Raw genomic sequence first — 108352 nt, forward strand, 5'->3', positions numbered from 1 at the left:
GTCCGCCAGCGATGGAATTCTTCGGGTTGGGCGCCCTGAAACCCGTAAATCGACTGTTTGTAGTCGCCGACCGCAAAGATCGTGCGCGGGCGCGGGCCCATCTCCCAAGCCCCCTCGCCCGCAAAAAACTCGGAGGTCAGCGCACCAGCGATTTCCCATTGCAGACCGGAATTATCCTGAACTTCATCCAGCAACAGATGGTCTATGCCGCCATCGAGCTTGTAGAGCACCCAGGCCGCACCCGGATCGCGCAGAAGGTTGCGGGTTTCCTGAATGAGATCGTTGTAATCCACCAGACCACGGGCGGATTTACCGTCCTGAAACGCCGTCAGCATCGGTGCGGCCAAACCGAGCAGCGCACGGTTCAGCAGCACCAGACGCAGGCTTTTAAGGCGGGTCTGAAGATCGAGGAGACGCTGCGCTTCCTCTTCCAGAAGCGGTGCAATCCACGGGACAGCGGCCTGCGCCGCCTTGCCGACGATGCCGTTCACCTTGCGCGGACCACCATCCTTCGTCAGCAGGCATTGTGCCCACCCTGTCGGCACACGCTCACCCGGTTCAGTCCCGAGCCAGTCCAGCATCTGTTCAACGAAGACACGACCGGACGCCGTCGCGCTCCCAAGCGCATCACGCAGCCCGGCACGAAGATCCTCCTCTTTCGGCGGACGGCAGGCGAGGCTTTCAAGATCTTCAATGCCCTCCTGCCCCGCTTTCAGAGCCTTGCGATAGGCGCTGACCACACTGTCCGGCAGGGTCGCCCAGCGCTCCAGCAATGGCCGGGCGCGGCTTTCCTCCATGTTTAGCGTGCGAATGCGCCTGAAGAAATCGTCCAGCCCCACCGTTCCCGCCACATCGGCCGCAAGCTCCGGCGCGCGGGCCAGTCCGTCTTCCATCGCCTCACGCAGAGCCAGTGTCGTGTCCGTCTCTTCCATCAGCGTGAAATGCGGATCGACCGATGCCTCCAGCGGAAACCGCCGCAACAGCGACTGACAGAACGCATGGATCGTCTCGATCCGTAGGCCCCCCGGAAGATCCAGAACACACAGGAATAGTGCCCGCGCCCGCGCCCGGGTCTCGTCCGTGTTGGGGACGTCGAGGCTTTCAAGCTCCGCCCCCAACGTCGCATCCGGCAGAGAGACCCAGCGTCCTAGTTTCTGCTGAAGCCGGTTGGCCATCTCGGCGGCGGCGGCCTTGGTGTAGGTCAGACACAGGATGCGCGAAGGATGCGCGCCATCGGCCAGAGCTGTGTCGCCGTCGTCAGTCTGCACATAAAGCGGCAGCATGAGTCGCAGCAGACGGTCGATCAGCAGCTTGGTCTTGCCCGAACCAGCCGAAGCCGAGACGAACACCGAAGCACGCGGATCGGAGGCCTGACGCTGCGTGCGGTCGGCGGCGGCAATGACTTCATCACGTGTAATGGGACGGGTGACAGGAGGCATGTTGTTCATTCGCCCTCTCCTTCCGCATAGGCCGCGCGCCACTCATCCACGCGGGCAAGCTGCGCGTAATCGGTATAGCGCGGCACATGTCCGGCCCAGGGCTGGGAGCGGTAGGGCTGATCGGGATTGTCGTATTCGTCCACGAGGGTCCGGAGCTTTTCCATCGCCCCGGCAATCAGGGTCGGCGCATCTGTATGAGAGCGTGAGCCCGGCACTTCGCTTTCCTTACCCGGATCGTCTCCGCCGGTCAGATGCCAGTAGAGCAGTTTCTTTGTCTCGACGGCCGGGACATCCCTGAACGCCCCCTTCGCCAGCAACGCACCTTCGAGCACAAGCTGAACGGACCAGCCCTCCGCGACATTCTTGCCGCTGGGCGGCTGGCCGGTTTTGTAATCGAAGACCGTCGCCAGACCATCCGCCCCGATATCAATCCGGTCTGCCCGACCGCGCAACTCGAACGGCGCGAAAGCGGCTTCAAGACGGAAAGACGCCGTCACTTCCACAAACCGCCCCTGCGACGGGCCGCTTTCTTCCATGTCCGACCGGTAAGCAGCTTCCTTTTCCGCCACCCAGTCCGCAATCCGTGCCAGACGCGGGCCCCACCAGTTCACAAGGGCCGGACGCATATTGGCCTTGGCCAGTTCCTCTGCAAACACACGCCGCAGAATAACGCTCGCATTGGCGGGCCAGCGCTGGGGGAAGTCGCGCAGAACGCGTTCCATCGCCTCATGCACGATCATGCCGAAATCGGCGTGTTCAGCGCCTTCCTCCAGCGGCTTGAGCGCCCGGAGTTTCAGGACGTGCTTGGCATAGATCGCGTACGGGTCCTGCATCCACGTCTCGATCTCGGTGATGCTCAGACCGCGCGGACGCAGGGCGACGGGCGGACGCGGCTCGGGCGGCGTAACGGCTTCGGCGCCCGCGAGCGGCTGATCCAGACAGCGCTGCCAGTCCAACGCAGGATGCATAGGCAGGCTCTGCGACCGTCCGCCAAGAAACGCCTCCATCCGCACCATCCACCGTGCCGGAACGCCCGGCGCACCTTCCCGCCGGGCCGAACTGGCGAACACAGCCTCATTCGACGCCAGAATGGTCGAAACGAAATCATGCGCGCTCACACCCGTCTGCCGCTCTGGAGAGGGCAGTCCGACCCGCACACGCATCGGACGGCTTAGCCAAGGGCCCGGATCAGTCGCGGGCGGCCAGACGCCCTCATTCAGCCCGCCCAGAACCACGACATCGAACGCCAGAAGCCGCGCTTCCAGCACGCCGAGGATCGAAACACGCGGATGCGACAGTTCCACGCCGCCCCGATGCGCGCGCAGACCCGTCAGCATCTGCCCGGTCATGGACGTGTTGAGAAACGAATCCAGATGCGTCAGGCGCTGGGGCGGGAGAATGCCGGTATTGACGATCAGCGCCGCCAGATGCCGCGACAGGGCCTCCCCATCCTCGCCGAGCCACAAACGCGCTCCGGGATGACGCGGCTCCTCTTCCGGAGCGTCCAGTTCGTCGGCCGTGGCCGCCAGAGCCTCCGCCGTGTGGATCAGGCGTTCGAGAAGTTCCGGAAGCGGAATGGCGCCCTCGATGGACAGAAGCGGATCAAAGGCCCGCTCGATCCGCGCGATGAAGTCGGCGGGACCTTCCGGCTCGTCCGGAGCATCCGCGCTGGCTCCGTGATCCGGAGCGTGTTTCTTCTGCGTATAGTCGTGCAGCGCGGCTTTCAGTCCGGTAATACCCGACGCGGGCGCGGGGCCACGCAGCAGAAGCCGCTCCAGACGCCGGGCGGAAGCGTGACAGTCACCCGGCGTGCGGCCCAGAGCGGCGAGCGGATGTTTCAGAACGGACAGCAGCGCGACGGGAGAAAGCTGCGCTTCGGCAGCCGTCGCAATGAGACGCAGGAACACGGCGGCCGGAGTCTGGGAAAGCGATTCGCCCGCACTGTCATCGGCATGAATGCCGAAACGCAGAAGCTCGGTTCCCACGCGCTGCGCCAGCGCCCGGTCCGGCGTGACGAGGGCGCAGGTCTTTCCAGCTTCGGAGACGACATCGCGCAGAATTAGGGCGATGGCCTGCGCCTCCTGCTGCTGGTCCTGAGCGGGAAGGATGGAAAGCCTGTCGATATCGCGCGGGCGACTGTCCTGCCCCCAATGGGCAATGCCCTGCTCTGGCAGCAGCATTTCACGCAGCATCAGTTCACGCCCGCGATCACGTCCGCCATCCCAGTCTGTCAGCTCTTCCCGGGACAGCCCCAGATCCGTCAGGATTTCCTTCAGACCCGCCTGTGGGTGCGACGGCGGCAAAGCAGCCCAGATCTCGTCCGGCATTCCCAGATCCACGCCCGGCAGGATCACAAGCCCGGCAGGAAGCCGAGCCACCACGGCCAGCACGTCCGACACCGCCGCCGATCCATCTGCGAATCCCACGCCCCAGACGGGCGTGAGCGGCGGCTTTTCCGCCCAAGCACGGGCCTGCGCCTTCAGCCGTGCGATCTGCCGCGCCACCGGGTTGCACAGCCCCTCCTCTTCCAACCATTTCGGCCAGACGGCCGTGACGATCTCCAGAAATTTCAACGTCTGCTGCCAGTGATCGGAAAAGCGCTCCTCCACCGCATCCGGCAGGCGCTCGGCCAGATCAACACCGCTGCGTTCGGCTTCGTCCATCAGGTCCGCCAGCGCCTTGGCCAGCGGCCACGCCCGGTCGATCCCCTTGGTGCTGTCCACACCGACACTCACGAGCGGCGTCTGAAGGATCAGCATCGATAGCACCGCCAGACGCCGCTGCGGCTCCACGGCCGGAGGCAACAGGACGTCGATGCCGATAGAGGCCAGCGCGTCCTCGTCCACGTCATTGATGGCGACGATGCGCGGCAGGAGTGCGGCCTGTGTGTCCAGAACCCGCAGGAAGGCTTCCATCAGCGCACGGCCCGCGCGACGGCTGGGAACGAGGATCAGGCCCGGACCATCCGTTCCAGCTGCCGGGTCCCGTTCCAGCCATTCCTGCGCCACACGATCCAGAAACGGCTCCGTACCCGCAATGGTGACAACGCCGCTCATGGGATCAGTCCTGTCAGACGGTCAGCAGGCCAGCCCGTCAGTTCAACAAGGCGGGAGTCTTCGGTCTCGCCGGGAGAAAATGTGAGATGCAGTGCGCCTTCTGGCAGAAGGTCTTCCGCCCGCTCCGACCATTCGACCAACATAATCCCTTCGCATGCCTCGTCCCATGCCAGTTCATGCAACGCATCCGGACCGTCCAGTCGCCACAGATCATAATGATGAACCGTTCCTTTGGGCGTCTCGTAAGGCTGAACGAGCGCGAAGCTGGGGCTCGGCACCTCCATCTGCGGGTCCTGCGCCAGATGCCGCAGGAAGGCGCGGGAGAACGTACTTTTCCCGGCCCCCAGACCGCCCGAGAGTGCAAGGCAGTCTCCGGGGCCACAACGGTCGGCAATCAGGGCCGCCAGAGTTTCGGTCGCAAGCTGGTCATCAAGGCGTATCTGCATGGTGCCAATGTGGACCCGACTGCCCTGTGCCAGCAAGGGCGTTCAGCGGCGGGTCAGCGACCGCCATTCCGGAGAAGATCCATCCAGCGCGCCATGACGGGACCTTCCTGAAACGCAGCGGCCCGCAGCCGGGCAGCGTCAGACATAGCCTGACGCCGTTCAGGCGCGCGCATCAGCTCCAACAGGGCCACGGCTAAGGCCTCCGGCTCTTCCGGCGGCACCAGCAATCCGGTCTCGCCGTCGCGCACGATTTCCGCAGGCCCGGTCTCGCAGTCGAACGCCACGACCGGCAGCCCCGCCGACATGGCTTCAAGCAGGACCATCGGAAGCCCTTCATAACGCGAAGAAGCCACGAACATGGCCGCACGGGCATAATCGGCGTCGATCCCTCCGATAGCCGGCGCAATCGTCACACGATGCAATCCTTCCGCCTGTTGCAGCAGGGCGTCGCGATCCGGCCCATCCCCCCGGATCAGGAGATCCCAGCCTGCGCTCGCCGGGTCCTGCTCGACGATCCGCCAAGCCCGCAGCAACAGGTCATAACTCTTCTGCTCTGTCAGTCGTCCCGCCGCCAGAACCAGCCGGGAGTCTGGTGGATAGGAGCGATCCGTCACAGGAGGCGCCATGTTCGGAATGGCCGTCAGCCGGGCACGAAACGTCGTCCCCTCACGCCACAACGCCGTGTCCCGCTGCGTCAGGACAACCACATCATCGGCCCACCGCGCGGCGATCTGCCGCCCCCAGACGCGCTTGCGGCGATTGAGCGTCACGTTGAAATTGAAATGCTCCCACACCACGCAGCGCGCACCCGCCATCTTGGCTGCTGCCACGCCATAGAGCGCATGGGTGGACTCTACGACCACCAGCGTGTCGATCTTCTCCCGTTTCAGGAAACGCGACAAACGCCAGACGATCCGGAACCACGAATTGAAAATCTTCACCGGTCGGTCGAACAGCGCGGTCAGGGGAATATCAGGCGACAGGGGAAAGGCCGGAGCGCCCGCGCCGACCAGTTCCACGAGCCGCACGTCACAGCCCTGACGCACCAGTCCGTTCATGACGGCACAAGCCGAACGTTCCGTCCCGCCGAGGCCCTTCAGGTCCTGAATTACAAACGTATATCGTACGTTCAATGCCCTACCCCAAGCCCTTCAAACCGATTATGAAACAGATCATGACGACTGCACCCCACACCCTCAACACCGATGTCGCAATTGTCGGCGCCGGTCCGACCGCCCTCTTCGCCGCGTTCGAATGTGGCATGCTCAAACTGTCCTGCGTCCTGATCGACGCCCTCGACAGTGTCGGCGGACAATGTGCGGCGCTCTATCCGGAAAAACCGATCTACGACATTCCGGCCCATCCCGCCATCGAAGGCGGCGCCCTGATCGAGGCCCTCGAACAGCAGATCGCCCCGTTCGACGTGCCCCGCCTGTTGGGTTCGCGGGTCGAAACGCTGGAAGGGCACCGCGGAGACTTCACGCTGAAAACCGCACGCGGCGACGTCATCAATGCCAAGGCCGTCATCATCGCCGCCGGTGCCGGTGCGTTCGGGCCGAACCGTCCGCCGCTCGACGGGCTCGAAGCCTATGAGCGCACGGGCGCAGTGCAGTATTACGTCAAGAAACGTGCCGACTTCACCGGCAAGCGCGTCGTGGTTGCAGGCGGCGGCGATTCCGCGCTGGACTGGGCGCTGTCCCTCTCCGATGTCGCCGAGAAAATCTATCTACTACATCGCCGGGACCGATTCCGTGGCGCCCCCGAGACACTGTCTCGTATCGAACAGCAGATTGAGGCCGGGAAGATCGAGAAGGTTGTGCCCTATCAACTCCATGCCCTGCACGGCACGGACGGCGTGCTTTCGAGCGTGGAAGTCACCACCCTTGAAGGTGCATCACGCCATATCGAAGCCGATGCGCTTCTACCGTTCTATGGCCTGTCCACCGATCTGGGGCCGATTGCGCTTTGGGGGCTGGACACGCATCGCAACACCATCCCCGTCACCCCGGCCACGTTGGAAAGCAGCACGCCGGGCATTTTCGCGATCGGGGACGTGGCGACCTATCCGGGCAAGCTGAAGCTGATCCTTCAGGGCTTCTCCGAAGGCGCCATGGCAGCTCATGCCATCCATGCCATCGTTCATCCCGACACGGCCCTGCACTTCGAATATTCGACCAGCAAGGGCGTTCCGGGCTAACGCAACGGGGCAGCATTTTTCGTGGCGCTGAGCCGATCACGGTCAGTTCAGGGCGGTTCTACAGACGACAACACAGCAGGACAGATATGAAAGTCATCGTCATGGGCGCCGGAGTGATCGGCGTTACAACGGCCTGGTATCTCGCTCAGGAAGGCCATGAAGTCGAAGTGATCGACCGCCAGCCGGGTGTGGGTCTGGAGACATCTTTTGCGAACGCAGGACAGGTTTCTCCCGGCTATTCAACTCCCTGGGCCATGCCGGGCCTGCCGCTCAAGGCCGCGAAATGGATGTTCGAAAAGCACAGCCCGCTCGTCGTGCGCCCGCGCTTCGATACGGCCATGTTCCGCTTCATGGGCGAACTGCTCATGAACTGCACGGAAAAGGCCTATGACATCAACAAGGGCCGGATGCTGCGGATTGCAGAATATGCCCGCGACCGTCTGGACGCCCTGCGCGCCGAGACCGGCATCACCTATGACGGCGCCCAGAAGGGTCTGATCCAGCTTTTCCGCACGGACAGTCAGGTCGAATACGCCGCTGAAGACATGCGCCTGCTGGCGGAAAGCGGCGTCGAACACAAGCTGCTGACCGTGGACGAAATCCTCGCCCGTGAGCCCGGCCTCGCCCATGCGCGCCACCTGCTCAAGGCCGGTCTGCTGCTCCCCGGCGACCAGACGGGCGATGCCCATCTCTTCACGCGTCGTCTGGCCAAAATGGCCGAGGAAAAGGGCGTGAAGTTCCATCTCGGCGTTACGATCGAGGCTCTGGAAGCCGCCAGCGACGCCATCGTCAGCATCCGTACCAGCGCAGGCCGCATGACGGCGGACCGCTATGTTCTGGCTCTCGGCAGCTATTCCCCGCGCTTCCTCAAGCCGCTGGAACTGCGTCTGCCGATCTATCCGGTCAAGGGCTACTCCCTGACCATGCCGATCACGGACGAAAGCCGCGCGCCGGTCTCGACCGTCAATGACGAGACCTACAAGGTCGCCATCACGCGTCTGGGCGATCGCATCCGCATCGGCGGCACGGCAGAGCTGAACGGCTTCAACCTGCGCCTCAGCCCGGATCGCCGCGAGACGCTGGAACTGTCCTTCAGCGAAATGTATGGCGGCGGGGACCTGTCCTCCGCGAAATACTGGACCGGCCTGCGCCCCTGCACGCCGGACGGCACGCCGATCGTCGGCCCCTCCCCGCGCTACGGCAATCTGTGGCTCAACACCGGCCACGGCACGCTGGGCTGGACCATGACCGCAGGCTCCGGCCAGATCGTCGCGGACCAGATCTCCGGCCGCCAGACGGCGATTCCGTCGCTCGACCTGTCGCTCGACCGCTACTGATACAGTCCGTCCGTAAGCCAACACGGTTTACGGACGCTACAGGGCACAAAAAAGGGGGTCTGCCATGAGCAGACCCCCTTTTTGCTTTCCGCAGGTCTTCAGAAGAACCGCAGAAGATACCTCAGTTGGACGGTGCAGCGTCTTCAGTCGGCGTGGCATCCGTCGCAGCAGACGTCTTCTTGTGGTGCTTGTGCTTGTGATGATGCTTCTTGCCGTGGTGCTTCTTCGTGGACGTCTCGGCTTCGGCAGCCGGGGCAGCTTCAGCAGGAGCGGCCGGGGCAGTAACTGCGGGAGCCGGGGCAGTCTGAGCTTCAGCGGCGGGAGCAGCAGGGGCTGCCGTCGTAGCGGGATCGGCGAATGCCGGAGCGGCCGTCAGAGCCAGAGCGGAAACGGCGGCGATCAGGGACAGATTGAAAAGGCGCATCTGGAAACGAGGCTCCATAACAGAATAAAGACCGATCACATTCAGACGGTCTGAAGTGGTCTCGTCCATAACGTTATCATTCCCGCGTCATACGGTCGCGCATTAACTTTATGAAATTTCAGTCTCTTACGCGTGCAGAGTGCGAATACGCCTCAATTCAGACAAAGTCCCTTATCGTCCATAGAAAAAGGCGTGTCCCGAACAAACGGAACACGCCTTTTTCTTGAAACCCCGTCCTGAAAGAGACGGTTCAGCTTGCGCGGGACTTCGTGGCGCGCTTGCGATCATGCGGGTCCAGATGCAGCTTGCGGATCCGGATGGCAGACGGCGTCACTTCGACCAGCTCATCGTCTTCAATATACGCGATGGCCTGCTCAAGGCTCATGCGGCGCGGCGGCGTCAGAAGCAGGGCTTCGTCCTTGCCGGAAGCACGCATGTTGGTCAGCTTCTTTTCACGGACCGCATTGATGTCGAGGTCGTTCTCACGGGAATGCTCGCCAAGGATCATACCCATGTAGATCTTCTCGCCAGCATCGACGAACATCGTGCCGCGATCCTGAAGGGAGAACAGCGCGTACTGCGTCGTCGTACCGTCTTCAGCCGAAATCAGCGAGCCGTTACGGCGGCCTTCAATCGTACCCACATACGGCAGATAGCCGTGGAACAGACGGTTCATGAGGCCCGTACCGCGCGTGTCGGTCAGGAACTCGCCGTGATAGCCGATCAGGCCGCGCGACGGGATCAGGAACGTCAGACGGACCTTTCCACCACCGGACGGACGCATGTCCTGCATGACGCCCTTACGGAGCGACATTTTCTCGACGACAACGCCCGAATACGGCTCGTCAACGTCGACCAGAACTTCTTCGAACGGCTCTTCGCGCTCGCCGGTCTCTTCGTTTTCACGGAACAGAACGCGCGGACGGCCGATCGTCAGCTCGAAGCCTTCACGACGCATCGTTTCAATCAGAACGCCAAGCTGAAGTTCGCCACGACCAGCAACTTCGAAAGCTTCGCTTTCCGGGCTTTCCGTCACCTTGATGGCCACGTTGCCTTCGGTTTCCTTGAAGAGACGGTCACGGATCTGGCGCGACGTCACCTTCTTGCCTTCACGACCACCCAGCGGGCCATCGTTGATGCGGAAGGTCATGGACAGGGTCGGCGGATCGACCGGACGCGACGGCAGCGGCTCGTTGATGGACGGATCGGCAATCGTGTCAGGAATCGTCGCTTCGGACAGACCGGCCACGGCCACGATGTCACCGGCTTCGGCTTCTTCCACAGGCACGCGATCGAGGCCACGGAAGGACAGCAGCTTCGTCAGACGACCGGTTTCAACGATCGTGCCATCCGGACGCAGCACGCGCACCGGCATGTTCACCTTCGCACGGCCCTGATCGATACGACCCGTCAGGATGCGGCCCAGGAAGTTGTCGCTCTCAAGAATGGTGGAGACCATTCCGAACGGCGCATCCTTGTCCACGTTCGGCTGCGGCACATGGCGCAGTACGAGGTCGAACAGCGGAGCGAGATCCTTCTTCGGTCCGTCCAGCTCCAGATCGGCCCAGCCCTGACGGCCCGAAGCGTAAAGCATAGGGAAGTCGAGCTGGTGCTCGTCGGCACCGAGGGAGGCGAACAGATCGAAGATCTCTTCGTGCACTTCGTCCGGACGGGCATCGGAACGGTCGATCTTGTTGACGACGACGATCGGGCGGATGCCACGGGCCAGCGCCTTGCCAAGCACGAACTTGGTCTGCGGCAGCGCGCCTTCAGCGGCATCGACGAGGATGATCGCGCCATCCACCATGCTCAGGATACGCTCGACCTCACCGCCGAAATCGGCGTGGCCCGGGGTATCGATGATGTTGATGCGGGTTTCTTTCCACACAACGGACGTGCACTTGGCGAGAATGGTGATGCCACGCTCGCGTTCGAGGTCGTTGCTGTCCATCGCACGATCAGCAACATGCTGATTGTCGCGGAACGAGCCGGACTGTTTGAGAAGCGCGTCAACCAGCGTGGTCTTGCCATGATCGACGTGCGCGATGATGGCGATATTACGGAGTTCCATGTGGTCTTCCAGACGGGAGGCATCGAAGAGAGGATTTGCGCCGTCTTCTGCACCGAATCCCGCCAATATGCAAACTCTGTCACCGTCTTTTCGTCCTGAAGATGCCTTGAGCCTGCGGGAAAGCTGGGCCACATCTCACAAAACACCGCCCCTTTGAGGAACTCAGACCATGTCCAACCACCAGCCCACTGGTCCCTCCGCCCCCGGCACCGACGCTCTCAGCCAGCTTGGCCGCGCCACTACGACGCCGCAGAGTCCCGAGGAAGCCGTTCTCGAACGCGTCCCCTCCCCGCATCAGGGACGGCAGTATGTGGTGCGCTTCACAGCCCCAGAGTTCACCTCTCTCTGCCCCGTCACCGGGCAGCCAGACTTCGCGCATATCGTCATCGACTACATCCCCGGCGAATGGATCGTGGAGAGCAAATCCCTCAAGCTCTTCCTGACCAGCTTCCGCAATCATGGCGCATTCCATGAAGACTGCTCCATCGCGATTGCCGAGCGTCTGGTGGCGCTGCTTGACCCGCAATGGCTGCGGATCGGGGCGTACTGGTATCCGCGCGGCGGCATCCCCATCGATGTGTTCTGGCAGACGGGCGAGCCGCCGAAGGGTGTGTGGATTCCCGCACAGGACGTGCCGGGTTATCGCGGTCGCGGCTGAAGCGTGACTGAAGCCGCCGCCATCGCCCGCTCCAGCGGCCCTGTGACGCAAGCGCGACTGGCGGTGGACATTCAACGCCTCGGCGTCCTGCCGGGGATGACGCTGCTGGTTCATAGCTCCCTCAGCCGGATCGGCTGGGTCTGTGGGGGCGCGCGGACGGTTATCCAAAGTCTGCTTCAAGCAGTCGGCCCGGACGGCACGATCGTCATGCCCGCGCAATCCTGCGAACTGAGCGACCCGTCAGGCTGGTGCGACCCTCCTGTGCCGGAAAGCTGGTGGGAGACGATCCGCACCACCATGCCGCCCTATGATCCGCATCTGACGCCGACGCGGGGCATGGGGCAGATCGTGGAAGTTTTCCGGACATGGCCCGGCGTGCAGCGCAGCGCCCATCCGCAGGTTTCATTCACTGCTCTGGGGCCGCTGGCTGCGGATATTCTGGCGACTCAGCCGCTGGAAGATCCGTTCGGCACTCGCTCCCCGCTTTCGGCTTTGTCAGACCATAACGCACAGGTTCTGATGATCGGGACGGGTTGGGACACCTGCACGGCCTTACATCTGGCCGAGCGCCTTGCCGATCCTGATGGACCAAGATTTCAGGACGGAACCTGCATCACGGCAAACGGGGAACGCCGCTGGATCAGCATCAGCCTCCCCGAGACGCAGACGGAGCGTTTCGAGCCTTTTGGCGCAAGGCTCGACGGAAACAGCCTGCTCCGCCACGGGCATATCGGTTCGGCGGCCTCACGCCTGTTCCCGCTGTCTCCGGCCATTCGCATGGCCGTGCAGGACTGGAGCAGACAGGAATAGCCGCCGCAAAGTGATCAGTAAGACGCGCTGATCTCGCCGAGGAACATACGCCCAGCAGACGGCGTGGCGCGGTTGGAGAACAGGCTCTGGTAATTCAGGCGGTTCGCCAGGTTGTAGCCGTTCATCGACACTTTCCAGTGCTGATTGAAGCGGTGCGAGATCATGGCACTGAAATCCAGATTCGCCGGAGCCCGAAGCGTATTGGCCGCATTCAGCCACACATGCTCGCGCCATGTCAGACCGCCGCCAAACGTCACGTTATAAGGCTTTCCTGCAAAGGCGTTATAGGCCGACCACAGCGTTGCCTGATTATGCGGCACATACTGCACGTTCTTTCCACGATTGGCCTTCGTGGCTGAATAGGTGGTGCTGCTGTCATACAGGGCATAAGTGGCGGACACGTTCCAGCCCGGCAGAATGATGCCGCCAACGGACAGTTCGAGTCCCTGATTGCGCTGCCGGTCAGACGATCCCGTGATTTCGCCCGTCACCGGATCGGCATTCAGCGCATTGCCCTTATCCAACCGGAACAGCGATGCCGTCACACCCAAACGGTCGTGCAGGATGCTGTACTTGGCCCCAAGTTCATAAAGCTGCGCCTTTTCCGGGCTGGCGAAGGAGTTGGTGCCAGGACGGATGGGCACGGAGCCGTTGGTCACATACATACCCATCGGCGTCGTGGAATTGGCCCATGTGAAGTAATAGGTCTGATGCGAATCCGGCGTCAGCACGAGGCTGGCATTGGGATTGAACACCCCGCTCACATCATGGAAATGCTGGTCGGGGTTTTTCGCAACATCTCCACCTGTCAGATTGTAGCTCGTCTGCCAGCGATCCCAGCGGAACCCGCCCTTGAGGGACAGCCAGTTCGTGAACCATATCTGGTCGAACAGGAACAGCCCGGTGTCGAACCCGTATCCGTTGCTATGTGATTTCGCGCCTAGCGACCCCAGCGAGACAAGCCCACCCGGATTCATATCGCCCGGTACCAGATCCAGATTGCCGACATGCGGGTTCGGATTGACCAGGCTGGCATACGGCTTGGGCTTCAGATAGGTCGACTGCGACCGAACGTCATTGACGCGCTCGATATCAAAACCTGCAACGACCTGATGGCGCAGGAACCCTGTGTGGAAATCCGCGACCATCGAGCCCACGTTCTGCACCGACCAACTCGTCTGCTGATATGGCAAGGGCGCCATATACGTCCCGGCCCCCGTCCCAGCGCCCGCACCGACCGGCCCCGAACGCGCCACGAGCGCCTTAGACGGATCTCCACTGAAGTAGTTATTCACGCAGGTCGTATCGCAGGTCGCCTTGGAGGCCGCGAATGTCCGATAATATTCGCCCCCACGCAGATCATCATAGAACGTGATGTGTCTGTTCAGCTTGAAACTGAAACGGGCCGTTTCCATGTTCGCGTTCGTGGCGTTCTGGTCATTGTCCGTGCCGTACCAGTTGCTACGGCGGATGCCATATTCCGTGATGGGTTGACCATAAGCCGCGCCCGGCTTCGTCACGACTGGCACACCGAAATCCGGAATCGAATTTTCCTGCTGGTGCATATATTGCAGAACCAGCGTCGTTCTCTTGCCGATCCCGAAGGCCAGCGACGGCGCAATACCCCAACGATGAGAGTACAGATAGTCGCGCCCAACGATATTGTGCTCGTCGCCCATGCCCGTGATCCGGAAGGCCGTTGAGTCATTGATCTTCTGATTGACGTCCAGCGTGCCGCGGTAATAGCTACCAGAACCGCCAGAAAACTCGGCGTTGTAGTGGTTTTTCAGACCGGGCGTCTTGGTGACCATGTTGATGGCGCCGCCCGTCGTACCGTTGCCGAACACTTCGGAAGACGGCCCCTTGATGACCGAGACGGTCTCGAAATTGAACGCATCGCGTGAATAGACGCCGAAATCCCGCAGACCATCTTCATAGATGTCATTCTGGGCCTGAAAACCACGGATCAGGAACTGGTCGCCGTTCATGCCGCCCGCGCCCTCACCGATGGACGTCGTCACACCCGGAACGTTCCGCAGTGCCTCGTCGAGGGATTTGACGTTCTGCTGCTGCATCAGGGCCTGCGGCACCACGTTGATGTTCTGCGGCGTATGCATCACGTCCTGCGGCATCCGCGACAGGCCAGTGGAGTCATGCATGGTGTTGAAACCATGTCCCTGCACCGTCAGATATTCCGCATCCGCACCTTCAAGACTCTGGGTCTTGTTCAGGGATTTTGCCGCAGAGGGGGCCTTGGGGTTCGGTTTTTCGTCTTTTTTAACGGGGTCTGCCGCATAGCCCTGTGACGACATCAGCAGCGTTCCCGCAACTGATAGTGAAGTAATGTGCGTGCGCAGCGAACCGGTCATTGAAGGCCTCTTGGTTACGGACATGTCTCGTTATGTTGCAGAGGCAAATATTAGAAATAAGAATCATTCGCAATAAGTTTTTGAAAAAAACATTCTCCCGGATCAAAAACCCTCCCAAAACACATCAGGCTCTCCATCCCGCACACAGAGGATGGAGAGCCTGACCGGTCTCTTCAGAATTTTACAGACGTCAGAGCGTAATGCCGAGCTGTCCCTGGAAATACAGAAGGGGCGCACGATTTTCGTCGAGCTCAAGCGAAACAGGGCGCGCCATGAACAGCGCATGCGTACCGCCCTGGAATGTTTCGACCAGTTCGCAGTGCATCTTCACCAGCGAATCCCGAACAAACGCCGTGCCATCTGCCGAGCGTTCGATCACGTCGGAGCCGAACTTGTCGCCTGTGCGGCTGGCGAAGAGCATCGCCACGTCCTTGTGGTCGTTGCCCAGAATGCTGAGGCCGAACGTGCCGGCTTCCGCAATCGCGCGATAGGTCGCGCTGGCACGGTTGAGACAGATCAGCAGCAGAAGCGGATCGAGAGATACGGAGGTCAGGGCGCTAATGGTCGCCCCCTGCTCGCCTTCGCTGCCTTTGGCCGTCACCACAGCCACACCCGTGGCGAAATGGGACATGGCCTTGCGGAAATCGGTGTCGTTCGGAGTCGTCATGCAGACTCCTTGCCATAATCCGACGAGCAGCGCACCTCCCTCCTGTGGGGAGGGTCGTTTAGAAGCCCAGTGTCATATCCGCCCCAAACAGGATGCGCCCCATATGGTGCTGATCGTCGAACGGACGCGTGCCGTTGAGAGAACGGTCGAATCGCAACTCCGGCCGAAACTGGAGCAGCTTGATGTGATGCCCCACCTCCGGCCGCCAGACCGTATTGAGCGTCAGCGCGCCATAGGTCGTGGCGGGAGCGGACACAGAGCGTGTCGGATTGCCAAGCAAAGCCTGTGCATAGCCTTCATTCTCGGCAAAACTTGTCACGAAACTGCCGGTATTGTCCCGATAAAGCTCGGCCCGCGCATTGACGGTCAGGTTTGGATGCATGTGCCACCCACCCCACACCACCGCGCTCCATGTATCGGCCCGCAGCCCTTCGTCATGAAGCTGGTTCACCTCCGCCGTGACGCTCCATTTTTTCGAAAACGTCCAGGTTCCGTTCAAATCGTTCCAGTACCGCATGGCGCCGTTGGCCCTCGGCCCCAGAGCGCGCACGGCATCTTCTGGCCCGACCCGCAGCAGATAGGTGAAGGACAGATGACCGTCCGCCAGATCATTGCCCGTCACGCCGAGATATCCGGCAGGGCGGTCATTGTTATCCCCCCGCCCGAAGGACGTCTGGTTGCCGGTGTCCGCGCCGAACTGAAGATCGAAATGCCTGTCCAGATGAAGCTGGAACATGCCTCCCACATGCTCGAACGGCGTGGAATATTCGGTCGTATACGCCAGCGTATAGAACGCCCGCGTCGAAGGATCGAGCGTCTCCACGCCCATGGGCGACGTCAGAATCCCGATCTGCCCATCCAGCCCCCGGCTCGTAAACCACGGCATATGCAGCGCGACATTGGCAAAGGCCGGCATGGCCTGATAACGGCCATTGATCCAGCGATCAGAGACGCCCGCGATCGTGTAACTCCGGGCATCGGAGCCGTAGAGCATCCGTAGGTTCATCCCCAGCCCATACCCGCCCCCGATCGGATCGACGGGTTTGGTAAACGTGAAAGTCAGCTGGTTCAGAGTCGCCTGATCAGCGTAGGGCGAGAGAAGCTGACCGAAATTGAGATTGTTGGCGGGATGGCTCGAACTACCCATGACGCCGCCTTCGATCTGCGCGCCAAAGGACACATCGGAAAACCACTGATCCGTCCACGCCTTGTCCTGCGTCCCCGCGGCACGCGCCTGCGCTCCTGCCAGCAGAACCGCAAAAACCACCCTCAAACCCAGGCCCAAACGCTGCCTCATGCCATCCACCTTCCGGTTGCATGAGGCAGCCCATAGCACAGGCCCGATTTTTTACTTAATGTTGCTAAAGAGGAATATTTCTCAGAATTTCGCCGTTTTCGGGTCTGCGCCCATCCGGCCATCCGCACGATCCATCCCTGCGATGGCCTGCATGTCGTCGCCGTCCAGCACAAAACCGAACACATCCAGATTTTCCGCCAGACGCTTCGGATTGACGGATTTGGGAATCACGATCAGCCCGCTCTGAAGATGCCAGCGGATCACGACCTGTGCCGGAGTCCGACCGTGTTTTTCAGCAATCGCCCCGATCCGCTCATCACTCAACACACGCCCCTTGCCCAGCGGACGCCAGGCTTCGGTACGGATATTGTGCTTTTCGTGAAATTCCCGCAGGGCGCGCTGCTGAAAATCGGGATGGAGTTCAATCTGGTTGACGACCGGCACCACGCCCGTCGCATCCATGATCCGCTCCAGATGCTCCGGCTCGAAATTGGACACGCCGATGGACTTTACCCGACCGGATTTCTTCAGCTCGACCAGCGCCTTCCACGTCTCGACATACTGCCCCTGATCCGGCATCGGCCAGTGGATCAGATACAGATCCAGCACCGGGCGACGTAGCAGACGCGCGCTTTCTTCATAGGCCCGCAGCGCATTGTCGTAACCTTGCTCGTCATTCCACACCTTGGTCGTGAGGAAGATTTCGGGATGGTCTTCCAGACCTTCGCCGACCCCGGCTTCATTTTTGTAAAGACGCGCCGTATCGACGGAGCGATACCCGAGCTTCACGGCCTCCCGAACGATCTCCGCCGTCTCTTCCGGGGGCGTCTGCCAGACACCCAGACCGATCTGCGGCATGGTGTTGCCATCGTGAAAGGAAATCTCTGTCTGGGCATCGGCGGATGGAACCTGTGACGACATGTCTGTCTCCTTGCAGAACTTAAAGAAAAATCATCAGCGCTTGGGGTGCTGGCTTTTCAACGCAGGCTTCGGGCGCGAGGTTCAGTCGTCGTTCAGCAGAAGGGCCAGCTTGCGGTTGAATGTCTCGACCGTGAAAGGCTTGACCAGAAGCGCACAGCCGGGTGCAAGCGCCTGATTTCCCAGAATGTTCTGCTCGGCATACCCCGTGATGAACAGCACTTTGAGCGACGGCCATCGCGCCAACATCTGCTCACCCAGTTCGCGACCGTTCATGCCGCCCGGCATCCCGATATCGCTGATCAGCAGCGAAGGCGGCGCACCTTCCGCCACAAGAGCCTTCGCGGACGGCCCATCGCAGGCGCTCTGCACGATGCCGCCCAGATCCGCCACCATATCCGTCACGATCATCTGCACCGCTTCCTCGTCATCCACGACGAGCACGCGCAATCCTTCCAGAAGACGGGGCTGCGGCGCCGAAGGCAGAGGAGGAGGCTCGGGGCGCAGGGTCTCCTGTCCTTCATAGCGCGGCAGCCAGAGCGATACGGCGGTTCCCTGCCCCGGAGCAGAACGGATATCCACCTTCCCGCCCGACTGCTGGGTAAAGCCGTAGATCATACTCAGTCCCAGCCCGGTGCCCGATCCCTGTGGCTTGGTCGTGAAAAACGGATCGAAAGCACGCTGAACGACCTCGGGCGGCATCCCACAGCCTTCATCCTGCACCGTCAGAACCACATAGTCGCCCGGCGGAATTGACGCTTCGACAGACCGTGTCCGCCCCAGAATCCAGTTGGCACTTTTCAGCCGCAGCGTACTGCCCTGCTCGTGCATGGCATCACGGGCATTGATGCACAGATTAAGGATCGCGTTTTCAAGCTGATTGGCATCCACCCGCGTCCGCCACAGATCCGGCTGAAGATCCAGAACGAGATCTATACCCGGCCCAACCGTCCCACGAAGCAGGCTCTCAAGCCCCTGAACCAGCACATTCATGTCCGTCGGGCTCGGATCAAGGGTCTGCCGCCGCGAAAAGGCCAGCAGACGATGAGTCAGCGATGCCGCCCGACGAACCGCCTCCTGCGAGGCCGTAATGTAACGCCCCAGACCGTCTGTTCGCCCCTGCGCAATCCGCAAACCCAGAAGCTCCAGTCCGCCGCCGATCCCGGCCAGAAGATTGTTGAAATCATGAGCCAGACCGCCCGTCAGTTGCCCGACTGCTTCCATTTTCTGGGCCTGACGGAGCTGTTCCTCCAGTTCGTTACGTCGGGTCAGGTCCCGCCCGATCGCATAGATCGCATCGCCTTCGTCATTGCAGCTCCAGTTATAGGTCCGCCAGGTCCCGTCATGCCGCCGCATCCGCACATCCAGCCCCGCCGCTGGCCAGGGCGTGCCTTCCATAAGACGCGCAAACGTCTCGCGGACGGTCCGCTTGTCGTCGGGATGACAAAGCGCATCCAGCCGCAGCCCGGCCAGTTCGTCCATCCTGTAGCCCTGCATCTCTTCCCAGCTTGGGCTGACCGCGACGTAGTAGCCGTGACGATCAATGATGACGAAGAGGTCTTTTGCGATGTTCCACAGCCGATCGCGCTCGCGGGTGCGTTGCAGGATCCGCTCTTCGAGCATGACGTTGAGGTCCCGGATCTGCTGCTGGGTCCGGGCCTGACGCATGGAGGCATGGGTGCGGTCTGCTACCGCGCGGGTGAAGACGATTTCCTCATCCGTCCAGACATGCGGCACGTCATGACAGACGAACATCAGCCCCACGAAGCGTCCGAATTTGAAGATCGGAATGGCAAGAAACGCCACGATCCCCTCGGTCATATAACGTGCGCCATGCCCAGCCGTCAGAGCATCCGTATGGACATCAGTGATGGCGACGGGCTCGCCACGTCCCAGAGGCGTCCGAAATTCCCCGTAATCGGCAAACATCCGGACGCCCACAAGCGGACGTCCCGCTTCGGCAATGCCGCCGACGGCCATGCCGGTACCGTCATCATTGACCGTGCCATAACCCGCGCCACTCGCATCCAGCTCCCGACAGATAATCCGGGCCGCGACCTCTTCCATCATGCTGGTATCGTCGAGGGCGCGAAGCTGGTCCCCCAGTTCGACGAGCGCTGCCTGTCGCAGAGCCTGCCGCTTGCTCCGGTCGATATCGAACACAATTCCGGGGAAACGGGCCACACGCCCCTCTTCCCCGAGATCGCAGCGCCCGTTGCCCTCGAACCAGCGCTGTCCTTCCGGCGTCTCCGCCCGGAACTCGAAACGGCATTTTCCGCCCCGCCGCGTTGCCGCCGTCACCGCCTGCACCACCGCGAACCTGTCCCGTGGGTCCACAGAGTCATAAATGACGTTGGGCATGACCCCTTCACGCAGGCGGGCTGGCTCCAATCCCAGCGTCATGGCCAGCCGGGCATCTCCCGTCATACGCGATGTACTGTCGTCCCACATCCACGTCCCGGCAATCGCTCCGGCGTCAAGCGCGAGCTGAAGCCGCTCGGCGGACTGGTTGGCGTCCGTCAGATCACGCCCGATCGCCAGCAGACGCCGCACGTCGCCATCCTCTCCGAAGACAGGCGTGACAACCACGTCCCAGAAGCGGCGCGTGCCCTTCATGGTCATGGAATATCCCTGAAAACGCGCCGTTTCGCCCTCAAGGGCGCTCTGCACGGCCAGAGCCGCCCGCCGACGCGGCTGTCCACGCCACAGATCCACCCATGGCAGCCCGTGCATGATGATCGGGCTGTCCATCTCCATGGACCGGACGCCCCCTTCGTTGACGAAGCGGATACAGCCGTCACAGTCGAGAATATGGATGCAGTCTGGCAGGCTCGACAGTAGCAGCCGAGTAAAGGATTCACTGGAGCGCAACGCTTCCGCCGTCAGAGAGGCGGATGAGACGTCCATCGCCAGACCGACGCTGCGTCGTCCATCGGGGCGGGTTTCGTCTTCCCGCCAGCCACGCAGCAATACATGACGGAGCATGGGTGTGCCCTGCGAAGCAGATTGCCCCGACGGATACGCAGACCGGGAAGGCACCAGAATCCGGAAACGGAGTTCATAACATCCCTCGTCCCGCAGATCGTCCTCGATACCGCCATCATAAAGCAGCCGATCTTCCGGGTGGAGAAACACCAGAAGTTCATCAATGGGAACGCCCACCGCCAGACGCTCGGGCGGCAGTCCCCACAAACCTGCGAAACGCGCGTCTCCTGTCACCATCCGCATCGCAAAATCGTAGCGATAGAACGCAACATCCGCCGTATCGGCGACACGCTGCATCCTCAGTTGCATCCGCTCCACCGTCGCATTCTCGCGGATGGCGTGCTCCTCTGGTGTCGAAGCCACAGCCTGTTCGCTCAGCAGATCATCCACCTGCAACTCACACAGGGCACGGACATGCTCGAGCGCCGGAGCGTTCTGCCGCACACACAGCCAGACTTCCATGGCACCCGAGCGCACCGGCAGAAGACAGACCGTACACGCACCGAGAGACTGGCCATCCATAAGGCACGCCGCACCCTCGGCAGCAATCGCACTTCCCCTGCCACCCAGAATGCGCACGCCCTGCACGTCACGCACCAGCAGCGCTGCCTCTCCCCCGCCTTCCGCCGCCGCAAGAGCCAGAAGATGACTACACAGAATGGACGCACGCCCACCGGAGGGAGAAGGATGCGGCACCAGCGCGTCCATATCTCCACCCGTCTCCTGCATGCGATTCACCATTCCGCCTCCTCAGCCCTGCTCGTCCAAACGCGTCCTACTCGGAACTGCGTCCCTCCATAGCAGATCCGGCGTTGACCGCATCCTGTCAGAAACCTCCGCAGAACGCTGCGCCACTTTTTCGCGCGCTCCACGTTTGTATCGGCACGTGATCACATTTTCAGGAGTCTTCCATGCTGAACCTCGATCTGAGCGGTCGCACTGCCCTCGTCACTGGCTCAACCGGCGGCATCGGTCTGGCCATCGCCCGCAAACTCAGCGAAACGGGAGCGACCGTCATCATCAATGGCCGCAAACAGGACAGTGTGAACGGTGCGCTTGAAAAACTCTCCAAGGCTGTTCCGGGTGGAACTTTCCGCAGCGTCGTTGCTGATGTCGGCACAACAGAAGGCTGCAAAACGCTGTTCGAAGCTGAAAGCAACGTCGATATTCTCGTCAATAATGCCGGGATCTTCGGGCCGAACGATTTCTTCCAGACAACAGATGAAAGCTGGGAGCATCTGTTCGAGGTCAACCTGTTCTCCGGCGTGCGCCTGTCCCGGGCCTATCTGCAGGGGATGAAAGAACGCAACTGGGGGCGCGTTTTATTCATCGCCTCGGAATCCGCGCTGAATATTCCCGTCGAAATGGTGGATTACGGCGTCAGCAAAACCGCCATGCTGGGGCTTTCCCGCGGACTGGCGAAGCTGATGGCGGGTACGAATGTGACGGTCAACGCGATCCTCCCAGGCCCCACTTTGTCCGAAGGCGTTGAGGACATGCTGAAAGCCCAGAACCCCGACAGCACCCGCCCGATCGCAGAACTGGCAGCGGAATTCGTGCAGAAGCACCGGCCAAGCAACATTTTACGCCGCATGGCCACCGTGGACGAAGTGGCCAATCTCGTCGCCTATACGGCCTCCCCGCTGGCCTCTGCCACCACAGGTGCTGCCCTGCGCGTCGACGGCGGAACTGTCGATACTATTTAATCACGCAACTGGAGGAACATCCCCTGCCAGTCCACGCAAAGCCCCCTGGATGTCGGATGTGACATCCGGGCTTTTGCGAAGGGAGCACAGCACCGTTCGCGCGAGCGGTCTCGCGGCGTCTCCCTGACGAAACCAGGCCCGCAAAAAGACCTGAAGCCGTTTGCGCACAGAGGCCGGCGTGGCGTTCAGCGCAGCAGCTTCGCGCAATTCGATGACCCATACCCCCAGCGTCATCGCGTGAAGATGCCGGGCCATATAGGCCAGCATCATGTCGCGCGGAACGCCCTGACAGTTACGGACAGCGCGCACCATGCTCGCAGCGTTGATCGCGAGCCACTGATGAACGTTTTGACCATTGCCATTCAGCCCACCACGCGCGCTCAGACGAAGCTGCTTTTCGACCCATGCCGAGGTCCTTCGAAGGTGGCTATCGGCCCTGAACGGAAACACGACACCAAACGTGACGCGCGTGAAAAGAACCGCTCCTAGAAACGCACTCGCGCCATTGAGGAACGAAACCTCATCATAACGCATAAGATTCGATGGCCCGATCAGAACAGGCAGGAACATGTTGAATGAAAATGCGTGATTCACGAGCTTCGGCGCGCGCGCGGCCAGTCCTCCGACCACCATAGGGATGAGCAGAAGCAGCGCCAGATATTCCGGCACAGTGACGGCAGGCACAACAAGAAACGCATAAATCCCCGCAACACCCGCGCACCAGACGGCGCCGCGATAAAAACCAGAAGATGCCAGAGCCGGGATTTCACGGGTCGCCAGCAGTCCATAAACGAGCGCCACGAAGGAGACGAACGCCGGACCGGACGGCCAGGCTGTGACTTCCCATAAAAGCCACGCTCCTATGATACCAGTCGCGGCCCGCAACCCGTTAAGAACCGCTTCCAGCATATGCCGCGGGGAATGCGTGCGAAACGTAAAACGGTCATGCCGTGGGGGCTCAACAATTGCCGCGATATGGCGATAAGCGGCCTCAAGATCCCGATCGACGTCACTCTCACTTGATCGACCCTGCGCGCGAGCCAGAACGGCGAGCAGGCGCGCTAGAACTGCCCGCGCGTGATCCGCGCTGCGACGGGTGCCCGATCCCATTTCAAGAACATCGAACTCAATGCGCGCATTCGCATCCACCAGTTCGGTCAGCAGACGGCTTTCAGTTTCCGGGTCAGAGCCTCTCTCCCGCACCACCATTGCGTGGGTCGCAACCTTTGCCGTGATCTGCCTCAAACGTGCCAGAAGCCGCACCTTGGCTTCCTTCTGCACATTTGGGAGGAAAAGAGCCGCCAGAACAGCTTCGCACAGCGTCCCAAGCATGATGTAGGTTCCGCGCGCCATAGCGACATTAAAAACATCATCAGGCTGGCTGATCGCACCGGTTGCCACGATGGCGGACGTAAAACTGATGACGAGAAGCCCATAGCGGCGATAGCCATCAAGAAAGGTTGCCCAGCCGCAGCAAAGCCCGATCCACACAGCAAGCGCGATGAAAAACAGTCCGGCCTGCTGGGGAAAGGAGGCGATCAGAGCCACCCCCATGCAGCCCCCAATAATGGTACCAACGAAGCGCCATCGCGCCTTGGACAGGCTCTCGCCACGGGAAGCCGTCGCCACGACCCAGACAGTCAGCGGCGCCCATTGCGGACTCCCCAGCTCCATCCACATGGCAATCAGCAAAGACAGGATTGCCGCAACAGAAGTCCTGACCGCAAAGCCCAGATCCTTCGCGGAAGGCGCAAACACCCATCCCCAACGCTGGATCAGGAGATCCCGCAGCTCCAACCAGAATGGTGATCCCGATGCCGCAAGACTGGCTGTTTTCCGGCCCAAGCCTGACATTTTCCCGCCCGAAAAGCCGCAATCATCCGGGCGCTGCACAATACTGTCCAAGACATTATCGTGATCGTTTCATAAGCCCTGTTTATCAAAAAGCCTCAGACCGTCAGCGCATCATCCAGAACAAGCTGAGTGACGATTTCCCAACTTCGGGACATCAGGGCCGTCTGCACAGGCTGCCTGAGGCGTACCAGACCGACCTGGTAAGATGGACAGGACGCAAGACGGCGGATCTGAAGCGGATTGGCCGGATCCCGCTGAGGCGGCAACGCTGCGACCGGCAGGATCGTCGCCAGACGTCCGGCCAGAAGCTCGGCATAGAGCAGCTCGAGCGAGTTCGTTTGAAGCAGGACATTGGGTTTAACATCCGCTTTCGCAAAACGCTCATCCACAATCTGCCGGGTTCGCATGGCATGCCCCAGAAGAGCGAGGGGATATTCAGCCGCATCGGCCCAGCTGAAGGTTTTGCGTGACGGCAGCTCCATCCGCGAGCCGGCCACAAAAACATACTGCTCCGAATAAAGCAGATGCGTCTCGAAACCCCCATCAGCGGGGACCTGATCCAGATAGATCAGCCCCATCTGGAGGCGCTGCTCGGTCAGATCATGCAGGATATCGGCGTTGGCTGCGACCGTCAGTTCGATCTGAAGTGCTGGCACGGCAGCCCGCAGACTTTCCATCAGCGACGGCATGACCTGAATGGCAGGCGGAATTGTCCCGATCGACAATGTGCCACCCGCGACTTCATGCGCGAAATCGGCTTCCTGACGCAGGCCGTCCAGCGCGGCAACCGTCTGCCGCGCCCAGGCCAGAACGCGCTCTCCTTCGGGCGTCAGGCCCAGAACACGACGGTTACGCCGAACGATGGGAACACCAAGCTCATGTTCAAGCTGACGGATCGCCATCGACAGCGCAGGCTGTGAGACATTGCAGTGCTCCGCCGCACGAGAAAAATGCCGGTACTGATCCAGAGCGATAAGATATGTCAGCTGACGCAGAAACACAGGGCTTGTCCATAAACACAGGAAGGCCAAGAGTGTGACCCAACTGCATCAGAATGGAAAATCCAGTCAACTATCACATATGATTTTGAATATTTTCCCAATTATGTGTTATTGTTTAAGGCTCAAGATGGCGAATCATGGTGCCTGTCACAAAATAGCCCTCTCGCTCGATCTCCGGTTCAGGCTGCCTGCCCGGTTTTTTCTGCTTTTCCCTGACAGGCCCGCCCTGCGGGTCGCCGGAGTTTCCCCGTCATGAGCGACACAGTGCTCACTTCCTCCGCCACCGCCACCAGACCGCCGATGGTCGGACGCATGATGTTCGCCGTCATTCTGGCCGCGATCGCCGGCCTGATGTTCGGGCTGGACGTGGGCGTCATCTCCGGTGCGCTCGGCTTCATCCGTGACGAGTTCCACGCTTCCGATTTCGAACAGTCCTGGATCGTGTCGTCCATGATGTTCGGTGCGGCTCTGGGTGCACTGGGCGCGGGCCGGATGTCCTACGCCTTCGGACGCCGCCGCGCGCTGATCTTCAGTGCGTTCCTATTCGTCGCAGGCGGACTGGTCTGTGCGCTGGCCACCTCCGTCTCCGCACTGATCCTCGGGCGGGCAATGCTGGGGCTGGCGATCGGTATCGGAAGTTTCGTCGCACCGCTCTACATTTCCGAAGTTTCGGACGAAAGCCGCCGCGGCAGCCTCGTTTCGATGTATCAGCTCATGATCACATTCGGCATCCTGCTGGCCTTCGTGTCCAACGCCATCCTGTCCTACAGCGGCTCATGGCGCTGGATGCTGGGCATCATGGCCATTCCAGGCGTGTTCTTCCTGATCGGCTCTTTCTTCCTGCCCGACAGTCCGCGCTGGCTGATGCTGCGGGGACGCCATGAGGAAGCCCTGTCCATCATGAAGGAGCTGCGCCACGACCCTGAACACGCCCATCAGGAAATCCGTGATATCCGCGCACAGATCCATGACCGTCAGCGCGGTCTGGCCATGTTTCTCGAAAACCCGAATTTCCGCCGCGCCGTCATGCTGGGCATCTGCCTCCAGATCGCGCAGCAGCTCACGGGCATCAACGTCGTGATGTACTACGCCCCGCGCATCTTTCAGGAAGTCGGCTTCGGCTCCAGCGGACAGATGTGGGGCACGGCCATCGTTGGTGTGGTCAACTGGCTTGCGACCTTCATCGCCATTGCGTTTGCGGATAGCTGGGGCCGTCGCCAGATGCTGATCACCGGCTTTGCCATCATGGCAACCGGACTGGCCATGCTCGCCGCCATCATGTCGGGAAGTGTCGGAACGTCGGACCTGTCTCATTACCTCGCAATTGCAGTCCTGCTGTGCTTCATCGCTGGCTTCGCATTCTCGGCTGGTCCGCTGGTCTGGGTGCTGTGCTCGGAAGTCATGCCGCTCCAGGGACGTGACTTCGGCATCACCTGCTCGACGGTCACAAACTGGGTCACGAACATGGTCGTCGGTGCGACATTCCTCGGGCTGCTGAGCACACTGGGATCAGCCAACACCTTCTGGCTCTATGCCGGACTGAATGCGTTGTTCATTTTCTTGGTGCTGTTCTTCGTCCCCGAAACCAAAGGCGTGTCCCTCGAATCCATAGAGATCCGCCTCAATCAGGGCATCAAACTGCGCAATATCGGTCGCTGAGGCCTCCGTTGCAGTCATAAAAAAAGCCCCCGTTCCAGCCGGAACAGGGGCTTTTTTGCGTCCGAAGTTTCAGCCCCGGGACGCGGCGATCTTGCGATCGGTCTTATACTGGCTCAGCGCATAGACCGACCAGATGGCAGCCGGAATCCAGCCAATGATCGTCACCTGAAGCAGCAGACACACCAGACCGGCGAACGGACGGCCAATGGTGAAGAACTGGAGCCAGGGCAGAAGCAGGGCAAGAATGAGACGCATGGTGCGCTCCTTTCACAAAGAGACTGTATCAACAGTGATCGGTGAGAAACGCGCCAGATGCAACTCCAGATCCCTCAGACCTTCAGAGAGACGTTCCGGCGGGCTTGGAAGACGCCGTCTTGGTATGCATCCACCCGCCTTCAAACCCAGCGCGCTCCAAACCAGCCCGCAGATACGGATTTTTCTTCATGGTGTTCCAGACCAGCCCGCTGCGCCAGTTTTCCAGCATCAGCAGGATCGGCCCCTGATCGATCCCAAGCTGCTGACCATCCACCCAGTAGGATTTCTGATCGGCAAAAGACGGATTGAACGCATCAAGAAAGCCGTACTTATTATAAATCCGGTCCCCATAGCGTGCGCGCATTTCCTTGAGCGCTGGCAGAGCGATTTCTGGCGCAAACGCGATGGACCCGCCCACAGCCGTCGGCGCGATCGTGCCATCATCCAGAATATAGTCCCGCCCGGCGCCGCGGGCACTGTAGGCCAGATAATGGCGCTTCTTGCCGTCATAAACCTGCTGCGCATCCCCCGGACCGTCACAGGCCGTCAGTCCCCAGATATTGGGACCATAATCTTTCCAGTCGCCCGGATTGGCCTGCGCGTAGGCCCGCTGGGCATAGGCAGCCTCACGACCGTTCTGGAAATAATCGACGTTATGGGCGCGGTCCCACGCATCCTGAACGCCTCGGAAGTCGATCCAGGATTCACTGTACTGATGGCCGAACATCGGCGCGAAATTCAGCATCTTGTGCCCCTGAAAATCGCCCCACTGCCCTTCATAGGTCGCCGTCCAGGCCTTCCAGGTCTCAGCCGGAAGCGGATGCGTCGGCGAACCGAGTGCCTGAAGATAGATGATGAGGCCCTCGTTATAACCTTTCCAGTCGCTCGGCAGGAACGTATGCGGCGGCATCCAGCCCATGCTGAGCCAAGGGCCATGAGCCTTCATCCACGTCCAGTCGATCCGGCTGTACAGATGATCCGCAATGTCGCGGATTTCCTTTTCCTGCGGCGTATCGCGATCGAAATAGGACTGCGAGAACAGCACGCCTCCCATTAGCAGCGCGGTATCGATGCTGGACAGTTCAGACCAGTCCGCAACACGCAGGCCGGTATTGGGGTCGAGGAAATGATAGAAGAAACCCTTATAGCCCGCAGCACCCGCAACATGATCGTTCTGCGGCAGGCTGTCTAAAAAGCGCAATGTCGTCAGCGTCCGGTCCACGGCCTGCTGACGGGTGATGTAGTTGCGTTCCACGCCAATGCCGTAAGCCGTCAGCCCGAAACCGACGCTGGCAATGCTGGCCGCGCCATTGGGCAGCGGCGCGCGATCCGGCACCAGACCGTTCTTCGGATTGGCGGTTTCCCAGAACCAGTTGAACGTGCGCTTTTCCAGATCATCGACGAAAGCAGCATCCGCAACGGGAAGGCTGGAGGGCTGGAGGGCTGTTGAAAGCGCCGTGCTGGCTGTCGGGGCCGCCTGAGCGGTCTGAAGAGTCAGGCTCAATGCACCCAGTGCAAATCCTGCCTGACAGAAACGGGAAATCCGGGATTTCCACCTCTGCCCTGTCGCGGCGGCTGGAGAGAAAAACGGGACTTCAGAAGTCCGCTGCGTCCGGTTCTGCATGCTCATGCGGGGGAGGATAAACAGAAGGACCGCCCGCAACGCACCCACCGTTACATCAACTTTCTGTGATACCCGAAAAGTGTTGAAACTCTGCCCTTGTTCCGCAAAGCCTCACGACAGGATCACGGGGAGATGTAACATTATTGGTATCTGAAACGACACTCTCCGAAACCTGCAGCGAATCTGCCGCGCACAACATGCGGGCGGCAACCTCAGCCGTCACGAACGTGGCGATCACCTCCGGGCGCTTGTCCCGCACACCGAAATCCCCGATCGGACAGACCAGACGATCAATCCGCTCCTGCGGAATATCAATCTGCCGGAACGCACTCTCGAACCGTTTGCGCTTGGTCCACGACCCGATCATGCCGACATAGCGCAGATCACCCCGCTCCAGCGCCGCCGCCGTGATGAGTGCATCCAGTGTATGGCTCTGCGTCAGAACCAGAACGCCCGATCCGGCAGGAGCGGCCTGAACAAGCGGCTCCCATTGCTCTGTCACCAATGCCTCCACACCCGGTGGCACGATCCCGAACTCCTCCTCCCGTGCATCGACCCAGACCAGCCGCAACGGTAGAAGCGCCAGAGACCGGGCGAGCGCACGGCCCACATGCCCGGCCCCGAACAGCAGCAGTTGCGGCATTTTTTCCCGGTCAGCGCGGAGTTCAGCCTCAAGAGCGTCAGCATCACCCATCCGCTCCATGCGGATGGTAACAGCCCCGCCACAGCACTGATTGATGGCCGGACCGAGGGGAATATGACGCTCGACCGCCCCTCCGCCTGATGCCAGAAGCGCGCGTGCCTCCGCCATGCAGTCCCATTCCAGCCGACCGCCGCCGATCGTACCGCTTTGTTCGGTGCGGGTCAGGAGCATGAACGCGCCCTCCTCACGGGGGGTCGAGCCTTTCGCGCGAATGACGGTCAGGCGCACCATCTCCTGCCCTTCCGCCCGCCAGCGCAGAACATCGGCAAGCATGGTCAGCCAGCCTTTTCCCGCAGCGCCATCAGGTTTTTCAGAACCCGCTCGGGCGTCGCCGGTGCATTGAGTTTTGGACAAGTCCGGTAGTCGTCCAGACTGGCGATGGCGTCCGAAATCGCCTGCAAAACCGCAACCCCATGCACGAAAGGCGGCTCTCCGACGGCCTTGGAACGGAAGATCGTCTCCTCCCGATTGGGCGCGTTTTCCAACAGCTCCACATTGAAAATCCGGGGCCGATCCGAACAGGCCGGAATCTTGTAGGTGCTGGGCGCATGGGTCCGCAGACGCCCCGCTCCGTCCCAGACCAGCTCCTCCGTCGTCAGCCAGCCCGCGCCCTGCACGAAGCCGCCCTCGATCTGCCCGATATCAATGTCCGGGTTCAGGGACTGCCCGGCATCATGCAGGATATCCACACGGTCAATGCTGTGCTCTCCCGTCAATAGATCGACAGAGACTTCCGCACAGGCCGCACCATAGGCGAAATAAAAGAACGGACGCCCCCGCCCCGTCTCGGGATTCCAGGAAATCTTCGGCGTCTTGTAAAACCCGTTCGACGACAGCGACACCCGCGCGAAATAGGCCTGCCAGGCAAGCTGCTGGAAGGTCATGACCTCCGCGCCGACATGAACACCATCGGGCCGGAAATGGATATCTTCCGCCGCCACGCCCCATTTTTCAGCGGCGAATGTCATCATCCGACTCTTGATCTTCCGCACTGCATCCAGCACCGCCATGCCGTTCAGATCCGCCCCCGAAGAGGCTGCCGTAGCGGACGTGTTCGGCACTTTCCCGGTCGTCGTCGCCGTGATGCGGACGCGATCCGCCGTCAGACCAAACTCGCGCAGGACAATCTGCACCATCTTGGTGTGCAGCCCCTGCCCCATTTCCGTACCGCCATGGTTCACCTGAACCGAGCCGTCCGTATAGACATGCACCAGCGCCCCGGCCTGATTGTAATGGGTGGCCGTAAACGAAATCCCGAACTTCACCGGCGTCAGCGCGATCCCGCGACGGATGATGCGGCTGGTCCGGTTTAACGCCCGGATCTCGGCTTTTCGCGCCTGATAATCACAACGCTCGACCAGCTTCGTCAGGATCTCGGCGGTAATCGAGTCCTCGACTGTCATATGATACGGCGTGAGATTGCGCGTCCCGGTCCCATAAACATTCCGCAGTCGGACCGCCACGGGATCAAGACCGGTCGCAAAGGCGACTTCCTCAATCACGCGCTCCGCCGCGACAATGCCCTGCGGTCCGCCAAACCCGCGATAGGCCGTGTTGGACTGCGTATTGGTCCGCAACGGCTCGGATTTTAGCCGGACATCGGGATAGAAATAGGCGTTGTCAGCGTGAAACAGCGCCCGGTCCGTCACCGGCCCGGACAGATCCGCCGCCCAGCCACACCGCGCGGCCAGCACCATATCCACGGCCAGAATATCGCCCTCATCGGTGAAGCCGACATCATAGTCGATCAGGAAATCATGCCGCTTTCCGGTTGCCATCATGTCATCATCGCGGTCCAGACGCGCCTTGACGGCCTGACCCGTCCGGTCAGCGGCGATGGCAGCCAGACAGGCCCAGGCATTGGCCTGCGTCTCCTTACCGCCAAACGCGCCGCCCATCCGCCGCACTTCCGTCGTGACCAGATGGTGCGGACGGCCCAGCACAGCAGCCACCAGATGCTGCGTTTCCGACGGGTGCTGCGTGGACGACCAGACGCGCATTTCTCCGGCCTCTCCGGGCTGGGCAAGCGCGGCCTGCGATTCAAGATAAAAATGCTCCTGCCCACCAATCTCGATCTGCCCCGAGAGGCGGCGCGGCGCGGCCTTCAGACCACGCTCCACATCCCCGCGCTGCATGGTCAGGGAGCGCCAGACCATCGCGCTGCCATTTTCCCGCCCCTGCGCAATATTCAGGATCGCAGGCTTTTCCTCATACTCGATCTTCGCCAGCCGGACGGCCTGACGCGCCGCCTGACGCGACGTCGCCACCACGGCGAACATCGTCTGCCCCCAGAAATGGACATGATCCGTCGCCAGAAGCGGTTCGTCTTCCCGATGCACCGGGCTGATCTGGTTCTCGCCCGGCACATCATCCGCCGTCAGCACGCACACGACACCCGGCGCGGCGCGCACGGCGTCCAGATCCATCGAAACGATCCGCGCATGAGCCTTCGTGCTCAGCCCCGGCACGAGATGCAGCGTGCCGCGCGGCTCCGGCAGATCATCAATATACGCCGCCTGCCCCGTCACATGCAGCAGCGCGCTTTCGTGCTTCATACTGGTGGACGCAGCGCCCGGAACGAGATCAGACATGCGCCAGCCCTCCCGTCCGGGCGAGACGCGCCTGTTTGCTTCCTGTCGTTTCCTCAAAGAACCGCGTCAGCAGATTGGCGGCAACGGTCTGCCGGTACCACGCACTCGCCCGCATATCGGTCAGCGGCGCGAAATCTTCCAGAATCGCCGCCCGCGCTGCCTCAAGCGCGTCCTCGTCCCAGACCCGCCCAAGCAGCGCTGCTTCCGCGCCCGACGCCCGTTTCGGCGTGGCCGCCATGCCGCCATAGGCGAGCCGGACCACAATAATCCGATCCTGTTCGTCCGTCTCGATCATGAAAGCGCCCAGAACGGCGGAAATATCCTGATCGAAGCGCTTGGAAATCTTGTAGGCGCGGAACTGCGCACCCGGCGCGGGCTCAGGAATGGTCAGAGCCTCCACGAACTCGCCGAGCCGCCGGTCCTGCTTTCCGTAAGCAATGAAATAGTCTTCGAGCGCGATAGACCGGCGCTCGGAATCGCGCCGCAGATGCAGCGTCGCATTGGCCGCAATGAACATCGGCGGCCCGTCTCCAATCGGGGAGCCATTGGCGATATTCCCACACACCGTGGCACTGTTGCGCACCTGGGTGGAGCCCAGACGGCGGATCATCTCCCCCGCATCCGACAGCAGCGCCGCAATGGCAGGGCGCGCGTCCTGATACGTCACCCCAGCCCCGATCCGAAGCCCCTCGGCCGTTCTGCTCAAAGCCCGCAGTTCCGGAACGCGCCCGATCGGCACGACATGCTTCAGACGACGCATGCCCTTCGTCACCCACAGCCCCACATCCGTGGCACCCGCAACAATGGTCGCCTCCGGGTCGGCCAGCAAAATCTTCGCCAGATCGTCCGCGGACGCCGGGATACTGAGCGTACCCTCCGGCCCTTCAAGCCGCACGCTCTCGCCGTCTTGCAACGCCGTCAGACGTCCGGCGATCACCTCCACCTGCGCATCGAAACGGTCCGGCCCCGCCGCCATCGCCTGTTGCATGGCCCGCACGATCGGCGCATAGCCGGTGCAGCGGCATAGATTTCCGGCCAGTGCGTCATCAATGGCCTGATCGTCAGCCGCAGCCCCTTCGGCCTTGCGATAAGCCGCCATCGACATGACAAAACCCGGCGTGCAGAACCCACATTGCGAGCCATGCTGCTCGACCATGGCCGTCTGAACGGGATGCGGCGCATCAGCCGTACCGAGATCCTCGATCGTATAGACCTGCGCCCCGTCCAGCATACTGACGAACTGGATGCAGGCATTGACCGCCCGCCAGTTCAGCCGCCCGTCTTCAAGCCGGACCACCAGCACCGTACAGGCCCCGCAATCGCCTTCATTGCAGCCTTCCTTGGTCCCGGTCCGGCCACGCTCGCGCAGCCAGTCCAGCAGGGTCAGCGTCGGGGAGATATCCCTGAGCGTGCAGAGGTCTTCCCCCAGATAAAAACGGACAGTCTGGCGCATCGGGCGGGATCTCGGGCAAAAATACGAGGGGGCGTGCAGCCTTCTGTGCCGCACCGCAGGCGTTGCCGTCTATATCCAAGATCGGAACGAAGCGTTGCCTTTTCTAGAGCAGGGGATAATGGCAGGCGACTGTCCGGCCTTCCGCGATCCTGTGGAGTTCCGGGCGCTCCTGCGAACAGCGCGGCTGGGCGAGCGGACAGCGCGTATGAAATGCACAGCCCTGCGGCGGATGGATCGGGCTTGGCACATCGCCTTTAAGCGACGGCGGCAACGGCCGATCCGGACGCGGCACCGCGTTCAGCAACGCCCGCGTATAAGGATGGGCCGGGGCCTCCAGAACCGCCAGCACGTCCCCTTCCTCCACAATCCGCCCCAGATACATGACGGCAATCCGGTCCGCCATTTGCCGCACGACCGCCAGATCGTGAGAGATGAACACACACGCCACGCCTAAGGAATTGCGCAGATCGCGCAGCAAATTCACGATCTGCGCCTGCACGGACACATCCAGCGCGGATGTCGGCTCATCCGCGACCAGAAGATCTGGCCCCAGCATCAAGGCCCGCGCAATGTTCAGCCTCTGCCGCTGCCCACCCGAAAACTCATGCGGATATCGGGACAGAACGGACGACGACAGGCCAACCTGCTCCAATAGCATCGCGATCCGATCCGCAATGCCAGTCCGCCCATGAATGCGCATCGGTTCCGCCAATGTGTCGCCAATGGTGCGGCGCGGATTAAACGTCGAGGACGAGTCCTGAAACACCATCTGCATCCGCGGCCGCCAGCGCCGCAGCGCCCGGTCGGACAGGCTGGAAATCCGCTCGCCTTCGAAGAATACCTCGCCCGAACTCGGCGCTCCAAGCCCGATCAGCGTCCGACCCAGCGTGGACTTGCCACAGCCGGACTCTCCGACAAGCGCAAGCGCCTCTCCGCAATGCACGACCAGCGACACATCGCTCACAGCCCGCAGGGTCTCACCGTGCGACAGGCGGTAGTGTTTGCTGAGGTTTTTCGCTTCAAGCAGGACAGTCATGCGTCGTACAACACGCAGGCCACGCGCCGCCCTTCTTCCGGTTCCCGCAACGCAGGGCGCACGGCACAGTCCGATCGAACGTACCGGCAGCGCGGCGCGAAAACACAGCCTTCCGGCCGCGCATCCGGAGCAGGCGGTCGCCCCGGAATGGTGGGCAGCGCATCTGGCCTCGGGCCATCCAGTGGCGGGATCGCCTCCAACAACGCCTGCGTATAGGGATGCAGCGGTCGCGCCATCACCGCCGCAACCGGCCCCTGCTCCACAACAAGCCCCGAATAGACAACCGCCACATGCGTGCAGGTCTGCGCCACGACGCCCATATCGTGCGTAATCAGCATCACACCGGCTCCGCTGTCGCGGATTTCGCACAGCAACGTCAGGATCTGCGCCTGCACCGTGACATCGAGCGCCGTGGTCGGCTCGTCTGCGATCAGAAGCGACGGACCACAGGACAGCGCCATCGCGATCATGGCGCGCTGGCGCAGACCGCCGGAAAGCTGGTGCGGATAGCGTTTCGCCGCCGCTTCCGAATCAGGCACTCCCATCCGCCCGAGCAGAGCCACGGTCCGCGCCCGCGCCTCACGACGGCTGATGCGCTCATGCAGGCGGATCTGTTCATCAATCTGCGCGCCAATGGAACGGACCGGCAGGAAGGCCGTCATCGGGTCCTGAAAGATCATGGCCATGCCCGCACCGCGCAGACGCCGCCACTCCCGATCCTTCATTCCCAGAAGTTCACGCCCCTCGAAACGGATGGAGCCCGAAGCCTTCAGACCCGGCAACAATCCCATGACGCTCATGGCCGTCAGGCTCTTCCCGGACCCGGATTCTCCCACCACGCCCAGCGCATCCCCGCGCCGCACGTTCAGGGAGACGTCTTCCAGCAGCGCTGTTCCGTCCGGCAGTTCCAGATGCAGGTGATGCAGCTTCAGAAGCACTTCAGCGCCCATGCCGCCCCTCTCTGATCCGCGGGTCCAGCAGGGCATAAAGCCCGTCCACCAGTGCATTGGCGATGACGACGAAAACAGCGGCATACATGACCGTCGCCATGATAAGCGGCAGATCGAGCGTCGCCAGCGCCTGATAAGTCAGCCGCCCCACGCCCGGCAGAGCGAACACGACTTCCGTCAGAAGCGCCCCCCCGCCCAGAAGCTGTGCGAAATCCAGCCCGAACAGCGACACATAGCTCAGCCAGGACAGCCGCAGACCATGCCACAGCCACACCCGCACCGGCCCCGCCCCCTTGGCGCGCGCCGTGCGAATGGAATCCTCGCCCATCGCCGTCAGCAGTTCGGACCGCAGAACCCGCGCATAAAGGCCGATGAAACAGACTGCCAGCGTCAGAGACGGCAGGAACAGCGCCTTCGCCCAGCCCCACGGGCTCTGCGAAAACGGCACATATCCCAGCGGCGGCACCCATCGGAACAGAAACATGTCATGCCAGCGGCTCTGCGTCACGAGATTGACGACCTCGCCCAGCCAGAACACTGGCATGGACAGACCAATCAGCCCCAAAACCATCAACAGCCGGTCCACCCAGCTATCGCGCAAGACCGCCGAAGCAATCCCGAACACCAGCGACCCACTGACCCAGAAAAACGCGGCCCATAGCACCAGCGAAAGCGTCACCGGGGCCGCCTGCAACACTTCAGGCACAACGCGCTGACCGTGATTGACGAAAGACGTCAGGTCCCGGCTCACGAACAGCTTCTGCATCATCGTCACATACTGCACCGGCAGCGGACGATCGAAACCATACTCCGCCCGGATGCGCGCCACGACCTGCGGGCTGGCTCCGCGCCCTGCAATCCGCGCCGTCGGGTCCGCACCCGGTGTGGCAAAGAAAATGCAGAACACCAGAACCGAAATCCCGAAAATGACCAACAGCATCTGCCCGGTCCGGGAAGCAAAACTCCGGATCATCGGGCCGCACCTTTCGGATCAATCTGATCCCGCAGCGCATTGCCCAGAACATTCAGCGCCAGAACAGTCAACACGATCGCAACGCCCGGAGCAATCGCCACCGCAGGGCGCGTATAGAGCAGCCCTTCGCCGTCCTGAATGATCGTTCCCCACGATGCCGCCGGAGCCTGCACACCGAGCGACAGGAACGACAGCGCGGATTCCGCGAGCATACACAACGCCATCACCAGAGGCGCGAGCACGGCCATGGTCGGCATCAGCCCCGGCAGAATCTCCCGCCACAAAATACGGAAATCCGACGCGCCCATCCCTCGGGCCGCCATCACAAACCCTGCCTGAGACAGGCTCAGTGCCCGCGCCCTAAAAGGCCGTGCGGCATAAGGCACATAAACCAGTGCAATAATCCCGATCGGAATCAGCAGGTTATCCGCGCCGATGGTGATGAACCCAAGCCGGATTCCATGTCCGACCGTGACGACGGACAGTGAAATCGCAAACAGATAGACCGGGATCGCCCAGAGCATGTCCAGAATGCGCGACAGGATCAGGTCAATCCAGCCGCCGAAATATCCCGCACAAATCCCCAGACACGCCGCCAGACACAGACAGAACAGTGCGGAGGACGATGCAATCAGAAGCGAATTGCGGCCGCCATAAAGCACACGCGCCGCCACATCACGCCCTTGCGAATCCGCGCCCAGCACATAAGGCCCCGGCCGCCAGTCCGGCCCAATCGGGCTGAGGCCCAGATGCAGCGGATTGTCATTCGGCTGCATCAGATCGACGCGCTGTCCATTACGGACAGTCGTGCCCGCAATATCGGACGAGAACGGATCGAGGCCGTTCAGGGTGGCGTAAAGCGGAGCGCACAGGCAAGCAACAATGATGAAAGCCAGAAGCAGGGCCGCAAAAGCACCGTCACGACGCGTGAGAACAGCGCGGACAACCCGCCGGTAACTTCCTTCCACGCCTGCTCCCATTCGTTCCGGTTTGCGTTGTTTCCTGTTCTACAGCACGAAACCACCCGGACAGAAGAGGCTCTTCGCAATCAGGCGAGATCGAGGGCCGGTTTGCGCACATGCAGACGAATGCGCTGCTGGAGCGTCCCCAAATCGGGAAGGAGTTCATTATGAAGCGCACGCACGCTGTCATGCGCGGCATAAAAGCGCCGTTTCCCGCTGCTGCTGACCAGAATGGCCGCACCGAGGAAAACGCCGTTGATTTCGATAATGGTTGAACCAAGCATGATGCCGGACCCTGAATAAAGAGCCCGACAATTCTCTGTCGGGCGTTATGACATGCCGGAGACAAATGCCTCCAGCCCTGAAAAAAGGCAGCGCGATTGCTGCGAGCTACACATTCGACACATCATCGACCGACTGGCCCTGTTGCTGTGGACGTCACTTCAGAATGTCGAATACGACACCCAGACACGCAGCGTCAACATATAACGCATGAATATGATGTGATATCTGTAAATACGTTTTAATTAAGTTATTTATATGTTGTCGCAAACCCCGTCATTTACCGTCTGCCCTTCCCACCGTTTTCCATGTTAAGTGACAGTCATGAGCAAGAAGGTTCCGTTGTCCCCCGCCCCGTTCGAAGGTTATGCAGCCCCCCGGGGACGCGTTTTCAACTCTTTTCTGGAAACGGTAGGAGGCACCCCGCTGGTCGCGCTGCCTCACCTGACCCAGCGTGAGCATCTCAACGGGCGATTGCTCCTCAAACTGGAATTCTTCAACCCGCTTGGCTCCGTCAAGGACCGCATCGGCGTGGCCATGCTGCGGGATGCCGAAGCGCGCGGCCTGATTACGCCGGGCCGCACGGTCCTGATCGAGCCGACATCGGGCAATACCGGCATTTCGCTAGCCTTTGCCGCCGTGGCACTTGGCTACAGGCTGATCGTGACCATGCCGGAGAATGCCTCGACCGAACGTCGCAAGATGCTGCGCCTGATGGGTGCGGAAACCGAACTCACCGCGGCCTCCCGCGGCATGGCCGGTGCGATTGAACGCGCTGAACAGCTCAACCGCACTCTCCCCGACGCCTGGATGCCGAGCCAGTTTGAAAACGACGCCAATCCCGCCGTGCATGAAGAGACGACGGCTCAGGAAATCTGGGAAGATACGGCAGGCAAGGTCGATATGGTCGTCGCCGGTCTGGGAACCGGCGGCACGGCCTCCGGCATTGCCCACGGCCTGAAAAAACATCGCAAATCCATCAAGATCTACGGCGTGGAACCGCGTGAAAGCGCGGTCCTGCACGGAGACGAGCCCGGCCCCCACGGCATTCAGGGCATCGGACCGGGATTCGAACCCGATACGCTGGACCTCAAGGCGCTGGACGGCGTTTTCGAAGTCTCTGAACAGGAAGCCGTCGCTACCGCGCGCCTCTGTGCCGCCGTCGAAGGTATTCCCATCGGAATTTCGGCAGGTGCTGCGCTGTTCGCCGGGATGGAACTGGCCCGCAAGCCGTCCAACCGGGGCAAAACGATCGTAGCCATCGTGCCATCCTTCGCGGAACGCTATCTCTCCACACAGCTTTTCGACGGCCTGTCCTGAGGGTCATAAAATAACTTTCCAATAAAGTTATTTTATTTAATATCCATATGTGTTCGTTATTAACTCAAATCCTGTTCCGGTCTCTTTGTAGAAGAGTCGGGAGGGCTGAGAGGAGATAACGTCATGAACCTGTTTTCCGGCCGTCCCACATCTTTCGATCCCGCCTGGGCCTCGCATGGCCTCTCCGGGACGGCGCAGCCCCGTATCGCCAGACCGTTTCGCGCGCTCGGACAGCAGGTCGATCTGCTTCTGGTGCCAGGCCTGTTCGGCTCAGGGCCGGATCACTGGCAGACGCACTGGGAACAGGCTTACGGCCTCCGTCGGCTCCATCAGAAGGACTGGGAAACACCTGATCCCACAGACTGGGAGGCGGCTCTGACGGAGGCCATCGAAGCCTCAGCACGTCCGACTTTTCTGATCGCCCACAGTCTCGGAGCCGTGCTGACGGCAAAATGGCTGACACGTCATGGCGGACGGCGCGTTGCCGGAGCCTTTCTGGTCGCCCCGGCCGATATCGACCAGACAACCCATCCGGACGTCGGCCTCATTCAGGCGTTCGGCCCCCTGCCCGGAACACCCCTTCCTGCCGCCACAGCCGTCATGGCCAGCAGCAACGATCCCTGGTTGTCCCTGCCCCGCGCGCGCGAACTGGCCGGACACTGGCAGTCGGATTTTCTTGAAGCCGGCGCTGCGGGCCATATCGGTAGCAGCGAGCCGTTGGGCCTGTGGGAGCATGGCGCCACAGCCATGCTCGACTTCGCCAGAAGACGCCTGCCACTCCGGGTCCAGTAACCCGGAGCAGCCGCCCTCAGACCTGACGGCCGGAAGGTTTCCAGCGGTTAAGCAGAAGGGAATTGCTGACCACCGAGACGGAACTCATGGCCATGGCCGCCCCTGCTACGATCGGGTTTAACATGCCGAACGCCGCCAGCGGCAGACCCAGAATGTTGTAAATGAAGGCGAAGAACAGGTTCTGCCGGATTTTGGACAGCGTGGCGCTGGACAGGGAAATTGCGTCCAGAACCCCGATCATTTCGCTTTTCATCAACACGACATCCGCCGTATCGAGCGCCACGGCAGATCCGGCCCCAATGGCAAATCCGACATCCGCCGCCGCCAGTGCAGGCGCATCGTTGATGCCATCGCCCACCATGCCGACCACATCGCCCTGAGCGCGATATTTCGCCACGCCTTCAGCCTTGTGCTCCGGCAGAACTCCCGCCAGATACTCATCCACACCAACCTGTCGGGCCACCACAGACGCCGCGCGTTCATTATCGCCCGTCAGCATCACAACACGCATGCCGCGCGCTTTCAGAGCCTGCACGGTCGTCACGGCATCGGTCCGCAGTTCATCCGCCAGCGCGATGATCCCAAGAACCTGACCTGCCTGCGCCACAGCGATAACGGTATTGCCTTCGCTTTCCAGCGCCGCGACCGGCAGGGACGACAGGTCCAGCCCGCTGTCCTGCATGAACACGGGTGAGCCAAGCCGCGCTTCCTGCCTGTCGATCCGCGCAATAACGCCTTTGCCGGGAACAGCCTCAAATCCTTCGGCAGCAACAGACGCGCTAACACCATGGCTCTGCGTATAATCCACGATGGCGCGGGCCAGTGGATGTTCCGAATTATGCTCCAGCGCCTGTGCCACCCCCAGAAGCGTATCCACCAGAACCCCGTCCGCCGGATGAACCGCAGCAACAATCGGGCGCCCCAGAGTTAGAGTGCCGGTCTTGTCGACAATGATGGTTTTCAGCTTTTCGGCCCGCTCCAGCGCATCAGCGTTGCGGAACAGAATGCCGGATTGTGCGCCCCGTCCCGTCCCCACCATGATGGCCGTTGGCGTAGCCAGACCCAGCGAACACGGGCAGGCGATGACCAGAACGGACACGGCAGAAACGAGACTCCAGACCGCAGATCCGGTGACGGCCCAGCCGATTAGGAACGTCAGCACCGCAATCCCGATCACGGCCGGGACGAAAATACCCGAAACCCGATCGGCCAGACGCTGCACATTCGCCTTGGAGCCCTGCGCCTGCTCGACCATTTTCACGATCCGCGCCAGTGCGGTATCCGCGCCAACCCCCGTGGCCCGCACGCGGAGCGCCCCATTGGCGTTCATGGTGCCACCAAACACGTCCTGTCCGGCTTCTTTGAGAACCGGCACGCTCTCACCCGTCAGCATGGACTCGTTGACTTCGGACGCCCCTTCAAGAACCTCCCCATCCACCGGCACACTCTCACCGGGCCGCACGACGAAGATATCGCCGACATGCATGTCCGCCACGGCCCGATCCACAATCACGCCGTCACGCTCGACATGCGCAATCTGCGGTTGAAGCTGAAGCAGGCTTTCGATCCCGGCGCTGGTGCGGTTCTTGGCCCGCGTTTCCATGAGCTTGCCGAGCGAAATCAGCGTGATGATGGAGGCGCTGGCTTCGAAATAGACATGCTGATGTAGCCCGAACACCACAACAACCGCACTGAACAGCCATGCAATGGACGTCCCCAGCACGACCAGCACATCCATATTAGCCGAACCGCCACGCACTGCATTCCACGCCCTGCGATACAGATGCGCCCCGCAGACGAACTGCACGATCGTGGCGAACAGGAACTGCACCGGAACCGGTACGATCATGCGTCCGAAGAACATGCCAATCATTTCGGCAAAAAGCGGTAGCGAGAGAACAAGCGTCAGGATGAACCGGTTGCGCTCCCGTTTCCAGATCGCCGCGCGTTTGGCCTTCGGATCTTCGCGCTCGCCCTCGTCCAGCCGCGTTGCGCCAAATCCGGCCTTCTCGATCTTCCCGATCAGATCCGCTGGTTCGACCACGCCCGGAATATAATTGATATGCGCCCGCTCAGCCGCAAAATTCACACTCGCCTGCACGGAAGGCTGCCGGTTCAGGATCTTTTCGATCCGCGCGGCACAGGCCGCACAGGTCATGCCCGACAGCGACAGATCAAGGCTCTGTTCGTCCACGGAAAAGCCCGCGCGACGCACGGCAGCCACAACGCTTTCAATGGAAGACGCCGTATTTTCAAAAGCAACCTGCGCGCGTTCGGAAGCGAAATTAACGGTCGCGCTGATGCCCTCCTGACGGTTGAGGACTTTTTCAATCCGCGCGGCGCAGGCGGCGCAGGTCATGCCGCCGACGGGGAAACTGATCGTTTCTGACATCTGGAAAGGGTCCTGTCGGCTAAGGAAGCGGAAGGGAAGCTCCGCAAGAAATATACCCCACACCCCTATTTTTCAAGTAAAGAAAAAGCAGCTTTTCCACTCCCGAGAACAATCTCGCGATCATGAAAAACACGCAGCGCATCATGATGCGCAACGCTGATGCATGTGGTGTGGGGCAGAAAGAAAAGAAGGGCCTCGTAAAGACGACGCTCGTTGGCGTCATCCAGCGCAGACGTCGCCTCGCCCAGAAACAGGATCGCAGGCCGGAACAGCAACGCCCGCGCCACGGCCAGACGCTGCTGCTCGCCCGGAGAAAGCACCGCGCCCCAGTCCGCAATCTCGTCCAGCCGATGGCTGTATCCCGCCAAATTGACGGCTTCCAAAGCCTGCTGGCAAGAGGCGATATCATAGTGATCGGATGTCGCGGGATAGCTCAGCGCCTCACGCAGTGTCCCGGACGGAACATAGCTGCGCTGGGGCAAAAACATGGCCTGTCGGATGTTGAAAGAGACCTCTCCCCGCCCGTGACGCCACAGCCCGGCCAGCGCCCGCAGGAACGTGCTTTTCCCCGAACCGGACGGCCCGCGAACCAGCCAGCGTTCGCCGCCCTGCATCGTCAGATCGCCAATCCGCACAATTGGCTTTCCATCTGGCAGGTTCAGGACCAGATCCCGGATCTGCACCGAAGTCGTTTCGGTTACGGAACTAACAATTCCGCTTTGAGGCGACTGGCTGACAACCCGCTCGAACTCGCCCAGACGCTTAAGCACTGAGCGCTGTGTGGCCAGATCGGCATCGAAATGCTGCTGCCGGTAATTCGCGCCGATCAGCGGCGCGCCGAACCGCTCCAGTATCCCGGAAGCCAAAAGGGACGTGAGAACCGCGCCCAGAAAAAGATAGCCCGGGATCTGGAAATGACGGCCATGCCAGTCAAAAGACAATACCCCCCCAATGTTCCACAGAACAACCGCGAAAGACAGCAGCGTGGTCACCGCATCAATGGCGTCCAGCCCCAGTTTGAGCGTCTGGACCGTCATCTGAGACAGGTGGTCCGCAATACGCTGATCCGGGTTGTCCGCCCGGTTGGGGCCATGTTCGAGCCGATAATACGCCTCTTCCGACAGATACTGCCGCAGATAGACTTTCGTGTTCCACAGACGCCACCGCATCGAGAGAACCTGCGTCAGATAAGTCTGCGTCGCATGCACCACGACGGAGCCGAGCGTCACCAGAAGATAGAACGGCAGCATCCCCAGACACCGCCCGACCTCTCCTGCAAAGAACGCATCGAAAAACCGATGATACCACGCCATGGCATCCACAGTCATGTAACCGCCCTGAATGGTCGTGGCGTAACTGCCGCGCAGATTGCTGTTCGCATCAATCCCCGCCCCCACGTTCAGACCTTTGAGAAAGCCGTCCTGCACATTGTAATGCACCCAGGACTTGAAGATGTGATGCGGTGAGAAAACACTCCCGAAATCATTGACCTTCGCATTTGAAACTTTCGTGTCCAGATAGGTATAACCGATCGACACATCCAGCCCCGGCAGGATCTGACCATCGACCTGCGCTTCCCAGCCCTGACGGCGGATCGGGCCGGTGGTGACGTAGAACTGCGAGTGATACGGGTCCTGCACCGACTGGTTGATGCTTTCCATCCGGAACAGCGCGGATGAAAGGTTCAGGCAACCGCGGAAATATTCCGCTTTGAACCCGGTCTCGACCTGATTGCCTTCCTGTGGCGCAAGACCGCCCCCACCATAGGTCTGCTTGCCGACAGCCGGCGTGAAAATGCTGGCATACCAGGAGATGTTCGGCGTGATCTGATACACCGTGCCCAGATAGGGGGTAAGCTGCCCGCGCAGATCGGCCTGATTGATCCACTCCCCCTTTGGCGCAGGAGAAATTTTCTGGAGCTTCTCGTAATAACGCGAGACACGTCCACCCAGAATCAAGGACAAATGCCGGATCACCTCCAGCCGAAGCTGACCATAGAACCCCCACTGATACGCATAGTCATCCGTCCCGTATCTATCGGCATTCTGCTTGTAATCAAAGCAGCTTGCCGGAGGCTGGGGAACAGCATTGGTATTTTCGAGGCTGATATTGTTGTAAATGTTGTTGCAGTTCACGTTCGCATACTGTGTGATCTGCTCATAGGAATTGTAGTTGAACCCGAACAACGCATGATGTGTCCTGTTGAGGAGCTTGAAACTGCCCTATGCATACACATCCGCGGAACGGGACGTGTTGGAGCCTTTATATTTGGAGATCCCCTGATCCCGGTACTGAAGTGTTCCGGTCGCAGGATTCATTTTGTTCCAAGGCTCGTTATAGAAAGTATTGTAGTCCTGATCATAGAACGTGGCGCGCGCCGTCGCCGTCCAGTCGCCCCAGAGCTTCTGGGTGATGGACGCAATCGTCTGCTCGTCATGTAATTCGAATACCCCCAGCTCTGGCTCGGGTTCGCATCCCGGCTACCGGACCACAGGGTATTGGCCGTGGTCAGCGGCAGACCATAATAAGGTGCCGTAATGTCCTGCTGCTGGGCGGCATGAGAGACCAGGAATGTGGTCGTGGACGTGACATCTCACTCCAACGCGCCATAGGCCTGCCATTTGCGCGAATGGGAATATTTGTAGAAAAAATGATTGTCCTGATACAGGTCTGCCGTCCGAAAGCGCACGGTTTTCGAGTGGTTCAGCGGAATGGTGATATCCGTATCCACACGATAATTATCGAAACTGCCCACGCTGGCCGATCCGCCCGCGGCAAAGTTTATACCAGGCTTTTTCGTCACCTGATTGACCACACCACCCGCGCCGCCTCCGCCCTGCAACAGACCGGAAGAGCCACGGAGCACCTCGATCCTGTCATACATCGACAGGTCAAGGGCAGCATTATTCAGCGTCCCAGCAGCGTTGGGCGTGCCATCAATGGACGTCGTGAGCTGATATCCGCGTGAATAATAATTGGAATTGGCCGTAGAGCCCGGAAAGACCAGGATTCCGTTGATCTGCCGCATCGCATCCGCCATCGTCAGCATGTTGGAATCTTCCATACGCTGCTGGGTGATGACCGAAATGGACTGCGGCACGTCCTTGAGCGCCACGGGGCTTTTCCCCCAGACTTCAACAGCGGGGGCTGTATAGGTGTGGTTGGTGCCCAGAACCTGAATATTTTCGTCTGACGCAGCATCCAGATCTTCGGAAGAGCGAGACGCGGCTGCGACAGGCGCTGGAGCAGAGACCGTAGCGGGAGCCTTCACAGACTGCGCCAAAGGCTTGTCGGCGCGTCGCAATACCCCGCAATGCACAGGACGCGACGCCCTGTGTGTGGCATGGCAAACAGACGGGTGGTTTCTGGCGCGCTCTGCAACCGTATCGGCCAAAGCCGCAGGGCATGCGCCCACCACCAGACTGCCCCAGATCAGAGCATGGTGGGAAATGGCGGAAAAGCCGAGCCGACGGCGAACTGAAATGCCATGCTGTGTCATAATGTCTGTCCTAAAGAGACATACCAGCCCCATGCAACAGCCCGTTCCACGAAAAGCACCGTGTTACGGCATGAGGCCGGCAATGAAACGCTCCTGCTCAGGAGGAGGCGTGCTCCGGCTTCAGGAAACGACGTCAAATCCCGTGTCTTCGACGACGTCCCTGAACGCTGCGGGCGAAACATGGGCCGGGTCGTAAGAGACCGTCACCTTGCCGCCATCCAGCACGATATCGACGCCCGTTACGCCATTTACGGCTTCAAGAGCGCGCTGGAGCTTGCCCGAACATCCGTTGCAGGACATGCCCTCTACCGTCATGTGCGCTGTTTCTGTCATGTCACGAAATCCTTGAAAGAGAGAAAAACTCCCCCGGCGAGGGTATATCCACATACGATTCGGGGGTATGGTTTATATAAACATTCACTATAAAACTATTCTGGCAACCGTTATTATTTAACGATCATATTTTGGTATATATACCGCACCGGGGTATGCAATTTTCATATTACCTCCGAAACAGATTCGACAAGACAATTTTTTCAGACACGAAAAAATAATCTTTTCCGATCCCCCGGCTGGGTATAGGGTCACATCAGATTCGAACGATGAATCGCTCCGTTTCTTCCCCTTCTGTGGTGATTTCTGATGCTCAGGACACATGCCCGGATCTGGATCGGCCTGCTGGCTTGCCTGCTCATGCAGGTGGGGCTGCTGCTTGGCGCATCCACCGCGCAGGCCAGATCTGAAGCCCCCCACATGACCATGACCCACATCGCCATGACGATGCATCACATGGCCCATCACCAGAAGCCGGATGCCACGGATTGCTGCAAAACCTCAGCGTTCCACGCGATCCCTCATCCGCAACAGTCTTCCGAAGGCTGCTGCCACACGCATGCGGTCTCGGCCGACCCCATGCTGACAATGGCGTCCATCCACCCGTCCGGCCCGGCCCATACGGCCGCGCGCGTCTTTGCCTCAGGGCTGCAAGGACGCTTCAGCGGGACGGACTGGATCCCCGCCTCGCCGCCTCCAAAACTGCACGCAATCTGACACACGCCTGACCGGCGTGGACCCGTCCTGCTGTCCGAAATGGGCATTCAGGGCCTGATCCTCTGTCATTTTTGCGGATTTTTCCTCATGATCTTTCCGTCCCGCTTCCGGGGCGGCCTTACACGACGGCGTTTCGTGACGGGGATCGGCGCAGGCGGCCTTCTGGCAGCCCTGCCCCGCACCTCACATGCGCTCTCGTCCACGGCTGTTCCCCTTGGAGGTTCTCCCCTCAGGGCCTCTTCGGGTATCATACCCCCCACCCCTTTTAACCGGTGGGATCTGAAGGTCGGCCACACGCGCATTTCGCTCGATGGCAAGACCATGCACGCCCCAACTGTCGGCGGCACGGTGCCCGGTCCGATCCTGCGCTTCAAACAGGGCGATACCGTCAGCATCAACGTGACCAATACGCTGGATGAACCGACCTCGATCCACTGGCACGGCATCCGCACGCCCGCGAATATGGATGGCGTCCCGGGGTTGAGTTTCGGCGGCATCGCCCCCGGCGAAACCTTTACCTACCGCTTCAAACTCCATCAGAGCGGCACCTACTGGTATCACAGCCACTCCGGGATGCAGGAAGCGATGGGCCTGTACGGTGCGATGGTCATCGACCCGCGCCGCCCGGACCCGAACGCCTGCGACCGCGATTACGTCATTTTCCTCGCCGAATGGACGGATGTCATGCCCCATGACATCGTCAGCAACCTCAAAATGCAGGACGACTATTACGTCTTCCGCCAGCGCACTGCGGCGTCCTTCCCGAAAGAAGCGCGCGAAGCCGAAAGTGCGGGTGCGGCCCTCGCGGACCGTCTGGCCTGGTCGAAAATGCGCATGGCCGCGACCGACATCGCAGACGTCTCGGGCGCGATCTACACCTACACGCTGAACGGCCACGCCCCGGACATGAACTGGAGCGGCCTATTCCGGCCCGGCGAGAAGGTGCGTCTGCGCTTCATCAACGGCTCGACCATGACATTTTTCGACATCCGGATTCCCGGGCTCGAAATGCTGGTCGTGCAGGCTGACGGCAACGATATCGAACCCATCCCCGTGGACGAGTTCCGCATCGGCGTAGCGGAAACATACGATGTGATTGTCCAGCCGAAAGACGAGCGCGCCTATGCCATTTTCGCCCAGAGCGAGGACCGCACCGGCTACGCAAGAGGCACCCTTGCCCCGCGCGAAGGCATGATCGCACCGCTCCCGCCGATGGACCCGCGCCCCGTCCGCACCATGGTGGACATGGGCATGGGAAACATGAAGCCCGGCGAGAGCATGAAGGACACGGACATGTCGGACGATATGTCCGGCATGAAAATGGGTGGCGACATGGCCGGAATGGACATGCACGGCATGAACATGAAAGGCATGGATATGAGCCACATGGCCATGCTGAAAATGGAAGTGGACGACCCCGGCCCGCCGCCCATCAATGTCGAAAACCAGATGCGCGCCATGATGCCCATCGACCGCACGGGCAGCCCCGGCGACGGACTGGAGAACAACGGCCGTCGCGTCCTGAACTACAAACAACTCCGCGCCACCCGCCCCGGAGCGGATTTGCGACCGCCAACGCGGGAAATCATCCTGCATCTGACCGGCAACATGGAGCGCTATATCTGGGGCTTCAACGGTCGGAAGTTCTCGGAATCCGGCCCGATCCGTCTCAAGCTTGGCGAGCGTGTGCGCTTCACGCTCATCAACGACACCATGATGGAACATCCAATCCATTTGCACGGTCTATGGAGCGAACTGGAAAATGGTCAGGGCGATTACCGTCCCTACAAGCACACCATCATTTCCCAGCCGGGCTCGAAGCTGAGCTATCTCGTGACGGCCGATACCCCCGGCATGTGGGCGTATCACTGCCACCTGATGTATCACATGGATCTGGGCATGTTCCGCACGGTGATCGTGGCATGAAACACGCTCTTTCTCTCGTGGTTCTGTCCATTCTCGCCCTGGCCGGAACGGCCCACGCCGACCAGCCGGTCTATCATGCCACCGATGCGCCGGAAGCAACCCCCGTCGTCTATATTGGCGGTATCAAACCCGCTATGGATCAGGGCACCTGGCTGCACGGCATCTTCAACCAGCTTGAAGGCCGCTATGCGCCCGGCGGCACCGATTTCCGCTGGGACGGCGAAGCGTGGTTCGGCGGCGATTACAACAAGATCTGGCTCAAATCCGAAGGCACGCTGGAGAAAGGCCGCCTAAGCGATGGCGATCATGAACTGCTCTATACGCGCTCGATTTCGTCCTACTGGAACCTTCAAGGCGGCGTGCGGATGGACCTCGATGACGGCCCGACCCGCACATGGGGCGCGTTCGGCGTTCAGGGTCTGGCGCTCTACGAGTTCGAGTTCGAGGCCACGGCCTATGTCAGCGATCGCGGACGTTTCGCCGCCCGTGTGGAAGGCTCTTACGACTTCCTCCTGACCAACCGCCTGATCCTTCAGCCGCAGGCCGAGTTCAATTTCTACACGAAGTCCGACGCAGGGCGTCAGGCTGGCGCCGGTCTGTCGGATGTCGATGCCGGCCTGCGCCTGCGATACGAACTCTGGCGGAAATTCGCGCCTTATGTGGCCGTAACCTACTCCGGATATCTCACACAAGCCCGCCGGATCACCCGTGACCAGCACGACGACACCGGCTCCGTCCGCTTCAGCCTCGGCGTCCGAAGCTGGTTCTGATTCCAACACCCCATAAAAGAAAGTCACACATCATGCGCAAGACCCTCCTCGCACTGACCGCCCTCCTCGCAACCGGCACGGCCTACGCCGCCCCCTCCATGCCCGGCATGGATATGAGCCATATAGAGATGGGCGGTAAAAACGCCATGACCATGTCGTCCCCCAAAACGCAGGACCCGATGGCCGGACTGAACATGGATCAGCAGATGACCCTATGTGCGCATCTTGAGACGCTCAGCAAACAGAACAGCCCGCTGACGCCGAAGATGAAGCAGCAGCGCGCCGCCTGTCAGAAAATGGATATGGGCATGACGAGCCAGCCCGCCCCCGGCGAAACGCTGGACCGCTGATTCGTCAGCGCATCATCCGGCGAACGACCTGGAGAAGCTCGTCGATGGCGCCTTCTCCACCGTCTTCCTGCACCGCGCGGCGCACGCAGCCATTGGCGTGGGACGACAGGATCTGGATGGACACACCATCCAGAGCCGACTTGATGGCGGAAATCTGGGTCAGGATATCCACGCAGTAGCGGTCGTTCTCGATCATGTTGAGAACACCACCGACCTGCCCCTCGATCCGACGCACGCGGTTCGTTAAGGCTTTCTTGCGAGGCTGCTCGACGCGACGGCCGTCATCGTCCACGGGCGCACAATTCTCGCAGACATACATTGCATGTTCTTTCTGGAATAGTGCCATTCCTGGATCCGCCCTTTAGTCAGACATTCGAACATCACTCATGGGTCCATGTCCGCCCATCGGGGTCCGCCTTCAAGCGCACCCGTAACGCGTGTGTATGCCCCGCTACGTCGGGAATTGCCAGTCCGCAGACGCCGATCCGCCTTTTCCCGATCGAAAAAACCGAGTCTCCCACAGGAAAACGGGCCTCCTGTTGCGTCAGTAAGGTGCAGATATTCCGTTTCAATATGGGATGTTGCTCCGGCCTATGTCCCGTCAGCAGGGATTTTCGTAAAATTTATTATAAAATCCGGCGATTTCTCCAGTCCCAGACAGTGCCCCGGACCGCACTTGATGCAAATCATTCTCACTCCCCTTCCCGGACGGGCCGGATGCGCCTATCTAGAACGTAGGACGGAGCCTGTGAGCCTCCGTGCATACTCACCGAGGTACGGAACTGATGTTGTATCTGGATACACTGCCCAAGGGCGGACATGCCGTGATCGAAAAGGTCGAACAGCGTGCGCCTCTGGACCCGATCGCCACACGCCTCGGCGAACTGGGCTTCGTGCCCGGCGAAGCCGTACAGGTCGTCGCGACCGGTCCGATGGGCAGAGATCCGATTGCCGTGCGTCTGGGCACATCACGCTTTGCTCTGCGCCGTGGCGAAGCCGCCCGCGTCGGCCTGCGGACCGTTTCCTGACACCCCATGAGTGCAACCGAGTCCCCGCAGACACCCGCGTCCTCTCTGCATATCGCCCTCGTCGGAAATCCGAACTGCGGCAAGACCTCCCTGTTCAACCAGCTGACGGGCAGCCGTCAGAAAGTCGCCAACTACGCGGGCGTCACGGTTGAGCGCAAGGAAGGCTTCTTCACCACACCCAACGGCCGCGCCATCCGCGTACTCGACCTGCCGGGCGCCTACAGCCTTGATTCGACGAGTCCGGACGAGGACGTCACACGTGATGTCTGTCTCGGCCGCCACCGGACCGAACCCCGCCCGGAAATGTTGGTCGCCGTTATTTCGGCGACCAATCTGCGGCTGCATCTGCGCTTCCTTCTGGAACTGAAGCAGCTGGGCCTCCCCGTCGTCGTCGCACTGAGCATGATGGACGAAGCCCGCCGCCACGGCCTTCAGATTGACGTCGCCGGATTGCAGGCCGATCTGGGTATCCCCATCGTCCCCGTGATCAGCCTCAACCGCGCAGGCGTGATGCCGCTGCTTCAGGCACTGGATCTGCCCTTTCCGGCTCCGCCCGTGCCTCTTCCGGCAGGGCTCGATCCGCATATGGAAGTCCGGCGGCTGCTCGCGACCTATGTCGTCGATCCCGCCTCCGGAACGGACCGCCTGACGGACCGGCTGGACCGCGTGTTCCTGCATCCGGTCTGGGGCCCGGTCATTCTTCTGATCGTGCTGTTCGTCATGTTCCAGACCGTCTTCGCTTGGGCGCAACCGCTCATGGACGGTCTGGGCAATGGCATCTCGCTCTTTGGAGAAATCGTTCTCAAACCGCTTCCGGGCGGCGTCCTGCACAGTCTTCTGGCGGACGGTGTGCTGGCGGGTGCGGGCACGGTCATCGTGTTCCTGCCGCAGATCCTCATCCTGTTTTTGTGGATTCTGGCGCTTGAGGAATCCGGCTATCTGCCACGCGCGGCCTTCCTGCTCGACCGGCTGATGGCGCTGGCGGGGCTGAGCGGACGCTCCTTCATTCCCCTGCTGTCGAGCTTCGCCTGCGCCATTCCCGGCATCATGGCGGCCCGCACGATCCAGAACCCGCGGGACCGTCTGGTCACGATCCTGATCGCACCGCTCATGACCTGCTCGGCACGCCTGCCGGTCTATACGCTGCTGATCGGCGCGTTTGTGCCACACCGGAGCGTGCTCGGGATCTTCGGCCTTCAGGGGCTGGTGCTGTTCGGGCTCTATGCCGTCGCCATCATCAGCGGCGTGATCGCCGCGCGGGTCATGACGCGGGGTGTGAAGTCCGAAGAACATCCGCTGCTGCTCGAACTGCCGTCCTATCGCCGCCCGAATCTCAGGAGCCTTGCGCTCGGACTGTGGCAACAGGCGGTGATGTTCCTCTCCCGCGTCGGCACGATCATCGTCACGCTGAACGTGCTGCTCTGGGCGCTGTCGAGCTTCCCGCTCCCCCCCGCAGGCGCACCGGGACCGGCCATCGATTACAGTCTGGCAGGACGGATCGGACATCTGATGCAGTGGGTTTTCGCACCCATCGGCTTCAACTGGCAGATCTGCGTTTCGCTCATCCCCGGCCTTGCAGCGCGTGAAGTGGCAGTCAGTTCGCTGGCCACCGTTTATGCCATCGGAGCCACCGATGACGGCGCGGCCGACAGGCTCCTGCCCCTGCTCTCAACGCAGTGGAGCATGGCCACGGCCTTCTCGCTGCTGGCCTGGTATGTTTATGCGCCGCAATGCATTTCGACGCTGGCTGTCATGCGTCGGGAAACCGGATCGATCAAAACCGTTCTGGGGGCTGCGGCGTATCTGTTCGGTCTGGCCTATCTGGCCGCATTCCTGACCTATCACATCACCCGCGCCATTACGGGAGTTCCCTGATGCTCGAACTTGCTGTTGCCGTCCTGATCGTCTTCGCAGCCGCCATCTACTGGTATGCGCGCCTGTTTCCCGCCGGATGGGGCCGAATGCGAACGGCTGTGGGCCTGTCCACGCCACAGTCCACCGCAAGCAAGGGCTGCGGCGGCTGCTCGGGCTGTGACCGTTCGGGCAAGGGCGGCTGCCACTAAGGCAGCCGCCCTCTTTTTCAGGCTTTCTGAAGGCCAGGATTGCCACGCTCAACCGCAAAGCTGGCATAAGTGGACAGCTTGCCCCCCGGTACCATGACCCGATCGATCGTCTTCAGATCGGCATGCCATACTTCCGGCCCCACATCACACAGAACATAACCGCGCTTGTCGGTCGTGGCTTTCAGATGCGGGTTTTCGCTGCGGGCAATACGACTAAAATGATCGTCGTCGCCCAGACCATCCGCACCCGATGAAATGGACGTCGCAAGGAACTCCACCGAAACCGGCTTGCCACGTCCCGGCTCAATCAGCAGATCCCCAGCGAAGTGCCGATGCGCGTCCCCTGTCACATTCACCACGTTTCCGGGGCAATGCGTATCGATGAAATCCAGAAGGCGCTTGCGGCTGTACAGATAGCCCGACCACTGATCCATGCTGTAAACAAGCTCGGAATGCGCGGACTTCCGATGCGCCAGATCCATGATCATGACCTGATGCGCCAGCAGGTTCCATTTTGCGTCCGACCGCCCCAGACCATCAAACAGCCACTGCTCCTGTTCCGCGCCCATCATGGTGCGCTCGGGAGACCAGACGTCCTTGCCCTGCGCCGCATTCGTGTCGCCATACGCCTGATCGCTGCGATACTGGCGCGTATCCAGCACGAACATGTTCATCAGGTCGCCGAAGCTGAAACTGCGATAAAGCTGCATGTGGCTGCCATCGGGAATGGACGTCGCCCGTAGCGGCATATTCTCGTAATACGCCTGTAGTCCGACAGCCCGGCGCAGACGGAAAATCTCCGGCGGCGTGCCGTCCTGATCGGTATCTCCGGCCCAGTTGTTGTCGATCTCGTGGTCGTCAAAACTGACAATCCACGACGTCGCCGCATGAGCAGCCTGAAGATCCGGGTCCAGCTTGTACTGGGCATAGCGGCGGCGATATTCGTCCAGCGAATAACATTCCGGCCCGACATGACGCCGCAGAACATGCGCCTTGCGCCCGTCGATATCGCGCAGATGGTCGCCGCTATCCGCACCTTCGTAAATATAGTCGCCATAATGGAACACGAAATCGATCGGCTCGTTCGCGATGGCGCGCCAGGCGGTGTAGTAGCCATATTCGTAATGCTGGCAGCCCGCTGCGGCAAAACGCACGCGCGACAGCGGCGTACCCGGCATCGGCAGCGTCCGCCCCCGCCCAACCGGGCTCTGATAGCCCGCAATGTGGAAACGGTACCAGTACGGCCGGTCAGGCCTCAGCCCCGCAACCTCAACATGAACCGAATGGCCAAGCTCTGGATGGGCGAGCGCCTGTCCGCTCTGCACGGGTTTCGAGAACGTCTCATCCTCGCTAACCTCCCAGCCCACCAGAACCGGTTTAAGAGCCTCCATGCCGCCTGCTTCTTCCAGCGGGTCGGGTGCAAGGCGCGTCCACAGCACCAGACCGTCCGAAGCCGGATCGCCGGAAGCCACGCCGAGCTGGAACGGAGTGGCTTTAAAACCCGGATTTTTCTCCAGATCGCGCGGGACGGCAGCCCGCAGCGCACGCACGCGCGTCGAGAGGAGGAGACCCGCACCAAGGCCGGTCAGCAGGCTTCTACGTTTCATGAACACCATGCAGCAGTTCTTTCCTACGAAGCCCGGCTCCCTGCGGAACCGGGCTCCCAGAGGTCTTTGGACACACGCCCTCCGTTCTGTGGACACATGAAATGGAGATTTGCCCACTCCCCCAAACGCCATTTCATGAAACTGTCACGAATACGGCCGATCGAATTCCCTAAACGCTATCGCGCCGCAGCCCGGAGGAGTCCTTTCAGGGCGCGGTGATTCGGAAACATCCAGAAACGGGAACATGGATGCGCTGTCAGCAGGAATGGTTGCGCCTTTATCGCAGAGTGCGTTCCCGGACCCGTCGGGAGGATGCGGACGACCACCTTCAGAACGCCCTCATGAGCTATTTCGAGCGCCCCGAAGGCAGCGTGCAGCATCAGGACGCCTATATCACCCGAAGCGCCGTGAATTCCTCGCTCAACGCGATCCGCCGCGAACTGCAGGGATATGTACAGGCGGCGGACGACTTCGAAACGCTCGTCAATGTCCCCGACCCTGCGCCCTCGCAGGAGGATATTTACGAATCAACGCAAAGACTGGCGCATTTCCACGAAGGCTGCGAACAGCTTCCGGACCGGACCCGACAGATCTTCCTGATGAACCGTGTGGAAAAAATGAAGTACAGTCATATTGCGAAATCGCTGGCGATCAGTGAAAGCAGCGTTGAAAAACATATCGCAAAGGCGTTGATCTTCCTTTCAACATGGATGGATCACTGAAATACCAATCTGATGGACGTCATCAAACTCCGCGCGGCAGAATGGATTGCGCGCCTCCATGCAGAGGACTGCACACCGCGCGACCATGACATGTTCCGCGCGTGGCTGGCGAGCGATCCTCGGAACGGTCCGGTTTTCGAACATCTGACGGAACTGTGGGAACTCTCCGGAGGCGCACGCACGCCACCCGTCGTTGCAAAGCCGGTTCAAACCATCCGACGCCCAGTTCTCAGCCGGCGTCATGCGCTGGCCGGGTTAGTGGCAGCGGCTTTTCTGGCCGCCCCCCCATGGGAAGGTGCCCATGCCAGCCGGATAGAGGAGACCGGAATTGGAAGCATCCGCGACGTCCGCCTCACGCCCCGGACGGATTGCCGCCTCGACACCCAGACGCGCCTTGTGGTGGGCGCGAACGGGCAGCAGGCGCGGCTGTGTCACGGGCAGATCCTGCTCTCGGTGGCCGGACCGGACCCGTTCCATCTTTCCGCCGACGGCATGACGGTACAGCTTCATGACAAGACCTCCGCCGATATCCGCATCAATCGCGGCAATACGGAAGTCACGGCCATCCGGGGGAAGGTGTTCCTGACCGCCGCAGCCCTGCGTGAGGCCGGACGATGGGTGATGCCCGGACAGCGCCTGCGGATGGATCGCAACGGCGGCTGGAACATCGATTATCCCGATCTGGAAACATTACTCTCCTGGCAGAGCGGCGAACTGGTGTTCCGCAACCAGCCGCTGGCGGAGGTGATTCAGGAAATCAACCGTTACGCCTCCCGCCAGATCGTCCTGTCCGCGCCGCGTCTGGCCTCGCAGCGCCTGAGCGGCGTGTACCATGTGCGTCAGGGGGATGCGTTTTTGCAGATGCTCCCGCATCTGCTGCCCCTGCGGATCCGCCCGGCCCATAACGCTTACGAAATCGTCGCTTTGTGACGTTTCGATGAAAACCGCTGCATCGCGCTGAGGTTTTCATTTTCTCATCTGTCTTCCTGTCGAGACCGCTTTCAGGCCCGACGACAGGAAACGAGCCCCATGACCCCGCCCTCCCGTTACCCCCGCCGCACCGTTCTGCTTCTGTCGGCAGGCGCGACCATTCTGACGCACTCTCTGTCCAGCGCCTTCGCAGCCCCGAGCGCTCCGGTGCATATCGCGCCACAGCCCATGGCACAGGCCCTCGTGACGCTCGGGCATCAGACGGGCCGCAACATCATTTTCACCTCCGATGCCGTGGCCCATCTGCGCGCCCCTGCCGTGGACGGCACGCTGTCGCCCGACGATGCGGTCAAACGCCTGCTGCGCGGGAGCGGACTGAAGGCAGAGGCCATGCCGGATGGCGGCGTCATCATCCGCAAGGACCCCTCCGCGCGCCCAAAGCCCCAGCGCCTGCGTGAAGCGCAGGCGCATGACATCGAACAGATCGTCGCCACCGGCCACCGCACACGCTCCGTCATGAGCGTCAACGGCGACGAAATGCAGACGCTGATGCCGGGTCAGAGCCCGATGCAGGCACTGGACCTTTTGCCGGGTGTGACGTTCACCAACGTCGATCCGTGGGGCAATAACGAGCAGAATTCCAGCATTTACGTCCACGGTTTCAACCAGAACCAGCTCGGCTACACGATGGACGGCGTCCCGCTCGGAGCGGGGGCTTACGGCAACTATAACGGCCTGTCTCCGCAGCGTGCGGCCATCAGTGAAGACATCGGTTCAGTTTCCCTGTCGTCCGGCGCCGGTGCGCTGGGCACGGCTTCGACCAGCAATCTGGGCGGGACGATCGAATTTACCACGCGCGATCCGAAGCAGAAGGCCGGTGCAACGATCAACCAGACCTTTGGTAGCTATTCCACCTTCAGAACATTCGCACGCGTCGATACGGGCAATTTCGGCAACGGCAACTCGGCCTATATGGCGTTTGCCCGTCAGGACGCCCGCCCGTGGAATCTCGGCAATGCCAACCGGCAGGGCGGTTATCAGGTGAACGGGAAATTCGTCCATAAGGGCGAAAACACCACCATCACCGCCTATTTCGACTGGCAGAACAAGGCCGAGCCCAACACGCAGGGACTCACGGCTCCCACCGACCTGTATGCCCGCGGGGCCTTCTTCCCGGACCTGAACGCCGCCATGGCGGGGTATCCGGCTGAAAGCTCGACCAAAGCCGGACCGGCGACACCCAACAACAAATATTACTTCTCCGCCGCCCAGCGCACGGACTACCTGACCTATCTGAAAATTTCCCACCGGTTCTCTCCGAACCTGAACTGGGACAACCAGCTTTACTTCCACTACGACGACGGCGCGGGCGTGGTCGCGACTTCCATCCGTACGAATGCAATCCTGACGATCCTTGGCTCTTATCTTGACCCCACCGGCACGAAATACATCAAGAACGGCCAGTTCACCTACAGCGTCGCGGGTATTGATCCGAAAGTCTGGAACGCCACGGGTGACACGGGTTTCGCCGTCCGCACCACGGAATATAGCGACTATCGCGGCGGCCTGATCAGCACGCTGCACTACCGCCTCGGCCATCACAATATCGAACTGGGCGGCTGGTATGAGCGCAACAACAACGAGCAGGGCCGCTACTGGTATCCGCTGACGCAGAACGACACGCTGACGCCCTATACGCGCCCGACCAACCCGCTGTTCACGCAGTGGAACAACGCGTTCTACACCAACACCTTCGTCACGCATCTTCAGGACAGCTGGAAGGTGACGTCCCGCCTGACGCTAACGGCGGGCCTCAAGTCCGAGATGGTCTATACGAACGGCACCCTCCCGGTGGCCGCTCTGCCGCAGTCTCTCGCCTCTTCGGTGAAGGGGGCGAAAACGATCGTCGATACCAGCACCCACACCGTCGCGGGCGGCACCATTCCGTCTTACAAACCGTTCCTGCCCGCCTTCGGTGCGTTGTGGAACGTCACACAGCACGAACAGCTCTTTGCCAATATTCAGGAGAACATGAACTCCTTCGCCGCCACTGGCTACGGCTCGACGTCTCCGTGGGCCGTGTCCGATCAGGCGGATTTTGAGAAGTTCAAGCGCAGTGGCAAACCGGAGACGTCCTGGACGTATGAAACCGGCATCCGCACCAGCCATCCGATCAATACGCGCATCCTGACCGGGATCAGCGGACAGCTCGAATATTATCACGTCGATTTCTACAACCGCCTCGGCACCATTTCACCGCCGGGTCAGGGTATTTCAGGCGTCGGCAATACGGTAGCAAACCTTGGCAGCGTCTCGACAAACGGCATGGACATGTCGTTTACGCTGCGCTTCGGACCCCATTTCTCGATCTATGATGCCGTGTCCTATGTCAGCAGCATTTACGGCAACGACTTCATGGATGGAGCGACGCTCTATGCCACCAAGGACAAGAAGGTTCCCGCCATTCCGGCATGGTCCGACAAGTTCGCCGTTAACTACACTCAGGGCGGCTTCAACGCCCAGTTCAGCGGCAGCTATATGGGCGTCCGCCCGGGCACCATCACCAACAGCGTCATGGTTCCCCCACGCGTGCAGCTTGCCTTCAGTTCCAGCTACACGTTCCACCAGATCCCGCACATGAACAGCCTCAAGCTCCAGTTCAACGCCAGCAATCTGACGAATGCGCGCTCCTGGTCCACGATCGCCGCCGGAGATGCCAGCACCTATACCGGCTACCCCACGGCCCCGCGCATGTTCTTCGGAACAGTGTCCGCAGCCTTCTGAACACAAAACACCCCTTCCCCGGTTTCTCCGGGGAAGGGATTCAGGAACCCGCCCCTAACGGGCTGAACTGCCAGACATTTTCGGTGGCCGGGCATCGCCCTTTCAGCCCTCCTTCGACCTCCCGGCTTTCCAGACGCCTGATCTCGTAAGCCTCTCCGTAAGCCTCGCGTACAAAGCCTTCATCCACGGAAAACGGCGGTCCCTTCAGGCAGGACTGGTCATAGGCCAATGTCACGAGCAGTTCGGGCACAGAACCAGTCAGGGCCAGAAGATGGGCCACATAAGCCCGCCGCAGATCTTCCGGCAGGGCAATCAGCGCGGCACGGTCATAAATGGCCTCCACCGGGCCAAGGGCATCCGGCGTCAGATCGAAAATATTACCCGCAAAAATACTGATGGCACCGGCCGAAAAACGCCGCAACGTCCCGACCTGAACGACATCGGGTGTAACGCCGAGATCGCTGAAAAAACGCTCCACCGCAATCTCGCTGAGTTCACATCCGATCACCCGATACCCCTGCCCGGCCAGCCAGACCATGTCCTGACTCATCCCACACAGAGGCACGAAAATCCTCGCGGCGACCGGCAGATCCAGAGCGCCGAAATGGCGGGTCAGAAACGGATTGGCACGCGCTTCGTGAAAGCCCGTCTCCCCACGTTCCCATTTTTCCTGCCAGAAAACGGCATTCGACGCTGCATCCATCACTTCGGCGATCCTTCTGCCCTTTCCGGCCGATCCTGTGCCTTCTTCCTCCGATGAAGCAATGGCCTCTCCGGAGAAAATATGAGAAAAGCCGCTCATGGTCATGCTCACCCCCTCACAGCGGCAGGCGCTCGACGAAATCATTGCCGCCCATGCCGCAGGACTGCCGACGCATCTGCTGACGGGATATGCGGGCAGCGGCAAAACGACGCTGATGCAGGCCGTCGCCCGGCATTTCATGGGCGAGAAAAAAGTCGTAGTCATCACGGCCCCGACCCATAAAGCCACGGCTGTTCTGCGCTCCAAAGTAGACCGGGACGTCGACTGCCGCACGATCCAGAGCCTGCTGAGCCTCCAGCCCTCTTCGCAGGGCACGACCACGACCCTCGTGCGCTCCAAACGCCCCCAGACGATCGCTGATGGCATCGTCATCGTCGATGAATGCTCGATGCTCTCGGCGGAGCTGATGAACTGGATCCGCGATCTGCTCCGCTACTGCTTCGTACTGTTCGTAGGCGACCCGGCCCAGCTGCCGCCTGTTGGAGAAGCCGCCTCCCCCTCGTTTTCCGTGCCCTCACGCTCCCATCTCGACACCGTCGTACGACAGGCGGCAGGCAATCCGATCCTCGAAGCCGCAACCCTCATCCGCCAGAGCCAGGGCGGTGAAGCGGACTGGAGCTGGGTCCGCGATGCCCGTCAGGAACAGACCGGCCTGTTCCTGCCCAAAGATGTGGAAAACTGGGTCCGCAAGGCCTTCCTGTCCGACGCCTTCGACGAAGATAACGACTGGTGCCGCTATCTGTGCTGGACGAACGCGCGGGTGCATCAGATCAACCGGATGGTCCGGCTCTGGCGCTATGGCGGCGAGACCCCCACACCCTTCATGCCCGGCGAGCGTGTCGTGTCCCGCGCGCCATTTTCCATCCAGCAGGAAGAAAGCGGCCCGCGTCAGGCCATTGCCACGAACGAGGAAGTCCTCGTCATGGATATCAAGCCCGGTCGGCTGTCCTACAAGTTTGAGCTGTGCAAGGACGTTCCAGCCTGGGTCGCCGATCTGGCGTCATGGGAAGTCACGCTGCTAACAATGGCGGGCGAGGAAATCACCGGCCATATCGTGCAGAACCCGAAAGATCTGGAAGCCGTGGACCGGCGTCTGGTGCAGGAAGCGAAACAGCAGCACCGCCGCTGGAGCCACCGTTTCGCGTTTCAGAATGCCCTGCTCCAGCTTCAGGCGATCTACGCCATGACGGTCCATACCGCGCAGGGCAGCACGTTCAAAAACGTGTTCGTGGATCTCGGCGACATCGGCCGTCGCGCCCGGCAGAACCCGCTGGAGACGCAGCAGCTCTGTTATGTAGCGGTCACACGCGCGACGGACATGGTGTTTCTTGTCAACACGGCGGGTCTTTCCGCACAATAGGCCGCGACGCCCAGAGCGACGCCAGAATAGACCCCGAAACATTGTGCCAGACGGAAAAAACCGCGCCCGGCAGCGCGGCCAGCGGGGAGAAATAAAGCCGTCCCAGTGTCGCGGCGAGCCCGGAATTCTGCATCCCGACTTCCAACGCCAGCGTCCGGCAGACACTCTCGTCAAAGCCAAGCAATCGCCCGCCCCAGTAGCCCCCCAGAAGCCCGATCCCGTTATGCAGGATGACGGCCAGCAGCATGATCGGACCAGCCTCTTTCAAAGACGGCCCCACACCCGCCACGATCGCCCCGATGATAAGCAGGATCGACACCATCGCCACCGGCGGAAGCGCAGGCTCGACCCGGCGCACCGCGCGATGCCAGAATGTGTTGATCACAACGCCCGCCAGAACAGGTAGCGCTACCATGGTTACGATGCTGCGAAACAACGCCCAGCTATCCACCGCCACCCCAGCCGAGACATAGAACCGCACCAGAAGCGGTGTTGCGACGATCCCGACGAGCGTTGAAAACGCACTGATACTGACCGAAAGCGCCACATCCCCGCGCGATAGATAGATCATGACATTGGACGCCGTACCACTCGACACACACCCAACCAGAACCATGCCTGTCATCAGTGCAGGCGGCAGCCTCAGCAGATGCGCGATTCCCCACGCCGCAAGCGGCATGACAAGATAATGCAGCCCCACACCCGCCAGAACCGGCGCGGGCCGACGCAGGATACGCCCAAAATCGGCCGGTGTCAGGGAAACGCCCATCGTGAACATAACAAACGCCAGAAGCGGCGTGATGGCGGGCACAAGCGTCAGGAACGCTCCGGGGAGAAGGAGTGCAAGCCCGGACACCAGAATGGCCCAGAGCGGAAAAAGACGCATCACCACCGCAGCAGGACCGTTTCGTAGAAACATTCTTCAGGTGGCATATGACCCAGCGTAATGAATATAATAAAAACGTTCTTATGCCGGGAGGCAGCAGTTCCGTCATCTTTTTCCGACATGGACGCGGAGAAATACGCAACCTGAAAAATGCCATTAACCTTAAGGTAAGATCGAGCTGTTTTTATTATTTTCATGAGGAATCGACGAGTGCCTCTCAGCTTTTTCGGGAGTGGCCTGTACGGCCTGAGCAATAACCCATGCAGTATCCATGACACCTGATCCGTCCACTCTGCTTGGGTACAGCACGGTTATTTTCCTGCTTCTGGGCGTTCATTTCATCCTGTCAGAATTTTCCGGCAGACGATGGTCCCGCATGGCGTGGTACGCGGCCCCCTTCTTTCTGGGCGCAGTCTCCGGCCTCTTCTCTACTGTTCAGAGCATTCTGCCTGGACAGTGGGGGCTCCGGATGAGTTCACTGTTCATGATCATGGCCTATGGAGCCGCATGGCAGGCCATGCGAATCATCCTCGGCTATCGCACTCGTGTTCTGCCGGTTCTGCTGGCCTGCATCGTCTTTTTCATTCTTTCTGCACTCTCTGGTCGGACAGGACTGTTCCATGTCCTCAGCACGGCCTTTCGTCTGGCCGCGCTTGCAATACTCCACCTTCTGGGGATCTGGAATCTGCGGAATGCAGACCAGATCACAACCCCCGCACGGCGCAATCTGCAAAGACTTCTGACCCTCTATGCAGGGTTTTATCTCCTGCTGGTGGCTCTCGTCCTGTGGTTGCCTGCCCCTCTGGGCGCCGCTCCCGCGACAATCTGGGCCGTTGCGACCTACAATTTTCTGACCGTAGTCGAAGTGACGTTGTTTGCTCTGGGTATGATTGCAATCCCGTGGGAGCAACTGGCGTTCAGACAGAAAGAACTGATCCTTCAGGACCCCCTTTCAGGAGGCGGCAACCGCCGCGCCTTTCAGGAATGGCTCGAAAATGACGGACAAAATTGCGCCCATGAAGCACTTCTCATGGTCGATATCGACCATTTCAAAAACATCAATGACCTCCATGGCCACGCAATCGGGGATCAGATCATCATCGCCATGGGCCATGTTTGCCGGGATCTCCTTTACCCGACGACGACGCTCTTCCGTATCGGCGGAGATGAATTCGTCGTCGTCTTCCAGTGCGGCAGCATTGACGAAATGCTCGCAACGGCCCAGCGCCTCCGCAACACCTTCTCAACCGAAACCCGTTTAATCGGAGAGGAAGGCATCACGGCCACGCTCAGCATCGGTGCGGCTCTCTGTCCGGGCACGGGTATCAGTCGAACAGATCTTCTGGCCCGAGCCGACAATGCTCTTTATGCCGCCAAACAGACAGGTCGTGACCGTGTGGTTCACTTTGCACAGGAAGAAGGCAACTCACTCCAAAGCATATCGGACTTTTCCAAGCCGCACCTCTGAAAACCCGTATCTTCACTCTTTCCCGAGCGTTTTTGCCCTGACGTTCGCGCTCGTGACCAGAAGCTCCCTGTATCGGGCCAGTCCGGCCCACCCCAGCGCGACGAGTAACCCTGCAACGGAAAATGTCGCAATCCAGACTGGAACTGCTGTCGACGCACGCTCCGCAAAACACAGCGCGAGCGTCACAAGGGGCAAGACAAACCGGAACACCCCTGCCCTTTGCAGCCACGCAGGTTTCTGAAGTCGCGCATACCGCAGCATTTTCGGCTCATGGCACGCCTGCAAAAGCAGAAACAGACACCACACAAACGTGCAGAGAATGATCGTCACAGCCGACGCGCCATCTGGAACGAGACGAGCGCCAGAAAGAACGCAACCAGATCCGTTGCAGCAAAAACCGTCGGGACATGAAAAAATGTAACCCCTGGTCGGGTCACAACGTCCAGCGGGGTAAGAAAAAGACCCAGCCCCGCCAGACAAAAAAGCTGGATTTTCCAGCCCTGAAACGGACGCCCCAGAAGACTCCACACCATCCCCGAAACGGCACTCAGCACCCAGATGGCCAGAAAAACATGTCCTTCCGCAAGCGGACGGTCCTGCAAAGCGACGGGCAATAGACGATTGGCCCAGAAAAAAGCCAGCGCTCCCATTGGCAGACCCACGACACTGCCGATGGCCAACCCCTCGGCAATCCGGAACATGAGCCGCTCCCCTGACTGACGACGGCGTTTCATCAGGAAAATGATAGACCCGCTCGCGAACATGACGGCCCCCATGGCGCCCGAAATGAAATACAGCCAGCGCATGCCCGCCCCCGTCCAGCGTGCGTAATGCAGCCCTTTCAGAACCTGCTCCGTATGGGTAATGGCGCCGGGCAGCAGGACATGACGCAGAACATGACCGTCCACCGGGCTGAAATCGACATGCTCGCGTGTCAGTAACGGACCTGAAGCATCGGTTCGGGATATGAGGATATTCTGCGGCTGGAACAGGATATATCCGGTCTGGCCTGCTCCAATCGTACGCTCGGCCTCCGCCACAAGGGGAGCCAGCGGCGGGAAGGTTGAGGGGATTGAAACAGCCGGTTTCTCGGATTTTTGGTGCGTGGATGGCGCAGAGGCCCGGAAAGCATTTTCAACGGATGCGAAATAGGACACGGGTGGAAAAAGCGTCCGCGCACGAATGAAAGTGCCGCTATAGGCCATCAGCAGAATGAACGGCAGGAACACAACAGCCGCCACCACATGCACGTCCAGCCATGCCCGCAATCTGGCCGCAAAAGGACGCAGAAGCATCAGGTCGGAGATAAGCCCCTTCAGATGGATGATGATGCCCGAGCCGATTGTCAGCAGAAGCGCCAGACCCGCAAACGCAACAACCGTTTCTCCGTAAACGCCGGAACGCATCGTGTAATGCAGGTCGTAAAAGAACGTTCCCCCCGCTGTCGCACGGACATTCAGACGTTCTCCAGTCTGTGGATTGTATGGAACGGTCAGAAACTCATGCCCGTCATGATGCTCCAGACGCAGATAGGGGTCCCGCGCGGAAGGCAGGGTTATGAACGGCTTTTCGCCCTGCACGAGCAGGTCGTGCACGGCCGGGAGCACATGGTCCAGAGATTGCGGAGAAAATGCCTCTGTCTGCGGTGGGGCTTCAGGCTGGAGCCAGCGCGTGAGTTCGGTGTCGAACACGGCAAGACAGCCCGAGGCAAACACGCAGAACAGCAGGAGCCCTGCGGCAAAACCGACCCAGGCATGCAGCCATCCCATCCGGGTACGAAGCGTATCTTGCATCACGAATGCAACAAAACGGCCAGAAGGGCCACAACGCCGACCGCTCCGGCAATGATCCCGCCACGCAACGGACTGCGTGTTCCGAAAGCGAGCAGAAACAGTAGCGGAAACGCAGCGACCGCAATCATCTGCCCCAGAACCGTCGCGTCATGCCGTACAGGAGGCCCCCATTTCAGGGCACCCAGCGTAATGAAATGCGCCGCCATCCAGACCAGCGCAAACACGAATACCGCACGCCAGATCCACCAGCGCGCAGGTGATGACACGATGGCCCCGGAACGACGGGAGCGTGCGGTTGAGGGAGCTTCGGAAGGCATCAGAAATTCGAGCGCAGGGTAAACATGAAGTTCCGGGGCTCACCGTAATAGTTGTAATAATAGAAATTACCGAGGCGTTGATAATAGCGCGTATTGGAGATGTTGTTGAGGTTCATGGTCAGCGCCAGATAGCGGTTCCATTGATATCCGACCTGCGCCGAAGCGGTGATGTAGCCGGACTGCGTTACAAGGCGATTGGTGCCAAACGTCCCGCTCTGCGCATTGATGCCGCCCCCGATGCTCCAGATGTTTTTCTGCGCGCCCCGATAGGGTTCGAACCGATAATGCGTCCAGAGTTTCCACAGATGACGCGGCGAATTCCCGGCATAGGCAAGACCTGCATTCGAGGGTGTGCCGTTATCAACGATGCGGTTATCATTATAGGTGTAACTGGCATTGATGTCCCATCCCGGCAGAGGACGGCCAATCACTTCGGCTTCCGCACCCTGACAGCGCGTTTTTCCCGCCGCGACATAACAGGTGGCGGTATGGCTCGGGCCACAGGTCGGGTCCAGATCGCTGTTGGCAATCGCATCGTTCCGCTGCACGATCTTGTATCCCGCCATCGTGAAGCTCAGCATCTGGTTGAACAGCGCGCCTTTCATGCCGCCTTCAAGCTGCCCACCCCGTACCGGCTGAAGCTGACGTCCGTCCACGCCATAGGCAGACTGGGGGCTGAACGTATCGGTATAGCTGGCATAGAATGTGATGTGCGGCAGAACGTGATAGACCAGCGCGGCATAGGGCGTCAGGATACCCTGCTGATCGATGGACGTACTGGTCACGGCACCCGGCACCAGATCGCGCGATTTCTGCACATATCCGCTGATGCGCCCGCCCAGCGTCAGGAAAATGCTCGGCATGAGCTGAAAACGCCCCTGCCCGTACACACCCCACTGTTCGGTCGGCTGCCAGCTCCGGCTTGTAACGGAAGGGAGAATGGCCCCTGAAATTGCGCCATAATCGCTGATTGGCAGACCGGCCAGAGCAGCGTTCGTGCGGGAATTCACGCTCGCCCCGCCGCCTTCATAGACATAGCGATTATAATTCGCGCCAATCATGAGCGTATGCGTCCGGTTCAGAAGATGCAGCGGTCCGGTCAGATAACCGTCCACGCCGTCGTTGGTCTCGCTGTAAAGAGAGCGTGCCGCCACGTAATTCGCTGTCTGGGTTTTGGCATTATAGGCGTTGATATAGCTGTATTGCAGATCGGTATCGGCTGTCCTGTGCCGCCCTGTAACACGCCCGACCCAGCCCGCACCAAAGCGCCGTTCGAGCTGCGCCATGACTTCGGTCGTGGGCACCTGCCCCTTGTTCCAGTCCGATCCGATGAACGTATTGCGCGGCAGATTGAGGTCCGCTCCCGTCCCGCTCATGCGCGGCAGGCCCATATAGCGGGTCGTGTCATTGGACTGCGACGTGACGGAAACGGTCAGGGTGGTGCGTCGATCGATATGGATGTCTGTCACGCCATAGATCGTCCAGCGGCGGTCATAGGCGTTTTTATAGAAAAAATCGCGCTCGGTCCCGGCCATGACCAGACGGGCAGACACGATTTTCGAGTTTCCGATCGGCCCACCCACATCGACGCTGGCGTGATAGTTGTCCCATGATCCGGCGCTGAAAGACGCATTGCCCTGAAATGTTTCGGTTGGGCGCTTATGGACAAAATTGACGCTGCCGCCCGGTGCGCTTGAACCCTGCAATACGCCATCCGAGCCGCGCAGAACCTCGATCCGGTCATAGATCGCCAGATCGAACTGCTGGGCCAGCTGAAGGCCGCCTGTCGCGGGCGATCCATCATACTGGGCCGCGAGTTGGAAACCACGGGACGAAAACCCCGCCGTGCCATCGCCATACAGATTGACGTTGACGCCCGCGACCTGTTTGAGCGCGTTGTCGACCGTGAAAAGATTCTGGTCCTTCATCTGCTGCGTGCTCAGCACAGAAATCGACTGCGGTACGTCTTCGGGCCGCAGCAACATGCGCGTCGTGGACACCGCACGCACGGTATAGGTCCCGGTGCCGTCTGTTGTAGCGGTTGCACGATGTCCATGGACCAGAAGCTGCTCGACACTGCCGGGGACGTCTGACTCTGCCGTTACGACAGAAGACGGTTTTTTCTTCGTGGAGACCTTCTTCTGCTCCTGTCCCGCCGCAGAGAGATCCACGGGTGCGGCCTGCGCCACAGCCTCCTCCCAGCCACCGGACAGCAGCGCGAGAGCATGCAGGGTTTTTCTGAACCCCGTTCCCGGACGGGAACATGAAGCCGGATTATTCCCTGTCTGCATCATACGCGCTTTCGAGTGACCGTTTATCAGCCCCCTCTCACGGAAGGGATGACGCAAACCTATATGAGAATAGTTCTTATTAACAGAGTGCTATTCCGCTTTTATTGGCAAAAAAGCCTTTACGAAAACATACGAAACACTTTTGACGCCTTATACGGGAGCCCGGTACAGAAATAACCTTCCAGAAAGCCTCTGAAGATGGTCCGCCGAATCCGGAATATCCTGTCGTGAAAACGAAACCGGACATCTTCATAAACCCCTGACAAAACGGGCCTTGCGGGCCATTCCACCCCCCTTCAAACGATCATTGCGTCACCCTGAATTTTTGGGTTTCCGTGATGCGATCAAAGTGCCAAAAGCCCTCGCATTCGGGACGCTCAGGTCACCGTTCCAGTCAGGAATTACATCGTGTTCAAAACGCTCTCCGGCCCGGCCATTGCGGGTCTCTGCGCTCTGTTCGCATCGACCTTCATTGCCGTGACAACCGAAGTCGCACCGGTTGGCCTGCTGATCGACATGGCCAAGTCCTTCAACATCACCGAAGGCCATGCCGGACTGGCCGTGAGCGCCTATGCCCTGCTCGTCGCATTCGGAGCCGTCCCCATCACGATCGCCACGAGCCGTATGGACCGCAAGATGCTCATGGTGCTCTGCCTCGTCGGGTATGTCGTCTCCAACCTGATTTCCGCCATGGCACCCAGCTTCGGCATTCTCTGCGTCGGCCGGGCTCTGGGTGGCCTGTCTCACGCGCTTCTGATGTCCATTGCCGCTGCCTATACCGCCCATCTCGTGCCCGAACGTATGACGGGACGCGCCATTTCGTTTGTTTTCGGAGGGACGTCTCTGGGGTCTGTTCTGGGCGTTCCGGGAGCCGCCGCGATCAGCCAGTTCACAAGCTGGCGTGTGGCGCTTTACGTCATCGCGGCGCTGGCCGCGATGCTGACGATCTTCATCGCGCTCTATCTCCCGCCCGTACGCGGAACCGATACCAAAGCCCTCAAAGTTCCGACCATCCGCTCACCACATGCCGCGCGGATTTTCGGCATCGTGATCGGTGTGAACGCCATTTTCTTCTTCGCGCATAACCTGCTTTATACCTATGTCTCCCCGCTGCTTCTGGCGCATGGCCTGCCCTTGCATCTGTTAAGCATTGCGCTGCTCATCACAGGACTTGTCAGCATTTCCGGTCTGTGGGCGGCGGGTCAGGTCGTGGACCGCTGGCCTGCGGGCGGTCTGTTCGGCGGCGGTATCGCCATGCTGACCGGCATGACTTTGGTTTACGGGCACCTGCTGTCGGCATGGCCCAGCGTTGCCGCCGTCGGACTATGGTGCATGGGCTATGCTGCCATCATTCCCTTCGTCATGTCCGGTGCCATCCGGGCCCGCGCAACCAGTGCGGATGTTGCGGGTGCGGCGGTCAACAGCAGCAGCAACATGGGCATCCTGCTCGGCTCGGCGATTGGTGGGCATCTTCTCAATACACTGGGATTTGCGGTGCTCTGCCCCGCCTCCGTCGTGATCGCACTAGGCGGAATCCTGCTCGCGGCGTTCAACCCGGCTGCCTTCCCGCGCAAACTCCAGCACGACTGACACACTACTTTTCAGGCGTTGCGGAAACGCTCTTCAACTCCGCAACGCGCAGCCCGGATAGCCTCGGGTAGATCTTGCCCCATGACCAGTCCCGCCGCCAGAGCGCTGGCAAGCTGACAGCCCGTTCCCCTCAACTCGAATGCAAAACGGGGAGAACGGAAAGCCACGGGAGGAGAACCCGTTTCATACAGGACATCCTCAGAAACCGAAGACGGCAGATCATGCCCGCCCTTGAGAAGAACGCTCCGACAGCCCCGAGACAGCAGCGCGTTGACGATTTCCTCGCGTTCCACCGCCGGAGCCATTCCCAGTGCAGCAGCCAGCGCCGCAAGTTCCGGCAGATTGGGAGTAAGAATAGTAGTGCGGGGCAGAAGCAGGGCGATCAAGGCCTGCGCCCCCTCCGGGTCCAGCAGCGCATGACCGGAACTTGAACAGAGCACCGGGTCCAGAACCACCGGAACATCTGGCAGAAGCGCTGCGACAACACGGATCAGAGGCGCATTGAACAGGGCCCCGATCTTGACGGCCCCGATCCCCGCCTCCAGCGCTGCTTCAATCTGCGCGGCCAGAAGCGATGGAGCGACGGGCTCCACCGCCAGAACGCGACGATCGGTCTGTGCCGTGACGGCGGTGACGGCAAGACGTGCGGTCTGTCCGGACGCCTGCACAGCGAGTAGATCCCGTGCAAGACCAGCGCCCCCGCTGGAATCCATCCCCCCGATCAGAAGAACAGGCTGCGTCATCGTCCCGTCGTCGCAATGAACGCAGGCACACCCGCCTGCGCGGAAAAGCGTTTGGCGGCCCGCCACGCCCGCAGACCACTCGCACAGACAAAGACGGTCCTGCCTGGCCCTTCAGGCAGAGTTTCGGGATGCTCAATCGGCCCGCGAACGGCCCAGGACACGGAGGGCGGTCCCTGTTCTTCCAGCCCCCGTAGATCGAAAACGCGGTCTTCTGCGCTGATGTCCTCAAGCCCGAGAATAAAGGGACCCTCATTTTCGGCGGAAACCGCCGTATCGAACCGGAAAGACGAACTTCTCCAGCGTTCCAGATCCAGCGTCATCATCTGCCCCAGCGGAGAGGGCTGCGTCTCAAGCAGAACGGAGAGCACCATCTGCGCCTGTATGGCCCCAAGCGCTGCAACAGCAGGCCCCATTACCCCGGCTTCCGCACAATTCGGCAGAATAGCGGGAAGATCCGGGAAAACAGCCCGGTAATCCGGTGCCGTACCACAGAACGCACCCGCATAGCCCGACCGCCCAAGCACCGAAGCACTCACGAGGGGAAGGCCAGCTTCAACACACAGATCGGACAGCAGATAAGTGACGGCCACGCTGTCCGCCGCATCCACGACAACGGACACATCCGTCAGAAGACGCCGGGCCAGTGTCGGTTCCAGACGCTGCGCCACGGGTACGATCTGACAGTCCGGGTTCAGATCCGACAGCCGATCGGCCACGCAGGCGGCCTTGAAGCGGCCGATATCGTCCATGCGAAAGAGCGTCTGGCGATGCAGGTTGCTCTCATCCACACGGTCATGATCGACCACCGTGATCCGTCCGCATCCAACACCGACAAGCGCGGGCAGAACAGTCGCGCCCAGACCACCTGCGCCCACGACCAGAACATGGGCTTCCAAAAGGCGCTTCTGATCCGCCGCACCCTGCGGAAAAAGTCCGGTCTGTCGCGAATAACGGCTCATTGTCTGTAGGCCTGCGTCGCGACGATCCATTCCCGACAGCGCGCCACCGGGTCTTCGGCCTGCTGGATGTCCGTCACAACCGCCGCACTGTCCGCCCCTGCTGCAAAAACCCCTTCCAAACGCTCCGGCGTGAGGCCGCCGATGGCGACCAGTGGCGTATCCCCGGCACGGGTTTTCCAGTCCCGGACGCGCTCCAGCCCCTGCGGCCCCCATTTCATTTTCTTCAGCAATGTCGGATAGACGGGGCCGAGTGCGACATAGGCCGGTTTGAAAGACAGAGCGCGTTCAAGCTCCGCTGGATCATGGGTGGACAGTCCGAACCGGATGCCCGCACGCCGCAGAGCGTCAAAATCGGCGGTTTCCATGTCTTCCTGCCCGAGATGGACGAAATCGCACCCCAGTTCCAGCGCCAGACGCCAGTAATCATTGATGACAAGCTGCGCGCCATGAAGGGCGCAGAGTGCCCAGGCATGGCGGATCTGACGGCGGAGCTCTGCGTCCGGCTTGTCCTTCAGCCGAAGCTGAACCAGACGCACACCACAGGGCAGCAGCGTTTCAAGGAGCGAAACGTCTCCCACCAGAAGATAAAACGGGTCAAGCGCCGTCATCATGCCAGCTCCGCCAGACCGAAGACCGGCGTCGAGGCGCAGGCCATGTCCCGTCTGGGCATCAGCCCGGCCTCGAACGCGTCCCGCCCCGCCTGAATGGCGCGACCGAACGCCCGCGCCATGGTCGCCGGGTCCACGGCCTTGGCCACGGCCGTATTGAGCAGAATGGCGTCCAGCCCCATCTCCATGGCCTGCGCCGCCTGACTGGGCGCACCAATCCCCGCGTCCACGACCAGCGGAACCCCGGTGAAATGTGCCCGCATGGTTCGCAGACCTTCAGGATTACGCAGCCCCTGCCCCGATCCGATCGGCGCGCCCCACGGCATCAGCACCTTGCATCCGGCCTCAAGGAGTTTTTCTCCCACGATCAGGTCTTCGGTCGTGTAGGGAAACACCTCGAACCCCTCCGCGCACAGCACGCGCGCGGCTTCGACGAGCGCGAACGGGTCCGGCTGGAGTGTGTCGGCATGGCCGATGACTTCCAGCTTGATCCACGATGTTCCAAACACTTCGCGCGCCATACGGGCCGTGGTGACGGCTTCGCGGGCCGTATGACACCCCGCCGTATTGGGCAGCAGGCGGCATCGGCTTTCGGACAGGATGTTCCGGAACGCCGTGCCCGCAGCGCCCTCCCGCCGCAGCGAAACCGTGATGATCTCCGCGCCAGATGCCTCGATCGCCTCCAGCAGAACCGCGGGCGACGGATATTGTGCCGTCCCGAGCATCAGCCGCGACGTCAGATCAACGCCATAAAACATGTCAGCCTCCCTGCATCGGAGACAGGACTTCGACCTTCATGCCGTCGTCCAGACGGGTTGCGTCACGCATGGAGCGGGCAATGAAATCGCCGTTAAGGGCCGTGGCCACGCAGGGCGCTTCAAAACCCTGTTCGATCAACAGGTCGGCCAGCGTCAGGGCCTGTGTCCTGACGATCTCGCCATTCAGATCAATCCGCATGCGCATAAATCTCCGCAAGTTCTGCCGCCAGTTGCTCGGCGCAGACGGGCGCCATCAGGAAACCGTGGCGGTACATCCCGTTGACGTAACTCCGTCCCCCGACATGGCGCACTGCCGGAATATTGTCCGGAAAGGACGGACGCAGTCCCGCGCCCAGTTCAAGGATTTCGGCCTCGGCAAAGCCCGGATGAAGCGTGTAGGCCGCCGAAAGCAGTTCCATCGCCGCTCGCGCGGTCACCGGGCCGGGCCGGGCGCTTTCCACCATGGTCGCCCCGATCATGTACCGATCCCCATCCCTTGGCACGACGTAACAGGGAAAGCGCGGATGCAGCAGCCGGACCGGCCGCGTCAGCGATACGTCCGGGGCATGCACGATCAGCATTTCCCCCCGCACGCCACGCAGATCGGCGAGACTGTCCCGCGCCGTTAGCCCCCGGCAGTCCACGACATAACCGCGCGGCGTCACAGAACGGAAAGTCACGCCTTTCGCCAGCAGGCTGTCGCGCAGGCTGGCAAGCGCTTTACGCGGGTCCAGATGCGCTTCGGTCGGGAAAAACAGCCCGCGTGCAAACCGCCCCTCCAGATCCGGCTCCAGATCGCCGGGGACAACCCAGTCGTGCTGCTGCGTGGCGCGCGCAAAACGATCCAGTTCGGCGCCGTCACGCGGCGGCGCAACGACAAGCGTGCCACGCTTTGTGACGCCCGGAACATGAGCCGCCCACCAGTCCACCGCCGCCTGCCCCTGCGCCACGATCAGGTCGGGCGCGCTTTCCCCCTCGCAGAACGGGGCCAGCATTCCCCCCGCAAACCGCGATGCCGCCTCTGAACTGCCCTCCGGGACGATGACTTCCACGTCAAGACCCCGGTCGGAAAGGGCCGTGGCGCAACACAGCGCCGCAACCCCTTCCCCCAGGACGGAATGGATCATTCCGCCGGTTCCGTCACGGGAACATAAAGCTCCCCGCCTTCCCGGAACTTCCCGGCCATTTCTTCCATCCCGGCCTGCTTTTCCGCTTCTGCCCGGATGTCATGGGAGATCTTCATCGAACAGAATTTCGGCCCGCACATCGAGCAGAAATGCGAGACCTTGTGCGCCTCTTTCGGGAGGGTCTCGTCATGCATGGAGCGCGCCGTGTCGGGGTCAAGGCCCAGATTGAACTGGTCTTCCCACCGGAACTCGAACCGCGCGCGGGACAGCGCATCGTCACGCATCTGCGCGCCCGGATGTCCCTTTGCCAGATCCGCCGCATGCGCTGCGAGCTTGTAGGTAATGACGCCGGTTTTGACGTCATTCCGGTCCGGCAGGCCCAGATGTTCCTTGGGGGTCACATAGCAAAGCATCGCCGTGCCGAACCAGCCGATCATGGCCGCACCAATAGCGGAGGTGATGTGGTCGTAACCCGGCGCAATATCGGTCGTTAGCGGGCCAAGCGTGTAGAACGGTGCCTCATGGCAATGTTCGAGCTGCTTGTCCATGTTGGCCTTGATCTTGTGCATCGGCACATGGCCCGGCCCTTCGATCATGACCTGACAGTCCTTCGCCCACGCGATTTTTGTCAGTTCGCCAAGGGTTTCCAGTTCCGCGAACTGTGCAGCATCATTGGCATCCGCAATCGAGCCAGGGCGCAGTCCGTCTCCCAGCGAGAACGAGACGTCGTAACGGCGGCAGATGTCGCAGATCTCATCGAAATGCTCATACAGAAAGCTCTCGCGATGATGATGCAGGCACCATTTCGCCATGATGGAGCCACCGCGGGAAACGATGCCCGTCACGCGGCGGGCTGTCAGCGGGATCATGTGCAAGCGGACACCGGCATGGATGGTGAAATAATCCACCCCCTGCTCCGCCTGTTCGATCAGCGTGTCGCGGAAGATTTCCCATGTCAGGTCTTCCGCAATTCCCCCGACCTTCTCCAGCGCCTGATAGAGCGGAACCGTCCCGATCGGCACGGGCGCGTTGCGGATGATCCAGTCGCGGATGTTGTGAATGTTACGACCCGTCGAGAGATCCATGACCGTATCCGCGCCCCAGCGGATGGACCACACCATTTTCTCGACTTCTTCTTCCATCGAAGACGTCACAGCCGAGTTGCCGATATTGGCATTGATCTTCACGAGGAAGTTCCGGCCAATAATCATCGGTTCGAGTTCGCGGTGATTGATGTTGGCGGGAATGATGGCGCGACCGGAGGCAATTTCCTGCCGCACGAATTCCGGCGTCACAAAATCCGGGATGCTGGCTCCGAAATCCTCGCCGTCGCGCGCCTCTTTCAGGGCTTCCGCCCGGCCGATATTTTCGCGGATGGCGACGAATTCCATTTCCGGCGTGATGACCCCCGCACGCGCATAGGCCATCTGTGTGACGGCGCGATCCCCAACAGCCCGCAAGGGACGACGCTGCTGCGGAAAGCTCGGAGTCAGACGATCCCCCTGTGCAAAACCGTTATCGGCTGCCGTGATCGTCCGCCCCTCATACTCTTCCACGTCCCCACGATCGCGAAGCCAGTTTCCCCGGTTGTCCGACAGGCCCTTTGCGATGTCGATGCTGACGGCGGGATCGGTATAGGGACCTGAACTGTCATAGACATTCAGCGGACATTCACCCGAAACCGCAATCTGCCGCAGCGGCACCGCGATGTCATGATGCACGCCACGGACATGGATCTTGCTGGAGGCCGGCAGAGGACCGGTCGTAATAGCGGGAATGGAAGCGTTCATGTGGTGTCTCCTCAAGCGCACTCGAAAAGACCCAAGAAACGTGAGGCAGAAAGGGAGCCGCTGCCCCCAGCGCCCGATCACGGACACGGAAAAGGCCAGATCGGCCCGAGAGGGACATGCCCTCCGGTCTTCCTACGCCAGCATCAACTGGGTCAGGTTCAAAGGGTCGCCTCACCGTGGCGCCGGTTTCCCGACGTCACCAATTGGCCTCTCAGTCCCCTGGGCGGGACTCCCCTGACAGAGTTCGACAGTGCTGGAGAAGAGCAGAAAGATCAAGACCCGACAGATCACGCGTAGGCTGTCTGTCCTGAGATTTGATGGCATTTCCCTTTCACGAAAGCGGGAGGAAACCTTTGTATGGGACAGTCACAAACCTTCAAAAATCCACACATCAACTCTTGGCAAGGACATGACACGCAGATCATAAATTTTATTATTCCGGATAAATAACAACATCATTATATGGATATTGCTCCGAAATGTAACATTGTGCTCAGCTATGCTTTTAAGCAACACAAAGACATTAAATTGAAAAACAAATAATAAACAGTTTTTTTAATCACCAAAGCCAAGCTATCAGGCTGATCATGTTATTTTTACGGAATGACATTAATCAGTAACGAATCCCCAAGTTTTCTATCCCAGCGTGAGGATTATGTTTCTATGAAAGCCAGATCAGCACCACGTCGAAACATCATGCTTTTCGCCTTTTCCGCACTAACCGGAGCAGCTGTCACAGCACCCACCGGCTCGGCGCAGGCACAAACCGTCAGTGCTTCGCAGGACAGTACTGTCGCCTCCAAACAGGCCAAGTCCCAAAGCCGCATTGCTACGAGTAAAACCGCGTCGACCACATCGTCGCGCAAGGCGACGCTGCAAAAAGCCGCCGCAACCAGCGTCAATTCGACCCGCGCAGAAAGCGTCGTCGTCACGGGCACATTGTTCCACGACAAGAACCTGAGCAGCGCGTCCCCGATTGAACAGATTACTGCCAAGCAGCTCCAGCAACGCGGCATCAAAACCGTGACCGACGCCCTTCAGCTTCTGTCGTCCAACGGTTCCGGCAACCTGACCAACGCCTTTTCCGCAAACGGCGCCTTCGCGGGCGGCGCGTCTGCCCCCTCCCTCCGCGGCCTTCAGACCTCCGCAACGCTCGTGATGATGGACGGTATGCGTCTGTCCTACTATCCCGCGGGCGATGACGGTGCGCGTAACTTCGTCGATACGAACTGGATGCCCGCATCTCTGGTTCAGACCATCGACGTGCAGCAGGATGGCGGTTCCGCACTCTATGGTGCTGACGCCGTGGCCGGCGTCATCAACATGATTACACGCGAACAGATCAAGGGCTTCGAGGGCAACGCCGAAGGCGGCCTCAATCAGGGCGGTTATGGCGGCCATCAGCGGCTTTACGCCAATTACGGCGTGGGCGACGTGGAGAAAGACGGTTACAATTTCTATGTCAATTCAGAATACCAGTCCGATGACATGATTACCAACAGCCAGCTCGGCTATCCTTACAATACCAGCAACCTGACAGGTATCGGTGGCGGCAACGCGGACGGAAACATCCTTGGCTCGGATGGAACATTCAGCAATGCCGTCACGCAGACCACAGGCGTCGTGGCCAAAGCCGTCGACAGCAGCGGCAAGTCCCTCAGCGGCTATCAGTTACTCAATCCGACCTCGGGCTGTAATGGCCTGTCCGGAGCACATTCGGGCTATGTAACCGGCACACCGACCGGGTCCGTCAGCAGTCTGTGCCAGCAAGACACGGTCTCGAAATATAGCGTGATCTCACCTTACGACCGGCGCGTGGAAGCCACCGCGCATCTTACGGTCAAGCTCGGGCCGCGCGCCAAGCTCGTGAGCATGTTCACCTACTCCCAGAACCTGTCTTATTATACTGGCACACCGAGCGCGTTCTATGCCAACACACAATCGCAGCTCGGAACGAGCAAAGGTGTGCTCGCTCCGGCCTATCTGCCGGACGGTTCCCTGAACCCCAACAACCCCTATGCGTCGCTTAACGAAAGCGCACAGCTTTACGGACGCTTCATCGACCCCACGGAAGTCACGCAGTTTTCGCAGAATTACCGCGGATCCATGCATCTGACAGGCTGGGAGCCTTCAAGCTGGGGCGGTGACTGGAACTATGATTCCAGCATGGTCGGCATGAATACCGATCTTTCGACGAAATATGGCAACTACATCAATATTGGCGATCTCAATAACGCAATTGAGAACGGCACCTATAACTTCGTCGATCAGAGCGCCAATTCCACTGCGGCAAAGAACGCCATCGCCCCGACAGAAATCGTCCATTCCAAGACGGAAGAATATTCCTGGCAGGCGTCCGTCACCAAGGGGCTCGTCCGACTGCCCGGGGGTATGCTGAACCTCGCAATCGGTACAAACGTCCGTTACGAAGGCTTCAGCGCCCCCAACGCCAACCCGGTCGACACCACCGACGTCAACAACCAGTACGAAAGCATCAACCCGTTCAGCGCGATCGGCCATCGTTACGTCTATTCCGGCTATTTTGAACTGAACGCCCCCATCGTGAAAATGCTGAACGCCGATTTTCAGGGGCGCTACGATTCCTATTCCACGGGTTTCAGCCATTTTTCTCCAAAAATCGGCGTCACGTTCAAGCCAAGCAAGGAGTTCATGCTTCGCGGAACATGGTCGCAGGGTTTTCAGGTTCCGAGTTTCTATGAAACCAACGGTACAACCATTGGCTATACGTCCTATGGCCCTTCGAACCTGACCTGGATCAACCAGCATCTGGATGCCAACGGCAGCAAGGACAGCTACGCACAGGCTTACAGCCTCGGCGGCCAGAGCGTCGGCAATCCAGACCTCAAACCCATGACAAACAATACCTTCACGGGTGGTCCGGTCTTTCATCCCTTCCCGTGGATGACGTTCAGCGCGGAATACTGGTACATCCGCGAGAAGAACGTCATCGTCTCCAACCCGACCCCGGCAGCAACCGTGGCGGCGGCCTACGAGGCCATGAACACCAACCAGACGGTCATGATCGACGGCAATACCGTCGTCCCGGATATTGCGGACCCGCTGCATCCTGACGCTCCGCGCCGTGCAGGCATCATTGAATCGTCCTACATCAACGCCAACAGCATGATGACGGATGGCGTGGACCTCAATCTTTCGATCACCCATCGTCTGCCCGGCCCGCTGAAGATGATCAACTGGTACAGCAACGGCCATGCAACATGGGTCCACCGCTTCAACCAGACCATCCCCGGCGTAGGCGTTGAACGTTTTGCCGGAACCGAAGGTCCGTGGAACACGACCTCAGCCTCCGGAACGCCCCGCTGGCGCGCCAACTGGCAGAACACCTTCACCTGGAACAAACTCTCGACGACTTTCACGGTTTATTACACCAGCGGCTATCACGGCACGGCGGAAGACAATGACGGCCCGGGCACGGCCGGAAACTGCAATTACGCCCTCTATCAGGACGTCAGCAGCTTCTATCCGTCCCAGTGCAATGTCCGCCATTTCTGGGATCTCGACATGACCGTGAACTACCAGTTCAACAAACAGTGGGCCGGCTACGTCAACATCTACAATCTGGCCGGTTTCAAGGCGCCATATGATTTTGGCACCTATGGGTCCTATCTTTACAACTCCTCCTGGGCACAAAGTGGTGCCGTGGGGCGGGCCTTCCGCTTCGGAGTTACGGCAACACTGTAAGGCGTGATGCACAACACAATCAGGCGCTCCTCTTCGCGCACGGCATTCCTCATGGCGATAATCGCCATGGGGGTGCCCCGAGCCTTTTCAGCCCCCTTCGCGCCCTCCGACATGGCGGAGGCACCTGCGCCATTCGCCCTCCAGTCAGGCTCCGGCCCGGACTGGAGCCTGTCCGATGCGGACGGCCCCACAAAAGACGAAGTCCTCACGGCCCGTGCTGGAAGCGGCCTGACCGGCCTCCGGACTCTTCGCCTCGACACCACTGCGACAGATCTGCGAACCGTCATCGCAAAGCCGAACTCTAACCTTCGCATCAACAGACAGTCGCATCTCACCTACGCCATTTTTCCTGTCGCCGCCCCGCTCTCCCTGACGGACGACGCCACGTACACCAGCCTCGACATCCTGTTCACCGATGGCACCCGCGCCTCCACACTCGGCGCCCATGATCTTTCCGGCGCCGCCCTGACACCACAGGGTCAGGGCGCAGGCCGCGCACTCTACCCCAACCAGTGGACGCTCGTGGACGTGCCTCTCGGCAACATCGCCGCAGGCCGGACTGTCGCAGCCGTTGAACTGACGTCCCGCGCGCCAAAGGGCACAACACGCCGCGTCTATCTCGATGCAGCCTCCATCACCAATATCCCCGATCAAACCAGCCTGACGCCCGCCGACCTCGTGGACACGCGACGCGGCACCAATGCGAACGGCCATTATTCGCGCGGAAACAACTTCCCCGCTGTAGCCGTCCCGCACGGGTTCAACTTCTGGACACCCGTAACGCGGGGCAATTCCAACTGGCTTTACCAGTATCAGGAACGCAACGGCCCCGATAACCATCCGCGTCTCGAAGCTCTCTCCCTCAGCCACGAACCCAGTCCGTGGATGGGCGATCGCAACACCTTCCAGATCATGCCCGCCCTCGGACCCGACGCGCCTTCCGCAGACCGGACCGCACGCGCCATCGGCTTCACGCACGACCACGAAACCGCCCTGCCCTACCGTTATGCCGTCACGCTTGATAACGAAATCACGGCAGAGATGTCCCCGACCGATCACGCGGCGATCCTGCGCTTTCGCTATCCCGACGGCACAACGCGCGGACAGGTCGTGTTCGACAACATCACCCATCAGGGCCGCCTGAAGATCGCTCCGGACGGACGCAGTGCGGACGGCTACACGGATGTCGCCAGCGACCTCTCCACGGGCGCAAGCCGGATGTATGTCCATCTGGAATTTGACCGTCCCGCCGTCGCACAAGGCCGCCTGACCGGTCAGAAACGCGACGATGTGCAAGCCTGGGCAGCCTTCGACACCACAGCCAACCCCACGGTCACGATCCGGATCGCAACCTCGCTCATCAGTCTCGATCAGGCGCGGCACAATCTCGCGCTCGAACTCCCGCCCGGCGCCACACTGGAAACAGTCGCCCAGAGCGCGAAAGCCGCGTGGAACAGCAGGCTGGACCGTGTCCAGATCCCCGGCGCACCTCTCGACGAGCAGAGCACGCTCTACGGCAATCTGTACCGGCTGTATCTCTACCCCAACAACGCGGCAGAAAATGTCGGCACAATGGAGGCGCCGCATCTGCAACATGCCAGTCCGTTTCAGCCTCGACAGCATCCCGACGGCCCGACGCAGACCGGCGTTCCGATTCTGGACGGTCCGCTCTACGTCAATAACGGCTTCTGGGACACATACCGCACGGCATGGCCCGCCTATGCGCTGCTGACACCCGAGGAAGACGGCCAGTTGATCGACGGCTTCGTGCAGCAATACCGCGAGGGCGGCTGGATCGCGCGCTGGTCCTCCCCCGGCTATGCCGACCTCATGACCGGAACGAGCGCAGACGTTGCCTTTGCGGACGCCTACGCCAAGCATGTCTGCAACTTCGATGCCGCGGCTTTCTATCGCGCAGGCCTGAAGGATGCGACAGTCATGCCAGACAATCCGGGCGTCGGCCGCAAGGGCCTCAACCGCTCCATGTTCCGAGGCTATACCGACACCGATACGGACGAAGCCCTGTCATGGTCCAATGCCGCCACGCTCAATGATTTTGCTCTGGGTGAAATGGCTGCCTCCCTGTCCGCCTCCACACCCGATGCGACAAAAGCCGATTACGCCGCGGAAAGCTGGTATCTGCACAACCGGGCTCTGAACTACGTCCATCTGTTCGACCGCGATGTCGGGTTTTTCGTTGGTCGCCGCCCGGACGGACAGTGGAGAGTCCCGAAAGAGCAGTTCGATCCACTCGCCTGGGGTGGCGACTATACCGAGACGAACGCCTGGACCATGGCCTTCGATCCCGTTCAGGACGGGCAGGGACTGGCCAGCCTCTATGGCGGGCGCGACGGACTGGCGCGCAAGCTAGACGCCTATTTCGCCACACCCGGCATTTATCACACCGGAGCCTATGGCGGCGTAATCCACGAAATGCGGGAAATGCACGACATCCGCATGGGCCAATACAGCCACAGCAACCAGCCCGCCCATCATATCCTCTACATGTACGACACCGCCGGTCAGCCCTGGAAGGCACAGGATAAAATCCGCGACGTCATGAACCGCCTGTATCGCGGCACGGCGATCGGTCAGGGCTATCCGGGCGATGAGGATAACGGCGAAATGTCGGCCTGGTGGGTCTTCAGCGCGGCGGGGTTCTACCCGCTGCGCATGGGCACGCCGACTTACGCCATCGGCGCGCCGCGCTTTGAGACCATGCGTCTGACGCTTGGCAAAGGACACATCCTGACAGTCCGCGCGCCCGGCATCAGTGACCGCAACCGCTTCGTCCAGTCCGTCAGCCTGAACGGCAAACTGCTCACGCGCTGGTGGCTGGGCCATGACGATATCGCGAACGGAGGCGACCTGCTGTTCCGCATGGGGCCGCATCCGTCACACTGGGGAACCGCGCCAGAAGCGTCGCTGCCCTCACTGACCCCGGCCGGGCACAGCCCTGACCCTGCGGTCGATCTGACCGATATCGCCGGGGCGATCCATACCGGACCGGAGGCACTGTTCGACAACGACGCCCAGACCTCCGCTTCCATCGGAACCACGGACGTCACCGTCACACTCCCTGCCGGAGCCTCAGCGCTGGCCTATACGCTCACCTCCACCGACACGCCCGATCATGCTCCATCCGCATGGGACGAACTGGTTTCGGATGACGGGAAGACGTGGCAGAAAATCGACCATCGCGAGAACGAAACATTCCCCTGGAAACACCAGACACGCCCATTCCTTCTACCCGACCGTACACCGCACAGACTGTATCGCTGGCATGTGCTCCAGCCCGCTTCTGCCGAGGCCGGAGAATTTGAACTGCTGGGCCACGCGCAGCCCCCATCCCCCTGAAAGTTTCATTTCCCGGAGCCCCAAGCCCTTATGTCGCTTTCCATACTCGCCCGAAGCCTTCTGGCCGCAACTCTCCTGTCCGGAACGGCGTCCCTGCCCGTCCATGCCCAGACCACACCGCCACCACAAGGCTCTCCCGCCTCTGCGGTAGATCCGCGCATCGGAACCGGAGGGGCCGGACATACCTATCCGGGTGCCACCGTGCCGTTCGGAATGATCCAGCTTTCCCCCGATACCGCGATGACGGATTTCCATCACGCCTATGCCTGGGCGGCGGGCTACCAGTATGACGACCCGACGATTATGGGCTTCTCGCACACCCATTTCTCGGGCGCGGGCCATTCCGATCTGGGCGACGTGTTGGTGATGCCCATTGCGGGCGACGTGCGGCTGGAGCCCGGCGATGCCGCCGTGCCGGAAAGCGGATACCGCTCCCGCTTCCGCCACACCACAGAAGTGGAAACTCCGGGCTATTACGCCGTCACGCTCGACGACTATAAAATCCGCGCCGAACTGAGCGCCTCCCGCCGCGTCGGCTGGCACCGCTATACGTTCCCCAAAGGCAAACCCGCCCATCTGCTGCTGGACCTTAGGCCCAGCATCTACGATTATCCGGGCAAGGTTCTGTGGGCGCGCCTGCATGTTGCTGCCGATGGCATGGTCTCGGGCTGCCGGACGACGCGAGGCTGGGCACCGGGGCGGACCCTGTGTTTTGCCATGCGTTTTTCAAAACCCATGACGGAACGCACACTGTATAACCGCGAAACGAAAGTGGCCTATCGCGGCTTCGGCGGCCCCGGAAACCACCCTGTCGATCATGAAGCACAGAATGGCCGCGAACTGGAAGGCGTGTTCGATTTCGGACGCCTGAAAGAGCCGCTCCTCGTCAAAACATCCATCTCTCCGGTCAGCGAAGAAAACGCCGTCGCCAATCTCGACAGCGAGGGACAGGGCTGGGATTTCGACGCACAGCAAAACACGGCTCTGGGCGCATGGAACAAGGCCCTGTCGGTCATCGACATGCAGGGCACGCCGGATCAGCGGACGCAGTTTTATACCGCGCTCTATCACGTCATGCTGGCCCCCACGCTCAGCATGGATGCCAACGGCGACTTCACCGGCCCGGACTATCAGCGCCACCGCGCGGACGGGTTCGAGTTCTACTCAACATGGTCAATGTGGGACGTTTACCGCGCGCAGCAGCCACTTCTGGCCATCCTGCGTCCCGATATGAGTTCACATTTCATCCGCTCGCTCATCGCATCCCAGCAGACCAGTCCGTTCGGCCTGCTGCCGGTCTGGGCGTATCAGGGTCTCGAAACCTGGTGCATGATCGGCTATCACGCCGTACCGGTCATTGCAGATGCGTATCTGGCGGGCGTGCGCGGCTTTGATGCCGACGCTGCGCTCAAGGGCATGATCCGCAGCGCAACTTACGGACCTTACGGCGACCTGACCGACTACATGAAAATCGGCTACGTCCCGATCGACAAAGAGCCTGAAGGCGCCTCCAAGACACTGGAATATGCCTATGACGACTGGGCACTGGCCCGCATGGCGCGCGCGATGGGTAAAACCGATGTGGCGCGCACGTTTGAAAAGCGCTCCGACAACTGGCGGAAAGTCTGGGACCCCGAAACGCGCTTCATGCGCGCCCGCACATCCTCAGGCGCGTTCCACACGCCCTTCACTCCCGCCGCCGCTGCTTATGGAAGCGACTATACTGAAGGCAATGCCTGGCAGTATTCGTGGTATGTGCCGCAGAATATTCCGGGCCTGATAAAGGTCCTGGGCGGGCGTGAAAAATTCACGGCCCGGATCGACGAACTGTTCGACACGAAGGTCGATCCTGCGATTTTCAAGAATGTCGAAGACATTAGCGGTCTGATCGGCTGGTACGCACACGGCAACGAGCCCGACCATCATGTCGCCTATCTTTACGACTACGCAGGTGCCCCGTGGAAAACGCAGCAGCGCCTGACGCAGATCATGCAAACGCAATACGCTCTGCGCCCCGACGGTCTGGCGGGCAATGACGATCTGGGGCAGATGTCGGCATGGTATCTGTTCACGGCCATGGGTTTCTATCCTGTCGCCCCGGCCAGTCAGGAATATGCAATCGGTCGGCCCTTCGTCTCCCGCGCAACCATGCATCTGGGCAACGGACATGATTTCACGGTCACAGCCGACAATCTGGACGACGCCCATCCCTACGTTGGCAAAATGACACTCAACGGTCAGCCCCTCAGCACACCGTTCCTGCATCAGCAGGACGTTCTCGCAGGCGGCGAACTGCACTTCGTGATGCAGGCACAGCCACCTGCATAAGCCTTGCCAAAAACCTGTGAAATCTCTTGACGATATTCCGGACTGCTAAGCTGTTTCCTTCAGCGGTCCGTCAGGGTTTTGAGAAACGCAATAATGGCCTCGCGATCATGCGGGGTCATAGCGGGCTGCTCGCCGGGTTTGCGATCGAATGGAGCGTCGGTCGTGTCCAGATTGGCGCGATACTGGGCCGGGAGATCGTTGTACGCCTCGACATGCCCGGTCTTTGAAACCGGATAGAAGCGTTTGGGTTCAAGGTCGCGCAGGGCGTAGAAATCAAGTACGTCCTCCAGCGAACGAAAAACCCCGTTATGAAAAAAGACCTTGCGGGTAGCCACGTTGCGCAGCGTCGGCGTGGTGAACATCCCGCAGTAAAGACTCAGAGCCGTTCGTCCGTCAGGCTGACGATCACAGACCCCGAGATCATAGGAAGACGGGTTGTGATTGGCCTTGAGCGCCATGTTGCGCGGCGCTCCCAGAGCTTCGTACTGGTGATCCGTGAACAGTGGCGGCAGGCGCGTGCTGGCGACCGTATCGACATGACATGCCGCACAATTGCCTTTTGCGGGATCATTGAACGCCAGATATCCCTCCCGTTCCAGAGGGGAGAATTTTTCATGCCCTTCGAGCCATCCATCGAATTTACTGTTGTAGCGATGAAAGGCCGGGTCTTCGATCTGATACCGGGCCATGGCAAAAATCGCCTCGGCCAGCAGGAGCGAAGAGGAGGCGTTGGCGCCAGCACCCGCAAGCTGTTTCAGTGTGTCCGAATAAGGCGCATGGATGACGCGATCCGTCACCTTTTCAGGCGTCGATGCCATTTCGGCGGGATCGTAAAGCGGGCCGAGGGCCTGCTCCTGCAAGGTGTCGGCGCGACCATCCCAGAACAGGCCACCCTGCGGCACCATGTTCGCTGATGCAGCGCCCGGATTGGCCGCATTTTTTCCACCGCGCTGCGTAGCCGCGGCATTGGCCACAATGGCGGGCGCGGCTTCGCTGGTCGGATTATCAGGACCGATGCTGAAATTGGGGCTCCGCTCGGCATAGGTCAGGGTCGGAATGGAGCGCCGTCCCTGAAGATCCAGATGCGCGCCGCCCAGAAAAACAGGTGTTGCAGCCGAAGATGCGTAATGATTTCCGGGTTCATGACACGACGCGCAGGACAGTCGGCCAGACCCGGAAATTAGAGGATCATGAAAGATCTGTTTCCCGATTTCCGCCATCTGGGAGAGCGGATGAACATCCGGTCTCCGCAACGACACAGGACAGGGATTGCTACCATCCTCTGCGGGAAGGCAGGAGCCAGTCTGCTGCGCCAGAGCACTTCCCGTCCAGAGAAACGCCAGAAGAGTGATGCGACCCAGAACGGGCCGCATCCGATGGTGAAAATCGGGCATAAAGATCAGAGGTAGCGCGAGAACATGGAGAAGATCGAGGACAGCAGGGAGGAGAAATAACCCTGCGCGTTGTCGTTGGACGCCGTGTCACCCGAGTGATGGCCGAACGGTGAGTCATCATGCCCGAAAGGATGATGGCCGCCGCCATGATGGGGGTGACGGGTGGCAACGATATCGCCCGTGTTATCGTCGAGTTCAAGCGTTTCCGTGTTGGGGTCGTGACGGAAGTCGAACAGATCGTCGATCTTGCCAGCCGTGGCGTCAAAGGACCCCTGTCCCAGACGCTTGCCGCCGAGCCAGTTGTCTTCAATGAAGCGCGCGATGGACGCCTGGGTCGTCAGGGTATGGCTGACGAAGTTCTGCTTGGCCCAAGGCGAAATGACGATCAGCGGGATACGCGTGCCGGGTCCGCAACGACCATTGACCGGCTTTCCGCCAACACCTGTCGGAGCCGTACCGGTACCGCAGATGCCCGCGCCACCCAGCTGGTCCGCAGCAGCATCGAAAGAGCCATGTGTCGGCGCGACATAGGCATGGTCATACCAGCCGTCGGAGTCATCATAAGCGATCAGGATCGCCGTATCTTGCCATTCCGGCAGCTTCTGAACGGCATTGACCACATCAACCACGCCAACCTGCTCGTCCAGCGGGTCGGAATAGCCAGCGTGACCGTCCTGATAGGCCGGGAGCTTCACGAAAGACACCGCAGGAAGATTGCCGGCTTTCACGGCAGCGTAGAAATCCTTCAGATCATATTCATGATTTGCCGGTTCCTTTTTCGCCGTCCCCGGAACGTAGCTGTATCCGATGGAATTGACCGAGGCCGGGCGGGCATGGGTCGGGTTGGACGTGCTGAGGTAATACTGGAACCAGTTATGATGCGGGATATAGTCCGCAACATTTTCGGACACGATGCTGGAGTATGTCGTGCGCGAGCAACCCGTGGACCCGTCCGTATTGGAAGCGGTGAGGTCAAAGCCCCCCATGAAGCCGCCCCAGGTAATGCCACGCTCGTTCAGCAGATCGCCGATATTACGACCCGTCATCATGCCCTGATTGGTCGTGGAGGAGCAGGCGTCGTAGCCGGGGTCGATGTCGTTGACCATCGTCCAGCCACCCTGTCCGTCAGCCACATAGGCGGACGACTTGGCAACGGTGGACGGCTTCTGCGTGGTCGCCAACAGCTTCAGACCATTCGTCTGGCCGGAAACGACTTCAAGCGCACCCGGCGTCGAAGGGCCATAGGTGTCAGTGTAGGAATTATCGCTCATGGCAAAGCGCTGTGCATAGCGCCAGTACGCCGTGACCGTGTTGCCATCGTAATAGCCGAGAACCTGCCCCTTGGTGCCGAAAGCGCCAACGCCGCCGGATGTGCCCTTACCCGTGTAAAGCGGGAAAAGGTCCGCCTTGCCGTTGTCATAGGCCATCTGTTCGGCCGTATAGGCGTGATTCTGGTCAGCCGTGCTGGCCTGCGTGCGATCCAGACGGAACGGAAGCGCTGCGTCAGATCCGTTGGCCGTGTTGGTATTGGGGTTCTGCTCCAGCAGTCCCTGCGAAAGCAGGTTGTTGACTGTCGGCGTACCGGGGCGCGCTCTGAAGCCTGGCTCTCCCGTGGGGTTCGCAGCCTTCGGATAGGTGGCGAAGTAATGATCGAAGGAGACGTTCTCCTGATAGATCACCACGAGATGGCGAATGGGCGTCCGCGTCTCGGACCCATGCTGGAATGAACTCTGATTCTGGTTCTGTCCTTGATCGTTCCAGGGATTCCAGCCACGGGCCTGGCTGAGGGCAGGAGCGGCAACGGACAGGGAGAGAAGAACGGACAGTGCAATTTTGGTGCGCTTCGCAGACACGTCGCGGAATCTTTCATGATGCACGGCATGACCGGAACAAGGTGCCAGAGGTTCGGGCGAACACCATCTTTACCGGCCCACGCCAACACAGTGGATGAGACAGTGCGTTAACTAAATGAAAGCCTTTGAAAGAAGTGTTATGGTTTCGTGAAAAGCGATATCGTTTGACACATCACTGTCACGGAGCCTCTCCCGACGCCGGATCGAAATGAAACGTCGGCTTTGGCTGCCCCGGAATGGGGGGAGCCGACGGAGCGACCGGTGGCGTAACCGACGCCGTGGCCCCTTGCGGCTGGGGCGCAGTCTGAACAGGATGTTTCGTAAAAACCGGGGCAAGGCGCCGCACACTTTGCCCGCGTCTGAGAATCACCTCCGTCGCACTGATCTCTGCGATGCTCCAGTCGCCCACCTTGTCTCCGACAGCCACGACCTTGCCGCGACTGCCAGAAGCGCCGGTCCGGACGATCGCCCGCCATCCTCCCGGATGGCCGGAAATACCCACAACCTGCGGCTCACCCGCCTGCACAGCGCCCCTGTCCTTTGGCTGGCGGTCAGGCTCGAACAGCGGGCGCGCCAGAATAGAATCGACATCAACCTTCTGCGGCTCCTTTGACGGTTGGGCAAAAGCCTGCCCCATCAGCAGGAAGCTCCCGAACAGACCAACCTGAAACCGTCGTACCAACATCATCATGGAACGCCTCTTCCCTGAACGGATCGCATTTTCTGCCCTCATGCCCTCACTCCCCAGCCGGAGCGGCGAGCAGCGGGCGCACCAGAATGGCGGGCCAGAGTTCCCTTCCGTCGATGCGCTCCATCCGGATGCGGACCAGCAGGGGAAGCACCCGGCTTTCCCATGTTTTCTGCCAGACATAATGTCCCTCAACGACGCCGTAATAGGAAAATTCAACGCGCCCCACGTCGCGGGCCAGCGTTTCTTCGTGCGGAATTTCAGGTTGCAAGGCGCAGTCCGCCCGGCGGAACCGCCGCCAACGCAGAACCAGCCGTTTGCCCGCATCCACGCCAAACGCCACCTGAACCTGCCTGCCGTAACCGCCCTGCTCCGGAAGCCACGACACGAAACCGAGCCGCTCCGCATCACCGGAAAAAACGGAGCCTCTTCGGACATCGGGCGTCTCCGCACGTTCGATCAGACGGCGCAGAGAATCCTCCGCGCCCTGAAACGTCGCTTCGTCTCCATAACGCCGCTCCGCCTGCGACCAGCCCCGCGTTCCCACGCCCACACCCTGCCAGAGGGCGACGGACAACAGCCCGAACACGACCGTCACGACCAGAATTTCCAGCAGCGTGAAACCGTCTTCTCCCGAATCTGGGTTCACTCCTGCGCCGCAGCCCCGACTGCCCTCCCCGACAGGGACACAGACCGCGCCGCGCCGTCTTCCCACACCCGCACCTCGACCGAAAACAGCCCCAGTGGTGACCGCTCCCCCTGTGCCGGAGACGCCGCAATCTGGCGGATATCCACGCTGGAATGATAATGCGGCGGAACGTCATAGGTCTGCGACCCCGGCCGGAAAGACGGCATGGCCAATGCACCATCCAGTTGCGACCGGGCCACAGAAAGCAACCGCAGACCATGATCCGCCCGTCCCCCGCCCGCCAGTCCCGCTTCGATCGAGCCCAGCATGGCGGCCAGCGCAAAACCCGCAATCATCAGGGCCACGATGACTTCCAGCAGCGTGAAGCCCTGATCCGAGCGCAAAGTGCGGACCGGTCGTTCAGCGCTCATCAATCTGGATCCGTCCCGTCACGTCGCTGAAGCTGACAAGGGCAGCATGATGGCCCAAAACAACCATCAGCGGCGCTCCCGTCACGCGCCCATCCGCCATGAACCGGTAAGACGCCCGCGCCATCATCCCGCCAGAGAGCGTCGGAACAAACACCCGCGCAGGCTTGTGAATGCGCGTCGTCCGGAGCGTGTGCCCCTCAACCGTCAGGAACGTCCCATCCGCGCTATCCAGCAGAACCGTCACGGTTTCACCGCGGGTTTCAGACAGATCCTGCGCCTGATGCAGAAGATCCACAACCTGTCGCCGCGCCACGGAAAAGGACAGGGCCTCACTGCGCAGCGGTCCTCGCTCCAGCGCAACACCCAGCAGGATTCCGGCAATTGCCAACACCACCATAATTTCCAGAAGGGTAAAACCGGCCTCCCCCCGGCTCTGCGCGTCAATGGGCAAGATCATTGAGGCTCAGCATCGCCAGAAGCAGCGCGGAGACGATCCCGGCGACCAGAACGCCCATGATGATGGTAATCGCCGGGACGAGAATGGCCAGAAGACGCTGGATGATAACGCGACTTGCATCCTCGTGAATATCCGCGGACCGCAGGGCAATGGCTGAAAGCTGCGCTGTTTCTTCGCCCACGCGCAGAAAATGGATCATGGTTTCGGGAAAAACTTTCGTCCGCTCCAGAGAATAGGCCAGACCCCGCCCCTCGCGCATGTCCCGCGTGGCCTCGCTCACACACGCCGCTCCCGCCGTGTTGCCAATCACCCCTTCCGTGATTCTCAGAGCCCCCACGATAGGCACACCGTTCTGCATCAGCGTGCCGAGCGTGCGGGTAAACTGGGCCGCCATGATCTCCAACAGCAGCGATCCAAGGATCGGAACCCGCAGCAGAAAACGGTCAAAGACAAGCCGCCGCTCAGGCTTCCGAAGTATTGCGTGAATACTGACGCCCGCAATTCCGAAAGCGGCCAGAAGCACCAGCCCCCAATGCGTCAGGAAACTGCCCGTCGCAATCACGATCCGCGTTGCCAACGGCAGGGTGGCGCCATTTTCCTCAAACAGAGGCACGAACTGCGGCAACACCTGCGTCAGCAGAAGCACGATCGAGAACACGGACGCCACAACCAGAACCGCCGGATAGATCATCGCGGACTGAATGGTCGCCCGCAGCTTTCTCTCCCGTTCGAGCAGCTCCGAAAGATGCAGCAAAGCCTCGCCCAGCGCGCCCCCCGCTTCCCCGGCCCGGACCATGCCCACATAGAGTTTTGGAAAGACGGAGGGCATGGTCTCAAGGGCCTCGGCAAAGGCCTCACCATCCCTGACCCGGTCCCGCAACGCCCCGATGACCCGACCATTGCGCGGTCCCACGGCCGTTTCTCCCAGAAACCTGAGAGCACGGTCCAGATCGAGCCCGGCAGTCAGCATGGTTGCCAGTTTGCGGGTAAAATCCGCAACCTCCGCAGGCCGCAGCCGAAGCGTATGGCGTCGCCCCAGCAGCATCCGCACGCCGCCCTGCACTACGCCCCGCCGCGTTGCGGGCACAACCTGCACGACCATCAGTTTCTGCCGTTGCAGCCGCTGCATCACCTGCTGTTCGGTGCTGGCAAGCATGTCTCCATGCACCAGCCGCCCGTCCGGACCAACCGCACTGTAATGCCACGTCTCGGAAGGACCCGACGCCGTATTCATCCGTCATGCCCGATGATGCGCGAAACCTCTTCAAGGGACGTCTCGCCTTCAAGCGCCAGCCTCAGACCCGCCTGAAACAGCGTTTCCATTCCTGCCGCCACGGCTGCCTGTTCGATCTCGGAATGGTCCGCCCCTGCCATGATGAGGCGGGAAATTTCCCGCGATGTCGGAAGGAATTCCGCAACGGCACTGCGGCCGCTGTAGCCGGTCTGACGACACTCCACACAGCCGACCGGATGCCACAGCGTGTGCGACGCCCCCGGATCAAGACCCAGACGCTGCGCCAGTGCCGGATCGACAGCTTCGGGACGGCGACAGTGTCCACACAGCCGCCGCACAAGCCTCTGCGCCAGAATACCGCGCAGAACGGCCGTCATGAGATAGTCTTCCAGTCCCATATCCCGCAGTCGCGTCACCGCAGCCGCAGCCGAATTGGTATGCAGGGTGGACAGCACGAGATGCCCGGTCAAAGCCGCTTGAACGGCAATCTGGACGGTTTCGATATCGCGGATTTCACCGACCATGATGACATCCGGATCCTGACGCAGAATGGCGCGGAGCAGACTGGCAAATGTCAGCCCAATGGCGGGTCTGATCTGAAGCTGGTTGATCCCCGAGAGTTGATACTCCACCGGATCCTCGACCGTCATGACATTACGCTCGGTCGCATTGAGCCCGGCCAGTCCGGTATAAAGGGTGGTGGTCTTGCCTGAACCCGTCGGCCCCGTCACCAGAACAATCCCGTTAGGCATCTCCAGCGCAGAGCGGAACGCCGCGATGACGGAGGGCGCAAGACCCAGACGACTGTAATCGAAACTGACGGTCGTGCGGTCCAGAACGCGCAGGACAACCGTCTCCCCATGCAGCGACGGAACGGTCGAGACCCGGAAATCCACCTCATGCCCGCGCACAGCCAGCTTGATGCGCCCGTCCTGCGGCAACCGGCGCTCCGCAATGTCCAGCTTGGCCATGATCTTGATGCGCGACACGATCGCAGCCGCCAGACGCGGACTCTGGCTGTCCACTTCATGCAGCACGCCGTCATAACGATACCGAACCACAAGCCGGTCCTCGAAGGGTTCGATATGAAGATCCGACGCCCGCGTTTCCACGGCCTGAAAAATCAGCTGGTTCACCAGCCGGATGATCGGCGCCTCGCTGGCGAGATCCTTCAGCCGGTCCGTATCGTCCTCAGCAGCAGACCCTTCCGCATCGAAAGCGCCCTGCCCTTCGGAGCCGTCCGCGCCGTCCTCAGGATAAAGCCTGTTCAGGGCCGCCGTGATATCCGACGGCCGTCCCACCTCACGCCGGACGTCGAAGCCCGTGGCGAGCTGAACAGCAGCAAACGTGTAATCATCCAGCGGATCCGCCATGGCCAAACGCAATGTGCCTTGCGCATGATCCAGCGGGACAGCCCGTGCCTGATGCAGGAACCGTGATCCCAGATCGTCGGGCAGGACCGGTTCCAGCACGGCGGCCAGATCCTCCGGTGTCAGGACGGTTACGTCCAGCAAAGCGGCATAGGTCGCGGCCAGATCGCCTTCGCTGACCAGACCGAGCTGGAGCAGAACAAGCGCCAGAGACTGTCCTGTCTCGGTCGCGACGTTCCGGGCCCGCTCCAACGCGCGACCTTCGCAGACACCGCGCTCGCTCAGAGCAGCCTCAAGGCGCGCATCAGCCGAAACCATGCAAAACTCCCGCGGTCTTGCGAGACAGACGGACGCTTCTCATGAGCTTGTCGTGCGATTGCAAATCCGCCAGTGTCCCACCGCCATGACCGTTTCCCTGCTTGTTGCCATCTTCCTTCTGGCCCCGGTTGCGGGGAGTTTTCTGGGCGTGCTCATACGCCGGATTCCGAGGGGGGAAACCGTGGTCTCCGGCCGCTCGCATTGTGAAAGCTGCCGTGTTCCGCTGTCTGCCCGCGACCTGATCCCGATCCTGTCCTATGTGGCGCAGAAGGGGCGATGCCGTCACTGCAAGAGCCGGATTGCCCCAGAGCATCTCTGGATCGAACTTGCAGCGCTCACCGTGCCCGCCATGGCCCTTCTGGCCCGCGTGATCGCCGGTCATTTTCAGGATCTTCCCTTCCAACTGGCCGACTGGGACGCGCTGCCCTTTGTAGGAGACTGCATCCTTGGCTGGGGGTTGCTGGCCCTGTCCGTGATTGACCTGACCTGCCTGCGGCTTCCCGACATGCTGACGCTGCCGCTGCTTCTGATGGGGCTTGTGGAAGGATATGCCACAGCCGGAACGGACGGCGCACTGGACCGTGCGCTCGGCAGTGCGGCTGGGTGGCTGATCTTCGCGCTCATTGCCGCCGGATACCGGATGATCCGTCACAGGCAGGGCCTCGGAGGTGGGGACGTCAAACTTCTGGCCATGGGCGGAGCCTGGGTCGGGCTGGGCGCGCTGCCAGTCGTCATCGGTGCGGGTTCGGCCTTCGGTATCGTGCTGGCTCTGGCAACGGCCATGCGCTCGGGGCGCTTCAACATGACGATCCTTGTTCCCTTTGGCCCGTGCCTTGCCGCGGCGATCTGGCTGGCGCGTCTCATGCTGTGTCGTTCGTGATCCTGACATGATCCTGCGATGACTTACCCGATGCCCTGATGCAGGGGCAGAGAGGTTTTCGAACTGTCATGAATTTATAATATTCCAGCCCTGTCATCGTGCAGGGGTGGAATGATATTGCCTCGCGAAGCTTTTCATTGCCTTTCATGTGGACCGTTTCATCAGGTGGCCCCTCCCCGCTTTTCCCATGTTCTGTCTTAAAGCATGCTCCTGTCGATACCGGGGCCTGAGGCTGTTTTCCGCTGGTGGGTGCGCCGTATGGCGGAGCTCCTGCCTGCCGCCCTGAGGCGGGACCAGAAGCAGGATGTGCGCCTCCCGGTCCGGCGTGACGGGAGCCTCGAACCCGGCAGCCTGTCTCGCCTTCCGCTCCCGGCCTCCCGCAAGAAGAGCCTTCTTTCAGCCCGTCCCGCGCCGGTCTGCCTTGTCCTGCCTGCCGGTGCCATGCTTGCGCGTGAGCTCACATTGCCTCGCGCAGCCTCCCCCCATGCGGTGCAGACCATCGGCTATGATCTGGACAGGCTGACCCCGTTCCGCCCCGAAGACGTCGTCTGGACCGTCACGCCAACAGGGAAAGCCTTTCCCCTGCGCAACGGTCAGGTGAGCTTCCGCCTTCTCGTGGCACCACGCCGTGCCTTTGAAGCGGCGATGCAGGAACTGGCAGAACATGCCGTTATCCCGACACATCTGCGCTGCGAAGGGATGGAGGGCGCCCTGCCACTCGGCACGCCCTCAAAGACCACAAAGATCCGGCCTTCCCTGCTCGTCCTGCTGGGTCTTGCCCTGATCGCGGCCCCCTTCATCCGTCAGGAGCTCTCGCGACTGCGGCTCGATCACGCCCTCTCCGCGCTGTCCGCAGAAAAACAGCAGGCCGAGGCACTGCGGCGGGACATTGCCGGTTTCACACAGGGGCCGGCCGCCATCCACCGGGAAGAACACCGGCTGGGATCGTCCCTGCTCGTGTTGCAGACACTCACGCAGGCCCTGCCGGAAGAGACGTTCCTGACGGAACTGCATCTCCACGAGCGTCATGTCTCCCTGGAAGGACAGTCCGCACAGGCCACGCAACTGATCGGTATTCTGGAGCATCGCGCCGCGTTTTCGAACGCGGCTTTCTCGGGGCCGATCACACGCTCCGAAGACCGTCGGCAGGATCTCTTCACCCTTCATGCTGACGCTCCGGGCTGATCCTGATGTCCGCTTCACCCACCATTTCCGGCCTTCCCGACGGACGAAAAGGACGCGTTCTCGCCCTTGGCATGACGGTCGTTCTGCTTGTGCTGGTCGCCTCTGCCGCCTCCCTCCTGCTGAACCAGTATGCCGAGGGACAAGCCGATCTGGCCGAACAGCAGGACATCCTCGCCCATACGCAGATCCTCGTGGACACCCTGCCCGATCTTGAAAAACGGGCCCGGACGGCATCGCTTCAGGCCCGCGGCAGCACGCTCCTGATCAGTGAAACCTCGCAGGAAACGGCCCTTGCTCGCCTCCAGCAGATCGTACACGACACCGCCCTTGAAGGTCAGGCCCTGCCGACGAGCATGGAACCACTCCCCGTTTCCCGGGCCGGAGCGTTCGAGAGGCTCGGCGTGAGGGTTTCCCTCACCACCTCCTATGCCGTGCTGGTCCGTCTTCTGGACGCTCTGAACCACAGTACTGCTCCGCGCCTGCTGGTCGATGATCTCCGGATCGACGTGTCCGGCAACCCGCAGGCGATTGACGAAATGGCTGAAGGGCGCGCCCTGGATGCGTCCTTCACCATCCTCGCATTGCGCGACCCCCGTTCCACCGCGGCGTCCACCGCTCCCCGACCATGATCCCTTTCCGCCGACAGAACAGACTGAGAGACAACGTGCCTGCTTCCCTGTTCCCTGCCATCTCCGGGATGTCCCGCCGTTTCCTCCTCATGGCAGCACTTCCACCGCTGGCGCTGCTGGCGGGCTGTTCGTCCACGCCACCACACCTGACACCCCTGCCGGTCTCGAAACATCTGTACGGCCAGACGGCCACGCCCCGCGTTGACGGTCCGGTCGGGAGCATGGAATCCGCTCGGGGCGGCATGCTGAGCTATGGCCGGGCCTCTGGCACCCATCAGGCTGGCGGCGCTTCCGGAAATGGAACCCTGACCCTCAATTTCGTAGATGCCGATATCCAGTCAGTCACGGACGAAATTCTCGGGCGACTGCTTCAGGCCAACTATCTTGTCGATTCAAACGTCCACGGCACCATCACCCTGCGCACGCCGCATCCGCTGCGTCAGGATCAGCTTCTGCCCGTTTTCCGGACCGCACTCGCCGGCGCGGGCGCGGCGCTGGTCGAGGAGAACGGCATTTACCGCGTGACCACCCTTGCGGGCACGGCGGGAACCGGCGGCGGAACGGCAGGCAACACGATCGTTCCGCTGCGCTACACTTCGGCTGAAAGTCTGGTGAAGGCGCTTCAACCCATCCTCAAAGGCGGGGACCACATCGTTGCGGCCCCGGCAGGCAATGCTGTCGTGATTTCGGGCGATCCCGCCACGCGGGCCTCTCTGGAAGAACTGGTCCGGACGTTTGATTCCGATGTGCTGGCCGGGCAGTCCTATGCCCTGTTCCCCGCAACCAGTGGCAATGCCAGCGAAGTCTCGCAGGCTCTTCAGGCTGCTTTGGGAAGCAAAAAAGAACAGGCGCTCGCTGGCCGGATGCAGGTCGTGCCCATGCCGCATATCGAAGCGGTGATGGTCATTGCCGCAACCCCCGCCCTTCTGGATCAGGCCCGTCGCGCCTTTTCCGTCATCGAGGCGCAGCGTCGCAGAACCGTGCGGAAATGGAATGTGTTCTACATCCAGAATAGCCGGGCGAACGACGTGGCGTATGTTCTGCAACAGGCCTTCACCCCCGGCCATGTCACGGCCGTCCCCACGGCAAAAGCCCAGACCTCCTCTTCAGGCTTCCAGAGTTCCTCGTCCGGTTCGGGGAGTTCGGGAAGCTTCGGCAGCGGGATGGGCTTCGGCTCTTCCAGTAGCGGAACGTCCCAGCAGGGCAACCAGCTCTCGGGCTCCGGTCAGAACGGCTCCTCTTCGGACGGCCAGTCCGGCCAGACGCAGACCGCGCAGGACGGAATTTCAAATAATCCCCTGCTCGGAGGGCTGGGTCTGGGCAGTTCGGGCAACAATTCCGAAACGTCGGAAATCCGCATCATTCCCGACACCCAGAACAATGCCGTTCTGGTCTATGGCACGGCCAATGAGATGGAGACCGTGGCCTCCATGCTCCGCAAGGTGGACATCATGCCCCTTCAGGTCCGGGTGGATGCCACAGTCGCCGAAGTGACGCTGAATGACTCGCTCAATTACGGCACGCAGTTCTTTTTCAAATCGGGCGGAATAAACGGCATTCTCAGCAATGCGTCCCAGTCTCTCGGAAGCGCCAATTTAGTGTCGTCGCAGCTCTCCAGCTCGTTCCCCGGCTTCGTTCTGGGTGGATCAGGACAGGGAGGAGCGCCCTTCGTCATCAACGCGCTTCAGGCCGTCACGAAAGTGCGTGTCCTGTCCTCGCCTGAACTGATGGTCGTGGACAACCAGCCCGCTTCCCTCATGGTGGGCGACATGGTGCCATATCTGACTGGCTCAACCACGGGGGTTCTGACGTCGAATTCCACCATTACGAATTCGATCAACTATCAGCCCACGGGCGTGATCCTCCAAGTCACCCCCCATGTCAGCAACGGCGGGACGGTCACGCTCGACATTTCCCAGCAGGTCAGTTCCGTGGCTTCCAGCACAACGACAACCGGCAGCGGGTCCATCAACAGTCCGACCTTCTCCCAGCGTCAGGTCACGTCGCGCGTTGTCATCGCGGACGGGCAAACGGTCGGATTGGCCGGGCTGATCTCGGACACGTCCAACCGCAACAACAGCGGAATGCCCTGGCTGAAAGACATTCCGCTCCTTGGGATGCTGGGGGCAAACCAGACCAACACGCGAAACCGCACGGAACTCCTGATCCTCATCACGCCCCATATCATCCACAGCCAGAGCGAAGCCTACGCCCTGACGGAGGATCTGCGCGAACAGCTTCTTCACGCAGCACTCCTGCCCAGCGAAATGAACGGAATGTCCCCGACCGGCTCGGCAGATCCGCAGCACCGCATTCTCAAAGCGGTCGGACTGCACGACTGACATGCCGGCCGGCACTCCATCGCTCCCCTTGCCTCCACGCGGCCCGCTGCGCGGACGGGAGGCAGGGTTTGCGCTGTTGCTGGTGCTCTGGACGCTCGCTTTTCTGGCCCTGATCGGCACGCAGGCCCTGATGCTGGGCCGGGCGTCCCTGAACCTCGAAAGCACGGCGCTCTGGAAAGCACGGCTCCAGACAACGGCAGACGCCGCCATCACGACGGAACTCTACGCCGTCGCCACGGGACGCACGCGCCCGACGGGCCAATGGTCTTCCAGTCCCGATGCCACGGAGTTTCAGATCAGAACGCGCAGTCAGATCCGACGTGACAGGATCAATCCCAATATTGCCAGTCAGCCGCTGATGGCTGCGCTCCTGATGACGCAGGGTTTTCCGTCCGATCAGGCCGCCTCTCTGGCAGCCACGCTTCTAGCGTGGCGCAGTGAGGGATTTCATGTAGCGGACAGGGCCTCGGCCTGTGTGTCACAGGGCCTGCCGTTTCATGATCTGGATGATCTTTCGGCCGTTCCCGGCATGACGCCCTTGCTGCTTGAGGGGCTGGTGCCGCATCTGTCCTTTGCCCAGCAGGAACTGCCCGATCTCCACACCGGCGATCCGTCCGTCCGGCAGGCTCTGCTGAAATCCGGAATTTCAAGTGGCGCGGATCAGACGGATCCGAACAGCGAAGGAAATGGTGGCGTCCTTGTTTCCGTGGACGCCATCGTCTTTCACGGCGCTTTCAGGATGTGGCGTCATGCTGAGGTCATCATGCTTCCTGATGAACGCCCCATTCCCTGGCGTCTGGTCCGTCTGGAAACCCTGACGCCAGAGAGCAGTTCCTCAAGGATTACAGATCATTCCTGACCCGGCCTCGCCCCGGCCGTTCGGTCCGTGGGAACAGAGGTCATAGTCATGCCCCTCCCGCTCCGAAGGGGCGTGGTAGACATAGGCATGGTTCCAGGGATCGGACGGAACAGCGCCACCCTTCAGGTAAGGGCCGTTCCAGTTCTCCACCGATGACGGACGATGGACCAGCGCGTCCAGACCTTCCTCCGTGGAAGGGTAATCGCCCGTATCGAGCTTATACATGTCCAGAACCGTACCGATCCGCGCGATCGACTGCTTGACGACGGACTGGCGGGCGCCCCCCAGCTGGCGCAGGGCAGCCGGCGCCACAAGCCCGACCAGCAGGCCCAGAATGGCCAGAACCACGAGAATTTCCAGAAGGGTAAAACCGGCATCATCGCGATGCTCGGCACGGGAGACCTGTCTGGGACATGACATTTTGATGACGTACCTTTTTTAACCGTTCGTCAAACGGTACTAAAGCCTTGAACCTTCTCTGCCCAGCGCATGACGAGGCTCACAATGCTGTCTTCATAATTTCTTCATTCGGGACAAAGCATCCCGACAGGTCTGCCATGCCCGCTCCCCTTCTGGCCTGCATGCTCGCGGCCGCCATCCGGTATGATCTCCCTCCACGGGTCCTACCCGCCATCTGGGAAGTCGAACGCGGCGCCATTGGCCTCGTGCATCACAATACGAACGGCTCCGACGATCTGGGGCTGATGCAGATCAACACGCAGTGGATCGGCCTCCTTTCCCAGATCACCCGCATGCCCGCTACACAAACGGCTGCGCGTCTTGTCTCGGACGGATGCTTCAATATCGCCGCCTCGGCTCTTATTCTGCGAAGTTACCTCAACGAGACGCATGGAAACCTTCTTCAGGCCGTGGGAGACTATCATTCCCACACACCCGAGCTGAATTCCGCGTATCAGAAGAGGGTTCTCCAACAGGCGATACGACTATTCTCCAACAAAAATCCGTCCCCGGAATAATATTCCCTGGAAACGTGAAAGACTGTGGCAATTCTCTGCGTTTTCATCTGAGTGTTGCGAAATGGAACGAAACCGCCGTGCTTTTTTGGCGCCACAAAACAAGCATCTTGCCTGAGGTGAGAGCGATCCGATCGCCAGTTCATTCCGCATACTCTCGACCTACCTTGCGCGATGGAGGCACAAAAACCTAAAATAACACTTGTCAGAATCCGAGAAACGGATTAGTTACCCCCTCGCCTCGTCCCATTCGTCTAGAGGCCTAGGACACTGCCCTCTCACGGCGGCAACAGGGGTTCGAATCCCCTATGGGACACCAAATCTATTTGGTAATGCTATCAAGCACTTACCGCCAAACCAGGCTCTCCATTACAAAAATTAAGTAGCGATTCTGGACCAATGACGATTCCGTCTCATGGCCCGTATCAAGTCGGCCGAAAATGCCAAAGATCCTGCAACCGGACGCCCCTGCCTGATGGCGTGAGTTGCTGGGGGCAAGCAATATAGGACCCGCAAGCTGGTCAACGGCCAGCGGATCATCAGAACGTTTGACACCGCCCGCCTCGCCCGCGCGTGGCTCGAGGAAACCTCAATCAAAGTCCGCGAAGGGCGTCATATCGACGTCCGAGCCTTGGACGGTCTCGTGCTCCAAACCTTGATTGAGCGGCCGACGGGCGCTGATCGCAAGCACAACCGACGACTGGTGGAAGACGCTCCAGAAGGTCCAACGGACCCTACCTCCCTCAATACGACATAAGCCAGCGAATATGACCTCCTGCTTGCCGCAGTAACGTCTGAAAGTCATCCGGACGACGTCTGGTTTGTGAGGTGGTCCATCAAGCAAGCCATTCCCCGAGTTTTGGAAGGTTGGCCCTTCCTGCTTGGCACATCCCACAGTTCACCCCACCTGTATGGGCAAACTGGTGACAGGATGTTGCACATGATTCCACTTTCAATTCTCGATCTCGCGTTCATTACCGAAGGCAGTTCGGCGACCGAGGCGCTTCATCGGAGTGCGGATCTGGCGCAGCATGCGGAAAGTCTGGGCTTCAAGCGTTTCTGGCTGGCCGAACATCACTCGATGGCAGGTATTGCCTCCGCTGCGACAGCGGTTGTGATCGGCTATGTCGCAGGCGCTACGAAAACCATCCGCGTAGGCGCAGGCGGGATCATGCTACCAAACCATGCACCGCTGGCGGTTGCCGAAGCTTTCGGCACGCTGGAAAGCCTTTATCCGGGCCGGATTGATCTCGGGCTGGGACGGGCACCCGGTTCCGATCAGGCCACAATGCGCGCGCTGCGTCGTGATCCGGCCTCTGCTGACCGCTTCCCACAGGACGTGTTCGAACTGCTGCGTTATTTTGAAAAGCCAGAACAGGGTCAGGCGGTCTTTGCCGTTCCGGGCGCGGGACTGACTATACCGGTCTGGCTGCTGGGATCGTCCTTGTTCTCCGCTCATCTGGCCGCCATCATGGGGCTGCCATTCGCATTTGCCAGCCATTTCGCTCCTGATCTGATGGAAGAGGCTCTGGCGCTTTACCGTGAGCGGTTTGAGCCTTCAGAGCGGTTGCAGTCACCTTATGCCATGTTGAGCATCAACGCAGTGATCGGGGAGACGCAGACCGAAGCGCAGCAGGCGGCAACATCTCTACAACAGCATTTCGTTGCTTTACGTCAGGGACGTCCGTCGACTTTTCCTGCACCTCGGTCAGTGTGCTGGAATAGTCAGGAACAGCGTCTCCTTGACAGCACACTACGTTATACCTTCGTAGGAACCGCAGAAGACGTCACAAAAAACATCTCCGCTTTCGTAGAGCGGTACAGACCTGATGAGCTCCTGATCGGTACGCCGTTATATTCTCAGGAGGAAAGGCTAAGGACCCTCAGTGGGATCGCGCGTCATTTGATGGAAAAATAATCCCATGGCTGAGCACACGCGGCGGCACCGTAGGGATTGTCTATTATAGGTCGGGTGAGGTCAAACGCCATGACGCACATGATCTCGTGGGTTGATCCTAGCGCAGGTAAGGCACAATAACGGGCTGAACCGAACCAGTTCGGTCTTACTGCTGGAAGTATAGACCTTTGGTCCACACAGCTGGACGGCATTTCTTTTGTAACATTGAGCAGCAACCGTTAGGTTGCATAGAAATATTATATCAACTGGTATATTTTCTTACAGCGTGACCATAGTTTACGCTCCGCACAAAAAAAACGAGGCTACCTCCCTCGAAAAAGAGCTATGAATTTCAACTGCAATTATTCTGTCTCCTCAAAAGCCGCAGAAGATATTGACCCGTCCGACGACCAGACGCATGAATAACAGATGACCGTTTCAACCAAACAGATGCTTGCCAGACGTACCATTGTGGATGCGGCCCGCCCCCTGATCGGAAGTCAGGGTTTTTCTGCGGTTGGTATTTCTCAGATCATTGAAGTCGCCGGGATTCCAAAAGGCTCTTTTTATCATTATTTTGAGTCCAAAGAGGCGTTTGGCGAAGAACTTCTCCATCTTTATATCTCGGATTATCTGGCCAAGATGGACGTCATGTTCGGTGCTTCCCGGAAAAATGGCCGGGAAAAAATTCTCGCCTACTGCCAGTTCTGGTGGGAAACACACGTCGATGGAAAAACAGGCGACAAATGTCTGATCGTTAAGCTGGGAGCTGAGGTTTCCGACCTTTCCGAGCGCATGCGGCATATCCTCAAAAAAGGAACGGAACAGGCTGTCGAACGCATTACGGCGATCATTCGTGCAGGGCAGGAAGATGGGTCCATCCAGTCAGCCATGAATTCCTATATCCTTGCACAAGCACTTTATCAGCAATGGCTTGGCGCAACCCTGATGGTCAAAATCACGAAGGACTCACATCCATTTGATAATGCATGGGTAGCGACGAAGAGCTTTCTCGATCATACCTGAAGACAGCAGCGAGGCCCTGCCTCCTGTTGGCTCGATTCTGTAGACGACCGGTCTAATAATAGTCGACCGGTCTAATTTTGTAGGAAAGACCGCCTGAGAAGGGAGTTTTCTTGATGCCGTGCTCTGCCCGTTCAGCAGAGAGCCCTATGTTTCGTATCCGGATCGATTGGAACTTGATGGTCATCTGTATGACGGCGGCCTGCTCTGCTCAGCGTCACTTTTCCACATATGCAACACGAGGTAAGAATGGCTTACGCAAGTACCAATCCTTTTACCGGCGAAGTGCTGGCAACTTTCCCGAATGCAACAGATGCGGAGGTTCAGGCGGCTCTGACCCAGGCCAATGTTGCTTACGAAAAATGGCGTGAGACGTCATTTACCGAACGCGCACGAATCATGAAGGCTGCGGCTGACATTCTGCGTCGTGACGTCGATAAATATGCCCGTCTTGGAACACTGGAAATGGGCAAACTTTTCTCGGAATCGAAGAAAGAGGTCATCCTTTCCGCCGAGATCTTCGAATATTACGCCAAATATGCCGAAGAGCTGTTGAAACCGGAATCTCTGCCAGTTGCCGATCTTGCCGAAGGCAAGGCTGTTCTGGTGCATGAGCCGTTGGGAATTGTTCTTGCGATCGAGCCGTGGAATTTCCCATTTTATCAGGTTGTCCGCATCATTGCGCCGCAGCTGTCTGCTGGTAATGCGGTCATTCTGAAGCATGCGTCGAACCTGCCGCAATGCGCTGCCATCTGCGAAGAACTGATGAAGGAAGCTGGTCTTCCGGCTGGGCTTTTCCGTAATCTTTACACAGCCCGTCATCATACCGAAATGATCCTGAGTGATCCTCGTGTCGTCGGCGTTGCGCTGACGGGCTCCGAAGGGGCCGGTACCATCATCGCCGCCACGGCAGGCAAGGCACTCAAGAAATCCATGATGGAACTGGGTGGGGCAGATGCTTTCATCGTTCTGGAAGATGCCGACGTTGAAAAGGCAGCAAAATTTGCGGTGATTGGACGCCACTGGAATGCCGGTCAGGTCTGCGTTTCGGCCAAGCGTCTTATTGTGGCTGATGCCATTTATGATCGTTTCCTGGAATTATATAAGAAGGGTGTTGCCGAACTGAAGGCTGGCGACCCGATGGATCCGGCAACAACCCTGGCACCTGTCTGCTCTCAGGGCGCGAAGGAAGATCTGGAACGCCAGGTTAAAGAGGCCAAGGAACATGGTGCGAAGGTTGAGGTCATTGGGGCGCCCGTGCCCGAAAAGGGTTCTTTCTTCCAGCCGCTCCTGATGACGGGACTGGACAGCAACAACGCCGCCCGGCACTGGGAATTTTTCGGGCCGGTAACGCAGCTTTATCGTGCCAAGAATGAAGATGATGCGGTGCGCATCGCAAATGACTCCCCCTATGGGCTGGGCGGTGCCGTTTTCACGAAGGATGAAACCCGTGGCGCTCATGTGGCATCTCGCATCCGCACGGGCATGGTGTTCGTCAATCATCCGCTCATTCCCAAGGCAGACCTGCCATTCGGGGGGATCAAGAATTCCGGCTTCGGTCGTGAACTGATTGGTCTGGGCATTAAGGAGTTCGTCAATCACAAGCTGATCAACATCGTTGATATTGACGCTCCGCTGTAATGAAAAAAGGGTAATGGAATTATTCCCATTGCCTTCTGACCCCGGCGTCTGATCACGCATGACGCCGGGAGTTGGCTGACGGACCTTTCTCAAGAAAAATGCATGAATCTTGAAGCCAGCGGATAACACTTCGTCATCCGGAGCTTTCAGTGTGTCAGAAAACCCTGTTTGATTCAGACAAATGTGGTTTTCCTGACAGGAGCCGTGCAAACAGAGGCTTGTAAACCAATGACGTCTCGTCCTGAAATTCTGATTGTCGGCGGAGGTGTGGCCGGACTTTCTCTGGCAACCCAGTTGGGAAAGTCCCTCGGTAAGCGTGGCAAAGCCCGGATTACCCTTATCGACAAAAGTTTTTCCCATGTTTGGAAACCGATACTGCACTGTTTTGCATCAGGAACGGTTCTAAACGAAAACGATCGCGTTAGCTTTATCGCGCAGGCCAGCCGATGTCATTTTGAATTCTGGCCCGGAGAGGTTGTCTCGGTTGACCGGTGCAAAAAGGAAGTTGTTCTCAGCCCATTTTATGCGTCTGATGGCACGCTCGTACTGGATAGCCGTACCCTGCGCTATGATGCCATGGTGCTGGCGATTGGTAGCTGCGCCAATGATTTCGGTACACCAGGCGTAAAGGAACATTGTCTGCCGATCGACAATCTGGTCGATGCCAACCATTTCAATGAAAAATTCCGCATGGAGTTACTCAAAGCATTCGCCAACACCTCGGAACTGGATATCGCGATCGTTGGTGGAGGGGCAACAGGGACACAGCTTGCGGCGGAACTGCACAAAGCACTTGATATTGTAGATCCTTACAGCCTGCATGCTTTCGGCCGTACACCCCCCAAGCTGCATGTCACGCTCCTGCAGTCCGGGGCGCGTATTTTACCCGCCTTCCCTGAATCAGTTTCCGAAGCGGCCAAAAATGAACTGGAGCGGATTGGCGTTACGGTCCGAACCGGTGCCCGTGTTGCCGGCGTGGATGCGGACGGTTTCATTCTCAAGGATGGCACACATGTTCCGGCCAAACTTCGTGTCTGGGCTGCTGGCGTGAAAGCCCCGCAGGTCACACAGACTTATGGCGGCCTGCCACTAAACCGGTCCGGGCAGATTCTGGTTCATGACAATCTTTCGTCGAAAGATGATCCGAATATCTTTGCCATGGGAGACTGCTCGTTCATCGAAGACGACCCATTACCAGCGACAGCACAGGTTGCGCGCCAGCAGGCCAATCATTTGGGGCGACATCTGCCGGCCTGGATCGAGCATGGGCGGGACGTGCCAGGATGCATCTTCCACAACAAAGGGGCGATCGTGGCGTTGGGTAAATACAACGGCTGGGCGGCCTTACCAGGGGGAACTGTCTGGGGTGGTGGCTTTTCTCACGGCCTGTCGGCAAGGCTGGGGCATATTATGTTGTATCGACAGCACCAAATCGAATTGTTTGGATACTATCGCGGTTTGATCTCGTTTTTCTCCGACTGGGTGGAAGGTTTTGTCCGTCCCTCCATTCGGCTGGACTGATGAGGTACCCGGTCTGTTTGAAGTTATGAGTTTCCGACAGACCGAAATCTGTCAAACGAAAAGACATTCATTGGTTTTTTGTGCAGAATATCTGTGGATGTGAGCAATTATCAGTTAGCGAAACCAGGGATTAACGCAACACGGACATTCGAACTGTTTTTCCTCATCCGGAGCGCTGTCTTCCGGATCATCACACCTCATAGGGAGTTCGCGCTGCTGACCCTCATGTGTCGCATTCAGGGTTGGAACATCTCCAAGCAAACCAACGTCCTCATTTTGTGTGTGATCAGACCTCATCATCGTTTCCATAGTAGAGTTTACCAAGTTCGATCGCCAGACGTTTCTGAGCCCGGCGATCGAGCTTTGGGTATCTCGCAGTGAATAAGCGCAGCCGCAATATTCCCTCTGATAGAATTTCTACGGTTTGCTGATCTCGTTCGGCGCCCCTCCCTCCCCTTTTTTTCAAGCCGAATGTGTGACGCGGGGATAAACGATTCCAATCGATCTTAATCTACCGCTCGTTTGAGGAGCACCGCCTCCTTCACCCGTGATCCGATGACCGCATCGATTTTCGACCAGTATTCGAACACCCGCGATAGAACCGGTTCTTCGACACCCTGCAATACATGGCCGACAATATTATTGACCAGTCGGTCGCGCGCCGCGTCATCCATGACGCGGTTAATCAGAACATTGGCCTGACTGAAATCATTATCATCCGGACGCAATGTATAAGCCGCACGCACGAAATCACCATCTGCCGCCCAGACTGCATTTTCTGGGAAACGCTGTGAGTCGGCAACGGGGCCGCCCTTTGAGTTCGGAACATATACCGGATCGCGTGCCTCTCGCATCCGCATCGCACCGCCCTTGACGTAGCCATGAACGGGACATTTCGGTGCGTTGACCGGGATCTGCTTGTAATTCACGCCCAGCCGTGCCCGATGTGCATCCGCATACGCAAATGAACGCCCCAGCAGCATCTTGTCGGGTGACAGCCCCGTTCCCGGTACAAAGTTGTTCGGTTCAAACGCAAGTTGCTCAATCTGGGAATGAAAATCCGTCGGATTGCGGTCTAATGTCAGCTTGCCGACCTCGATCAGCGGATATTCGCCCCGCGGCCACACCTTGGTCAGATCGAAAGGGTTGATGTGATAGGTCTTGGCATCTTCATACGACATGATCTGCATCTTGAGCGTCCAGCTCGGATGCTCGCCACGTTTGATCGCCATATGAAGATCGCGCCGGTGATAATCGGCGTCCGCGCCCGCAAGCTGACCTGCCTGCTCCTGCGTCAGACATTTGATGCCCTGATCGGTTTTGAAGTGATATTTGACCCAGAAGCGCTCTCCCGCCGCATTCACCCACAGATAGGTATGGCTGGAAAACCCGTCCATATGACGCCAGCTTGCCGGAATGCCGCGGTCTCCCATCAGCCATGTTACCTGATGCGCAGTCTCGGGGCTCAGCGTCCAGAAATCCCACTGCATGTCGTTGTCGCGCAAACCATTATCGACGCGGCGTTTCTGCGAGTGAATAAAGTGCTGGAACTTGAGCGGATCGCGCACGAAGAAAACCGGCGTGTTATTGCCGACCATATCGAAGTTGCCATCTTCGGTATAAAATTTCAGAGCAAAACCACGCGGATCGCGCCATGTGTCCGGACTTCCGGCTTCCCCGGCAACCGTCGAAAAGCGCGCTACAACTTCAGTCACCGTACCGGGCTGAAGAAATTTCGCCGAAGTATAGCGGCTGACATCTTGCGTCACTTCGAACCGACCAAAAGCGCCGCTTCCCTTGGCGTGCGGCTGACGATCCGGGATCATCTCGCGATTGAATGCCGCCATCTGTTCGATCAGATAGTGATCGTGCAGCACGATCGGACCATCCGTACCAACCGTCAGAGAATGCTCGTCGCTGGAGACGGGAATGCCGGATTCCGTCGTATGAGATGTTTTCGTCTGCTCAATCGTCATGACAGTTTCCTTCGAACGGTTATTCTGAATATCGGCCCGCGCTGACACTCTGTTCCCAAACGCATCGGTACAAGTTTCCGAACGTCACGCTTAAGACGACGTTCAGCACCCTTCTGAACTTTACGCGCAGCAAGGCGAGGAAGTTCCAGCGTCTGTGAATGAACACGCCCCGATCGGCTCATGGTTCAGAGATTACTGGAGACCGACCGCCGGCCCGGATTCAGCGACTGCTTCA

86 protein-coding genes, 1 tRNA gene and 1 riboswitch (1 of these 88 only partly in view) are annotated in these 108352 nt (G+C 60.3%); of the genes, 35 read left to right on the forward strand and 52 right to left on the reverse strand.

Annotation, left to right across the window (positions count from 1 at the left end; genetic code table 11):
• The 4 genes in view from addA to GKO01_RS06195 are tightly spaced (at most 53 nt apart) and all read right to left on the reverse strand, a layout consistent with a single transcriptional unit that may run on beyond the window.
• Window positions 1-1448 carry the 5' portion of a double-strand break repair helicase AddA gene (gene addA, locus GKO01_RS06180; RefSeq protein ID WP_099286255.1) on the reverse strand. It extends 2128 nt beyond the left edge of the window, so the window shows 1448 of its 3576 coding nt (coding positions 1-1448); its start codon is at window positions 1446-1448; its stop codon lies off the left edge, out of view.
• Window positions 1445-4495: a double-strand break repair protein AddB gene (gene addB / locus GKO01_RS06185; protein WP_099286256.1), complete on the reverse strand. Its 3051-nt coding sequence runs from the start codon at window positions 4493-4495 to the stop codon at window positions 1445-1447. The genes addA and addB overlap by 4 nt, the downstream gene beginning before the upstream one ends.
• Window positions 4492-4941 carry a tRNA (adenosine(37)-N6)-threonylcarbamoyltransferase complex ATPase subunit type 1 TsaE gene (gene tsaE, locus GKO01_RS06190; protein WP_099286348.1) on the reverse strand — a complete coding sequence of 150 codons (450 nt, stop codon included), beginning with the start codon at window positions 4939-4941 and terminating at the stop codon, window positions 4492-4494. Before tsaE ends, addB begins: the two co-directional genes overlap by 4 nt.
• 53 nt (window positions 4942-4994) lie before the next feature.
• The gene (locus tag GKO01_RS06195) at window positions 4995-6074 is read right to left on the reverse strand and encodes a glycosyltransferase family 4 protein (RefSeq protein ID WP_099286257.1); all 1080 of its coding nucleotides are present in this window, start codon (window positions 6072-6074) and stop codon (window positions 4995-4997) included.
• A gap of 41 nt (window positions 6075-6115) precedes the next feature.
• Between GKO01_RS06195 and GKO01_RS06200 the strand changes: the two genes are divergently transcribed.
• Both GKO01_RS06200 and GKO01_RS06205 read left to right on the forward strand, forming a co-directional pair.
• Window positions 6116-7138: an NAD(P)/FAD-dependent oxidoreductase gene (locus GKO01_RS06200; RefSeq protein ID WP_099286349.1), complete on the forward strand. Its 1023-nt coding sequence runs from the start codon at window positions 6116-6118 to the stop codon at window positions 7136-7138.
• 86 nt (window positions 7139-7224) lie between these two features.
• Complete coding sequence (locus tag GKO01_RS06205) at window positions 7225-8475, forward strand: D-amino acid dehydrogenase (RefSeq protein WP_099286258.1); 1251 nt, start codon at window positions 7225-7227, stop codon at window positions 8473-8475.
• Between the two features lie 121 nt (window positions 8476-8596).
• On the opposite strand, the gene GKO01_RS06210 is transcribed toward GKO01_RS06205, so the two are convergent.
• Both GKO01_RS06210 and typA read right to left on the reverse strand, forming a co-directional pair.
• Window positions 8597-8968 carry a hypothetical protein gene (locus GKO01_RS06210; RefSeq protein ID WP_244901351.1) on the reverse strand — a complete coding sequence of 124 codons (372 nt, stop codon included), beginning with the start codon at window positions 8966-8968 and terminating at the stop codon, window positions 8597-8599.
• Window positions 8969-9149: 181 nt separating this feature from the next.
• Window positions 9150-10970, reverse strand: coding sequence for a translational GTPase TypA (typA, locus tag GKO01_RS06215; protein ID WP_099286351.1), 1821 nt, complete (start codon window positions 10968-10970; stop codon window positions 9150-9152).
• A 169-nt stretch (window positions 10971-11139) separates the two neighbouring features.
• Between typA and queF the strand changes: the two genes are divergently transcribed.
• The gene (gene queF, locus GKO01_RS06220; RefSeq protein WP_099286259.1) at window positions 11140-11628 is read left to right on the forward strand and encodes a preQ(1) synthase; all 489 of its coding nucleotides are present in this window, start codon (window positions 11140-11142) and stop codon (window positions 11626-11628) included.
• A gap of 3 nt (window positions 11629-11631) precedes the next feature.
• Window positions 11632-12438, forward strand: a complete 807-nt coding sequence (locus GKO01_RS06225; protein WP_099286260.1) for an aminoglycoside N(3)-acetyltransferase — start codon at window positions 11632-11634, stop codon at window positions 12436-12438.
• A gap of 14 nt (window positions 12439-12452) precedes the next feature.
• On the opposite strand, the gene GKO01_RS06230 is transcribed toward GKO01_RS06225, so the two are convergent.
• The 5 genes from GKO01_RS06230 to GKO01_RS06250 all read right to left on the reverse strand — a co-directional run bounded on the left by GKO01_RS06230 (window position 12453) and on the right by GKO01_RS06250 (window position 21415).
• Complete coding sequence (locus GKO01_RS06230; protein ID WP_174694252.1) at window positions 12453-14807, reverse strand: TonB-dependent receptor; 2355 nt, start codon at window positions 14805-14807, stop codon at window positions 12453-12455.
• A 190-nt stretch (window positions 14808-14997) separates the two neighbouring features.
• A complete protein-coding gene (locus tag GKO01_RS06235; RefSeq protein ID WP_099286261.1) occupies window positions 14998-15474 on the reverse strand; it encodes a flavin reductase family protein in 477 nt (158 codons plus the stop codon).
• Between the two features lie 58 nt (window positions 15475-15532).
• Entirely contained in the window at window positions 15533-16771 is a 1239-nt protein-coding gene (locus tag GKO01_RS06240) for an outer membrane beta-barrel protein (protein ID WP_099286262.1), read from the reverse strand.
• 81 nt (window positions 16772-16852) lie between these two features.
• Complete coding sequence (locus GKO01_RS06245) at window positions 16853-17692, reverse strand: aldo/keto reductase (protein ID WP_099286263.1); 840 nt, start codon at window positions 17690-17692, stop codon at window positions 16853-16855.
• An 81-nt stretch (window positions 17693-17773) separates the two neighbouring features.
• The gene (locus GKO01_RS06250; protein WP_099286264.1) at window positions 17774-21415 is read right to left on the reverse strand and encodes a PAS domain-containing protein; all 3642 of its coding nucleotides are present in this window, start codon (window positions 21413-21415) and stop codon (window positions 17774-17776) included.
• Between the two features lie 170 nt (window positions 21416-21585).
• Between GKO01_RS06250 and GKO01_RS06255 the strand changes: the two genes are divergently transcribed.
• Entirely contained in the window at window positions 21586-22380 is a 795-nt protein-coding gene (locus GKO01_RS06255; RefSeq protein ID WP_099286265.1) for an SDR family NAD(P)-dependent oxidoreductase, read from the forward strand.
• On the opposite strand, the gene GKO01_RS06260 is transcribed toward GKO01_RS06255, so the two are convergent.
• Window positions 22381-24234, reverse strand: a complete 1854-nt coding sequence (locus GKO01_RS06260; RefSeq protein WP_099286266.1) for an FUSC family protein — start codon at window positions 24232-24234, stop codon at window positions 22381-22383.
• Between the two features lie 95 nt (window positions 24235-24329).
• Entirely contained in the window at window positions 24330-25235 is a 906-nt protein-coding gene (locus tag GKO01_RS06265) for a LysR family transcriptional regulator (protein WP_099286267.1), read from the reverse strand.
• A 252-nt stretch (window positions 25236-25487) separates the two neighbouring features.
• On the opposite strand from GKO01_RS06265, the gene GKO01_RS06270 reads away from it, so the two are divergent.
• On the forward strand, window positions 25488-26894 hold the full coding sequence (locus tag GKO01_RS06270) for a sugar porter family MFS transporter (RefSeq protein WP_099286268.1): 1407 nt from the start codon (window positions 25488-25490) through the stop codon (window positions 26892-26894).
• Between the two features lie 69 nt (window positions 26895-26963).
• On the opposite strand, the gene GKO01_RS06275 is transcribed toward GKO01_RS06270, so the two are convergent.
• The 10 genes from GKO01_RS06275 to GKO01_RS06320 form a co-directional block, all read right to left on the reverse strand.
• A complete protein-coding gene (locus tag GKO01_RS06275; RefSeq protein WP_099286269.1) occupies window positions 26964-27149 on the reverse strand; it encodes a YqaE/Pmp3 family membrane protein in 186 nt (61 codons plus the stop codon).
• Window positions 27150-27231: 82 nt separating this feature from the next.
• Entirely contained in the window at window positions 27232-28779 is a 1548-nt protein-coding gene (locus GKO01_RS06280) for a glucoamylase family protein (protein ID WP_099286353.1), read from the reverse strand.
• Between the two features lie 49 nt (window positions 28780-28828).
• Window positions 28829-29749 carry a xanthine dehydrogenase accessory protein XdhC gene (xdhC, locus tag GKO01_RS06285; protein WP_099286270.1) on the reverse strand — a complete coding sequence of 307 codons (921 nt, stop codon included), beginning with the start codon at window positions 29747-29749 and terminating at the stop codon, window positions 28829-28831.
• Between the two features lie 2 nt (window positions 29750-29751).
• Complete coding sequence (gene xdhB / locus GKO01_RS06290; protein ID WP_099286271.1) at window positions 29752-32067, reverse strand: xanthine dehydrogenase molybdopterin binding subunit; 2316 nt, start codon at window positions 32065-32067, stop codon at window positions 29752-29754.
• Window positions 32060-33520 (reverse strand): xanthine dehydrogenase small subunit, encoded by a 1461-nt coding sequence (xdhA, locus tag GKO01_RS06295; protein ID WP_099286272.1) that lies wholly within the window; start codon window positions 33518-33520, stop codon window positions 32060-32062. The genes xdhB and xdhA overlap by 8 nt, the downstream gene beginning before the upstream one ends.
• 103 nt (window positions 33521-33623) lie before the next feature.
• Window positions 33624-34556: an ABC transporter ATP-binding protein gene (locus GKO01_RS06300; RefSeq protein ID WP_099286273.1), complete on the reverse strand. Its 933-nt coding sequence runs from the start codon at window positions 34554-34556 to the stop codon at window positions 33624-33626.
• A complete protein-coding gene (locus tag GKO01_RS06305; RefSeq protein WP_099286274.1) occupies window positions 34553-35506 on the reverse strand; it encodes an ABC transporter ATP-binding protein in 954 nt (317 codons plus the stop codon). Before GKO01_RS06305 ends, GKO01_RS06300 begins: the two co-directional genes overlap by 4 nt.
• Window positions 35496-36479, reverse strand: coding sequence for an ABC transporter permease (locus tag GKO01_RS06310; RefSeq protein ID WP_099286275.1), 984 nt, complete (start codon window positions 36477-36479; stop codon window positions 35496-35498). The genes GKO01_RS06305 and GKO01_RS06310 overlap by 11 nt, the downstream gene beginning before the upstream one ends.
• Window positions 36476-37459 carry an ABC transporter permease gene (locus tag GKO01_RS06315; RefSeq protein ID WP_099286276.1) on the reverse strand — a complete coding sequence of 328 codons (984 nt, stop codon included), beginning with the start codon at window positions 37457-37459 and terminating at the stop codon, window positions 36476-36478. The genes GKO01_RS06310 and GKO01_RS06315 overlap by 4 nt, the downstream gene beginning before the upstream one ends.
• A 68-nt stretch (window positions 37460-37527) precedes the next feature.
• The gene (locus GKO01_RS06320) at window positions 37528-37725 is read right to left on the reverse strand and encodes a hypothetical protein (RefSeq protein WP_062029912.1); all 198 of its coding nucleotides are present in this window, start codon (window positions 37723-37725) and stop codon (window positions 37528-37530) included.
• A 322-nt stretch (window positions 37726-38047) separates the two neighbouring features.
• Here GKO01_RS06320 and cysK point away from each other — a divergent pair, with 322 nt between their 5' ends.
• Together cysK and GKO01_RS06330 are read left to right on the forward strand one after the other, a co-directional pair.
• The gene (gene cysK, locus GKO01_RS06325) at window positions 38048-39043 is read left to right on the forward strand and encodes a cysteine synthase A (protein ID WP_099286277.1); all 996 of its coding nucleotides are present in this window, start codon (window positions 38048-38050) and stop codon (window positions 39041-39043) included.
• Window positions 39044-39166: 123 nt separating this feature from the next.
• On the forward strand, window positions 39167-39835 hold the full coding sequence (locus GKO01_RS06330; RefSeq protein ID WP_099286278.1) for an RBBP9/YdeN family alpha/beta hydrolase: 669 nt from the start codon (window positions 39167-39169) through the stop codon (window positions 39833-39835).
• A 16-nt stretch (window positions 39836-39851) separates the two neighbouring features.
• Here the strand turns inward: GKO01_RS06330 and GKO01_RS06335 are convergent, their stop codons facing one another.
• From GKO01_RS06335 to GKO01_RS06350, 4 genes are all read right to left on the reverse strand, one after another.
• On the reverse strand, window positions 39852-42227 hold the full coding sequence (locus GKO01_RS06335) for a heavy metal translocating P-type ATPase (protein ID WP_099286279.1): 2376 nt from the start codon (window positions 42225-42227) through the stop codon (window positions 39852-39854).
• 65 nt (window positions 42228-42292) lie between these two features.
• Window positions 42293-44413, reverse strand: coding sequence for a TonB-dependent receptor domain-containing protein (locus tag GKO01_RS16270; protein WP_244901352.1), 2121 nt, complete (start codon window positions 44411-44413; stop codon window positions 42293-42295).
• Between the two features lie 407 nt (window positions 44414-44820).
• A complete protein-coding gene (locus GKO01_RS06345; protein ID WP_099286280.1) occupies window positions 44821-45726 on the reverse strand; it encodes a TonB-dependent receptor plug domain-containing protein in 906 nt (301 codons plus the stop codon).
• A 120-nt stretch (window positions 45727-45846) separates the two neighbouring features.
• A complete protein-coding gene (locus tag GKO01_RS06350) occupies window positions 45847-46059 on the reverse strand; it encodes a heavy-metal-associated domain-containing protein (RefSeq protein ID WP_099286281.1) in 213 nt (70 codons plus the stop codon).
• 309 nt (window positions 46060-46368) lie between these two features.
• On the opposite strand from GKO01_RS06350, the gene GKO01_RS06355 reads away from it, so the two are divergent.
• The 4 genes from GKO01_RS06355 to GKO01_RS06370 all read left to right on the forward strand — a co-directional run bounded on the left by GKO01_RS06355 (window position 46369) and on the right by GKO01_RS06370 (window position 49822).
• Window positions 46369-46776, forward strand: coding sequence for a hypothetical protein (locus tag GKO01_RS06355; protein WP_099286282.1), 408 nt, complete (start codon window positions 46369-46371; stop codon window positions 46774-46776).
• Window positions 46777-46863: 87 nt separating this feature from the next.
• The gene (locus GKO01_RS06360) at window positions 46864-48702 is read left to right on the forward strand and encodes a copper resistance system multicopper oxidase (protein WP_099286355.1); all 1839 of its coding nucleotides are present in this window, start codon (window positions 46864-46866) and stop codon (window positions 48700-48702) included.
• A complete protein-coding gene (locus tag GKO01_RS06365) occupies window positions 48699-49472 on the forward strand; it encodes a copper resistance protein B (RefSeq protein WP_099286283.1) in 774 nt (257 codons plus the stop codon). The genes GKO01_RS06360 and GKO01_RS06365 overlap by 4 nt, the downstream gene beginning before the upstream one ends.
• Before the next feature lie 32 nt (window positions 49473-49504).
• Window positions 49505-49822, forward strand: a complete 318-nt coding sequence (locus GKO01_RS06370) for a hypothetical protein (protein WP_099286284.1) — start codon at window positions 49505-49507, stop codon at window positions 49820-49822.
• Between the two features lie 4 nt (window positions 49823-49826).
• On the opposite strand, the gene GKO01_RS06375 is transcribed toward GKO01_RS06370, so the two are convergent.
• The gene (locus GKO01_RS06375; RefSeq protein WP_244901362.1) at window positions 49827-50141 is read right to left on the reverse strand and encodes a metal-sensitive transcriptional regulator; all 315 of its coding nucleotides are present in this window, start codon (window positions 50139-50141) and stop codon (window positions 49827-49829) included.
• Window positions 50142-50607: 466 nt separating this feature from the next.
• Between GKO01_RS06375 and GKO01_RS06380 the strand changes: the two genes are divergently transcribed.
• The 3 genes from GKO01_RS06380 to GKO01_RS06390 are packed head-to-tail and all read left to right on the forward strand — an operon-like array spanning window position 50608 to window position 52913.
• The gene (locus GKO01_RS06380) at window positions 50608-50850 is read left to right on the forward strand and encodes a FeoA family protein (RefSeq protein ID WP_099286286.1); all 243 of its coding nucleotides are present in this window, start codon (window positions 50608-50610) and stop codon (window positions 50848-50850) included.
• 6 nt (window positions 50851-50856) lie between these two features.
• Entirely contained in the window at window positions 50857-52725 is a 1869-nt protein-coding gene (feoB, locus tag GKO01_RS06385) for a ferrous iron transporter B (RefSeq protein WP_099286287.1), read from the forward strand.
• The gene (locus tag GKO01_RS06390; protein WP_099286288.1) at window positions 52725-52913 is read left to right on the forward strand and encodes a hypothetical protein; all 189 of its coding nucleotides are present in this window, start codon (window positions 52725-52727) and stop codon (window positions 52911-52913) included. Before feoB ends, GKO01_RS06390 begins: the two co-directional genes overlap by 1 nt.
• Window positions 52914-52930: 17 nt before the next feature.
• Here the strand turns inward: GKO01_RS06390 and GKO01_RS06395 are convergent, their stop codons facing one another.
• The gene (locus GKO01_RS06395; RefSeq protein WP_167383438.1) at window positions 52931-54529 is read right to left on the reverse strand and encodes an alkaline phosphatase D family protein; all 1599 of its coding nucleotides are present in this window, start codon (window positions 54527-54529) and stop codon (window positions 52931-52933) included.
• Between the two features lie 206 nt (window positions 54530-54735).
• Between GKO01_RS06395 and GKO01_RS06400 the strand changes: the two genes are divergently transcribed.
• The 3 genes from GKO01_RS06400 (at window position 54736) to GKO01_RS06410 (ending at window position 58956) form a co-directional block, all read left to right on the forward strand.
• On the forward strand, window positions 54736-55242 hold the full coding sequence (locus GKO01_RS06400; protein ID WP_244901353.1) for an RNA polymerase sigma factor: 507 nt from the start codon (window positions 54736-54738) through the stop codon (window positions 55240-55242).
• A gap of 12 nt (window positions 55243-55254) precedes the next feature.
• On the forward strand, window positions 55255-56172 hold the full coding sequence (locus tag GKO01_RS06405) for a FecR family protein (RefSeq protein WP_099286291.1): 918 nt from the start codon (window positions 55255-55257) through the stop codon (window positions 56170-56172).
• A gap of 99 nt (window positions 56173-56271) precedes the next feature.
• A complete protein-coding gene (locus GKO01_RS06410; RefSeq protein ID WP_099286292.1) occupies window positions 56272-58956 on the forward strand; it encodes a TonB-dependent receptor plug domain-containing protein in 2685 nt (894 codons plus the stop codon).
• 40 nt (window positions 58957-58996) lie between these two features.
• Here the strand turns inward: GKO01_RS06410 and tmpT are convergent, their stop codons facing one another.
• Complete coding sequence (gene tmpT / locus GKO01_RS06415; RefSeq protein WP_348537206.1) at window positions 58997-59758, reverse strand: thiopurine S-methyltransferase; 762 nt, start codon at window positions 59756-59758, stop codon at window positions 58997-58999.
• Here tmpT and GKO01_RS06420 point away from each other — a divergent pair.
• Entirely contained in the window at window positions 59757-61079 is a 1323-nt protein-coding gene (locus GKO01_RS06420; RefSeq protein WP_099286293.1) for an ATP-dependent DNA helicase, read from the forward strand. The genes tmpT and GKO01_RS06420 overlap by 2 nt on opposite strands.
• On the opposite strand, the gene panS is transcribed toward GKO01_RS06420, so the two are convergent.
• Window positions 61051-61971, reverse strand: a complete 921-nt coding sequence (gene panS / locus GKO01_RS06425) for a ketopantoate/pantoate/pantothenate transporter PanS (RefSeq protein WP_099286357.1) — start codon at window positions 61969-61971, stop codon at window positions 61051-61053. The genes GKO01_RS06420 and panS overlap by 29 nt on opposite strands.
• Before the next feature lie 265 nt (window positions 61972-62236).
• Between panS and GKO01_RS06430 the strand changes: the two genes are divergently transcribed.
• Complete coding sequence (locus GKO01_RS06430) at window positions 62237-63433, forward strand: GGDEF domain-containing protein (protein ID WP_099286294.1); 1197 nt, start codon at window positions 62237-62239, stop codon at window positions 63431-63433.
• A gap of 12 nt (window positions 63434-63445) precedes the next feature.
• On the opposite strand, the gene GKO01_RS06435 is transcribed toward GKO01_RS06430, so the two are convergent.
• Genes GKO01_RS06435 through GKO01_RS06450 form a run of 4 tightly spaced genes read right to left on the reverse strand, consistent with a single transcriptional unit; the run spans window position 63446 to window position 67837 of the window.
• Window positions 63446-63763, reverse strand: a complete 318-nt coding sequence (locus tag GKO01_RS06435; protein WP_099286295.1) for a hypothetical protein — start codon at window positions 63761-63763, stop codon at window positions 63446-63448.
• Window positions 63760-65226, reverse strand: a complete 1467-nt coding sequence (locus GKO01_RS06440; RefSeq protein WP_099286296.1) for a PepSY-associated TM helix domain-containing protein — start codon at window positions 65224-65226, stop codon at window positions 63760-63762. Before GKO01_RS06440 ends, GKO01_RS06435 begins: the two co-directional genes overlap by 4 nt.
• Window positions 65226-65543: a hypothetical protein gene (locus tag GKO01_RS06445; RefSeq protein ID WP_244901354.1), complete on the reverse strand. Its 318-nt coding sequence runs from the start codon at window positions 65541-65543 to the stop codon at window positions 65226-65228. The genes GKO01_RS06440 and GKO01_RS06445 overlap by 1 nt, the downstream gene beginning before the upstream one ends.
• Window positions 65543-67837 (reverse strand): TonB-dependent siderophore receptor, encoded by a 2295-nt coding sequence (locus GKO01_RS06450; RefSeq protein WP_244901355.1) that lies wholly within the window; start codon window positions 67835-67837, stop codon window positions 65543-65545. The genes GKO01_RS06445 and GKO01_RS06450 overlap by 1 nt, the downstream gene beginning before the upstream one ends.
• 402 nt (window positions 67838-68239) lie before the next feature.
• Between GKO01_RS06450 and GKO01_RS06455 the strand changes: the two genes are divergently transcribed.
• Window positions 68240-69424: an MFS transporter gene (locus GKO01_RS06455; RefSeq protein WP_099286297.1), complete on the forward strand. Its 1185-nt coding sequence runs from the start codon at window positions 68240-68242 to the stop codon at window positions 69422-69424.
• 11 nt (window positions 69425-69435) lie between these two features.
• On the opposite strand, the gene GKO01_RS06460 is transcribed toward GKO01_RS06455, so the two are convergent.
• Genes GKO01_RS06460 through thiC form a run of 7 tightly spaced genes read right to left on the reverse strand, consistent with a single transcriptional unit; the run spans window position 69436 to window position 75409 of the window.
• A complete protein-coding gene (locus GKO01_RS06460; protein ID WP_099286298.1) occupies window positions 69436-70167 on the reverse strand; it encodes a hydroxymethylpyrimidine/phosphomethylpyrimidine kinase family protein in 732 nt (243 codons plus the stop codon).
• A complete protein-coding gene (locus tag GKO01_RS06465) occupies window positions 70164-71126 on the reverse strand; it encodes a HesA/MoeB/ThiF family protein (RefSeq protein WP_244901356.1) in 963 nt (320 codons plus the stop codon). The genes GKO01_RS06460 and GKO01_RS06465 overlap by 4 nt, the downstream gene beginning before the upstream one ends.
• Window positions 71123-71737, reverse strand: coding sequence for a thiamine phosphate synthase (locus GKO01_RS06470; protein ID WP_244901357.1), 615 nt, complete (start codon window positions 71735-71737; stop codon window positions 71123-71125). The genes GKO01_RS06465 and GKO01_RS06470 overlap by 4 nt, the downstream gene beginning before the upstream one ends.
• Window positions 71734-72492 carry a thiazole synthase gene (locus GKO01_RS06475; protein WP_099286300.1) on the reverse strand — a complete coding sequence of 253 codons (759 nt, stop codon included), beginning with the start codon at window positions 72490-72492 and terminating at the stop codon, window positions 71734-71736. Before GKO01_RS06475 ends, GKO01_RS06470 begins: the two co-directional genes overlap by 4 nt.
• Window position 72493: 1 nt before the next feature.
• Window positions 72494-72691: a sulfur carrier protein ThiS gene (thiS, locus tag GKO01_RS06480; RefSeq protein ID WP_099286361.1), complete on the reverse strand. Its 198-nt coding sequence runs from the start codon at window positions 72689-72691 to the stop codon at window positions 72494-72496.
• On the reverse strand, window positions 72681-73619 hold the full coding sequence (locus tag GKO01_RS06485; protein WP_099286301.1) for an FAD-dependent oxidoreductase: 939 nt from the start codon (window positions 73617-73619) through the stop codon (window positions 72681-72683). Before GKO01_RS06485 ends, thiS begins: the two co-directional genes overlap by 11 nt.
• Window positions 73616-75409, reverse strand: coding sequence for a phosphomethylpyrimidine synthase ThiC (gene thiC / locus GKO01_RS06490; protein ID WP_099286302.1), 1794 nt, complete (start codon window positions 75407-75409; stop codon window positions 73616-73618). Before thiC ends, GKO01_RS06485 begins: the two co-directional genes overlap by 4 nt.
• Window positions 75410-75521: 112 nt before the next feature.
• Window positions 75522-75655: riboswitch (TPP riboswitch) on the reverse strand.
• Between the two features lie 417 nt (window positions 75656-76072).
• On the opposite strand from thiC, the gene GKO01_RS06495 reads away from it, so the two are divergent.
• From GKO01_RS06495 to GKO01_RS06505, 3 genes are read left to right on the forward strand one after another with little or no spacing between them, the layout of a single operon-like run.
• Window positions 76073-79132, forward strand: a complete 3060-nt coding sequence (locus GKO01_RS06495; protein ID WP_167383439.1) for a TonB-dependent receptor plug domain-containing protein — start codon at window positions 76073-76075, stop codon at window positions 79130-79132.
• Window positions 79133-79183: 51 nt separating this feature from the next.
• On the forward strand, window positions 79184-82489 hold the full coding sequence (locus GKO01_RS06500; protein WP_244901358.1) for a GH92 family glycosyl hydrolase: 3306 nt from the start codon (window positions 79184-79186) through the stop codon (window positions 82487-82489).
• A gap of 30 nt (window positions 82490-82519) precedes the next feature.
• A complete protein-coding gene (locus GKO01_RS06505) occupies window positions 82520-84817 on the forward strand; it encodes a GH92 family glycosyl hydrolase (RefSeq protein WP_099286305.1) in 2298 nt (765 codons plus the stop codon).
• A 59-nt stretch (window positions 84818-84876) separates the two neighbouring features.
• Here the strand turns inward: GKO01_RS06505 and GKO01_RS06510 are convergent, their stop codons facing one another.
• From GKO01_RS06510 to GKO01_RS06545, 8 genes are all read right to left on the reverse strand, one after another.
• Entirely contained in the window at window positions 84877-86211 is a 1335-nt protein-coding gene (locus tag GKO01_RS06510) for a cytochrome-c peroxidase (protein WP_244901359.1), read from the reverse strand.
• Window positions 86212-86216: 5 nt separating this feature from the next.
• Window positions 86217-87893 carry a phospholipase C gene (locus GKO01_RS06515; RefSeq protein WP_373319087.1) on the reverse strand — a complete coding sequence of 559 codons (1677 nt, stop codon included), beginning with the start codon at window positions 87891-87893 and terminating at the stop codon, window positions 86217-86219.
• 349 nt (window positions 87894-88242) lie between these two features.
• The gene (locus GKO01_RS06520) at window positions 88243-88755 is read right to left on the reverse strand and encodes a hypothetical protein (protein WP_099286307.1); all 513 of its coding nucleotides are present in this window, start codon (window positions 88753-88755) and stop codon (window positions 88243-88245) included.
• 46 nt (window positions 88756-88801) lie between these two features.
• Window positions 88802-89401, reverse strand: a complete 600-nt coding sequence (locus GKO01_RS06525; RefSeq protein WP_099286308.1) for a prepilin-type N-terminal cleavage/methylation domain-containing protein — start codon at window positions 89399-89401, stop codon at window positions 88802-88804.
• Window positions 89398-89811 (reverse strand): type IV pilus modification PilV family protein, encoded by a 414-nt coding sequence (locus tag GKO01_RS06530; protein WP_099286309.1) that lies wholly within the window; start codon window positions 89809-89811, stop codon window positions 89398-89400. The genes GKO01_RS06525 and GKO01_RS06530 overlap by 4 nt, the downstream gene beginning before the upstream one ends.
• On the reverse strand, window positions 89801-90268 hold the full coding sequence (locus GKO01_RS06535; RefSeq protein ID WP_099286310.1) for a pilus assembly FimT family protein: 468 nt from the start codon (window positions 90266-90268) through the stop codon (window positions 89801-89803). The genes GKO01_RS06530 and GKO01_RS06535 overlap by 11 nt, the downstream gene beginning before the upstream one ends.
• Window positions 90252-91502, reverse strand: coding sequence for a type II secretion system F family protein (locus GKO01_RS06540; protein ID WP_099286311.1), 1251 nt, complete (start codon window positions 91500-91502; stop codon window positions 90252-90254). The genes GKO01_RS06535 and GKO01_RS06540 overlap by 17 nt, the downstream gene beginning before the upstream one ends.
• Window positions 91499-93190 carry a GspE/PulE family protein gene (locus GKO01_RS06545; protein WP_099286312.1) on the reverse strand — a complete coding sequence of 564 codons (1692 nt, stop codon included), beginning with the start codon at window positions 93188-93190 and terminating at the stop codon, window positions 91499-91501. The genes GKO01_RS06540 and GKO01_RS06545 overlap by 4 nt, the downstream gene beginning before the upstream one ends.
• A gap of 85 nt (window positions 93191-93275) precedes the next feature.
• Here GKO01_RS06545 and GKO01_RS06550 point away from each other — a divergent pair, with 85 nt between their 5' ends.
• The 5 genes from GKO01_RS06550 (at window position 93276) to GKO01_RS06570 (ending at window position 99085) form a co-directional block, all read left to right on the forward strand.
• A complete protein-coding gene (locus GKO01_RS06550; protein WP_099286363.1) occupies window positions 93276-94070 on the forward strand; it encodes a prepilin peptidase in 795 nt (264 codons plus the stop codon).
• A gap of 204 nt (window positions 94071-94274) precedes the next feature.
• Window positions 94275-95255 (forward strand): PilN domain-containing protein, encoded by a 981-nt coding sequence (locus GKO01_RS06555; RefSeq protein WP_145994737.1) that lies wholly within the window; start codon window positions 94275-94277, stop codon window positions 95253-95255.
• A gap of 5 nt (window positions 95256-95260) precedes the next feature.
• Window positions 95261-95884, forward strand: a complete 624-nt coding sequence (gene gspM / locus GKO01_RS06560) for a type II secretion system protein GspM (RefSeq protein ID WP_099286314.1) — start codon at window positions 95261-95263, stop codon at window positions 95882-95884.
• A 35-nt stretch (window positions 95885-95919) separates the two neighbouring features.
• Window positions 95920-98226, forward strand: a complete 2307-nt coding sequence (gene gspD, locus GKO01_RS06565; RefSeq protein ID WP_167383440.1) for a type II secretion system secretin GspD — start codon at window positions 95920-95922, stop codon at window positions 98224-98226.
• 1 nt (window position 98227) lies between these two features.
• Complete coding sequence (locus GKO01_RS06570; RefSeq protein WP_244901361.1) at window positions 98228-99085, forward strand: type II secretion system protein GspK; 858 nt, start codon at window positions 98228-98230, stop codon at window positions 99083-99085.
• On the opposite strand, the gene gspG is transcribed toward GKO01_RS06570, so the two are convergent.
• Window positions 99062-99505, reverse strand: coding sequence for a type II secretion system major pseudopilin GspG (gene gspG, locus GKO01_RS06575; RefSeq protein ID WP_099286316.1), 444 nt, complete (start codon window positions 99503-99505; stop codon window positions 99062-99064). The two genes, GKO01_RS06570 and gspG, sit on opposite strands and share 24 nt — an antisense overlap.
• A gap of 137 nt (window positions 99506-99642) precedes the next feature.
• Here gspG and GKO01_RS06580 point away from each other — a divergent pair, with 137 nt between their 5' ends.
• From GKO01_RS06580 to GKO01_RS06610, 6 genes are all read left to right on the forward strand, one after another.
• On the forward strand, window positions 99643-100062 hold the full coding sequence (locus GKO01_RS06580) for a lytic transglycosylase domain-containing protein (RefSeq protein WP_099286317.1): 420 nt from the start codon (window positions 99643-99645) through the stop codon (window positions 100060-100062).
• Between the two features lie 240 nt (window positions 100063-100302).
• Window positions 100303-100378: transfer RNA gene (locus GKO01_RS06585), tRNA-Glu, on the forward strand.
• 621 nt (window positions 100379-100999) lie between these two features.
• Complete coding sequence (locus GKO01_RS06595; RefSeq protein ID WP_099286365.1) at window positions 101000-101977, forward strand: LLM class flavin-dependent oxidoreductase; 978 nt, start codon at window positions 101000-101002, stop codon at window positions 101975-101977.
• Window positions 101978-102385: 408 nt separating this feature from the next.
• A complete protein-coding gene (locus GKO01_RS06600) occupies window positions 102386-102982 on the forward strand; it encodes a TetR/AcrR family transcriptional regulator (RefSeq protein ID WP_099286318.1) in 597 nt (198 codons plus the stop codon).
• A gap of 246 nt (window positions 102983-103228) precedes the next feature.
• Window positions 103229-104620 carry an NAD-dependent succinate-semialdehyde dehydrogenase gene (locus tag GKO01_RS06605; RefSeq protein ID WP_099286319.1) on the forward strand — a complete coding sequence of 464 codons (1392 nt, stop codon included), beginning with the start codon at window positions 103229-103231 and terminating at the stop codon, window positions 104618-104620.
• A gap of 228 nt (window positions 104621-104848) precedes the next feature.
• Entirely contained in the window at window positions 104849-106141 is a 1293-nt protein-coding gene (locus GKO01_RS06610) for an NAD(P)/FAD-dependent oxidoreductase (RefSeq protein WP_099286320.1), read from the forward strand.
• A 506-nt stretch (window positions 106142-106647) separates the two neighbouring features.
• On the opposite strand, the gene GKO01_RS06620 is transcribed toward GKO01_RS06610, so the two are convergent.
• Window positions 106648-108117 (reverse strand): catalase, encoded by a 1470-nt coding sequence (locus GKO01_RS06620; protein WP_099286321.1) that lies wholly within the window; start codon window positions 108115-108117, stop codon window positions 106648-106650.
• Window positions 108118-108352 lie beyond the last annotated feature (235 nt).

Origin of the sequence: Gluconobacter kondonii, from assembly GCF_002723995.1 — a bacterium.
In the GTDB taxonomy this organism is placed as follows: Bacteria; Pseudomonadota; Alphaproteobacteria; order Acetobacterales; family Acetobacteraceae; genus Gluconobacter; species Gluconobacter kondonii.

Bases quoted from the DNA above. Each gene is read 5' to 3' on its own strand.
- GKO01_RS06315 (WP_099286276.1), bottom strand. From the start codon at position 37,459: ATGGGAGCAGGCGTGGAAGGAAGTTACCGGCGGGTTGTCCGCGCTGTT.
- GKO01_RS06495 (WP_167383439.1), top strand. From the start codon at position 76,073: ATGAAAGCCAGATCAGCACCACGTCGAAACATCATGCTTTTCGCCTTT.
- GKO01_RS06605 (WP_099286319.1), top strand. From the start codon at position 103,229: ATGGCTTACGCAAGTACCAATCCTTTTACCGGCGAAGTGCTGGCAACT.
- tmpT (WP_348537206.1), bottom strand. From the start codon at position 59,758: ATGAGCGGCTTTTCTCATATTTTCTCCGGAGAGGCCATTGCTTCATCG.
- GKO01_RS06485 (WP_099286301.1), bottom strand. From the start codon at position 73,619: ATGATCCATTCCGTCCTGGGGGAAGGGGTTGCGGCGCTGTGTTGCGCC.
- GKO01_RS06440 (WP_099286296.1), bottom strand. From the start codon at position 65,226: ATGCAAGATACGCTTCGTACCCGGATGGGATGGCTGCATGCCTGGGTC.
- GKO01_RS06465 (WP_244901356.1), bottom strand. From the start codon at position 71,126: ATGAGCCGTTATTCGCGACAGACCGGACTTTTTCCGCAGGGTGCGGCG.
- GKO01_RS06580 (WP_099286317.1), top strand. From the start codon at position 99,643: ATGCCCGCTCCCCTTCTGGCCTGCATGCTCGCGGCCGCCATCCGGTAT.
- GKO01_RS06600 (WP_099286318.1), top strand. From the start codon at position 102,386: ATGACCGTTTCAACCAAACAGATGCTTGCCAGACGTACCATTGTGGAT.
- GKO01_RS06205 (WP_099286258.1), top strand. From the start codon at position 7,225: ATGAAAGTCATCGTCATGGGCGCCGGAGTGATCGGCGTTACAACGGCC.
- GKO01_RS06310 (WP_099286275.1), bottom strand. From the start codon at position 36,479: ATGATCCGGAGTTTTGCTTCCCGGACCGGGCAGATGCTGTTGGTCATT.
- GKO01_RS06375 (WP_244901362.1), bottom strand. From the start codon at position 50,141: ATGTATGTCTGCGAGAATTGTGCGCCCGTGGACGATGACGGCCGTCGC.
- GKO01_RS06360 (WP_099286355.1), top strand. From the start codon at position 46,864: ATGATCTTTCCGTCCCGCTTCCGGGGCGGCCTTACACGACGGCGTTTC.
- GKO01_RS06350 (WP_099286281.1), bottom strand. From the start codon at position 46,059: ATGACAGAAACAGCGCACATGACGGTAGAGGGCATGTCCTGCAACGGA.
- GKO01_RS06610 (WP_099286320.1), top strand. From the start codon at position 104,849: ATGACGTCTCGTCCTGAAATTCTGATTGTCGGCGGAGGTGTGGCCGGA.
- gspG (WP_099286316.1), bottom strand. From the start codon at position 99,505: ATGTCATGTCCCAGACAGGTCTCCCGTGCCGAGCATCGCGATGATGCC.
- GKO01_RS06555 (WP_145994737.1), top strand. From the start codon at position 94,275: ATGCTCCTGTCGATACCGGGGCCTGAGGCTGTTTTCCGCTGGTGGGTG.
- GKO01_RS06550 (WP_099286363.1), top strand. From the start codon at position 93,276: ATGACCGTTTCCCTGCTTGTTGCCATCTTCCTTCTGGCCCCGGTTGCG.
- GKO01_RS06370 (WP_099286284.1), top strand. From the start codon at position 49,505: ATGCGCAAGACCCTCCTCGCACTGACCGCCCTCCTCGCAACCGGCACG.
- GKO01_RS06570 (WP_244901361.1), top strand. From the start codon at position 98,228: ATGCCGGCCGGCACTCCATCGCTCCCCTTGCCTCCACGCGGCCCGCTG.
- GKO01_RS06345 (WP_099286280.1), bottom strand. From the start codon at position 45,726: ATGACACAGCATGGCATTTCAGTTCGCCGTCGGCTCGGCTTTTCCGCC.
- GKO01_RS06390 (WP_099286288.1), top strand. From the start codon at position 52,725: ATGCTCGAACTTGCTGTTGCCGTCCTGATCGTCTTCGCAGCCGCCATC.
- GKO01_RS06365 (WP_099286283.1), top strand. From the start codon at position 48,699: ATGAAACACGCTCTTTCTCTCGTGGTTCTGTCCATTCTCGCCCTGGCC.
- tsaE (WP_099286348.1), bottom strand. From the start codon at position 4,941: ATGCAGATACGCCTTGATGACCAGCTTGCGACCGAAACTCTGGCGGCC.
- GKO01_RS06275 (WP_099286269.1), bottom strand. From the start codon at position 27,149: ATGCGTCTCATTCTTGCCCTGCTTCTGCCCTGGCTCCAGTTCTTCACC.
- thiS (WP_099286361.1), bottom strand. From the start codon at position 72,691: ATGCGGATTGATCTGAATGGCGAGATCGTCAGGACACAGGCCCTGACG.
- GKO01_RS06445 (WP_244901354.1), bottom strand. From the start codon at position 65,543: ATGCCTTCCGAAGCTCCCTCAACCGCACGCTCCCGTCGTTCCGGGGCC.
- GKO01_RS06245 (WP_099286263.1), bottom strand. From the start codon at position 17,692: ATGTCGTCACAGGTTCCATCCGCCGATGCCCAGACAGAGATTTCCTTT.
- typA (WP_099286351.1), bottom strand. From the start codon at position 10,970: ATGGAACTCCGTAATATCGCCATCATCGCGCACGTCGATCATGGCAAG.
- GKO01_RS06255 (WP_099286265.1), top strand. From the start codon at position 21,586: ATGCTGAACCTCGATCTGAGCGGTCGCACTGCCCTCGTCACTGGCTCA.
- GKO01_RS06300 (WP_099286273.1), bottom strand. From the start codon at position 34,556: ATGACTGTCCTGCTTGAAGCGAAAAACCTCAGCAAACACTACCGCCTG.
- thiC (WP_099286302.1), bottom strand. From the start codon at position 75,409: ATGAACGCTTCCATTCCCGCTATTACGACCGGTCCTCTGCCGGCCTCC.
- GKO01_RS06420 (WP_099286293.1), top strand. From the start codon at position 59,757: ATGGTCATGCTCACCCCCTCACAGCGGCAGGCGCTCGACGAAATCATT.
- GKO01_RS06240 (WP_099286262.1), bottom strand. From the start codon at position 16,771: ATGAGGCAGCGTTTGGGCCTGGGTTTGAGGGTGGTTTTTGCGGTTCTG.
- GKO01_RS06520 (WP_099286307.1), bottom strand. From the start codon at position 88,755: ATGATGATGTTGGTACGACGGTTTCAGGTTGGTCTGTTCGGGAGCTTC.
- GKO01_RS06330 (WP_099286278.1), top strand. From the start codon at position 39,167: ATGAACCTGTTTTCCGGCCGTCCCACATCTTTCGATCCCGCCTGGGCC.
- GKO01_RS06450 (WP_244901355.1), bottom strand. From the start codon at position 67,837: ATGATGCAGACAGGGAATAATCCGGCTTCATGTTCCCGTCCGGGAACG.
- GKO01_RS06355 (WP_099286282.1), top strand. From the start codon at position 46,369: ATGCTCAGGACACATGCCCGGATCTGGATCGGCCTGCTGGCTTGCCTG.
- GKO01_RS06380 (WP_099286286.1), top strand. From the start codon at position 50,608: ATGTTGTATCTGGATACACTGCCCAAGGGCGGACATGCCGTGATCGAA.
- GKO01_RS06230 (WP_174694252.1), bottom strand. From the start codon at position 14,807: ATGACCGGTTCGCTGCGCACGCACATTACTTCACTATCAGTTGCGGGA.
- GKO01_RS06235 (WP_099286261.1), bottom strand. From the start codon at position 15,474: ATGACGACTCCGAACGACACCGATTTCCGCAAGGCCATGTCCCATTTC.
- GKO01_RS06320 (WP_062029912.1), bottom strand. From the start codon at position 37,725: ATGCTTGGTTCAACCATTATCGAAATCAACGGCGTTTTCCTCGGTGCG.
- queF (WP_099286259.1), top strand. From the start codon at position 11,140: ATGTCCAACCACCAGCCCACTGGTCCCTCCGCCCCCGGCACCGACGCT.
- GKO01_RS06250 (WP_099286264.1), bottom strand. From the start codon at position 21,415: ATGGTGAATCGCATGCAGGAGACGGGTGGAGATATGGACGCGCTGGTG.
- GKO01_RS06335 (WP_099286279.1), bottom strand. From the start codon at position 42,227: ATGTCAGAAACGATCAGTTTCCCCGTCGGCGGCATGACCTGCGCCGCC.
- GKO01_RS06620 (WP_099286321.1), bottom strand. From the start codon at position 108,117: ATGACGATTGAGCAGACGAAAACATCTCATACGACGGAATCCGGCATT.
- GKO01_RS06410 (WP_099286292.1), top strand. From the start codon at position 56,272: ATGACCCCGCCCTCCCGTTACCCCCGCCGCACCGTTCTGCTTCTGTCG.
- GKO01_RS06460 (WP_099286298.1), bottom strand. From the start codon at position 70,167: ATGACGCAGCCTGTTCTTCTGATCGGGGGGATGGATTCCAGCGGGGGC.
- GKO01_RS06210 (WP_244901351.1), bottom strand. From the start codon at position 8,968: ATGGACGAGACCACTTCAGACCGTCTGAATGTGATCGGTCTTTATTCT.
- GKO01_RS06595 (WP_099286365.1), top strand. From the start codon at position 101,000: ATGATTCCACTTTCAATTCTCGATCTCGCGTTCATTACCGAAGGCAGT.
- xdhB (WP_099286271.1), bottom strand. From the start codon at position 32,067: ATGTCTGATCTCGTTCCGGGCGCTGCGTCCACCAGTATGAAGCACGAA.
- GKO01_RS06470 (WP_244901357.1), bottom strand. From the start codon at position 71,737: ATGATGACGGCGCTTGACCCGTTTTATCTTCTGGTGGGAGACGTTTCG.
- GKO01_RS06540 (WP_099286311.1), bottom strand. From the start codon at position 91,502: ATGAATACGGCGTCGGGTCCTTCCGAGACGTGGCATTACAGTGCGGTT.
- GKO01_RS06545 (WP_099286312.1), bottom strand. From the start codon at position 93,190: ATGGTTTCGGCTGATGCGCGCCTTGAGGCTGCTCTGAGCGAGCGCGGT.
- GKO01_RS06505 (WP_099286305.1), top strand. From the start codon at position 82,520: ATGTCGCTTTCCATACTCGCCCGAAGCCTTCTGGCCGCAACTCTCCTG.
- gspM (WP_099286314.1), top strand. From the start codon at position 95,261: ATGTCCGCTTCACCCACCATTTCCGGCCTTCCCGACGGACGAAAAGGA.
- GKO01_RS06535 (WP_099286310.1), bottom strand. From the start codon at position 90,268: ATGATCTTGCCCATTGACGCGCAGAGCCGGGGGGAGGCCGGTTTTACC.
- feoB (WP_099286287.1), top strand. From the start codon at position 50,857: ATGAGTGCAACCGAGTCCCCGCAGACACCCGCGTCCTCTCTGCATATC.
- GKO01_RS06510 (WP_244901359.1), bottom strand. From the start codon at position 86,211: ATGCCCGATTTTCACCATCGGATGCGGCCCGTTCTGGGTCGCATCACT.
- cysK (WP_099286277.1), top strand. From the start codon at position 38,048: ATGAGCAAGAAGGTTCCGTTGTCCCCCGCCCCGTTCGAAGGTTATGCA.
- GKO01_RS06405 (WP_099286291.1), top strand. From the start codon at position 55,255: ATGGACGTCATCAAACTCCGCGCGGCAGAATGGATTGCGCGCCTCCAT.
- GKO01_RS06280 (WP_099286353.1), bottom strand. From the start codon at position 28,779: ATGAGCATGCAGAACCGGACGCAGCGGACTTCTGAAGTCCCGTTTTTC.
- GKO01_RS06200 (WP_099286349.1), top strand. From the start codon at position 6,116: ATGACGACTGCACCCCACACCCTCAACACCGATGTCGCAATTGTCGGC.
- GKO01_RS06500 (WP_244901358.1), top strand. From the start codon at position 79,184: ATGGCGATAATCGCCATGGGGGTGCCCCGAGCCTTTTCAGCCCCCTTC.
- GKO01_RS06395 (WP_167383438.1), bottom strand. From the start codon at position 54,529: ATGGTGTTCATGAAACGTAGAAGCCTGCTGACCGGCCTTGGTGCGGGT.
- xdhA (WP_099286272.1), bottom strand. From the start codon at position 33,520: ATGCGCCAGACTGTCCGTTTTTATCTGGGGGAAGACCTCTGCACGCTC.
- GKO01_RS06270 (WP_099286268.1), top strand. From the start codon at position 25,488: ATGAGCGACACAGTGCTCACTTCCTCCGCCACCGCCACCAGACCGCCG.
- GKO01_RS06260 (WP_099286266.1), bottom strand. From the start codon at position 24,234: ATGTCAGGCTTGGGCCGGAAAACAGCCAGTCTTGCGGCATCGGGATCA.
- GKO01_RS06530 (WP_099286309.1), bottom strand. From the start codon at position 89,811: ATGAGCGCTGAACGACCGGTCCGCACTTTGCGCTCGGATCAGGGCTTC.
- GKO01_RS06475 (WP_099286300.1), bottom strand. From the start codon at position 72,492: ATGTTTTATGGCGTTGATCTGACGTCGCGGCTGATGCTCGGGACGGCA.
- addB (WP_099286256.1), bottom strand. From the start codon at position 4,495: ATGAGCGGCGTTGTCACCATTGCGGGTACGGAGCCGTTTCTGGATCGT.
- xdhC (WP_099286270.1), bottom strand. From the start codon at position 29,749: ATGCTTGCCGATGTTCTGCGCTGGCGGGCGGAAGGGCAGGAGATGGTG.
- GKO01_RS06305 (WP_099286274.1), bottom strand. From the start codon at position 35,506: ATGGGCGCTGAAGTGCTTCTGAAGCTGCATCACCTGCATCTGGAACTG.
- GKO01_RS06430 (WP_099286294.1), top strand. From the start codon at position 62,237: ATGACACCTGATCCGTCCACTCTGCTTGGGTACAGCACGGTTATTTTC.